At 47.8% G+C, this 115,343-nt stretch carries 88 protein-coding genes, 2 tRNA genes and 2 pseudogenes (2 of these 92 running past the window's edge); 55 read left to right on the top strand and 37 right to left on the bottom strand.

Features of this window, described 5'->3' with window-relative positions; all coding sequences use genetic code 11:
- From cls to FHS60_RS01270, 3 genes are all read right to left on the bottom strand, one after another.
- On the bottom strand, window positions 1-892 hold the 5' portion of the coding sequence (cls, locus tag FHS60_RS01280; protein ID WP_183693937.1) for a cardiolipin synthase. The gene continues 530 nt to the left of window position 1, outside the view; only the first 892 of its 1,422 coding nucleotides appear in the window; the start codon lies at window positions 890-892; its stop codon lies beyond the left edge, outside the window.
- A gap of 121 nt (window positions 893-1,013) precedes the next feature.
- The gene (locus tag FHS60_RS01275; protein ID WP_183693934.1) at window positions 1,014-1,916 is read right to left on the bottom strand and encodes a hypothetical protein; all 903 of its coding nucleotides are present in this window, start codon (window positions 1,914-1,916) and stop codon (window positions 1,014-1,016) included.
- Between the two features lie 70 nt (window positions 1,917-1,986).
- Complete coding sequence (locus FHS60_RS01270) at window positions 1,987-3,447, bottom strand: ATP-dependent DNA helicase (protein ID WP_183693930.1); 1,461 nt, start codon at window positions 3,445-3,447, stop codon at window positions 1,987-1,989.
- 137 nt (window positions 3,448-3,584) lie between these two features.
- On the opposite strand from FHS60_RS01270, the gene FHS60_RS01265 reads away from it, so the two are divergent.
- The 15 genes from FHS60_RS01265 to FHS60_RS01195 all read left to right on the top strand — a co-directional run bounded on the left by FHS60_RS01265 (window position 3,585) and on the right by FHS60_RS01195 (window position 16,329).
- Complete coding sequence (locus FHS60_RS01265; RefSeq protein ID WP_183693927.1) at window positions 3,585-3,761, top strand: DUF4250 domain-containing protein; 177 nt, start codon at window positions 3,585-3,587, stop codon at window positions 3,759-3,761.
- Window positions 3,762-3,766: 5 nt separating this feature from the next.
- Complete coding sequence (locus FHS60_RS01260; RefSeq protein WP_183693924.1) at window positions 3,767-4,180, top strand: VanZ family protein; 414 nt, start codon at window positions 3,767-3,769, stop codon at window positions 4,178-4,180.
- Between the two features lie 83 nt (window positions 4,181-4,263).
- On the top strand, window positions 4,264-5,064 hold the full coding sequence (locus FHS60_RS01255; RefSeq protein WP_183693921.1) for a DUF3822 family protein: 801 nt from the start codon (window positions 4,264-4,266) through the stop codon (window positions 5,062-5,064).
- Window positions 5,065-5,067: 3 nt separating this feature from the next.
- Entirely contained in the window at window positions 5,068-5,616 is a 549-nt protein-coding gene (locus FHS60_RS01250; protein WP_183693918.1) for an RsmD family RNA methyltransferase, read from the top strand.
- Between the two features lie 595 nt (window positions 5,617-6,211).
- Window positions 6,212-6,805 carry a hypothetical protein gene (locus tag FHS60_RS01245; protein ID WP_009347391.1) on the top strand — a complete coding sequence of 198 codons (594 nt, stop codon included), beginning with the start codon at window positions 6,212-6,214 and terminating at the stop codon, window positions 6,803-6,805.
- A gap of 20 nt (window positions 6,806-6,825) precedes the next feature.
- The gene (locus FHS60_RS01240; protein ID WP_009347389.1) at window positions 6,826-7,860 is read left to right on the top strand and encodes a rod shape-determining protein; all 1,035 of its coding nucleotides are present in this window, start codon (window positions 6,826-6,828) and stop codon (window positions 7,858-7,860) included.
- 152 nt (window positions 7,861-8,012) lie between these two features.
- Window positions 8,013-8,897, top strand: coding sequence for a rod shape-determining protein MreC (mreC, locus tag FHS60_RS01235; protein WP_183693915.1), 885 nt, complete (start codon window positions 8,013-8,015; stop codon window positions 8,895-8,897).
- Window positions 8,898-9,006: 109 nt separating this feature from the next.
- Complete coding sequence (gene mreD / locus FHS60_RS01230; protein ID WP_183693912.1) at window positions 9,007-9,516, top strand: rod shape-determining protein MreD; 510 nt, start codon at window positions 9,007-9,009, stop codon at window positions 9,514-9,516.
- 28 nt (window positions 9,517-9,544) lie between these two features.
- Complete coding sequence (locus tag FHS60_RS01225) at window positions 9,545-11,392, top strand: penicillin-binding transpeptidase domain-containing protein (protein ID WP_183693910.1); 1,848 nt, start codon at window positions 9,545-9,547, stop codon at window positions 11,390-11,392.
- The gene (rodA, locus tag FHS60_RS01220; RefSeq protein WP_183693907.1) at window positions 11,373-12,845 is read left to right on the top strand and encodes a rod shape-determining protein RodA; all 1,473 of its coding nucleotides are present in this window, start codon (window positions 11,373-11,375) and stop codon (window positions 12,843-12,845) included. Before FHS60_RS01225 ends, rodA begins: the two co-directional genes overlap by 20 nt.
- Window positions 12,846-12,876: 31 nt before the next feature.
- Complete coding sequence (locus FHS60_RS01215) at window positions 12,877-13,347, top strand: hypothetical protein (protein WP_183693904.1); 471 nt, start codon at window positions 12,877-12,879, stop codon at window positions 13,345-13,347.
- A gap of 542 nt (window positions 13,348-13,889) precedes the next feature.
- Entirely contained in the window at window positions 13,890-14,096 is a 207-nt protein-coding gene (locus FHS60_RS01210) for a hypothetical protein (protein WP_183693900.1), read from the top strand.
- A gap of 108 nt (window positions 14,097-14,204) precedes the next feature.
- The gene (locus FHS60_RS01205) at window positions 14,205-14,804 is read left to right on the top strand and encodes a TetR/AcrR family transcriptional regulator (RefSeq protein WP_009347378.1); all 600 of its coding nucleotides are present in this window, start codon (window positions 14,205-14,207) and stop codon (window positions 14,802-14,804) included.
- A gap of 34 nt (window positions 14,805-14,838) precedes the next feature.
- Window positions 14,839-15,585, top strand: a complete 747-nt coding sequence (gene fabG / locus FHS60_RS01200) for a 3-oxoacyl-[acyl-carrier-protein] reductase (RefSeq protein ID WP_183693895.1) — start codon at window positions 14,839-14,841, stop codon at window positions 15,583-15,585.
- Between the two features lie 81 nt (window positions 15,586-15,666).
- Window positions 15,667-16,329 (top strand): RluA family pseudouridine synthase, encoded by a 663-nt coding sequence (locus FHS60_RS01195; RefSeq protein WP_183693892.1) that lies wholly within the window; start codon window positions 15,667-15,669, stop codon window positions 16,327-16,329.
- Window positions 16,330-16,448: 119 nt separating this feature from the next.
- On the opposite strand, the gene prmA is transcribed toward FHS60_RS01195, so the two are convergent.
- Window positions 16,449-17,300 carry a 50S ribosomal protein L11 methyltransferase gene (gene prmA, locus FHS60_RS01190; protein WP_183693889.1) on the bottom strand — a complete coding sequence of 284 codons (852 nt, stop codon included), beginning with the start codon at window positions 17,298-17,300 and terminating at the stop codon, window positions 16,449-16,451.
- Window positions 17,301-17,418: 118 nt separating this feature from the next.
- Window positions 17,419-18,789: a methyltransferase RsmF C-terminal domain-like protein gene (locus tag FHS60_RS01185; RefSeq protein ID WP_183693886.1), complete on the bottom strand. Its 1,371-nt coding sequence runs from the start codon at window positions 18,787-18,789 to the stop codon at window positions 17,419-17,421.
- Window positions 18,790-18,876: 87 nt separating this feature from the next.
- Between FHS60_RS01185 and FHS60_RS01180 the strand changes: the two genes are divergently transcribed.
- From FHS60_RS01180 to recQ, 13 genes are all read left to right on the top strand, one after another.
- Window positions 18,877-19,671, top strand: coding sequence for a thymidylate synthase (locus FHS60_RS01180; RefSeq protein ID WP_183693883.1), 795 nt, complete (start codon window positions 18,877-18,879; stop codon window positions 19,669-19,671).
- 60 nt (window positions 19,672-19,731) lie between these two features.
- Window positions 19,732-20,226, top strand: coding sequence for a dihydrofolate reductase (locus tag FHS60_RS01175; protein ID WP_183693880.1), 495 nt, complete (start codon window positions 19,732-19,734; stop codon window positions 20,224-20,226).
- Between the two features lie 62 nt (window positions 20,227-20,288).
- Window positions 20,289-22,013 (top strand): bifunctional metallophosphatase/5'-nucleotidase, encoded by a 1,725-nt coding sequence (locus FHS60_RS01170; protein WP_183693877.1) that lies wholly within the window; start codon window positions 20,289-20,291, stop codon window positions 22,011-22,013.
- A 110-nt stretch (window positions 22,014-22,123) separates the two neighbouring features.
- Window positions 22,124-22,211, top strand: a tRNA-Ser gene (locus tag FHS60_RS01165).
- Between the two features lie 286 nt (window positions 22,212-22,497).
- Window positions 22,498-22,860 (top strand): hypothetical protein, encoded by a 363-nt coding sequence (locus FHS60_RS01160; RefSeq protein WP_183693874.1) that lies wholly within the window; start codon window positions 22,498-22,500, stop codon window positions 22,858-22,860.
- Between the two features lie 1,646 nt (window positions 22,861-24,506).
- Complete coding sequence (locus FHS60_RS01155) at window positions 24,507-26,405, top strand: BspA family leucine-rich repeat surface protein (protein ID WP_183693873.1); 1,899 nt, start codon at window positions 24,507-24,509, stop codon at window positions 26,403-26,405.
- A gap of 189 nt (window positions 26,406-26,594) precedes the next feature.
- The gene (locus tag FHS60_RS01150) at window positions 26,595-31,406 is read left to right on the top strand and encodes a translocation/assembly module TamB domain-containing protein (RefSeq protein WP_221189614.1); all 4,812 of its coding nucleotides are present in this window, start codon (window positions 26,595-26,597) and stop codon (window positions 31,404-31,406) included.
- A 71-nt stretch (window positions 31,407-31,477) separates the two neighbouring features.
- Complete coding sequence (gene tamL / locus FHS60_RS01145; protein WP_244957386.1) at window positions 31,478-34,042, top strand: translocation and assembly module lipoprotein TamL; 2,565 nt, start codon at window positions 31,478-31,480, stop codon at window positions 34,040-34,042.
- A 64-nt stretch (window positions 34,043-34,106) separates the two neighbouring features.
- On the top strand, window positions 34,107-36,218 hold the full coding sequence (locus FHS60_RS01140; RefSeq protein WP_183693870.1) for a S46 family peptidase: 2,112 nt from the start codon (window positions 34,107-34,109) through the stop codon (window positions 36,216-36,218).
- Window positions 36,219-36,908: 690 nt separating this feature from the next.
- Entirely contained in the window at window positions 36,909-38,525 is a 1,617-nt protein-coding gene (locus tag FHS60_RS01135; protein ID WP_183693867.1) for an N-acetylmuramoyl-L-alanine amidase, read from the top strand.
- Between the two features lie 42 nt (window positions 38,526-38,567).
- A complete protein-coding gene (locus tag FHS60_RS01130) occupies window positions 38,568-39,494 on the top strand; it encodes an MlaD family protein (protein ID WP_183693864.1) in 927 nt (308 codons plus the stop codon).
- 229 nt (window positions 39,495-39,723) lie between these two features.
- Window positions 39,724-41,061 (top strand): chromosomal replication initiator protein DnaA, encoded by a 1,338-nt coding sequence (dnaA, locus tag FHS60_RS01125; protein WP_183693861.1) that lies wholly within the window; start codon window positions 39,724-39,726, stop codon window positions 41,059-41,061.
- Between the two features lie 34 nt (window positions 41,062-41,095).
- On the top strand, window positions 41,096-42,922 hold the full coding sequence (gene recQ / locus FHS60_RS01120; RefSeq protein WP_183693857.1) for a DNA helicase RecQ: 1,827 nt from the start codon (window positions 41,096-41,098) through the stop codon (window positions 42,920-42,922).
- A 175-nt stretch (window positions 42,923-43,097) separates the two neighbouring features.
- On the opposite strand, the gene FHS60_RS01115 is transcribed toward recQ, so the two are convergent.
- Together FHS60_RS01115 and FHS60_RS01110 are read right to left on the bottom strand one after the other, a co-directional pair.
- Window positions 43,098-43,985: a BspA family leucine-rich repeat surface protein gene (locus FHS60_RS01115; RefSeq protein ID WP_183693854.1), complete on the bottom strand. Its 888-nt coding sequence runs from the start codon at window positions 43,983-43,985 to the stop codon at window positions 43,098-43,100.
- A gap of 1,054 nt (window positions 43,986-45,039) precedes the next feature.
- A complete protein-coding gene (locus FHS60_RS01110; RefSeq protein ID WP_183693851.1) occupies window positions 45,040-45,729 on the bottom strand; it encodes a hypothetical protein in 690 nt (229 codons plus the stop codon).
- 129 nt (window positions 45,730-45,858) lie between these two features.
- Here FHS60_RS01110 and FHS60_RS01105 point away from each other — a divergent pair, with 129 nt between their 5' ends.
- The 5 genes from FHS60_RS01105 (at window position 45,859) to FHS60_RS01085 (ending at window position 54,168) form a co-directional block, all read left to right on the top strand.
- Window positions 45,859-46,806 carry a glycoside hydrolase family 127 protein gene (locus FHS60_RS01105; RefSeq protein WP_183693848.1) on the top strand — a complete coding sequence of 316 codons (948 nt, stop codon included), beginning with the start codon at window positions 45,859-45,861 and terminating at the stop codon, window positions 46,804-46,806.
- A 78-nt stretch (window positions 46,807-46,884) separates the two neighbouring features.
- Window positions 46,885-48,807: an AAA domain-containing protein gene (locus FHS60_RS01100; protein WP_183693846.1), complete on the top strand. Its 1,923-nt coding sequence runs from the start codon at window positions 46,885-46,887 to the stop codon at window positions 48,805-48,807.
- A 215-nt stretch (window positions 48,808-49,022) separates the two neighbouring features.
- Window positions 49,023-50,543, top strand: a complete 1,521-nt coding sequence (locus FHS60_RS01095) for an alpha-L-fucosidase (protein ID WP_183693843.1) — start codon at window positions 49,023-49,025, stop codon at window positions 50,541-50,543.
- 12 nt (window positions 50,544-50,555) lie between these two features.
- A complete protein-coding gene (locus FHS60_RS01090; RefSeq protein WP_183693840.1) occupies window positions 50,556-53,774 on the top strand; it encodes a glycoside hydrolase family 16 protein in 3,219 nt (1,072 codons plus the stop codon).
- A 106-nt stretch (window positions 53,775-53,880) separates the two neighbouring features.
- Window positions 53,881-54,168 carry a hypothetical protein gene (locus tag FHS60_RS01085; protein ID WP_183693837.1) on the top strand — a complete coding sequence of 96 codons (288 nt, stop codon included), beginning with the start codon at window positions 53,881-53,883 and terminating at the stop codon, window positions 54,166-54,168.
- A 133-nt stretch (window positions 54,169-54,301) separates the two neighbouring features.
- Here the strand turns inward: FHS60_RS01085 and FHS60_RS01080 are convergent.
- Window positions 54,302-54,372, bottom strand: a tRNA-Gln gene (locus tag FHS60_RS01080).
- Between the two features lie 277 nt (window positions 54,373-54,649).
- On the opposite strand from FHS60_RS01080, the gene rsfS reads away from it, so the two are divergent.
- The 3 genes from rsfS (at window position 54,650) to FHS60_RS01065 (ending at window position 58,054) form a co-directional block, all read left to right on the top strand.
- Window positions 54,650-55,009: a ribosome silencing factor gene (gene rsfS / locus FHS60_RS01075; RefSeq protein ID WP_183693834.1), complete on the top strand. Its 360-nt coding sequence runs from the start codon at window positions 54,650-54,652 to the stop codon at window positions 55,007-55,009.
- 10 nt (window positions 55,010-55,019) lie between these two features.
- Window positions 55,020-57,125 carry an ATP-dependent zinc metalloprotease FtsH gene (gene ftsH, locus FHS60_RS01070; protein ID WP_183693832.1) on the top strand — a complete coding sequence of 702 codons (2,106 nt, stop codon included), beginning with the start codon at window positions 55,020-55,022 and terminating at the stop codon, window positions 57,123-57,125.
- A gap of 71 nt (window positions 57,126-57,196) precedes the next feature.
- On the top strand, window positions 57,197-58,054 hold the full coding sequence (locus FHS60_RS01065) for a phosphatidate cytidylyltransferase (RefSeq protein WP_183693829.1): 858 nt from the start codon (window positions 57,197-57,199) through the stop codon (window positions 58,052-58,054).
- A 135-nt stretch (window positions 58,055-58,189) separates the two neighbouring features.
- Here FHS60_RS01065 and FHS60_RS01060 read toward each other — a convergent pair whose 3' ends face one another.
- Window positions 58,190-58,999, bottom strand: a complete 810-nt coding sequence (locus FHS60_RS01060; RefSeq protein WP_183693826.1) for an RsiV family protein — start codon at window positions 58,997-58,999, stop codon at window positions 58,190-58,192.
- Window positions 59,000-59,109: 110 nt separating this feature from the next.
- Between FHS60_RS01060 and FHS60_RS01055 the strand changes: the two genes are divergently transcribed.
- Complete coding sequence (locus tag FHS60_RS01055) at window positions 59,110-60,564, top strand: carbon starvation CstA family protein (protein ID WP_183693824.1); 1,455 nt, start codon at window positions 59,110-59,112, stop codon at window positions 60,562-60,564.
- Window positions 60,565-61,267: 703 nt separating this feature from the next.
- Here the strand turns inward: FHS60_RS01055 and FHS60_RS01050 are convergent.
- On the bottom strand, window positions 61,268-62,941 hold the full coding sequence (locus tag FHS60_RS01050; RefSeq protein ID WP_183693821.1) for a PspC domain-containing protein: 1,674 nt from the start codon (window positions 62,939-62,941) through the stop codon (window positions 61,268-61,270).
- A 19-nt stretch (window positions 62,942-62,960) separates the two neighbouring features.
- Complete coding sequence (locus FHS60_RS01045; protein ID WP_009347329.1) at window positions 62,961-63,293, bottom strand: PadR family transcriptional regulator; 333 nt, start codon at window positions 63,291-63,293, stop codon at window positions 62,961-62,963.
- 904 nt (window positions 63,294-64,197) lie between these two features.
- Here FHS60_RS01045 and FHS60_RS01040 point away from each other — a divergent pair.
- Together FHS60_RS01040 and FHS60_RS01035 are read left to right on the top strand one after the other, a co-directional pair.
- Complete coding sequence (locus FHS60_RS01040; protein WP_183693818.1) at window positions 64,198-66,315, top strand: TonB-dependent receptor; 2,118 nt, start codon at window positions 64,198-64,200, stop codon at window positions 66,313-66,315.
- 15 nt (window positions 66,316-66,330) lie between these two features.
- Entirely contained in the window at window positions 66,331-67,971 is a 1,641-nt protein-coding gene (locus FHS60_RS01035; RefSeq protein ID WP_183693815.1) for a hypothetical protein, read from the top strand.
- Window positions 67,972-68,602: 631 nt separating this feature from the next.
- Here the strand turns inward: FHS60_RS01035 and FHS60_RS10500 are convergent.
- Window positions 68,603-68,800: pseudogene (locus FHS60_RS10500) on the bottom strand (IS982 family transposase); the annotation flags it as partial.
- A 124-nt stretch (window positions 68,801-68,924) separates the two neighbouring features.
- On the opposite strand from FHS60_RS10500, the gene FHS60_RS01030 reads away from it, so the two are divergent.
- The 4 genes and pseudogenes from FHS60_RS01030 to FHS60_RS01015 all read left to right on the top strand — a co-directional run.
- Window positions 68,925-71,846 (top strand): outer membrane beta-barrel protein, encoded by a 2,922-nt coding sequence (locus tag FHS60_RS01030; RefSeq protein WP_183693812.1) that lies wholly within the window; start codon window positions 68,925-68,927, stop codon window positions 71,844-71,846.
- A 120-nt stretch (window positions 71,847-71,966) separates the two neighbouring features.
- Window positions 71,967-72,128 (top strand): hypothetical protein, encoded by a 162-nt coding sequence (locus tag FHS60_RS10495; RefSeq protein ID WP_183693809.1) that lies wholly within the window; start codon window positions 71,967-71,969, stop codon window positions 72,126-72,128.
- Between the two features lie 104 nt (window positions 72,129-72,232).
- Window positions 72,233-72,604, top strand: coding sequence for a hypothetical protein (locus FHS60_RS01020; protein WP_221189613.1), 372 nt, complete (start codon window positions 72,233-72,235; stop codon window positions 72,602-72,604).
- Window positions 72,604-72,837: pseudogene (locus FHS60_RS01015) on the top strand (cysteine peptidase family C39 domain-containing protein); the annotation flags it as partial. The gene FHS60_RS01020 and the pseudogene FHS60_RS01015, both read left to right, overlap by 1 nt.
- An 82-nt stretch (window positions 72,838-72,919) precedes the next feature.
- Here FHS60_RS01015 and FHS60_RS01010 read toward each other — a convergent pair.
- The 12 genes from FHS60_RS01010 to FHS60_RS00955 form a co-directional block, all read right to left on the bottom strand.
- Entirely contained in the window at window positions 72,920-74,773 is a 1,854-nt protein-coding gene (locus FHS60_RS01010; protein ID WP_183693803.1) for a DUF349 domain-containing protein, read from the bottom strand.
- 315 nt (window positions 74,774-75,088) lie between these two features.
- Window positions 75,089-76,015, bottom strand: coding sequence for a magnesium transporter CorA family protein (locus FHS60_RS01005; protein WP_009347323.1), 927 nt, complete (start codon window positions 76,013-76,015; stop codon window positions 75,089-75,091).
- A gap of 868 nt (window positions 76,016-76,883) precedes the next feature.
- Window positions 76,884-78,197 (bottom strand): ABC transporter permease, encoded by a 1,314-nt coding sequence (locus FHS60_RS01000; RefSeq protein ID WP_183693800.1) that lies wholly within the window; start codon window positions 78,195-78,197, stop codon window positions 76,884-76,886.
- A gap of 12 nt (window positions 78,198-78,209) precedes the next feature.
- Window positions 78,210-79,151: an ABC transporter ATP-binding protein gene (locus tag FHS60_RS00995; RefSeq protein WP_183693797.1), complete on the bottom strand. Its 942-nt coding sequence runs from the start codon at window positions 79,149-79,151 to the stop codon at window positions 78,210-78,212.
- Window positions 79,152-79,175: 24 nt separating this feature from the next.
- Window positions 79,176-80,483, bottom strand: coding sequence for a TolC family protein (locus FHS60_RS00990; RefSeq protein WP_244957385.1), 1,308 nt, complete (start codon window positions 80,481-80,483; stop codon window positions 79,176-79,178).
- A 44-nt stretch (window positions 80,484-80,527) separates the two neighbouring features.
- Entirely contained in the window at window positions 80,528-81,664 is a 1,137-nt protein-coding gene (locus FHS60_RS00985; RefSeq protein WP_183693793.1) for an efflux RND transporter periplasmic adaptor subunit, read from the bottom strand.
- A 46-nt stretch (window positions 81,665-81,710) separates the two neighbouring features.
- Window positions 81,711-82,961 carry an ABC transporter permease gene (locus tag FHS60_RS00980; protein ID WP_183693791.1) on the bottom strand — a complete coding sequence of 417 codons (1,251 nt, stop codon included), beginning with the start codon at window positions 82,959-82,961 and terminating at the stop codon, window positions 81,711-81,713.
- 4 nt (window positions 82,962-82,965) lie between these two features.
- Window positions 82,966-84,222 (bottom strand): ABC transporter permease, encoded by a 1,257-nt coding sequence (locus FHS60_RS00975; protein WP_183693788.1) that lies wholly within the window; start codon window positions 84,220-84,222, stop codon window positions 82,966-82,968.
- A gap of 30 nt (window positions 84,223-84,252) precedes the next feature.
- Window positions 84,253-84,957: an ABC transporter ATP-binding protein gene (locus FHS60_RS00970; protein ID WP_183694333.1), complete on the bottom strand. Its 705-nt coding sequence runs from the start codon at window positions 84,955-84,957 to the stop codon at window positions 84,253-84,255.
- Complete coding sequence (locus FHS60_RS00965) at window positions 84,954-85,310, bottom strand: GntR family transcriptional regulator (RefSeq protein WP_183693785.1); 357 nt, start codon at window positions 85,308-85,310, stop codon at window positions 84,954-84,956. Before FHS60_RS00965 ends, FHS60_RS00970 begins: the two co-directional genes overlap by 4 nt.
- A gap of 72 nt (window positions 85,311-85,382) precedes the next feature.
- Window positions 85,383-86,201 carry a hypothetical protein gene (locus tag FHS60_RS00960; protein ID WP_183693782.1) on the bottom strand — a complete coding sequence of 273 codons (819 nt, stop codon included), beginning with the start codon at window positions 86,199-86,201 and terminating at the stop codon, window positions 85,383-85,385.
- Between the two features lie 61 nt (window positions 86,202-86,262).
- Window positions 86,263-87,099: an ABC transporter ATP-binding protein gene (locus tag FHS60_RS00955; RefSeq protein ID WP_183693779.1), complete on the bottom strand. Its 837-nt coding sequence runs from the start codon at window positions 87,097-87,099 to the stop codon at window positions 86,263-86,265.
- A gap of 719 nt (window positions 87,100-87,818) precedes the next feature.
- On the opposite strand from FHS60_RS00955, the gene FHS60_RS00950 reads away from it, so the two are divergent.
- From FHS60_RS00950 to FHS60_RS00940, 3 genes are all read left to right on the top strand, one after another.
- On the top strand, window positions 87,819-88,244 hold the full coding sequence (locus tag FHS60_RS00950) for a Fur family transcriptional regulator (protein WP_009347311.1): 426 nt from the start codon (window positions 87,819-87,821) through the stop codon (window positions 88,242-88,244).
- Window positions 88,245-88,271: 27 nt separating this feature from the next.
- Entirely contained in the window at window positions 88,272-88,820 is a 549-nt protein-coding gene (locus FHS60_RS00945; RefSeq protein ID WP_183693776.1) for an NADH peroxidase, read from the top strand.
- A gap of 176 nt (window positions 88,821-88,996) precedes the next feature.
- On the top strand, window positions 88,997-90,268 hold the full coding sequence (locus tag FHS60_RS00940; protein WP_183693772.1) for an adenylosuccinate synthase: 1,272 nt from the start codon (window positions 88,997-88,999) through the stop codon (window positions 90,266-90,268).
- A gap of 255 nt (window positions 90,269-90,523) precedes the next feature.
- On the opposite strand, the gene rfbB is transcribed toward FHS60_RS00940, so the two are convergent.
- Window positions 90,524-91,636: a dTDP-glucose 4,6-dehydratase gene (rfbB, locus tag FHS60_RS00935; protein ID WP_183693769.1), complete on the bottom strand. Its 1,113-nt coding sequence runs from the start codon at window positions 91,634-91,636 to the stop codon at window positions 90,524-90,526.
- Between the two features lie 442 nt (window positions 91,637-92,078).
- Here rfbB and FHS60_RS00930 point away from each other — a divergent pair, with 442 nt between their 5' ends.
- Window positions 92,079-92,273: a hypothetical protein gene (locus FHS60_RS00930; RefSeq protein WP_183693766.1), complete on the top strand. Its 195-nt coding sequence runs from the start codon at window positions 92,079-92,081 to the stop codon at window positions 92,271-92,273.
- Between the two features lie 193 nt (window positions 92,274-92,466).
- A complete protein-coding gene (locus FHS60_RS00925) occupies window positions 92,467-93,576 on the top strand; it encodes a sulfotransferase family protein (RefSeq protein ID WP_183693763.1) in 1,110 nt (369 codons plus the stop codon).
- A gap of 566 nt (window positions 93,577-94,142) precedes the next feature.
- Here FHS60_RS00925 and rsmA read toward each other — a convergent pair.
- On the bottom strand, window positions 94,143-94,943 hold the full coding sequence (rsmA, locus tag FHS60_RS00920) for a 16S rRNA (adenine(1518)-N(6)/adenine(1519)-N(6))-dimethyltransferase RsmA (RefSeq protein WP_183694331.1): 801 nt from the start codon (window positions 94,941-94,943) through the stop codon (window positions 94,143-94,145).
- Window positions 94,944-95,093: 150 nt separating this feature from the next.
- On the opposite strand from rsmA, the gene FHS60_RS00915 reads away from it, so the two are divergent.
- The 7 genes from FHS60_RS00915 (at window position 95,094) to FHS60_RS00885 (ending at window position 101,176) form a co-directional block, all read left to right on the top strand.
- Complete coding sequence (locus tag FHS60_RS00915; protein WP_183693760.1) at window positions 95,094-96,074, top strand: lysylphosphatidylglycerol synthase transmembrane domain-containing protein; 981 nt, start codon at window positions 95,094-95,096, stop codon at window positions 96,072-96,074.
- A 24-nt stretch (window positions 96,075-96,098) separates the two neighbouring features.
- Window positions 96,099-97,559: an aminoacyl-histidine dipeptidase gene (locus tag FHS60_RS00910; protein ID WP_183693757.1), complete on the top strand. Its 1,461-nt coding sequence runs from the start codon at window positions 96,099-96,101 to the stop codon at window positions 97,557-97,559.
- 122 nt (window positions 97,560-97,681) lie between these two features.
- Window positions 97,682-98,383: an SIMPL domain-containing protein gene (locus FHS60_RS00905; RefSeq protein WP_183693754.1), complete on the top strand. Its 702-nt coding sequence runs from the start codon at window positions 97,682-97,684 to the stop codon at window positions 98,381-98,383.
- Window positions 98,384-98,399: 16 nt separating this feature from the next.
- Entirely contained in the window at window positions 98,400-98,777 is a 378-nt protein-coding gene (locus FHS60_RS00900; RefSeq protein ID WP_183693751.1) for a DUF2752 domain-containing protein, read from the top strand.
- Between the two features lie 84 nt (window positions 98,778-98,861).
- Window positions 98,862-99,380, top strand: a complete 519-nt coding sequence (locus tag FHS60_RS00895; protein WP_183693748.1) for a CD225/dispanin family protein — start codon at window positions 98,862-98,864, stop codon at window positions 99,378-99,380.
- Between the two features lie 16 nt (window positions 99,381-99,396).
- Window positions 99,397-99,702: a CD225/dispanin family protein gene (locus FHS60_RS00890; RefSeq protein ID WP_183693745.1), complete on the top strand. Its 306-nt coding sequence runs from the start codon at window positions 99,397-99,399 to the stop codon at window positions 99,700-99,702.
- A gap of 10 nt (window positions 99,703-99,712) precedes the next feature.
- Window positions 99,713-101,176: a sodium:solute symporter gene (locus FHS60_RS00885; RefSeq protein WP_183693742.1), complete on the top strand. Its 1,464-nt coding sequence runs from the start codon at window positions 99,713-99,715 to the stop codon at window positions 101,174-101,176.
- Window positions 101,177-101,719: 543 nt separating this feature from the next.
- Here FHS60_RS00885 and cysN read toward each other — a convergent pair.
- From cysN to FHS60_RS00830, 11 genes are all read right to left on the bottom strand, one after another.
- Entirely contained in the window at window positions 101,720-103,225 is a 1,506-nt protein-coding gene (gene cysN, locus FHS60_RS00880) for a sulfate adenylyltransferase subunit CysN (protein WP_244957384.1), read from the bottom strand.
- A 79-nt stretch (window positions 103,226-103,304) separates the two neighbouring features.
- Window positions 103,305-104,255, bottom strand: coding sequence for an SGNH/GDSL hydrolase family protein (locus tag FHS60_RS00875; RefSeq protein WP_183693739.1), 951 nt, complete (start codon window positions 104,253-104,255; stop codon window positions 103,305-103,307).
- Window positions 104,252-104,518: a hypothetical protein gene (locus FHS60_RS00870; protein WP_183693736.1), complete on the bottom strand. Its 267-nt coding sequence runs from the start codon at window positions 104,516-104,518 to the stop codon at window positions 104,252-104,254. The genes FHS60_RS00875 and FHS60_RS00870 overlap by 4 nt, the downstream gene beginning before the upstream one ends.
- A gap of 6 nt (window positions 104,519-104,524) precedes the next feature.
- Window positions 104,525-105,943, bottom strand: coding sequence for an MBOAT family O-acyltransferase (locus FHS60_RS00865; RefSeq protein ID WP_183693733.1), 1,419 nt, complete (start codon window positions 105,941-105,943; stop codon window positions 104,525-104,527).
- Between the two features lie 59 nt (window positions 105,944-106,002).
- Window positions 106,003-106,911: a sulfate adenylyltransferase subunit CysD gene (gene cysD, locus FHS60_RS00860; RefSeq protein WP_183693731.1), complete on the bottom strand. Its 909-nt coding sequence runs from the start codon at window positions 106,909-106,911 to the stop codon at window positions 106,003-106,005.
- Window positions 106,912-106,979: 68 nt separating this feature from the next.
- The gene (cysC, locus tag FHS60_RS00855) at window positions 106,980-107,564 is read right to left on the bottom strand and encodes an adenylyl-sulfate kinase (protein WP_183693728.1); all 585 of its coding nucleotides are present in this window, start codon (window positions 107,562-107,564) and stop codon (window positions 106,980-106,982) included.
- A 4-nt stretch (window positions 107,565-107,568) separates the two neighbouring features.
- Window positions 107,569-109,113, bottom strand: coding sequence for an SLC13 family permease (locus FHS60_RS00850; RefSeq protein ID WP_221189612.1), 1,545 nt, complete (start codon window positions 109,111-109,113; stop codon window positions 107,569-107,571).
- A gap of 69 nt (window positions 109,114-109,182) precedes the next feature.
- Window positions 109,183-109,992, bottom strand: a complete 810-nt coding sequence (gene cysQ / locus FHS60_RS00845; protein WP_183693724.1) for a 3'(2'),5'-bisphosphate nucleotidase CysQ — start codon at window positions 109,990-109,992, stop codon at window positions 109,183-109,185.
- Window positions 109,993-110,139: 147 nt separating this feature from the next.
- Window positions 110,140-111,579, bottom strand: coding sequence for an MATE family efflux transporter (locus tag FHS60_RS00840; protein ID WP_183693721.1), 1,440 nt, complete (start codon window positions 111,577-111,579; stop codon window positions 110,140-110,142).
- 686 nt (window positions 111,580-112,265) lie between these two features.
- Window positions 112,266-114,917 (bottom strand): C10 family peptidase, encoded by a 2,652-nt coding sequence (locus FHS60_RS00835; protein WP_183693718.1) that lies wholly within the window; start codon window positions 114,915-114,917, stop codon window positions 112,266-112,268.
- Window positions 114,918-114,984: 67 nt separating this feature from the next.
- Window positions 114,985-115,343: the final stretch of a DUF4435 domain-containing protein gene (locus FHS60_RS00830; protein WP_183693715.1), read on the bottom strand. The gene runs 658 nt beyond the window's last position; 359 of the gene's 1,017 nt are visible here — the last part of the coding sequence; the start codon falls outside the window, past its right edge; it ends in the stop codon at window positions 114,985-114,987.

Genomic DNA, 115,343 nt, shown 5'->3' with positions numbered 1-115,343 from the left:
CTATTTGAGTGAGCTGTCGACCAAAAATTTCTGTGGATGGAGGGAAATAGCACCGCTCCGTTTTCAATTCTTCCGTTACAAAATACCAATCGGAAAGAAACACGCGTTGTAGGACTCCGACACTCTCACCTTTGAGCTGCAGCTGCATATCTAACCAGTCGGCACGGCGAAGTGGGGCGTAGCGAAGCGCGAGATTCATGCCGCCAATAAAACCCGTATGACCATCGATAACACAAACCTTGCGATGATTGCGATAATTGACTTTTCGCGTCAAAGAAGGGAAACGTACGGGTTCAAAAGCCGCACAGCGAACACCAGCCTTTTCTAGCCGATGGAAAAAAGTCTCAGGGACACGCCAACATCCCACATCATCGTAGAGAAGTCGGACCTCCACACCTTCCCGTGCCTTGTCCGCCAGAGCATCTGCAACAAGCTGGCCGATTGCATCGTCTTCAATGATATACGTCTCTATATGTATGTGATTTTTTGCGGCATAAATGGCGCGCAACAAAGCGTGGAGAAACTCGCGTCCCGAAGGCAACAGAACAGCAGAATTATTGCCTGTGATTATACTATAATGATTCCGTTCAATACCTTCAGCGAGCGGAAGAAAATGTGCCGGAATTTCACGAGTAGAAGGCTCGGCGCAAACTTCCAACATACGTTGCGTGATGCAGTCATAAGCACGTCGGCGGAAATGATGCTCACGCCGAACGTTTTGTCCGAAGAAATAGAAGAATATAAGGCCTATGATGGGCAACAGCCATATCACAATGAGCCACGCAATAGTTTTGGCCGGCTGGCGGTTCTCCAAAACGATGACTATAGCCGTACTCATGATGAATAGGGCGTATGCAATCAGTAATATGTATAGAAGTACTTCCGTCCACATTTTTTCTATTTCTTACTCTGATAAGTATCTTCGCTACCTTCTTTCGCAAAAATACGGGAAAATTTAAGATATCACGCCTCACCTCCCACTTTTTCTACCGCACCTACTGAAACTTCGTTATTTAATTCCAAAAATATACTTTTCTATCCTTGTTATTCCAAAAGACATGATTAAAACGTTTAAAAAACTTTAAGCCTAAGAGCCTTTTATTACTTGAAATAATTACAACATCTTTATATTCTCGTAAATTCAATCTTAATCTATTAAAAGATATTGTTTTAATTTCTTTCACATTAAATAATGTATTGTTAGTGGTTATATTCGTTGTATAATCACTCAACAAATTAAAATAGTTATCAATGTCGGATTCTTTTAAAGCCAAATCTCTATCAAATCCGGTATCTATTAATATATTATCAAATACAACATTCCCTATCTTCATTGAACAAGTCGGTGTAATCGAATCTTCAAAATTCAAACAAATTGCAGATATAGGAAAATTCATGATCGAGTCTTTCGGCATAAACTCTATATAATTATCTACAAAAGAAATATAAAAATTTGTCTTGTAAATCATATTCATTCCTATAATTCCTTTTATATTCATAAAAGAATGATTAGAAAAAACTTCAGGAGAAGATATAAAAATAAAATTATGAAATGACACTTTATCATTAATACTTAATTTCTTTCCAAAAAAAGCAGGAACTATTTTTTGGGATCCATAAGTATCCGAAATAAAGATAGGAAATAAAAATACAGACATTTCTATATCTTTAGTGTTCGAAAAACAAGAGCCATTTGCTCCTGTATCAAAGATAAACCCATTCTTAATTATAATGCCATTATTACTATTGGAAAAATAAACCCTACCATAAGTAGAGGTCACCAAAGCACTGTCAAGTATTATGTAACCCAACAGCAGACAAAAAATTATAATAAATAATACTATAAATATAATTTTATACGTCTTTTTAATGTGACATCTAATACTTTGAATCATGTTATTAATAGATTTCTTCAAAATTATTTGGAAGAAGAAAGAGTAGGAAAAGCCTTACCCTATTGTAGTGGTGAAAAAAACTGATGTATGCTCAGAAATCCTCCTCAAGTTCGTCGCGTTGATTCTCCGGCCAGTTCACAAGATAGAGTCTGCCGGTGGTTCTCGTAAAGGCAGTGTAAAGCCACCGCAGATACGCTGTCGAATCCATATCGGGCGGCAGATAGCCTTGGTCCACAAAAACGCGGCTCCACTGCCCGCCCTGCGCCTTATGACAAGTTACGGCGTAAGCATATTTGAGCTGCAATGCATTATAATAAGGGTCTTGGCGGAGCTGCTTCATGCGTTCTTTCTTCGTTGGGAGAAAAGCATAGTCGGCCAGTACGTTTTGAAAGAGACGTTCCTGCTCTTCGTTCGTCAGAGAAGGCGACTCGCTGGTCAGCGTATCAAGCAGGACGCGACAGTCCATCTCGTAGTCGTTATAATCCGGAAAGCGAAGCGTGGCATCAGCAAAATGAAAGCTATATTGCTCGTGCACGTTGCGAATACTAACAACTTCGGCCGTATCTCCATTTGCAATGAAATCGAAAGGTAAGTGCTCGTCCTTTCCGAGCGTCTTTAGTAATTGCTCGGTCCAGAAATAATTGTTTTTCACAGCCATCACCAAATCGCCACGAGCCAGCTGGTCTTCACGATCAAAGATGCGCGCGCGGATTCCTCCATTGTAGACATTGGCCCGCTTATTGGAGCGTGTCACTACTATGGTGTCGCCCGTTCCATAATCACTGTACGCGTCGACAAGTGTCTCTATAAGTTCATCTCCGGGCAGGAAGCGCACCTCTCCGCGCCTACTTCCTTGAATCACGGGCATATCCAGTAATCCCGCGGATAAATGTTCGCGCAAACGAGTGGCACCGCTCAGCACATCAGAACCTTTCGACTGGCGCATAACTTCTGTCAAATCGGCCTCATCAACATCCAAACCATAGGTGCGAAGCACATCGGCACGAAGCGCAGGGCTTTCGTCCTCCCCCACTGGCGGCAACTGCGCCGTATCGCCCACAAAGAGCAGTTTACAACCCTCAGTACCATAGACATATTGGAGAAGGTCATCGAGCAGTAGGCCCGTTCCGAAGATACTCCCCATGCCGCCCTGATTGCTCAGCATGGAAGCCTCGTCAACTATAAAAAGCGTGTAGGGAAACTTATTGAAGCCGAGCGAAAAGCGCGTCCCCTCACCGTTAAAGCTTTGCTGCCGATAGATGGTCTTATGAATCGTATAGGCAGCAGTACCTGCGTGGGCACTAAACACCTTGGCCGCTCGTCCCGTAGGCGCAAGCAGCTGGACAGGCCGCTCCAATTTCTGCATCACTCTGACCAGCGCGCCCACAAGTGAGGTCTTGCCCGTTCCCGCATAGCCCCGAAGGATAAATGCAGCCTGCGGGCGCGGCAGCACGAGGAAACGTGCCAGTTTCTCTGCGGCTTCGCGCTGTTTGGAAGTAAAAGGAAAATGAAATTCCTGCGCTATCTGTTCAACCAGTTCTTCGTATATCATTGTGATACAAAAGTAGAAAATTATTTGTAATTTTGCTGCCCAGCAACGTAGCAGGTACATACCTATCAACAACCTTAGTTTGTCGATGGCTTTCTTCAGCTTACGTTCTGACTTCTTTAATTTGCATCTCAACACATATGGAACTACCCAAAGATCCCATGATGCTATACAGCGTCATCAATATGAAACTCCGCGACAACTATAAGTCGCTCGACGAACTCTGCAAGAAAGAGGATGTTGAGCGCACAAGTATCGAAAAACAACTGGCTACAGCCGGTTTCGAATACTCCTCGGAACATAATAAATTTTGGTGATACCGATGCGCATACTTAGGCAATATCCGTTCTCGCTTATCTGCGTGGTGCTCATCTGGGTGCTATGCTTCGACACAGCCGATGGAATGCCGAGTGTCAGTATTCCCAACATCGACAAGCTGGTTCATTTCGCGATGTACTTTGGCACTTGCTCCACCATCTGGTGGGAACGTCTCAAAGCCACAGGGCGAGAAGATTTTCGCTGGCTCGCCTGCTTCGCGGTTATAGCACCTATCCTAATGAGTGGGGCAATAGAAATTTTGCAATCGCAGACAACTTACAGGAGCGGGGATTGGGCCGATCTCTTGGCCAATAGCCTTGGTGCGTTTGCGGCAATTCCGCTCGGCCACTTCCTACTAAAGCCTGTCTTTGAAAGTCGCTCCGACGAGCATATAGGCGATGGGCAACAATCGACATAAGCCACCTTGACCCCCGCGCCACTTCCTCACGAACAATCCTATACCTCCTGCATTTTTGCGCAACATATTCATTCTGACATCCTATGGAAACGAGTCACTTTCCCACAAAGCTCACCATTCGAGTATCTGACACTCGCCTCTGCTTTGCGCGCTACGAACTGCGCCGCGAACCGCTCTTTGCTTTCTCCTCCTGGCAACTGCGCCAAGAGTTCTCGTTGCTGCAAAACCTGCGTGAAGCCATGGATCGCGAGGAACTATTGCAGGCTCCAACCAGTCACATTGAGATTCTCTGCTGCCGACCCGTCACTCCCGTACCGCTGGCCGACTTTCAAGAGGAGGACTGCACGAACATATATAAATATGTATTCCAGCAGGAGCGTCCCCACCGCGTGTTCTACGATACTTTGCCGTGTGCCAATGCTGTTCTGCTCTACGGTATGAAGGAGGAAATTTGCCGCGCCATAGAGGAAGTGTTCGGAGAAGTCCACTACACCTCCGCGCTCACCTCGCTGCTGGCCCATCTCTCCCAGAAAGGGTTGAGCAATGGTACTGGCCGCCGCTTTTTCTGCTATCTACACAACAACACGATGGACTTTGCGGCTTTTAGTCATACCCGACTTGAACTCATCAATACTTACGAGATTCACAACACTACAGATGCGGCTTATTATACTTTTAATGCGGCCCAAAAGCTGGGGGCAGACCTGCGCCATGACACTTTCTTTATCACGGGTAATAAGGCTGAACGCGAAAAGACGGTAGAATATTTCCGACAGTTTGCAGCAAACGTCTATGGCGTTAATCCTACGGCTGAATACAACCGTTCCATTGTGGCAACTACTCCTGGTGTGCCCTATGATATGATAACTTTCTTGATGGAATAAGCCATGCGAGTAATTACTGGAAAATATAAAGGCCGCCGCTTCGACGTGCCGCGCACTTTCAAAGCCCGTCCAACGACCGACTTTGCCAAGGAAAATGTGTTCAACGTACTGCGGTCGTACCTCGACTTTGAGAAAACCACTGCGCTCGACCTCTTCGGAGGCACGGGGAGTATCACGCTTGAGTTGCTCTCCCGCGGATGCCCGCAGGTGACCACTGTGGAGAAGGATCGCCAGCACTACTTGTTTATCCGTTCCGTACTGCGCGAACTCAACGACGAAGCAGCCAATCCCTTGCAGGGCGATGCGCTCAAATTCATCGAACGCTGTCGGCAACCCTTCGAACTTGTTTTTGCCGATCCGCCTTACGCGCTGCCAGAGTTGCCTGAGCTGCCAGAACGTATCTTGAAGAGCGATTGTCTCAAGCCAGGCGGACTCTTCATTCTCGAACATGGCAAAAACCACGACTTCAACCACCTGCCGGAGTTCTTAGAGCATCGTTCCTACGGCAGCGTTAATTTCTCCTTCTTCCGCAAGCCCGAAACGGCGGAATAAGGGCTGCTCCCAGCAAGAGCATCGGAGAGCTTGACACAAAGGAGAAAATCACCATTCTCCTATAAGTATGCTCCCATAAGATAGGATAGAGATTCCTGCAAATAGTAAGAATTCCGCCCTATAACAAACCCGCCCATTTTTTGACATTGGCTTAGGGTGAAATAGATGTTAACAATATAAAAATCCGCAGTATCTGTCAGAAAATGCACGCCGTCGGCCCACGCAGACTGATGCAGATAGTGCGGATTTTGATAGGAAAATGCCCATTTTCCTATTTCTAAACAAAAACAGCCCGCTTTTTTCCGTCAATTTCCTTATCGCGTCAGCCGATAGCCTTATTGTGCCAGCCGACGCAATAAGGATGTCCACGGATAGCCTTATTGTATTCTCAAACATCCTTATTGGACGGGGCGGACGAGGCGGACTCATCTGAGAACAACTTTGCTCTGAGTTGGATTTCAAGCCATTCTCGAGGCCGTAGAATAAGAGATTATTTTACAATGCTTAAGATTTTAATAAATAATATAATAGGACTGTTGCTTTGGTATGATAAAATCTCGTAACTTTGCACTCCGAAACGTTTCAAACATCTTTTATGTCTAGCACTAAACCTATCAGAACCGCCCTGATTTCAGTTTTCCACAAGGACGGCCTTGAGGAAATCCTCAAAACACTTCATGAGAAAGGTGTCAAACTAGTCTCAACCGGCGGCACACAGCAGTTTATCGAAGATTTAGGGTTTCCCTGCCAGAAAGTAGAGGAACTAACCACATATCCCTCCATCCTAGGCGGCCGCGTCAAGACGCTACACCCCAAAGTGTTTGGTGGAATCCTGGGCCGTCGTGGTTTGGCAGAAGATCAAGCCGAGATGCTGAAGTATGCCATACCGCAAATCGACCTCGTCCTTGTTGACCTCTATCCTTTCGAGGAGACAGTGAAGAACGGAGGTAGTGCAGAGGAGATTATAGAAAAGATCGACATCGGCGGCATCAGCCTGATTCGCGCTGCAGCTAAGAACTTCAACGACGTTGTTATCATTCCTAGCAAACACGAGTATGCTGAATTCCTCAACATCCTCAAGAAGCAAGGTGCTAAAACAGATGTTGAACAGCGCAAGCATTTTGCCGAGCGGGCTTTTGCTACTTCCAGCCACTATGATACGGCTATCCACGAATGGTTTACGAAATAAATAACAGCAGAAAATAGACAATGAGTTTCTTCAGCAATTTTTTCTCCTTCACACAGGAGCTAGCGATGGACTTAGGTACTGCAAACACCATCATCATTGCAAATGAACAGATAGCAGTCAATGAGCCGTCCGTAGTAGCTCTGGACCAACATTCAGACAAACTACTGGCAGTGGGTCAGAAGGCTAAATTGATGTACGAGAAGACTAACAATAAGATCCACGTTATTCGCCCCCTGCGCGACGGCGTTATTGCCGACTTCAATGCCTGCGAGCAAATGATCCGTGGCCTTATCAAAATGGTCCATTCGGGCCGCCGCCTCTTCTCTCCCTCCCTCAGGATGGTCATTGGTGTTCCTTCCGGTTCTACCGAGGTGGAACTTCGTGCTGTGCGCGACTCAGCTGAGCACGCAGGCGGCCGAGATGTCTATCTGATCTACGAACCTATGGCTGCCGCCATCGGTGTGGGCATCGATGTAAACGCCCCCGAGGGAAACATGATTGTGGACATAGGTGGCGGTACAACGGAGATCGCCGTGATTTCCTTGGGTGGAATCGTTTCCAACAACTCTATAAAGATGGCTGGTGACGACTTCACGGCCGACATCCAAGAGTATATGAGCCGCCAGCACAACGTACGCGTCAGTGAACGTATGGCAGAGCGCATCAAAATCAATGTGGGTGCAGCCCTGACAGACCTAACGGAGAACGCCCCTGAGGACTACGTGGTTTACGGGCCGAACCGCATCACCGCAATGCCTATGGAAGTGCCCGTCTGCTATCAAGAGATCGCTCACTGCCTCGAAAAGAGCATCGCTCGTATCGAACAGGCCGTTATCAACGCCTTGGAGAACACTCCACCAGAGTTGTACGCCGACATCGTAAAGAACGGCATCTGGCTGACAGGTGGCGGTGCGCTGCTTCGCGGACTTGACAAGCGACTGACGGAGAAAATCAACATCCCGTTCCATGTTGCTGACGATCCTCTCCTTTGTGTTGCTAAAGGCACAGGTATTGCCCTCCAAAATGTTGATGATTACACGTTCTTGATGCGTTAATGCGCACAGACATCTCCATAAATAACAATGAGCAATTGTCGTGTTGTGCAATTGTTCATTGTTCTTTATTAGAAGTCTGTCCCTTTTTCCGACGGAGAGCATAAGACTTGTCCTCCCCCTACTTAATTTGAATCATAAATAGGCTTGATCCTTTGAAGACCTTTCTTGACTTCCTTCGCAAATACAACTTCTTCTTCCTGTTTCTCCTACTGGAAGCGGTGAGTTTCATACTCTTGTTTCGTTTCAACAGCTATCAAGGCAGCGTTTGGTATACTGCAGCCAACAATACAGCTGCAACGGTTAACAAACTGTATTATGAAGCCATGTCCTATCTCAATCTGGGCGATGTGAATGGCCGTTTGACTCACCAAAACACCTTGCTGACTCAAGAAAATGCTTATCTGCGCGCTCGATTGGGGGAACTCTCCCATCAGCCAACGCCCACGGAGCTAAACGTGCGTCAGACATTGGCGAACTACAAACTACTGGACGCTGTCGTTGTGTCCAACTCCACCAAGAAGACCAATAATTATATCGTCATCGACAAAGGAAGTAGTGATGGCGTTCGCCCAGAAATGGGCGTCGTGGGAGGAGGTGGCGTTGTCGGCATCGTTTATCTCACTGGCCCTCACTATTCGCTTGTCATCCCTGTTACTAATCGCAAGTCAAGCATCAGTTGTCGCGTTCGCGGCCTAGGCTTTTTTGGTTACTTACAATGGAGCGGCGAAAAATTGCTCCATGCTTATGTCAACGACATTCCTCGCTATGCCAAAATAAAGAAAGGTTCTATTGTTGAAACCAGCGGTTATAGCGCGGTATTTCCACCTGGAATTTTCATCGGCCGCGTGAATAGCGTTGGAAATTCACCAGATGGTCAGAGCTATCGTTTAGATATCACGCTGGGCACCGACTTTGCCACCTTGCGCAACGTTTGCGTAGTCATGACTCCGTATCAAGCCGAAATAGACACCCTAAAAGCTCACGCGGCCGAGCAAGATACTCACGACGCTCTCAATGGCTTGGAAAGAATACAATAAACATTTCTGAGAAAACGCTTCTTGGGCGCTCAGAAGGGCGGACTATAACGAACGATAGCTCCCTCCTGCAGAAAAATTGTTCTACAAACTGCTAAAAGCTTCTTTATCCGTGTTTCAGACAATATTATCCCGCATAGGTTGGTTCTTATTGCTCTTGTTGCTACAAGTGCTCGTATTCAACCACATCCATATCATGGGCTACGCCACACCAATGCCCTATGTGTATTTCCTACTCATCCTGCCCAGCAACACCCCACGCTGGCTCTATGTCCTACTCGGATTCCTGCTGGGAGTACTGATAGACATTTTTGGAAATACGCCAGGCATGGCCGCAGCCACTATGACGGCCATTGGCCTTATCACACCGCTACTTTTCAACCTTTTCGGACCGAGAGATCAAGACAAAGACGACAACATCTTACCTTCAATGAGAACTATGGAGCGCTGGCCCTTCGTCCGCTACCTCCTAACAGCTGTTTTCCTGCAGTGCGTCATCTTCTTCTCTATCGAATCTTTCAGCTTCTTCAACTGGACTTTTCTGCTTATCAATATCGCTGGTTCAACAGTACTGACTACGCTGTTCTGCATCGCCTTGGAGCTGATAAGAAAAAGGCCCTAATGAACACATACAATAATATAAGACACCATTGGAAGCCTACAATTTCAGCAACAGAAAGTTTGTGATTGGCGGGGTAGCTATTGGCATCATCATTATCTACCTCATACGCCTGTTCACCTTGCAATTGTTGAGCGACGACTATAAGAAAAACGCCGACTCCAATGCTTTCCGGAAGGATATCATCTATCCCTCGCGCGGTCTCATATTCGACCGCAATGGCCAACTTATGGTCTACAACGAGCCCTCCTACAACATCATGATTACAATGAATGAGCAGCAGGGCGTAGATACTCTAGATTTTTGCAAAACTGTTGGAATCACCAAAGAGTACTACATACAGCGTTGCGAAGAGATAAAAGATCCGCGAAAGAACCCAGGCTACAGTCGATACACGCCGCAGGTTTTCATGACACAAATACCTCCCGAAGAATACTCCCTATTCCAGGAAAAGCTTTTCCGCTTCAACGGATTCTCCATTGAGAAGAGATCCATTCGCCACTATGCTGCAGCGATCGGCGCACACATACTTGGCGACGTGGGCGAGGTGAATCAGGCCAACATTGATAGTGATGCCTACTACCAGCCAGGAGACTATATCGGAAAGCTCGGAGTTGAGCGTTCCTACGAAAAGGTGCTCCGCGGAGAGAAGGGCTTGCGCATCATGCTCCGCGACGTCCACGGACGAACGAAAGGGCACTATATGAATGGCGAATACGACAAACTGCCAGTGCCTGGGCAAAACATAACGCTAGGACTTGACCTCAAAACGCAAGAATTGGCGGAGCGACTGCTACAAGGGAAAATCGGAGCGATTGTAGCCATCGAGCCATCAACGGGACAGATTCTGTGTATGGCTTCCTCCCCTACTTACGATCCTGGCATTATGGTGGGGCGTGACCGCTCTAAGGCGCACGAATCTCTCTCGAAGAATCCGCGTAAACCTTTGCTCAACCGCGCCATCATGGGTACATACCCGCCCGGCTCCACCTTCAAGATATCGCAAGCCCTTTTAGGTTTGCAGGAAGGCAGCATTGACCCGAAAATCAGTTTTCCCTGCCACCATGGCTTTAGCTATAAGGGACTCCACGTTGGATGCCACGGACACGCCAGCCCCATCAATCTAGTGCCCGCCATCGGTACTAGCTGTAACAGCTACTTTTGTTGGAATCTCTTTCGCCTACTCTCCAACAAGCGCAAGTACGGCTCAGTGCAGAACGCTATGACTGTATGGAAGGACCATCTTGTGAAAATGGGCTTTGGCTATAAGTTAGGCATCGACCTCCCAGGCGAAAAGCGCGGCATGATACCCAACGCGCAATATTACGATAAGGCGTATAAAGGTTCGTGGAACGGACTGACGGTTATCTCTATTTCGATCGGCCAGGGCGAGGTCACATCAACGCCGCTGCAAATTGCAAATTTGGCCGCACAAGTTGCCAACCGCGGTTTCTTCTACACGCCCCACGTTGTGCGCTCTGTGCAGGGCGGCCAACTTGACACGCTCTACACTCGCAAGCGTTACACCGGTATCAACCGCCGCTGGTACGACTACGCAGTAGCCGGAATGCGCAAGGCCGTTATTGACGGCACGTGCCGCTCCGCAAATCTCCCTTGGTTTGAGGTTTGTGGCAAAACGGGTACGGCGCAAAACCGCGGCCACGACCATAGCGTTTTCATGGGCTTTGCTCCTATGAACAATCCGCAAATAGCTGTCTCCGTCTACATTGAGAATGGCGGCTTCGGCAACGTTTATGGTGTTCCCATCGGGGCACTTATCATCGAACAATATCTTCGCGGTCAGCTCTCGCCTGCATCTGTGCAGAAGGCCGCGGTAATGCAAAATCGGCACATCAAGTATGGAGACTTTGAACGGTAGAAAATACGGCAATCCGGCAGCACGCGCCGACTGGTTCGTCATTCTTATTTTCCTGTTGCTACTAGCTGCTGGTTGGCTCTCCATTTGTGGTGCGAGCCACAACCTGGGCGACACAGATTTCTTCTCGTGGGGCACGCGAAGCGGTAAGCAATTGGCGTGGATAGGATGCTCCATCGGCTTGGGAGGTTTTCTCCTGATGGTCGATGACAGATACTTCGACACGCTTGCCCCCTTTCTATACATCTGCATGATGCTTCTGCTGCTCATCACCCCCTTTATAGCGCACGACATCAAGGGTTCGAAATCGTGGATTTCCCTCGGCTCCGTGAGTTTGCAGCCTGCCGAGTTTGCCAAGTGCGCCACGGCGCTGGCCGTGGCTAAGGTGATCGGTCAGTATGGCTTCAACCTCTCTAATATGCGCAACTTCCTCAAGGCGGCAGGTATAGTTCTGCTCCCCATGGTTCTTATTGTGTTGCAGAAAGAGACGGGGTCTGCCCTTGTCTATCTGGCATTCTTCCTCATGTTCTATCGCGAAGGAATGCCAGGCTCCATATTGTTTACTGCCGTGGCTGCAGTTTCGTATTTCGTTGTAGGCATCCGTTTTGAAACAGATATTATGCCTGGCACGCTGACCACTATTGGACAGTTTGCCGTACTTATCATCATTTGGCTCAACGTTGTGGGGATGTGCGGCATCTACCTGAAGCGTAACAACAGCTGGTTCTGGTTTCTCTCCATAGGCCTACTGACACAACTCATCGCCTATCTCGTTTCAGCCTTCATTAAGCCGTTTGACGTGGCGTGGGTACAAATCGTTGGTATCGTAGCCATGGCGGGTTATCTCATTTGGCAAGGCTTGGGCGAGCGGCTCAAATCCTACTATCTCATTGCCATCTTTGCGCTCGGAAGTACTGCATTCCTGTATTCGGCCAACTTTGCGCTCAACGATGTGCTTGAGCCGCACCAGCAAACCCGCATCAAGGTACTACTAGGTACGGAGGACGACCCACACGGAGCTGGTTATAATGTCAACCAAAGTAAGATTGCCATTGGCTCGGGCGGACTTGAGGGCAAAGGCTTCATGAACGGCACACAAACAAAACTGAAATACGTTCCGGAACAAGACACCGACTTCATTTTCTGTACCGTGGGCGAAGAGCAAGGTTTCCTCGGCAGTGCGAGCGTGTTGCTCCTCTTCCTACTCTTGATACTCCGACTGATTTATCTCTCTGAGCGACAAACCACAGTCGCGGGACGAGTTTATGGCTACTGCGTCCTATCCATCCTCCTCTTCCACGTGTTTATCAACGTGGGTATGGTGATGGGCCTCACACCTGTCATCGGCATTCCGCTACCCTTCTTTTCCTATGGTGGTTCAAGCCTTTGGGGCTTCACGCTACTCCTCTTCATATTCCTGCGTATCGACGCGAGGGACAAAGTAAGAATGAGATAAAACGTTACGGAACAATAGATACACACAAACTATGGCTAAAAAAGAACATCCCTCACATATCTGGACAGGAGTGATTGTAGGCGCGTGTCTACTAACGGTGGTCAGCATCTTCTTCTTGAAACGCGCCAGCGACCTCCGCTCGCCAGTTTATACCCAATTACACCCAGAGGACACAGCAGCAGTGAAAGAGCGTATGCCCGTTGCCCGCCCCGACACCACTATTGATGCCACCTATCTGCCCATTCTGCGCGACACCGTGAATGTTGCGCTCTCCGACAGCATTACGCGCGACACGCGCGGAGCTTACGAAGCCGGCAGCGAAGACGGCTATTTGGCGGGTATGGACGATGGAGCCACGCAGCACCCTCGCGCGAGCTACGATCCCTCAAACGCTTTCACCAAACCAAAGGACAAAGCTGCCTACGTGCGCGGCTATAGCGAAGGCTATCAGAAGGGCCTTGAAGATGGGGCCAAAGGTAAGCAGTTCAACATAGGCAACTAACCATCCTTATATCCAATAAAGTCTACTGGCTTTTCCCAGATGCTGCGGAAAAGCCAGTATTTTTTTACGCAAAAGTCGAAGCTGAAGAACAGAGCAAAAAAGGAAACAGAACAGCGCTTTATTCGCCCCATTTCTCGACTTCAGAGCGCGAAGAAGACCTTTCAGCTTTCGGAACAAGCAACTGAGATTGTAAAACAAATTCGTATTCTACAGAGCTGAGATTGGCTTAAAATCCACATTTTAGTAATGCGATGTTAGGATTAGTCCAACTCGTTCGACCTATCCGATAAGTCTATTCGTCACTACAATAAGGAAATTTTAAAATTTCCTTATTGCGTCAGCTGACACAATAAGGAAGCGAACGGACAGCCTTATAGTATTTCCAAACAGAATAAGGAAATTTTCATCTTGGCGGTATGCGCAGAAAGCTAAAATGATGAAAAAACAGCGCCTTTCCCTTCTTTTTCAGACAAGATTTAAGAAAAACGGACAAAAGAGCACACCTCGGTGTGAATGTGCAAAGGAAAAACACAGACTTTTCAATGTTATTCGCTGCTAGAATGATAAAGCCTATTGTCAAGAAAGAAGGCGGTAAACAGATATTTAAGAAGCAGGAAAAACGCACTAAAATGTCAGTTGCCATCCGCCGAAAAGAGGAGGACTTGCGGCAGCCGCTGACAGATAAAGCTGAGACGCAGCTCCACACGTTTGGTACAGCGAAGAGGAGAAAGACGAGAGAGAAAGATTAGCACATTCTTTCAATTTCTGTGCAGTTTGTTTGGTTCGTTCGGTATAATGCAGTATTTTTGCACATCCTTTGCACAGTCAAAGCAAAGTGTGTTAAACAAAGAATTAGTATGTCCATAGCCAAAACGCGCCAGACCCTCTTGGAAGTTGCACGAGAACTATTTGCCCGCAAAGGCCTTGAAGCAACCACTATGAACGATATTGCCCAAGCTTCGCAGCGTGGGCGGCGAACACTGTACACATACTTCCGCAACAAGGAAGAGATCTACTACGCCGTCATTGAGAACGAATTGGAACGCTTGTCTGAGAAAATGGACAAAGTGGCTGCGATGAACATCGAGCCAGAGGAGAAAGTATTGACGCTCATCTACACGCACTTGCAAGTGATAAAGGAAACAGTGGCTCGCAACGGCAACCTGCGCGCGGAGTTCTTCCGAAATATATGGAAAGTAGAGCAAGTGCGCAAAGCCTTCGACCGAGAGGAGCAGGACATTATCAGCCGCGTGCTGAGAGAGGGCGTAGAACGCCACAGATTCAACATCGACAACATCGGCCTTATGACCGACATCATCCACTATGTGATGAAAGGTCTCGAAGTGCCTTATATCTACGACCGCCTCGGTCGTGGCCTTACGGAAGAGGAATCTATCCCCATGGTGATGCGCGTTATCCGCGGCGCACTGGGATATTGTGCTGCCGAAACTAAATAAGACAATATTTACAACTAAAACATAAATCAAAATTATGGGACTTTTAACCGGCAAAACAGCCTTAGTCACGGGTGCAGCCCGCGGTATTGGCAAAGCCATTGCTCTGCGCTTCGCTGAAGAAGGCGCAAACATCGCATTCACAGACCTCGTCATCAACGAAGACGCTGAAGAAACCATCCGCGAGGTGGAAGCTAAGGGCGTGAAGTGTAAGGCGTACGCTAGCAACGCTGCTAACTTTGAAGAAACTCAGACCGTGGTGGAAACCATTAAGGCAGATTTCGGCAGCATTGATGTGCTGGTGAACAATGCAGGTATCACCAAGGACGGTTTGCTCATCCGTATGACCGAAGCTCAGTGGGACGCGGTATTGGCAGTGAACCTGAAGAGTGCTTTCAACTTCTGCCACGCTGTTGTGCCCATCATGCTGCGCCAGCGCCAGGGTTCAATCATCAATATGGCTTCTGTAGTGGGCGTTCATGGTAATGCAGGTCAGGCCAACTACGCTGCATCTAAGGCAGGCCTTATTGCTTTGGCAAAATCTATCGGCCAAGAGTACGGTCCTAAGGGCATCCGCGCCAACGCCATTGCTCCAGGCTTCGTTGAAACCGCTATGACGGCAGCTCTTCCCGAAGATGTTCGCAAGGATTGGATGACAAAAATTCCACTTCGCCGCGGCGGTCAAACTGAAGATATTGCCAATGTGGCAACATTCTTGGCAAGCGAAATGTCAAGCTATGTCAGCGGCCAGGTTATTCAGGTCGATGGCGGCATGAATATGTAATTTTACACCAATAAGATAAGACGAATCCAGCGGAGAAGCCTCAAAAGGCCCGATGGATTCGTCTTTTTAGTTTCTGAAAGCATGAATATCCTTTACGAGGACAACCATATCATTATAGCCAATAAAGCTGCGGGCGAAATTGTGCAGGCTGACAAAACGGGCGACCGCACCCTCTGCGATGAGGTCAAAGCTTATATCAAAGAGAAATATGCCAAACCCGGCGCGGTATTCTTGGGAATTCCTCACCGTTTGGACCGCCCCGTGAGCGGTATTTGTGTGTTTGCCCGCACAAGTAAGGCACTGACACGCCTCAACGAGATGTTTAGAAAAAGTGAAGTCAAAAAGACTTACCATGCCATAGTGGGCAATTGCCCCAAGCAACCCGAAGCAGAACTCGTACACTACCTCACACGCAACGAAAAGCAGAACAAAGCCTACGCCTTTGAGCAGGAGACGACTGGAAGCAAACGTGCAGTTTTAGATTATAAGGTGATTGGACAAAGCGACCGCTATACGCTCGTGGAAGTGAATCTCCATACAGGGCGCCACCATCAGATTCGCTGCCAACTGGCGGCTATCGGTTGCCCCATTAAAGGCGATCTCAAATACGGAGCACCGCGCTCCAATCCCGACGGCTCTATCTGTCTGCACGCGGTACACATCGAGTTTGAACACCCTGTGAGTCATAAGCTCATTAGTGTTAGTGCGCCCTATCCCAAGCTACCCATTTGGCACGTTATGTAAGCGTGTTGACAACCTTTAGGCATGAAAATATCAGCGGCTTTCAACGCTGAACATAAACAAGAAGAAAGAAAAGAAAATATAAAAGCCAGTGCAGCTCCCTGCACTGGCTTAAATCTATATTATGGTTTTCGGAAAGCAGCACAACACCAGTTGCGCTCTTGTCCTGCATGGTCGAAGGTAAGACCTAAGCGTTCGGCCTCTGCCTTTATGCGCGGCAGATCATCATAATAGAAACCACTCACAAAGAGCAAACCGCCAGCATTCAGACGAGAAACATACTTCTCCATATCAGCCAAAATGATATTCAGATGAATGTTGGCCAAAATCACATCAAAGGGCCCGACCTGCGGTAAAAGGGAGGCATCGCCCAGAAGTACTTCGATGTTGGACAGGTGGTTGAGTTCGAAATTCTCCTTTGAGTTGAGCACGCACCACTCATCGTTATCGATGGCCGTGAGAGCTGTGGCGCCACGCATACTTGCCAAGATGGCGAGCAAGCTCGTACCGCATCCCATGTCGAGCACAGTGCGTCCTTCCATAGGATTGTTGAGAATCTCGCGTATCATTTGCGAAGTGGTCTCGTGATGGCCCGAACCGAACGACATTCGAGGATTGATTTTAACGTTGTACTCAACCGTTGGCACGTCCTTATGGAAAGGAGCAGAAATCACACAACGATTGTCAATATTGAGTGGCTCGAAGAAATTGGCTTCCCATTCAGCGTTCCAATCCTTATCCTCGGCCTCTTGCCCTTCATAAGAGATTTCAGCTGGCAGCGGGAAGTCGGCCAAAACTTCTTTGAGGCGTTCCTCGCTAAACTCGTCTTTCTTGATGTAAGCCTTCAGCGGTTCTTTGCCTTCTTCGTCTTTTACAAAAGAGTCGAAGCCTGCATCGGCCAATACAGCCCCCAAAATGTCCTGCATATCGCCAGAATTGGGAGAGATGTTAAAGGTATATTCCAAATACTTCATAATGGAGATTCTTTTCCTTCTTTTTCTGATGTGAAAAAAGAAGGTGTTTTTATGCGTAATAAAGAGGTGAAACGAAAGGTCTTGTGCGTTGATTCATAAGACAAAGAAAAGATTGCGACTAAGGCAACTGTTTACGGATGCGCCACTCGGGCGGATATAGATTATTGGCACGTGCACCGAGATTGTTCACAAAACCGAGAGGATGTCCTTGATAGGTCACAATGACATACCCGCGCGGAGCGTCTACTGTGATAGCATCTCGGCGCAAGTAAGCAAGCGCTTCATCGAGCGAGAGCTCCACGCGCGGAAAGGCTTCGGGAGCGAGGGCTTGCGAGAGAGCCAATTCCTGCTGCGGTACCCATTTTTGCCCCTTTGCTTCAGCCAGCAAAACGCCTGCCCAAACTGTTTTTAGATGAATGCGAAGGCGTTGCACATCCTCATAGAGCGACTTACGAACAGCTGCCACGTGTGAATCATCGGACGCATAGAATTTATAGTCAGCTTCGTTCTGCAACCAACCGCTCAGCTTGCTCGCATTTCTCAACGGCAGTTCGCGCACACCTTTCTTATGCTTTCGGTTGCCACCGCCCGCCGTCGTGCTCGTCTTGCGGAGCAAAGCCAAAAAGAAGCCCTCGCCGCGACTCTGCCCTGGGAGAAAATGATAAACAGGAAGCCCCCGTCCGGTGGTATCGCCCATCACATTCCATTCTTCAGGCACATCCAGACGAACCAGTTCTGCGCCCAATTCATCACATATATAAGACACGTTGTCTTCATCCTCGGAGCGATTGAAAGTGCAGGTGCTATAAACGAGAAAACCGCCTTGTCGGAGCGCAGGCCAAACATCGGCAATGATACTGCGTTGTAATTCGGCACATTTCCTGACATTCTCCAGCGACCATTCGGTGCGCGCTCCCATATCCTTACGGAACATACCTTCGCCAGAGCAGGGCACGTCCGCAGCAATAACATCGAAGAACCCCGTCAGCGGAGCGAAATCGGCAGGATAGGCATTGCTAACCACAACATCAGGCTGTCCCCATTTTGCCAAGTTCTCCGCCAGCACCATCGCCCGCTGCCGCAGCGGTTCGTTGGCAACGAGCAATGCGCCATCGGGCAGAAGCGAACGCCAGAGCGTACTCTTCCCTCCGGGCGAAGCACAGAGGTCGAGCAAACGTTGCGGACATTCGCCCATTGCCTTGAAAGCCTGCTCCACAAACATGGATGCAGCTTCTTGCACATAGTAGCAACCAGCGTGGAGCAAGGGATCGAACGTGAATTGCGGGCGCTCGCTGAGATATCGGCCTGTTCGGCACCACGCCACGGGCTCTCCGTCGGTGTCGTAGCCCTTTGCTTCATTGCAGCGAACACTCGTAGGGCAAGGCGTTTCAAGCCCCTCAAAAAGTTGGCGGGCTCCGTCTGCTCCCAGCAGGTTTGTCATTTCTGAGACAAATTCCGCAGGCAATGCTATCTTTTCTGTGGTTGTCATATCAAGGGTTTTGCTGCTACTTAATTCTTTCTTTGTCGGCAAAGTTAGTCTTTTTTTGGTACTTTTGCAGCCGAAAAAAATCAAACAATGAGACAATATCTCAACTTGCTCCAGGAGATTCTCAACAACGGTGTTGAGAAGACTGACCGCACTGGTACGGGGACGAAGAGCGTCTTCGGTCATCAGATGCGCTTCAATTTAGAGGAGGGTTTCCCACTCCTCACCACGAAGAAACTACATCTGAAATCCATCATCCACGAACTGCTTTGGTTCTTGCAGGGCAGTACGAACGTGAAGTATTTGCAGGACAACGGCGTGCGCATTTGGAACGAATGGGCCGACGAGAACGGTGAACTGGGCCCCGTCTATGGCCACCAGTGGCGTTCGTGGCCCGACTACCGCGGCGGCACTATCGACCAAATCCAGCAAGCGGTTGACCTGATTCGCAACAACCCAGATTCGCGCCGCATCGTTGTTTCGGCGTGGAATGTGGCCGAAGTGGCGGACATGGCCTTACCTCCCTGCCACATGCTCTTTCAGTTCTACGTGGCTAATGGCCGCCTGTCGCTCCAACTCTATCAGCGTTCGGCCGACACGTTCTTGGGAGTGCCGTTCAACATTGCTTCGTATGCACTTCTCTTGCAGATGATGGCGCAAGTGTGCGGACTCCGCGCTGGCGACTTCGTTCACACTACGGGCGACACGCATCTCTATCTCAACCATCTGGAACAAGCGCGCTTGCAACTCACGCGAACTCCGCGCCCTCTCCCAACTATGAAACTGAATCCCGAAGTAAAGGACATTTTCAACTTCCACTTTGAAGATTTCGAACTGGAAAACTACGATCCTTGGCCACATATAAAGGCGGATGTATCAGTCTGAAATCAATTTTTCTCCTCCTTTCTCCCTCGCTTTTTAGCTCCTTACTGATTCCTTATATATATGCTCACCATCATCTGTGCTGTTGCCCAAAATCGGGGTATCGGCTATCATAACAACCTGTTGTTCCATCTCAGTGCCGACTTGAAACGCTTCAAGGTTCTTACCACGGGGCACACCATCATTATGGGGCGGCGCACTTTCGACTCACTGCCGAAAGGAGCTTTACCCAATCGTCGCAACATTGTTTTGAGTCGCAATGCTTCGCTCCAACTCCCTGGAGCGGAAGTGTTCCCCTCACTCCAAGCAGCTCTGAGCGCTTGCCAAACTGACGAGGACGTTTACATCATTGGCGGTGCATCCGTTTATGCCGAAGCCTTTCCCCTTGCTCAGCGTCTTTGCCTGACAGAAGTGCAGGCTGTTCCTGCCGAAGCGGATGTATTCTTTCCCGAATTCGATGCTACGCAATGGCAAGAAACCAGTAGAGAACATCACGATGCCGATGAGCGCAACGCCGTACCGTTCGACTTTGTCGACTATGTCAGAAAAGGTAAATAAACAGTCAAAAAATAGTTATCTTCTGCCTTTTCACTAAGAAAATTAATAATAAGACTAACAATATGAAACATTTTCTTCTTCTCCTTTTCGCGCTGACTGCTACCACACTTTCGGCCAAACCGCGCGAAATTCGTTTCAAAATTCTTGAAACCACCGATGTTCATGGTAATTATTTCCCCTACGATTATCTCAACCAGCAGCCGGGCGAAGGCTCGCTCATACGTGCCTACTCGTTCGTAAAAGCACAGCGACAACTCATGAAGCCACAGCACGTGTTGCTCCTCGATGCGGGCGATATTCTGCAAGGACAACCTTCCGCTTACTATTACAACTTCATGGACACTGTGAGCCAACACGCTTGCGCTTCAGTGCTCAACTATATGCAGTATGATGCAGCCACTGTAGGCAATCACGACATTGAGGCAGGTCACGCTGTTTATGACCGCTGGACGAAAGAATGCCGCATGCCGATGCTGGGAGCAAACATCATCCGCACCAGCACTGGCCAACCCTACTGGCGTCCCTACACCATCATCAAGAAAGACGGTGTGCGCTTTGCCGTTTTAGGTTTGCTCACCACGGGTATCCCCAACTGGCTCCCCGAAAACCTTTGGTCGGGGATGCGCTTTGACGACATGGTGGAAGTAGCCCGTAAATATATGCCCGAAATGCGCCGCCAAGCCGACATAGTTATCGGACTCTTCCACAGCGGTGTGGGACGTGAAAACGCCACGGGAACAAAAAATGAGAACGCCTCTCTGCAAGTGGCACAACAAGTTCCGGGCTTCGATCTCATCCTTTGTGGTCACGACCACCGCAAGGCCAATCGCAAAATTGCCAATGTCAATGGCGATAGTGTCCTTGTTCTTAACACGGGTGCTAATGCCCATTTCGTAGCAGTGGCAAACCTCGTTGTGGAAAAGAATGGGAAGAAAGTAAGCGTCAAGAGCGCCACTGGCCATTTGGAAGACATCGACCAATGGGAAGTGAATCCCGAAATGCTCGCCCATTTCCAACCGCAGATAGATGCCGTAAAGAAATTCACGCAAGAGGTCATTGGCCACAACGCCACCGAACTCACCACTCGCCCCGCCTTCTTTGGCCCTTCAGCATTTGTGGATTTCATCCATCAGCTACAGCTGAAAATAACGGGAGCTCAGATCTCTTTTGTTGCACCGCTTAGTTTCGATGCCCGCATTCCTGTTGGTACAATCCGCGTCAGCGACATGTTCAATCTCTACAAGTTTGAGAATATGCTCTACGTTATGCAGCTCACGGGGCAAGAGATTAAAGACTTCCTTGAATATAGTTATGCTGGTTGGACGCAGCAGATGAGCTCTCCCTCAGACCATTTGCTGCTCTTCAACGACCGCACCATCAATTCTCCAGAAAGCTGGCAGCGCCTGCGCACTCCGAGCTACAACTTCGACAGTGCTGCGGGAATCCTCTACGAAGTGGATGTTACCAAACCTCGCGGACAGAAAATCACCATCAAGAGCTTAGCAACGGGCGAACCGTTCGATCTGAAGCAGACCTATCGTGTAGCCGTTAACAGCTATCGCGGCAACGGTGGTGGCGGCCTTATGACTGAGGGGGCAGGCATCCCACGCGAGCAGCTCGTTAAACGCGTTGTTTGGAGTACGGACAAAGATTTGCGCTACTATCTCATGCAAGAAATTCGTCAACAAAAGGACATCGCACCCAAGGCTCTCAACCAGTGGAAATTCGTTCCGGAAAACTGGACAACTCCTGCTGCGCAACGCGATAGCATCACGCTCTTCAAATAGTCCTGGAGAGGCCCTTTCCTTAAAAAACTTCAGCAAAAATTTGGTACTTCAATCGTATTCGCGTACTTTTGCACTCGGATTTCAGCAGAAGTCTTTGCTCAACCGCACAAGGAAAGGTGCTCGAGTGGTTGAAGAGGCACGCCTGGAAAGCGTGTAAACCCCTAAAGGGTTTCGTAGGTTCGAATCCTATCCTTTCCGCACATTATCAACACTTCAAGCGACTTAATGTTTTTACGCATTGAGTCGCTTTTTTGTATTATTTTGATGTAAAAACAGACAAAAAGTGCAAATCATAGGCAAACAAAAAGAAAATAAAATCATTCATACACTTCCTATTATTTATTCACCCATCATATTTTCCAACACTTTCTTCTTTCATTATTATCAAATCACTTATTTTTGTAACATTAAATCCAAATACACCTAATTCATCAACTAACGAACTCTACAACTAACACATATCATTAACAAAATAACTTTTATTATGCGAAAACTTTTATTACTACTTATTATTATTCTTGCAAGTCTCAACGTAACAGCACAAACCACTCACGCAGCATATTGCGAAGTTGTTGTTCATAATGCCGCACTATTCTCGCAGAAAGTATCAGCTTTTGTAGATGCAGGCACAGAAAAGCGCGGCTACATCATCAACGAGGACGGAAGTAAAAAAATCTTCAACTCACCAGTTGACATACTTAATTTCTTCGGAAAACTTGGATGGTCTGTAAGTCAGAATTATTTTACACCCGATTCTAAGGAGAAAGACAACATTTTGCATTTTCTCTTGACAAAGCAAGTAGAGCACGATGAGGAAGTATTTGTCGGCCTCAAGATAAAAAAATAACACAAGAAAGATTATTCGCACATTAAGTCGCTTCTTTATTGTTGTTACGCAGCTTACATATTTCACCTTCTCCACTCCACCCCATCAAGAGTTTTTCAAAAAAGATTCTGACGCTTCAGATTTTGAAGTTTATCACTAATACTTGATTGATCATAAGCAACTGAAGTTTCAGGAACGTATCAGAAGTTTCAGTTTGCATTTCTGCTAACCCCGAAATAACCCCCAAAAGTTTTCTGTCTCACTTTTAGGGGTTATTTCAAAATCTGCGCTATCATAAATATCCTTATTGCGTTTTCAGATACAATAAGGATGTCAGCTCACAGCCTTATTGTATCCGCTCACGCGCTTATTGTGTTTGAGGATAGACTAAGGTTCTCCGCCGCCGTGCTTATTATACCCACTCCCCTTAGCAATGTAGCGTACTCATCCACTGTCCCCGGAGGGGACACACCATGCGTAACCGCGGGTGATGCCCGAAGGGCGAACCCGTGGGGAAGTGATGCACAAACCTCCGACGCAGGAAGCGTCGCACAGCACCCACCTCTCCTTCTCCCAGGATTTCATTTTTTCGTTGTCACGTCGTCACGTTGTCACACTTTGAGCATAACAACTTGATAACGTATATATTACGTGTGTGACAACGCGTGATAACGGTGTGACAACAAAGAGAAATTGTTGTCACGCATATAAGTCTCTATCTATCAGCATCTTCCCCTCCTCCGTGACAACGTGACGACAAAAATCGAGTATTTTCTTAGGAGGAGAGAGGGAGAATACTCCCTCGACGCTGTCAGTGCGACACCGCCGGTGTCGGAAGGTAGTGCTGTTGTCTGTCCACTTCTCCACGGGTTCGCCCTCACTATCGTTCGGGTATCACCCGCGGTTAAGCATGGTGCGCCTCCGCCAGAGGCGTCAGTTACTCTGTACTGCTATGACTATGGCTGTGGAGGCTGAGCAGTGGTGGAGTATTAACAGAGCTGTAGGTGGAGTTGGTCACAGACTGTACATAGACTTTTTTCGATGTGTCTGAGGCGATGGTATGATTATAGACTGTCACGATATGCAGGGGCAGAGGACTTCCTCGCGCATCCTCACTATCCCCGCCGGAGGTGTGAGTTACTCTATTTTGCTGCAGGCTTAGTGTTGACGAAGCTATGTGTGGAGTTGCCTACCGATAGTGCATAGACTTTTTACGATGTGTGTGAGGAAGCGTAAGATAGACTTCCCTCGTGCTCACCCACTGTCCCCGGCGGGGACACACCATGCTTAACCGCGGGTGATGCCCGAAGGGTGAACCCGTGGATGGGCAACGACACAAACCTCCGACGCAGGAAGCGTTGCACAGCACCCACTGCGGCTCGTGTGGAGTTTCTCCCTCAACGCTTTCAGTGCGACGCTCGCTTGTACACTGCCTTAATGAAGGAAAATATGTATTTTTTTGTATTATTTAAAAGTTTCTTTATATTTGCAGATGTATAACTTTTAATACAAAAATGCTTGCCGCTTTGCTTTCTAAAGAGCCAGAAGGCGGACACAGTGTAATCTAAACAATATAAACATTATTCATTTCAACCTACCCAACTTCCCGATACGGCACTCCTAAAAAGCAGAACGACAAGGAGACAAAAAGGGGAAGCGAAAAATTTATGAACAAAAAATTACTCAAGAATTTCTGTGCTGTGTTCCTTGCATGGTTCATGGCCTTGTTGCTCCTTCCGCAGTCCGCTCAAGCACAGGAGAAGGAAGCCTATGTTGTGAAAAGCAGCGACAAGAAAACGCTAACGTTTTACTACGACGATCAGAAATCATCCCGCACGGGTACTGTGTGGGGAATTGGCGAGACGAAGCGTGGATATGGAAATACATACCCTGCTTGGTCTGGAACGTGGGGTACGTCAGAGTCCAAAGTTACTACCGCTGTCTTCGATGCTTCGTTCAAAAACTATCTTCCCCAAAGCACTAAGAATTGGTTTCTTAATTTAAAAAAACTGAAGAAAATAGAAGGATTGACAAATCTCAATACATCTAAAGTCACTACGATGAGTGGAATGTTTACTCATTGCAAGAATTTAACTTCCCTCGATCTCTCCAACTTCAAGACGGAGAACGTGCAAGACATGAGTGAAATGTTTTATGGCTGCCAGAATTTAACTTCCCTCAATCTCTCCAACTTCAATACGGAGAACGTGAAAGACATGAGTGAGATGTTTAGGGGCTGCCAGAATTTAACTCCCCTCGATCTCTCCAACTTCAATACGGAGAACGTGCAAAACATGAGTGAGATGTTTAGGGGCTGCCAGAATTTAACTTCCCTCGATCTCTCCAACTTCAATACGGAGAACGTGCAAAACATGAGTGAGATGTTTTTTGACTGCTCAAGTTTAACTTCCCTCGATCTCTCCAACTTCAATGCGGAGAACGTGCAAGACATGAGTGCAATGTTTTCTGGCTGCCAGAATTTAACTTCCCTCAATCTCTCCAACTTCAATGCGGAGAACGTGCAAAACATGAGTAAAATGTTTTGGGACTGCTCAAGTTTAACTTCCCTCAATCTCTCCAACTTCAATACGGAGAACGTGAAAGACATGAGCTATATGTTTTATGGCTGCAAGAGTTTAACTTCCCTCGATCTCTCCAACTTCAAGACGGAGAAGGTGCAAAACATGTATGAAATGTTTTCTGGCTGCCAGAATTTAACTTCCCTCAATCTCTCCAACTTCAATACAGAGAACGTGCAAAACATGAATTTAATGTTTTATGGCTGCCAGAATTTAACTTCCCTCGATCTCTCCAACTTCAATGCGGAGAACGTGCAATACATGGGTTCAATGTTTGAGGCCTGCCAGAATTTAACTTCCCTCAATCTCTCCAACTTCAATGCGGAGAACGTGCAATACATGGGTTCAATGTTTAAGGGCTGCTCAAGGTTAACTTCCCTCAATCTCTCCAACTTCAAGACAGAGGACGTGCAAGACATGAGCTATATGTTTTATGGCTGCTCAAGTTTAACTTCCCTCGATCTCTCCAGCTTCAAGACAGAGGATGTGCAAAACATGAATTCAATGTTTTCTGGCTGCCATAATTTAACTTCCCTCGATCTCTCCAACTTCAAGACGGAGAACGTGAAAAATATGAGCTATATGTTTTGGGGCTGCCAGAATTTAACTTCCCTCGATCTCTCCAACTTCAAGACGAAGAACGTGCAAGACATGCGTAAAATGTTTTATGTATGCAATTCTCTACAAACCATCTATTGCAATAATACTTGGACGAGCGCAGAATCTATGCAGATGTTCCTTTTTTGTGAAAAACTCAAAGGAGCAGTTCCCTACGATGTAAGTAAAACAGATGTCTCCATGGCGAATCCTGAAACAGGATATTTCACAAAGAAAGAAAGTACGGGAGTTGCTACGGCTACTACTGAAGCCAATGCAAACATCCAGGCGATTTACTCTACTGACGGACGCAGACTTAACGAGCTACAGCGCGGACTGAACATCGTTAACATGAGTAACGGAACTACGCAGAAGATTCTCCGCAAGTAGTGTTCTCCCTCAAATAGAAAATTCCCCACTAACTGCTCGCTGCGAGTAAGTTTGTGGGGATTTTCTTTGGTATAAAAACAATCATCTGCAAAACACGGAAAGGAGGAAGAGAGAAAAAAGCGAGAAAAAGGAAGAGTTTGTAAGGGAAAGATATGTGGCTACGACAAGAAATCCGTATTTTTGCCAAATATGCCGAAATCAAACAAGTTAAGAAAAATAGGAAAGGTGGCACTATGGGTGGTTTGCACACCAATAGTCCTCTTCCTCATACTAGCCCTACTGGTTTATCTTCCACCAGTTCAGAACTTTATAGTCCAGCGCGTTTGTACGCATTTCAGCGAAACAACAGGCGTTCAGTTTTCCGTCGATAATGTTCGACTAGCTTTTCCGTTGGATCTCAACGTGAATGGTGTGAAAGCTGTGCAGAAAGGCGACACGCTGCTCAACGCACGCACCGTCCGACTCAATTTGGAAATGCTCCCTCTCTTTCATGGGCAAGCCAATGTGAGTGGAATCGAATTAGACGCGTCGCGAATAGATACAAAAAATTATATCTCAAATACACGCATCAAGGGAGTTGTGGGGCATCTCACAGCAGAAACAAAAGGCGTGAATTGGCAAAAACAGGACGTTCATGTTCAGTTGGCACAACTGCGCAATTCAGACATAACAGTGGCTCTCGCCGATAGTGCGCTCGACGATACTACGACCACCAAGAGCCATTGGCGCATACGTGTGGACGAAGTCAGTCTCGAAAATGTCAAAGCGCGTGTAGCATTGGCTGGAGCTTTGCCCATCACGTCTCCCCAAAAGGCGCATCACACTATTTGGGTGGCGGCTCAATTGAAAAAGGCGGTGCTCACCGATGGCGACTTCGACACGGATAAGGCGTATTATGCCTTCCGCAGCTTGAATATCAAGAAGGGGAATGTGGCTTATACGCCCAATGGGGCTGACGGCACTTGGACACCAAAGAATCCCATCCCTGCAATTCCTGCCGACCGTCAACGAAACCACAAAGACAGTGTGCGCATTGCCTACACTTATACTGATAACGTGGCAGCACTGGAACGCTGGAGTCCATTCCCCGTAGAGACAATAGGGCGCGGGAAACAATGGAAGTTCCGCACTGCCTCCAGCAATTCAACTACACTACAAAAGCCCACAAAGCCATTCGATCCAACTAACGTTGTAGTGACAGGGCTAAACGCACAAATCGACACGCTCAGTTACAACCGCGCAGGCGTTTTGCGCTTGGGTGTGCGCCACGTTGCCTTACAGGAGCAATGCGGTTTTGCAGTGAAAGAGCTCAGCGGAGCGGTGTATCTTGACAGCACACACATAGTGCTTCCTGCCCTCAACCTAAAAACGCCCTATTCTTCGCTGCGTGCCACGGTAAATCTACCCTTCTCAGCTTTTAACAAAGGCAGTCGTGCTTCAGTTAGTTTGAACCTCGTTGCAACGTTAGGGGCACCTGATGTGAAAAACTTGGCGCGCGGTTATCTTCCTGCTCGTTATCTCCGCCTCTATCCCAACCGAACGCTTTCGCTCAATGGGCGTTTCTCGGGGAATTTGGCTCATATCGTTTTTCAAAATGCCTCTATCAAGCTGCCAGGCATTCTGACTTTCAACGGTAATGGACGATTGGATGGCATCACGGGAAAAACACCTTCGGCAAAAATGATTTTTTCGCTCCGCACGGGAGCAGCCCTTCCCTCACTCTTCAGAAACATTTTGCCCGATGTGGCCAAAACGGTGAGCATTCCTGCTACGCTGGGGATGAAAGGTAACCTATCCTTCCGCGGCACTGACTACCAACTCAACACGAACCTTGCAACAGGGCGCGGAAATGCGCAAGTGAAGGCGTGCGTTAATCTGCAAACAGAGGCCTTTGATGTTCGCGTTAATGCTCGCCAACTCGCATTGCAGCAGTTCCTACCTAATATGGGGCTGTCGGCATTTAGTGGGACACTCTCTGCGCGTAGCAGAAGTTTCGACGTACTCTCCCCCCGCGCCGGCCTCACGATGGATGCTCGTGTTCGTAGTTTTAACTACGCCAATTATGATCTAAGCGGACTATCTATTACGGTTCGCCAACAAGGTAGTACATCGAACGCTCAGTTCAGTATTAACAACGCGCTACTTACTGGAAAAGGAACGCTCCAAGCTACATTAGGTAGAGACATCTCTGGCCGATTGTCGAGCAATTTTGAGAAAATTGATTTCCGCCGATTGGGCCTGACAGCGGACACTGTGCAAGGTGGCGGCCAGATTGATATGCACTTCCGCACCAATCGCGCATTCACAGCTTACTCAGCATCTGGCCGATTCACCGACCTCTTGGCAATGACGCCCAACAGAGGTTTCACGCCTGGCGATATAGATTTCTCGTTTGGGACGGGAAATGATTCAACCCACGTCTTTGCCACTAGTGGCGACATGGTACTTCGACTCGGAACGCGGGGGAATGTTGATCGTCTTGTGCCGCGTCTTACGCGTTTCTTCCATCAGTTTGAAAAGCAACTGGCTCACCGCCAGCTCAATCAAGAGGCTCTCAAGAGTGAGCTGCCAGTGATGAATTTCCATTTCGAAGCTGCGCGTACTAATTTCGTGAGCGACTATTTGCGCATCAAAGGGTATCAGTTCCGCACGGCTTATATTGATCTCCATGCTCATCCTCTCTCGGGACTGTCGGGCCTCATCCGTGCCGACTCCATCACAACAGGAAAACTACTTTTAGATAGTGTCAACTTGGTCATATCGCAAGATACTTCAGGCGTGGTTATTGACGGAGGTGTCCGAAACTACACGCGACGCAACCCCAATAAATTCAACGCGCAGCTACATGGTTACATCCTTTCGCAAGGAGCTGGAATACAAGCAAAGTTCTTTGATGCCGACGGGGATAAAGGTTTCGATGTGGGCTTGCGTGCTGATGTATTGCAAGATGGTATCAACATCGTTCTTTATCCCGAACAGCCTGTTCTGGCTTATCGCAGTTTCAGTATCAATAAAGATAACTACATCTTCCTTGGAAACAATAAACAGATTCGAGCGGATGTAAACTTAACAGCGGATGACGGTACGGGTCTTAAGATTTACTCTACCGCCACCGATAGTGTAAACGATATCACGCTTTCTGTGAACAATGTCAACTTAGGTGAGCTATCCAATGTACTTCCTTTCTTACCAAAAATGCAAGGTTTGCTCTCGGGCGATATTCACTTCTTCGACGATCATAAGAATATCAGTGCGATGGGTTCACTTCAAGCTAACAGTTTTGCTTTTGATGGTACACGTCTGGGACAGATTGGAGCCGATGTTACTTACTTGCCCAAATCGAACGGAGAACACTACGCCTCGGCCTTTATTAGCTCGGGCGGTATCGAAGTTCTCGAAGCAGAGGGTACTTATGCTGACAGGAGCGGAGAATTTAATGTAAAAGGCAATCTACACGATTTCCCAATGCCTATGCTCAATGCCTTCCTCGAAGGAACTGACATAGCACTACGCGGTAAAGCGGGCGGCGATTTCACGCTTCAAGGAACAGCGAAGAACCCGATACTCAATGGATCATTAGATGTAGATTCTGGTCACGTTTACTCCGACGTCTACGGTTTTGACTTCCGCATGGAAGAAAAGCCTGTTGCTATCAACAACTCTAAGGTGCATTTTGAGAATTACAACCTCTACTCCACGGGGAAGAATCCGCTCGTTCTCAATGGCGATATAGATATAAGCAACACCAGCAAAGTTTCTTTGGATTTCAACGTAAAAGCGAACGACTTCGAACTTATCAATACGCAACGTAAGCGCAACTCTTTGGTATTTGGAAAAGTCTATGCCGACTGTCAAGGTACGCTGAAAGGTACAGCAGATAATTTGTCGATTCGCGGACGACTCGACATCCTCGATAATACCAATATGACATATATTCTGAAGGATTCGCCCGTCTCAGTAGATAATCGTCTCGAAGATCTTGTGAAGTTCACAAATTTCACCGATCCTGAAGAAGAAATAGAACTTGAAGAACAAGCCTCATCAAGCTATGACCTCGCGCTGGGTATCAATGTCAACGAAGGGGCTCATTTCAACTGTCTTCTCTCCGAAGATGGACAGAACTACGCCAATATTGAAGGTGGCGGCAATCTTACATTCCGCATCACGCACCAAGGAGATATGCGCCTCACTGGCCGACTAACAGCCAGTTCGGGTGAGATGAAATACGAACTGCCTGTTATTCCACTCCGCACATTTAAGTTGGTGGAGGGCAGCACTATCGATTTCACTGGTGACCCTACCAATCCACGGCTCAACGTGACGGCACTGGAGCGCATGAAAGTCCTCGTCACAGAAAATGAGCAGCAACGCAGTGTGGCTTTTGATGTAGGCGTTTCCATCACCAATACGCTCGACAAGATGGGGCTAGAATTCACCATTGCTGCTCCCGAAGATTTGAGCGTTCAAAACCAATTAGCTGCTATGTCAAAGGAGCAACGCAACAAAGCGGCTGTAGCGATGATGGCAACAGGTATGTACCTCACCGACTCTAGTTCAATGAAGAGCGGCTTTAAAGCAAACAATGCGCTAAATGCTTTCCTCCAAAATGAGATTCAGAACATTGCGGGTAACGCACTGAAGAGTGTCGATTTAAGCGTGGGCGTAGAAACTGGAACTTCACTCGTCGGTACACAAACCACTGACTATTCTTTCCAGTTTGCTAAACGCTTCTGGGACGATCGTATCCGAGTGATCATCGGCGGGCGCGTAAGTGCTGGTAAGAATGCAGATAATCGTGCAGAGAGTATTATCAATAACGTGAGTGTTGAATATCGTATGAACCAAGGGGCAACTCGCTATCTGCGCGTCTTCTACGATCGCGACCAGCAAGACCCCCTTGAAGGGCAGCTCACAAAGACTGGTTTGGGCTACTCTGTGCGCAAAAAGACGGATAAGTTTGGCGATCTCTTCATCTTCTGGCGTAAGAAAGAGAAAAAATAAGTTGGATTATTGCTCTTTATCGTTGAGGCGAAAAGGGTAAAAGAGCAACCTTTCTATAATAGAAAACAATAATGAAACAAGACAATATATTTTCCCAAGATATAGCACGCGCAATGAGTTTTCGTTCGCTGTTGAGAGTTTCGAAGAGTGTAATGGGGCTTGTGCTACTCCTTTTGCTATTCCTTACATCATGCTCTACTACTTCAAAACTGCCCAGTGATGAGCAGTTGTACATCGGTATCGACAAGATTGCATACACTAACACTCCTACAAAGAAAACGAAGATTCGCCGCGATTCGGTGGGCGTTATCACTACGATTGCCGATGTAGCAAATACGGTGAGCGATGTTTTGGCAGGACGAACAGATGGCAACACGCTTGACAAACTCAAAGATGCGGCGCTGAACGGACAGAAAACTAAAGCCGAACAGAAAGCTGAAGAACAAGCTGAAGCGGCAGAACGTGCTGCCAACAAAGAAGCCTTTGAAACAGCGAAGGAGGAAGTGGAAGCCGTACTGGCCTATCCGCCTAACAATGCTCTGTTCGGTTCTTCCTCTTTACGCTCTCCTTTTCAGTTGGGACTATGGTTCTACAATGGTTTCGTTGATGCCAAGTCGGGTTTGGGAAAATGGATTTATAAATGTTTTGCTCAGCAACCCGTCTACGTCACAACAGTAAATCCTGATATGCGCATCAAGGTGGCACAAAACACCTTGCAGAATTATGGCTACTTCCGTAGCAAAGTGGGATATAAGATTATAGAGCAGAAAAATCCCAAGCAAGCTAAAATTAGCTATACGGTCAATGTGGGGCCGTTGTCGCGTTTCGACTCTATCCAGTACTATTCTTTTGGTGCGCAGCAAGATAGTCTGCTTCATTCCACTAAGTCGAAACACCTCTTGACAAAGGGTGCACCGTTTAGCGTGGTAAAACTGGCGAATGAGCAAACGCGCATAGGTTCGCTCCTCAGAGAGAACGGCTACTATTATTGGCTGGACGACTACACCACTTATCAAGCCGATACCTTGATCCGTAAAAATTTTGTACAACTTCGTGTGATGCCAAAGCCCAGTATTCCTGCTGTTGCTAATCACCCATGGTACATTGGACAGACATATATAAATGTACGACGCAATGAAGAGGAACAATTGAATGCTTCACGTACAGATCAGAATTTCACCTATACTTATGGCGGCAATAAGATGCCGCTACGCTCCAGTATGTGGCGCCACGCCGTCATGCACAATAAAGACGAACTGTATCATTATACCGATCAGCGCAACACTCTGGAGAAGTTGAACAAAATAGGTGTTTTCAATATGCTTGATGTTAGCTATGTACCGCGAGACACTGCTGCTAATTGCGACTCGCTTGATATCTATATTTCGGCACAAATGGGTAAACGCTACGATTCTGATTTTGAAATGAACACTACGCTCAAGAGCAATCAGCAAGTAGGACCTGGTTTGTCTTATGAGATGAACAAGCGCAATGCTTTTCGTGGTGGAGAAACCGTTTCTTTCAAAATTTTCGGATCGTATGAATGGCAGTTTGGTTCGGGCATTCGTAGCAGCAACTCATTGCTGAACAGCTACGAATTGGGCTCGCAACTCTCTTTCACTTTCCCGCGTTTCTTTGCTCCTATCATTTCGCGCCATCGCCTCAACTTCCCCGCCGAAACAACATTTGCTATCAACGGCGACTGGAAACGACGCGCAGGTTTCTTCACCTTGGTGAGTGCCGGACTTAGTGCAACGTATAACTGGTACAAGAAGTCGAATATGCTCCATGAGCTAACGCCGCTAAGCATCGACTTCAACAACACTATCAACACTTCCCACACCTACGACTCTATCATGGCTGCCAATCCCACACTGGCAGTGTCCATGCGCGACCAGTTCATCCCAGCCATGTCCTACACCTTCACATACACTTCTACTGCCCGACACCGCAATAAGCTGATGGTTCAACTCCACGCAAAAGAAGCCGGTAATCTCTTTTCGGGCTTTTATGCCGCAACGGGAAAGAAGTTCAACGAACAGAATAAACGCATCTTCGGAAGCCCTTTCGCCCAGTTTGTAAAGACAACAGCGGAGATGCACTACACTCTCCCCATCAACAACCGTCTCACACTGGCCACACGCTTCTTTGGCGGGGTCATCTTCTCCTATGGCAATAGCACCACAGCCCCTTATTCAGAACAGTTCTATGCGGGAGGTGCCAATTCGGTTCGCGGTTTTACCATCCGAACCATCGGTCCGGGTAGTTATCGCAGCAATGATTCTAAATACTCCTATATAGACCAGACGGGCGACATCAAACTGGAAGTCAATACTGAACTGCGCGCTCATCTGTTCGGCTCGCTCTATGGCGCAACATTTATAGATGCCGGCAATGTTTGGCTGATGCGTGAAGACGCTAATCGGCCCGGCGGACGCCTCTCTGCCTCCACGCTAAAAAATATTGCAGTAGGCACGGGCGTCGGTCTGCGCTACGATTTGGAATTCCTCGTTCTGCGCTTCGATTTAGGTATCGGACTTCACGCGCCTTACAAAACCAACCGTAGCGGTTTCTACAATTTGGAGAAATTCAAAGACGGACTTGTTTTCCATTTCGCCATAGGCTATCCGTTCTAAGCCATGCTGAGTTCTGTCCAAACTCACAACCTCCCCATCGTATAATCCTTAACCCCACAGTGATATGAAGAAAGTTTTATTGTTAGCAGTGGCTGTTCTGTGCAGCCTTGTTGCCCGTGCCGATGAAGGTATGTGGCTACTAAAACTTATGGAACAACAACACCTTGCCGACTCGCTCCGAAAAGCAGGTCTACAACTACCGCCCTCCCAGCTCTATAGTGAGACAGGCTCGAGCCTGAAAGATGTTGTCGGTATCTTCGGCAATGGATGTACGGGTGAAGTTGTATCGCCCGACGGCCTTATCTTCACCAACAACCATTGCGGTTTCTCCTACATCCACGCCATGAGCACCGTTGAGAAAAACTATCTCAAGGACGGTTTCTTTGCAAAAAGTCGCGCGGAGGAACTTCCCACACCCAACCTCACCTTTACGTTTGTCTTGGCAATTGAAGACGTGACGGCGCAGGTCGAAGCTGAAGCACGCCGATTGGGCATCGATAAATACACACGCCAGAGCTACAGCTTCACCTCGAAGATGAATAACGAATTGCGCAAGAAATCGAAATATGCAAAGCTGAAAGGCATCGAATCAACCCTGCTTCCATTCTTCGGTGGCAACCAGTTCTACATCATCTATATGCAGGAATACACTGACGTGCGCCTCGTGGCCGATCCTCCCCTTAATGTAGCTCAGTTTGGTGGCAATTCCGACAACTGGGTATGGCCTCGCCAAAATGTCGACTGGTGTGCGTTTCGCATCTATGCCGATAAGAACGGACAACCCGCACCCTACAGTCCCAAGAATATTCCCTTGAAGCGCAAAAACTATCTGCGCATTTCTTCAAAAGGTGTTCAGGAGGGCGACTATACCATGGTGATGGGCTTCCCCGGCTCAACATCGCGCTTCCTCACCTCCGAACAGGTTGCACTGCGTGTCAATAACACCAATCAGCCCATAGTGATGGCTGGCTGGCCCGTTCTCGATCTCTATAAGAAATATATGGAAAAGAACGACAGCATCCGCCTCGTCCTTGAAAGTACCAATATGCGATTGGGCAATGTGGTGAAGAACTACGATGGCATGATTAAGGCTGTGCGCAACTTAAAACTCATCGATGAGAAACGCCGTGAGGAAAAGCGCTTCCAAGATTTTGCGCGCCAAAGCGGCAAACCTGAATACCAAACGGTGGTGGCTGACATCAACAATCTCTGTAAGACTTATCAGGATTCTATCTTCGACGATAATCTGCTGTATGCAACACTGGGCAACATCAAATATCCCGCATCCTACAGAATCATGCAAAAACTGCTCGCTGCCTTAAAGGCAAACAACCGTCAGGATGTCCAAAACAGCAGCAAAGCTCTGCTCGAAAGCTATGACAAACAGCTGGAAGATTTCACCAAGGATTATGTCATTGAACGCACCCTCTTGCTGCTCCCCATCTGGGAGAAAAACTGCCGTTTGCCCATATCGCGCAGTTTGCAGGTAGGCAATCCCTACGAACTCATCTCGCAGTCCATCTTTGCCAGCCGCAAAAAGCTGGAGACTTTCGCTGCCAATCCCTTGATAGAAACGCTCACTTCCGATCCCATCTATAGGATGATTAAAGACATTGACGAACTTTCAGAAAAATTGGAGGGAACAAAACATTTCAAAACGGCCGTCCAACCCCTGGAGAAGACCTACGTTCGTGGACTCGAAGAGATGTACAACAACTCCAAAGCTCCCGATGCCAACTTCACACTGCGCATGACTTACGGCCACGTAAAGGCGATGAAGCCTCGCGATGGTGTGCTCTATGATTGGCGCACCACGCTGAAGGGCATGTTTGAGAAGGAGGACAGCACCAATATCGACTACATCGTACATCCGCGTATGCGTCAGCTCTATGAGGCGCGCGACTTCGGACGCTATGCTCGAGAGGACGGCCAGTTGCCCACATGCTTCATCTCCAACAATGACATCACAGGCGGCAATTCAGGTTCGCCCATCATGAATGCGAAAGGCGAACTCGTTGGTTTAGCTTTCGACGGCAATATCGAAGCACTGAGTAGCGACCTCAAGTTCGATCCCGAACTCCAGCGATGTATCAACGTCGACATTCGCTACGTTCTCTGGATTCTCGACAAATTCGGCGAAAGCAAATATCTCTTCAACGAAATGGAGATACACTAACTCACTCCTCACAGAACGGCAGCCTCCCCTGCCGTTCTGTTTCTTTTTAGAAAGTTACCACTATCTGCTGCAAGCTATATCTATCTATGGAAGACTTCCCCACGGGGGGGGTATCCTTTGGGCATTCCCCGCTATTAAGCATAGTATGTCTCCGCCGGAGACTGTGGATGCACGGCAGCGAGGGAGTATTATCCACCTTCCCCTCCCAAGAAAAAACTCCGTTTTTGTTGTCACGTTGTCACAGAGGATAGAACACTCTGATAAATAGACGGTTAGATGCGTGACAACAACTTTTTTTGTTGTCACACTGTTGTCACACACGTAATGTACATGTTTTCAGATCATTATGCTCAAAGTGTGACAACGTGACGACGTGACAACAAAAAAGAAGATCTCAGAAGGAGGGAGATTATTCATTATTTCTGACTTACCCTTTCTCGTCTCAGCCACAATAAGCGCGCCAGCTGACGCAATAAGGATATCAGCTGACATCCTTATTCTATCCTAAAACGCAATAAGGATATTTGCGCTTTGCGTTCTTCGCACCCCGCCCTCTCTATTCGTATCTCTAAGTTTATCGGGCAGCAAGATATAAAGAAATGAAAATGTGACTATTTCCGAAGGAGGAAAAGAAAGTGAATGGTGTGTATGGAAATTTATTTTTACCTTTGCCACATATTTTGTCTCGATATGTTCGGAAGATTACGATACACACTGCTCACAATCGCTTTTCTGCTCATCGGTAACACCGCTACTTGGGCCGACAAAACTTTTGTTTTGGTAATCGATCCAGGTCATGGTGGACACGATGCAGGTGCTGTGGGTAGTTTTTCTAAAGAAAAGGAAATAAACCTTCAAGTAGCACTCGCCTTCGGTAGTCTGGTGGAACAAAATTGCCCAGACGTGAAGGTGATTTATACGCGCAAAACGGACATTTTCATTCCGCTCGACACGCGCGCCGATATTGCCAACAACGCCAAGGCAGATCTCTTCATCTCTGTTCATACCAATTCCTTACCAGCTGGGCGCATAGCTTACGGTTCGGAAACTTACACGCTTGGTATGGCCCGTGCTGGAGCTAACCTCGAAGTGGCAAAACGCGAGAATAGCGTTATTACCTATGAGAAAGACTATCAGTCGCGCTACCAAGGCTTTGACCCCAACAAAGCGGAGAGTTATGTCATCTTCGAGTTCATGCAGGACAAATTTATGCGACAGAGCGTTGACCTGGCACGCTGTATTCAGAAACACTATGTACGCGCCAACCGCAAAGACAAAGGTGTGCATCAAGCGGGATTCCTCGTGCTTCGCAAAACAAGTATGCCTGCTGTATTAACAGAATTGGGCTTCATCTCTACGCCTGAAGAAGAATCTTTTCTCAACTCCAAAGAGGGAATCAAAACGCTTAGCACAGCTATTTACAATGGTTTTATAGACTATCGAAAGCAGCACGGATACGCCGGTAAGACGCTACCGCCGCCCATTTTCAGCAATTATTCTGCAACGGAAACTACGCCGAAGGAAGACACTTCTGTGGTACAGGTGGTGCCAGTGGAAACAAACAATGCTCCCATTGTTGCGCCCCGTCAGAAAGAGAATGCGGAGACTACGGCCATTAGTGAGAAAGAGAACGCCAAAGCAGCGGACAACACTCCTGCAAAGCCAACCAATAAAGAAACGGTGACAGCACGCAAAGAACCCACGCAACCGAAACCTCGCAAAGAGGAAAAACAAGTTACGACTGCTAAACCGAACCCCACAGCAAAGACCCCAACAGGCCCGAGCTATACGATTCAGTTTGCTGCTACTTCAACGGAGGTTTCACTCAAAGATCCCATTTTCCGCGGAATGGAAGACCTGAAATGCACGAAACGTGGCAACCTCTATATCTACACAACAGGACACTACAATAGCAAGGCTGAAGCCGAAAAGGATACTAAGAAGCTACCAGCTCGATATAAGAGTTATCTCATCGTAAAAGAAAACGATCTCGCAGCTTCCGCTCAGTCGGCTACTAAAGCAGAGAAACAGCCTTCAACAAAAAAGGCTGAGAAGGCTGAACCTGCTAAAGAGCAAAACAAGCTCACCTTCCGCGTGCAGTTTGCCACCACACCAACGAAACTTTCCACTACTGATGCACGCTTTAAGGGGCTTCCCGACGTGCGTTGCTATCACGAGGGAAAACTCTATAAATACACCTCGGGCAACTATGCCTCTCAAGCAGAAGCACGCAGCGCACTCAAGGAGTTGCAAAAGAAATACCCCGATGCTTTCATCGTGAAGTTTCAAGGTAACGAGAAAAAATAAATACATATACATTCACCCGACAATCAGCACATAAAGAACAATATGCGTTTTTTTACAAAAGAAGTAAAGATTGCTTTGACTGCTATCGTAGCCATCGCTTTGCTCTACAGCTTAATCAATTTCATGAAAGGTGTTAACATCTTTAAGTCGTCTAATACCTACTATGTAGAGTTTGAGAATATTCAAGGACTAACGGTTAGTAATTCCGTCTATGCTAATGGGTATCCAGTGGGTATCGTGCGCAGTATCGAATACGATTACGATCGCACCAACAAGGTGGTAGTTGCCGTAGAACTCGACAAGGAAATGCGCGTCCCCAAAGGGACAAAGGCAGAACTCGAAACTTCGCTCATGGGCGGTGTGACGATGAATCTCATCCTCGGCCCTAACCCAACGCAATACATCGAACGTGGCGACACGCTCAAAGGTGGCCCACACGAAGGAGCTATGGCTCAGGTGGAACAGAGCGTTCCTCAAATGGTGGCTCTCATCCCGAAAATCGACTCTATCCTGACCAATTTCACACGGCTCACCAGCGACCCTGCTCTCCAACAGATGTTACACAATGCAGCAGCTATATCAGAGAACCTCCGCACTACAAGTGCACAGCTCGATAAGATGATGGGGCGCGATGTGCCGCAGATGATGGCGAAACTCAATCAAGCAAGTACAAATCTGAACAAACTTAGCGAAAATTTGGCAGGCGTGGATGTACAGAGCACCATGCAGCAGGTCAATTCCGCACTGAAAGAAGTAGAGGGTTTCTCCCGCAATATCAACAACCTGTCGGGACAACTCACCACTAGACTCAACTCAAAAGACAATAGTTTAGGTCTGCTCATGAACGATCGCGGGCTTTACGACAACCTCAACCGCACCTTTCAAAACGCCGACTCTCTTGTCACCGACCTCAAGGCACACCCGAAACGCTACGTCCACTTCAGCGTGTTCGGCAAGAAAAGTAAATGAGAATAACCCAATTAGGCTACTCTAAAAAAAGACAAGAAAGTATCAACTAATAGTGCCGGCCACCACATACCATGGTAGCCGGCATTTATCTGCCTCTTCCTCAGCTCACTGAAAAAAGCAGAGAATAACAGAAGAAAAAGATATGAATACACGGGCTTAATATTTTGCCCTTTATTATTTTTTTACGAATTTTGCAAGCACTTCCCTAAACGGAAGGAAGAAATACAGAATGAGCAACACCCAACAGCAAGACCAGTGGGAGGCTTTCCTCTCCATCCTCAAAAGAAGCATTTCCGAACAGGAATTTAGGACGTGGTTCTCTGCCGTACAGTTCGTAAGCTATGAAAGCCACGTACTGAGAATTGGTGTTCCCAATCTTTTCCTCACAGAATACATCGAGGGGCATTTCCTCAAAGAGATTACAAAAGCTGTTGAACACGCGTTTGGTGTAGGTACTTCGCTGCAATACTCTATTATATCATCGGCCGATGATGAAAACCAACCGCAACGCCCTGCTGCAAACCCGAAACCGAAACTACCACCACTGGATTCGAACATCAATCAGAGTTTCACGTTCGATAATTTTGTGGAGGGACAAAGCAATAAGCTAGCGCGCACTATTGCTCTTTCCATCGCAGCGCATCCAGGAAAGACGTTCAATCCTTTCTTTCTCTACGGGCCTAGCGGAGTAGGCAAAACCCACCTTATTTCTGCCATTGGACACAAGCTCTTGAAACTACATCCGGAAATGCGTGTTCTCTATGTTCCTGCACATCTTTTCAAAACGCAGTTTATTGATTCTGTGCGCAACAACACGCAGAATGATTTTATACACTTCTATCAAACGATAGATGTGCTCATCATCGACGACATTCAAGAGTTTACTACCACTAAGACCCAACAAGCTTTCTTTCACATTTTCAACCACCTGCAGCTGAACGGCCGACAGATTATCATCTCCAGCGACCGCGAACCGGCAAAGTTTGAGGGCATCGAAGAACGTATGTTAACGCGTTTCCGCGCGGGAATGATGGCACCGATAGAACGACCTGATTTAGCTTTGCGCCGTGCGATTCTTCAAACGAAGATTCGCCGCGACGGACTCAAGTTCCCTAAAGAAGTGGTCGACTTTATTGTGACTCATGTGGATAGTAGCATTCGCGATTTGGAAGGAATCATTAGTTCCATCATGGCTTATTCCATTGTTGATTTCTGCGGAGAGATCACGCTACCTTTAGCCGAGCGCATTGTTTCTCAAGCTATCAATTTGGCAAAGAAGGAACTTTCGCTCAACACCATTACGCGCCATGTCTGCACCTATTTCGGTGTGAAAGAGAAAGAAGTCATGTCGAAAACTCGCAAGCAGGGAATCGTACAGGCACGCCAAATCTCTATGTACCTCAGCCATAAATACACGGATTTGTCTTACGCCGAAATAGGACGACAAATGGGAAAGAAAGACCACTCCACTGTGCTCCACTCTTGCAGTATGGTAAAGCGTCGCTTGTCAACTGAAAAGAACTTCCGCCACCAGGTGGAAGAAATCGAAGCAGGTTTTAAGAACTAAAATCCGCACTTATTCAAGGAAAGGGCTTCTACTCATGTCTCCCCTACAAGCTCTCAAAAAATACTTTGGTTATAATAGTTTTCGCCCCAAGCAAGCCGAAATCATTGACACAGTACTTGGCGGGCGCGACTGCTTTGTGCTGATGCCTACAGGAGGAGGAAAATCTGTATGTTACCAAATACCAGCAGCACTTCTGCCGGGGCTAACCATCGTTGTTTCCCCGCTCATCTCGCTCATGAAGGACCAAGTGGAAAGTCTCTTAGAAGCAGGCATTCCCGCTTGCGCCATCAACAGTTCACTCCCGCTTGAGCAGAGCGTGCAACTCCAAGAGGCGTGTGTAAACGGGGAATACAAACTCGTCTATCTCTCCCCCGAAGCATTATTGGCATCCTTACACGGCTGGATTTCTCGCGCCAAAATTTCGCTTGTTGCTATCGACGAAGCCCACTGCATTAGCCAGTGGGGACATGACTTTCGTCCCGAATATACGCAATTGGGGGAAATCCGCCGCGATCTGCCTAACGTTCCGATGATGGCTTTAACTGCCACGGCCGACAAGGTGACGCGCGAGGATATTCTCCAACAACTCGGGTTGCACAACCCTTATATTTCCGTTTCCTCCTTCGATCGCCCTAATCTTTCTCTGACGATCATTCGCGGCTTCAACGGAAGCGAAAAACTCAAAGCCATCCTCCGGTTCTTGCACGAACGCTCCGGACAAGCAGGTATTATATATTGTATGTCGCGCAAGACAACAGAGAGCGTCGCTGAAAAACTCACGACAAAAGGTGTTCGCGCACTCTCCTACCACGCTGGACTATCGGCCGATGTGCGCGACAAAACGCAAACGGCCTTTATCAACGACGATGTTCAAATCGTCGTAGCCACCATAGCTTTTGGTATGGGTATCGACAAGAGCAACGTGCGCTGGGTTGTTCACTACAACCTGCCCAAAAGCATTGAGAGCTACTACCAAGAGATAGGGCGTGCCGGACGCGATGGCGACCCTGCCGACACGCTCCTTTTTTACAATTACGCCGACATCATTCAGCTCGAACGTTTCGCTCAGGATAGTGGTCAGCAGAACATCAATATGGAACGCCTCAACCGTATGCGGGAATACGCCGAAGCCAGTGTGTGTCGTCGCCGCATATTGCTCAACTATTTTGGTGAAGAAACAAGCACCGACTGCCACAACTGTGATGTTTGCAAAAATCCTCCGACACGTTTTGATGGCACTACGCTCGCGCAGAAAGCCCTTTCTGCCATCGCCCGCACCGAAGAAAGCATCGGTTTCAGCACAGTTATCGACATCTTGCGCGCCACCTATTCGCCCACTGTCCGCTCCTCCCACTACGAACAACTAAAAACATTCGGTGCAGGACGGGATGTAACGGCTCACGACTGGCGCGACTACCTGCTACAGATGCTCCAACTCGGGCTTGTGGAGGTGGCATACAACGAGGGCGACCACCTAAAGATTACCACCTTAGGGCGCGATGTCCTCTTTGGCCGTCGCCCCATCGAATTCGCCCAAATTCAACACGAAGATTTCCAGAAAAAGGAGAAAGAAAAAAAGGCAGCGCGCCAAAAGGAAAAAGATACCCTCTCTCTCTTCGATGCGGGAGAAATACAGCGCGGAGTCACAAACGGAGAGATGTTCGAACGCCTCAAAGAGCTCCGCTTGCGCTTGGCTCGAGAACAAGGATTCCCGCCCTACGTTGTATTCAACGACCGCACACTCCACGCCATGGCAACGCTTCGTCCACACACGCTGGACGATTTCGACCGCGTCCCTGGCGTTGGCGACTTCAAAAAAGCAAAGTACGGAGAGGTTTTCTTAGAAGAAATCAACAGATGAGCCGCTCTCACGCAGCAAACAATAAAAACTCAGGAAAAATCCTCACACACAACGGGTATGCTGAAGCCCATCTTTTATCTTACTTTTCAGTTTCACAGAAAAGCCATAATAAAAATTCCCCATGAACTTACTCGCAGCGAGCAGTTCGTGGGGAATTTCTATTTTATTGAGAACACTACTTGCGCAGAATCTTCTGCGTAGTACCGTTGCTCATACGGACGATGTTCAGTCCGCTCTGCAACTCGTTGAGTCTTTTTCCGTCAGTAGAGTAAATCGCCTGGATGTTTGCATCACCATTGAGGGTAGCGGTGGCAACTCCTGTACTTTCTTTCTTCGTAAAATATCCTGTTTCGGGATTCGCCATTGAAACATCTACCTTACTTGCGTCGTATTTCACCGCTCCTTGGAGATTCGTACAATTTTCGAACATATCTTGAGAATTCGAACATGTCCAAGTATTATTGCAATAGATAGTTGTCAAAGAATTACAGTTAGAAAACATATAGTCTATGTATTTAACATTATCTGTTTTAAAGTTGGAAAGATCGAGGGAAGTTAAACTTGAACAGTCAGCAAACATATGTTGCATATTTTGCACTTTCTCCGTATTGAAACCCGAAAGGTCGAGTTGAGTGAGTTTTTCACACTTACGGAACATTGCATACATACTGCTTACTTCAGATGTATTAAGGTTTTCCAAACCCTTTATTTCCTCTAGATTCGTGAAATGGATAAACCAAAAATCAGTATTTTGGGGGCGAAAATCCTTGAATGAAGCATCAAAGATAGCAGTAGTTACAATTGGTTCAGGGGCCATCCACGTTCCAGACCAGACAGGATATGTTAGAGAAAATTCCTTCTTCGTCTCCTCAATTCCCCACACATTGCTCCCAGTGCGGGAAGATTTCTGATCGTCATAGTAGAAAGTCAGCGTTTTCTTATCGCTGCTTTTCACTACATACGCTTCCTTCTCCTGTGCTTGAGCTAACTGCGGAAGGAGCAACAATGCCATAAACCATGCAATGAGCACAGTACATAGATTCTTGAGTAACTGTTTTTTCATAATTTTTGCTTCCCCTTTGTCTCCTCGTCTTCTATCTGCTTTCTGGGAGTGCCGTATCGGGAAGTTGGGCAGTTGAGGTTAATAGTAATTTCGAATCATTAGATTAACACCTTGTCCGCCTTTCGACTCTTTAGAAAGCAAAGCGACAGGTTTCTTTTATAAAAGTTGTATTTTCGCAAAGGTATGGAAACTTATTTAATAATGCAAAAAAATATTTTTCCGTTGAGGGGAGTGGACGGATGAGCGTGGGTGCTGTGCGACACCTCCAGTGTCGGAGGGATGGGAGGACTTCGCCTCCACTTATCCACTTATCCGCGGGTGATGCCCGAACGAAGTGAGGGTGAACCCGTGGACAGACAACAGCACTAACTTCCGACACCGGCGGTGTCGCACTGAAAGCGTCGAGGGAGTATTCTCCCTCTCTCCTCCTAAGAAAATACTCGATTTTTGTCGTCACGTTGTCACGGAGGAAGAGAAGATGCTGATAGAGAGGTACTTATACGCGTGACAACAAACTCTCTTTGTTGTCACACGTTGTCACGCATTGTCACGCGCGCAATATATACATTATCAAGCTGTTATACTCAAAGTGTGACAACGTGACGACGTGACAACGAAAAAACGAAATCCAGGGAGGAGGAAGTAAACAGGAGTGGGTGCTGTGCGACACCGTCGGTGTCGGAGGGGGTTATGTCACTTTTCCACTTCTCCACGGGTTCGCCCTTCGGGCATCACCCGCGGTTAAGCATAGTGTGTCCCCGCCGGGGACAGTGGGTGAGCGTGCGACATTACTAAAGGGAGTGGATACAATAAGGGCGTAAGCGGATAAGCTTATTGCATCTGAAAACGCAATAAGGATGTGAACTGGCAGAATAAGGGCGTAAGCTGATAGACTTATTGTGTCTGAAAACGCAATAAGGATATTCACGATTCGATTTATTGCACTTATACTCTCCCAAGATATTCTGTACCTAAAAATAGAATTGTGGTACACTACCTATATTGATGCCGAAAAACTCTTGGAGAGAATTGTGAGTAGAAATAGCCAAAAACGCTACCAATCAAGACCGCGATAGGGTTTCATGAGGTTGTAGTTTTCAACATGATAAGGATTGAACCCCTCACGCTTAGAGGCTTCAACACTCAAACCGAGCGAGAAGCTGTCGTTTACCTTCCAGTTAGCCCCCATCCCTACGCGATATTTCGCGGGGGCATCCCAATAGTAGGGGCTCCATAATAGTGCGTTTTTGGGCACTAAACTTGCCGTGGCATAGGCATATACATCGAGTTTTTCTGTAGCCCGATAGGCTGCAAGAACGCCCACTCCCAGTTCAGTACCGCCATATCCGTCCCACTTCATATGGTTGGCGAAGACACCAGCTGCAAAAAGCAGTCGCGCGCTGATGGGTTTTACATACGCCAACGCTAAGTTTTGCCCAAAACCAACGCCTTTGGGCGCATGCTTTCCGAAAGCTACGGAAGCACTCATTCCGAACTGTACGTTCAGGCCAGGATGTAGCGACCAACTGCCACCCCAGAAACTACCATAGAACGGAGAGAACGCACTATATGCGGGATTGCGCACCTCGAGAATCGGCTGCAAAGCTTCGTTTTGGGCCAACGGTTTGTGGGCTGCGACGGCAACGGTTGTTGTATCAACGGAGAGAGATTCAACAACATCCTGTGCACTGAGAGTTTGGCACAAGAAAAACAATATCAGGAATAAACTTATCAGATGCTTCATCGGATTTGCTTTTGCATTTGTGGCAAAGATAGAGACTTTACCTTTTTTGTGCTACTAACAAAAGCTAAAAAAGTATGTAAAACTTTATCAGTTTGGATTTTCCGCGTAACTTTGAACGAAAATAATGTAATGAAAATCTCAACAATACGGCTCTTGCCCCTGCTTTTCTTTTGCCTATACACAGCTACTATTGGGCAAGCACAAACGTTGCGCCAACGCCCTTTGCGCAGCATTAGTGCCGACAGCGTAGTGTTCTTGAGCAAGGATCAGACAAACCTCCGCATGGCGGGCATGATAGGGACGATTCCTGCCATGCCACGACCGCTCACGGAATGGCGGAAGAAAGATGTGAAAGCCTTGCTGAAAACCGCTCCCACACCGCAGCGGCCTACACTCAAAGCTCCGCAATCCGTTTATGAAGCTATCAGCATCATCCAGCATTGCTTACCGCTCCTCCAATGGACGGGTGAGGCGCGCTACTGCGACTCACTCAACGATGCGCTCTTCAATCAGCTCATGCCCGCTTTGCTGATAAAATCTTTCGAGCAGCATCTGGCGCAACAAGCCGTGGTGGATGCGGCACAATGGATGTATCTCACAGACGAGCAGGGCGTTTCTATCAATCTCTATCTCAATGCTTTTGCGCGGATTGTCACTCCAAAATTTGCGCTCACGCTGGATCAGACCAGCAGGATGCCGTTTGGCAGTCGAGTGCAAGTGCGCGTTGGTGGGTTGAAGAGTCAGACACCACTGGAGCTCCGATTTTTCATTCCGTCGTGGCAGAAAACGATGCCACTCATTTATGTGAATGGGCGCGAGGAGTTTTGCACAATGGAAAAAGGCTATGCCGTCATTCGCCGCAAATGGAATGCAGGCGATGAGGTATTTTTTGATTTCGACCTCACGCCACGCATTGAGGGGTCGCTCCTCCGCGTTGGTACACTCTATTATGTGCCAACAGCAGCACCTTCATTACCCGCCTATCCCAGCAACGAGCTGAACTGCTACGAGCACCCTATCCTGCAAGGCAAAGGCTTTACGGCCGAACCGATTACAGACAAACCGATGCTTCCATAAGAGAAGAAACCATTGCTTTATCCGATGTAAGCATCTCTCCCTCTTCTCCTTTTCCCCCTCCCCCATTCCCAACAATATATGCTTTCCCTACAACAACAAAAACAACTACTTCAGAAAGAATATGAGTTCGAACGCAACGAGTTTCGTCGCGAAACTGAGGCGTTCGGCATAGGGCGAAAGGTGAAACGTGGAGACTGCTGGTTTCCCGTTACCGTGGGGCGCAGCTATTATAACTCGCTCGATCGCTTAGTGGTGGAAATCCATCGCTCAACAGACTCTGACATCGAGCACAACTTTGAATATGGTCGCTCGGTCTGTTTTTTCTCACAGCAGAACAGCGACAGCCTGAAATACCTCAATTTTAGCGGCACAATCAGTTATGCCGAAGCCGACAGGATGGTGGTGGTTCTGCCCAACGAGCAGGCACTGTCCCAACTACAAGCATTGGAGAATGGCGGTGTTCAACTGAATTTTGACGAGACTTCGTACAAGCTTATGAACGAAGCCCTCGATGCGGTCATCAGTGCCCGCGGAAACCGCTTGGCGGAACTGCGCGACATCATTCGCAGTAGGAAACCCGTGAGCAGAACAGAGAATCTGCTCCACCTGAACCTACCATGGCTTAACGCCTCGCAGGAGCAAGCCGTCAACGATGTGCTGGCAGCACGCGATCTGATGATCGTACACGGCCCACCGGGAACAGGAAAAACCACAACGCTCGTGGAGGCTATCATGGAGGTGATGCGGCGCGAACCACAAGTGATGGTATGCGCCCAGAGCAATATGGCTGTGGATTGGATTTCGGAACAACTCGCCGATCGCGGAGTGAGCGTGCTTCGCATAGGTAATCCGTCGCGCGTGACAGACAAAATGCTGAGTTTCACCTACGAGCGACGCTTTGAGAGCCACCCCGACTACTCCACCCTGTGGAGCATACGCCGCACCATCCGCCAACTCTACGCCACACCGCGCAAAGGGCGCAGCGAGAGTTTCCACCAAAAGATTGCGCGCCTTCGTGAACGAGCTGACGAACTGGAACTTCGCATCCGCAACGCACTTTTCGACCAATCGCGAGTAGTGGCTTGCACCTTGGTGGGTAGTGCCAACCAACTCCTGCAAAGCATCCATTTTCACACCCTTTTCATCGACGAAGCCGCACAGGTTCTCGAACCGGCGTGTTGGATTGCGCTACGAAAATGCGACCGCTTTGTGCTGGCTGGCGACCACTGCCAGTTGCCCCCAACCATCAAAAGCAACGCGGCGCGCTATGGCGGTTTGGACAAAACGCTCATGGAGACACTCGCGGAGACACATCCCGAAGCTGTACGCCTGCTGACGGTGCAATATCGCATGAACGAAGCACTGATGCACTTCAGTTCGGAATGGTTCTATGAGGGAAAACTACAAGCCGCACCGGAAGTGAGCCACCGCGGCATTATGGCCGATATGGATGAACCGCTTGTGTGGGTTGATACGGCGGGAGAAGACAACGATGGACAAGAGGATTTTCACGAACAATTTATTGGAGCGAGCTACGGCCGCATCAACAAAGCAGAGGCACGGCTCACGCTCGCCACGCTCATCGACTACGCCGAGCGTATAGGTCGCCAACGCCTCCTTGAAGAGCGCATCGACATCGGTATCATTTCTCCCTACAAAGCTCAAGTGCAGTATCTCCGCGCTTTACTAAAGAAAAACGCCTATTTGCGCCCGCTGCGCAAGTCGATCACGGTCAACACCGTTGACGCCTTTCAGGGACAGGAGCGCGATGTTATCCTCGTGTCGCTCGTGAGAGCCAACGAGACGGGTGAGATTGGTTTTCTGAACGATTTGCGCCGCATGAACGTTGCCATCACACGAGCCCGAATGAAACTGATCATCTTAGGGGCGAGCACAACTCTCTGTCGACATAAATTCTATAAGAAACTATACGACAGTTGCAGCAAACTTTCCATTCAGTCCCTCCGCCAAAACGAAGACTCAACAGAAACGCGCGCCTAAAAAAGATTGAGAGAGAGTTGTTTAATTGTGTCGATGGGATTTTCCCTCTTTTTGCGAAACAGCAAAAGGAGGTGTGCCACTGCTCCAAATAAATCGCAAAACACATTAGAAAAATAGAAAAGGAGAACCTTTATAATACGTTTTTTGAAACTATAGTTTGCATTCTTCATTGTTTTGACTATTTTTGTCCAAAATTTCCCACCTAATCATTTAAAATGAAAAAATTTACTTACTTATTATCTGCGCTGGCCTTGTCGGCAGCACCGGTGATCAGTAGTGCACAGAGTCAATTCTCTCTGCAATCACAGACGCTGACAAATTCCGACAACGAACCCGGACCAGTATTTCCGCTTCCCACTGAACGGCAGCTAAAATGGAACGAAACAGAGTTCTACGCTTTCTTTCACTACGGAATGAACACCTATACCAACCTGGAATGGGGTAAAGGCGACGAAGCCGAATCTATTTTTGCTCCAACAGCAGCTCCCAACCCAGAACAGTGGCTCAAGGCTGTACAAGCTGCGGGAATGAAGGGCGGTATTGCTGTGGTGAAGCACCACGATGGTTTCTGCTTGTGGCCTACATCTTCAACGACCCATTCTGTTGTCAAAGCTGGTAATGCCTTTGGCCGAGAGACCAATATTCCGCGCGATTTTGCAGCAGCAGCTCAGAAATTGGGTATGAAATATGGTTTCTATGTTTCTCCTTGGGATCGTAACTCTGCTCTTTATGGTACAGACAAATATGTGAGTGATGTTTTCCTCCGTCAGTGTGCCGAATTAGCTACTTATGGTACGGATCAGTTCGAAATGTGGTTCGACGGTGCTAATGGTGGCGATGGCTACTATGGCGGACGCAACACAACAGTTAGCGTTGACCGCGAGACATACTACGATATTCCAAACTTGCGCGACTCTATCCACAAAGTTTGTCCTAACATCATCCTCTGGGGTGTTGGCGGAGAAGCGCGCTGGATTGGTAACGAAGCTGGCTGGGCTGGTGAAACTAACTGGTCAACAGAGAACCTCGGTTACGCGCCTGAGCGAAACGGTATGTACGGTACGGAAGACGGTTGGATCTGGTTCCCAGGCGAAAGTGACGCTAAGATGACCGACCAGGGATGGTTCTGGCACAGCAACGAGGCGCCACTGAGCGCAGAACGCCTCTTTCAGATGTATCTGGAGACAGTGGGACGCAACGCGACACTCATCCTGAACTGCCCACCCAACAAGGCCGGCGTTTTGCCTGAAGCTGATGTAAGAGTACTCAAACAGCTCGGAACGATGCTCAAGAATAGACTTGGCAATGACTTAGCCAAAACAGCACACATCGAGGTGAGCAATACGCGTGCGGCAGGTGCTAATCGCAACTACGAAACAGCCAACCTAACAGACGGTGATGCTAAGACATATTGGGCAACAAATGATGGCGTAAACAACGCCACTATCACGCTGACATGGGACACTCCTCAAACCGTACGCTACGTTATGTTGCAGGAGTACATCCGCCTCGGACAGCGTATCAAGAGCTTCAAAATTGAAACCTCCACAGATGGCACAACCTGGAAAGCTACGGCTCCTGGTGTGACCACTACTACGGTAGGTTACAAGCGTATCATTCCGCTCAACGGCTCTACTTCTAACAGTTACGGCAACGGCACTTCTGTCAAAGCAGTGCGTATCACGCTGACAGACGCGAAGTCTTGCCCCACACTCTCCACCCTTTCCGTTTTCTAAGACTCCATAACAATGAAACACCCCATTATATCTGGTGCTTTACTCTGTATGGCAGCACTTCCTGCCACAACGGTAGCACAAACTATCAATTTTGAGACTCAGGACTACAAGTCCATCGGTGTTTACGACACATGGGAGAACTCTCCTTTCCGTAAAGGCCAACTGCAGGGAAATGTAGCAGTGGTTGACAATCACCTTACGGCGATGGACTCCACCCTTCTTATTTTTCCCAATAGCTCTGAAAAGATTCTTGGTTTCCAGCGTTCGCGCTATGGTAGCAACACGTTTGGTGCGCGCATCGACCTGAAAGAAACCTTCGAACTTAAGCCAGAAATCAAGTACGTACACGTACTCATCAATAAGCCTGTAAGCGGTCGCGTGATGCTCATTGGTTTAGGAAAGCGCAAAGAACGCGCCGACCAAAGTGCGGAAACTGAGCAATTCTGGGTTATCTCCAACAATACGGTAACACCGAATCAGTGGTGCGATGCAGTATTTTCAATCAAGGGTGCTGGCGGTATAGACATCCACAGCCTTGTGGTAGTGCCCGATGCAGAGTCTTCTCACACGCTTTCCTCCGACTTTGCTTGTTACATCGACAAGATCGTAGTGAACGACAAAGTAACATCCGACATCGAACGTGAGGACTACCCCATCAACTTTAAGAAAGATCAAACTTACACCCGCGGAGACCGTGGTCTGAAGGCTGTAAAACTGCAAGCTTCTACTATTAACGTGACTGCCTCTATCACGCAGGGCAAAACGCGAGTATTCTCAGACCTTACCTCTAAGCAATTCCAGGTGAAACCAGGTCAAACGGTGACGCCAGCTTTCGATTACTCTGGTACATGGATGAGCGGCTACGTTTACGTTGACTACGGACGCGACGGAAAGTTCTCCTACGACATCTTACCTGATGGTAAACCCGACAATTCTGACCTCGTCACCTATTCGTTCTACAAGAACAAGAATAGCAAGGGGGCATCTGTCAACAATGGTAACACCCTCGTTCAACCGTCATTTACAATTCCTGCAAACTTGCCGGTAGGTTTCTATCGCATGCGCTACAAGGTGGACTGGGACAATATCGATCCCCGTGGTAATTCTTCAAACGACAACAACATCTTGACCAACGGTGGTGCAATTGTGGATGTACGCCTCAATGTACACGGCGACAGCGTCTACGTGAACGATGCCAACCGCAACGGCGAAGTGTTGGCTGCCGACGGCTCTAAGCTCAACAGCTACCGCATTCCTTTCGGTAAGAGTTTCACCATCAAGATGAATCCGGAACGCGGTTTCACTTATAGCGGTATCCGTCTGCGTCATGGTTACAACTTAGCGGGCGACTCGCTTGTCCACAGCACACCACAGTACGAAGATATCATTTTCAAAAAATCTCAATTCAAGAAGGACGACACCTTCACCATCCCTGCCATCTACGTTGATGGTAATCTCGAAATTGAGGGGCTCTTCATCAGCAATACTAGTACCGTTGTAAACGACTACCCCGTAAATTTTGACAAGGCCACAAAGCGCACTCGCACCGACCGCGTTCTGAACGGAATCGGCTTGGGAGAAATCGCTTACAACGTGGCCAACACTGAACTCATGTACCACAACTTGACGAGCAAGACTTTCGTTACTCGTCAAGGCAGTACGGTAAAGCCTTTTGTTAATTACAGTGCAGGCTGGATGAACGCCTTTGTCTATCTCGATAAGGATCAAGATGGAGATTTCAATGTGGAAGAAGTAGGTGCTAAAGGAGCACTCACAGAAAGCACAGACCTCGTTTCCTTTTCAGCCTTGACACTGAGCGATCAAACACGCTACAACAGTGCAGGTACTCAACTTGACAACCTGAACACCCTCAACACTCCTGCGTTTAAGATTCCTGAGAACCTCGCTGATGGTTTTTATCTGATGCGCTATAAAGTGGACTGGGACAGCACAGACCCTGCTGGTCGTGTGGACGAACAAAACCATATCGTAAACAATGGCGGTGCCATTGCAGATATTCGCGTGCTCGTCACCAAGAGAGAGAAAGTGACCGCTAAAGTTTTTAGCAATCACGGTCTCCTCACTTCTTTCGACGGTAAAGACCTCAACAACGCTGAACTGGCTTTGGGAAAGGGACTTACGGTATTGGCTAAATCTGAAAAAGGCTACAAACTAACAGGCTTACGTCTGCGCCACGGCATCCTTGGTGGCGACAGCATTGCGAACAAAGTGGCGCAATATGTCGACACATACTTCACAGCTGACGACATCAAAGGCGGAATGCTGCAACTCAATGGTGGCTACGTGGATGGCGACCTTGAATTCTACCCTACCTTTGAACCAGCAACAGCTGAAGAAGAGGCAGCGGGCGAATATATCCTCGTTTTCGATGATGAATTCAACCAGCCCAACGGTACTCAGCCCGACCCTGCACGCTGGACGCGCTCCGTGCGCTACGGCGCAGCTTGGAACCGCTGGATTAGTAACTCCAACGATGTCATCTTCTGCCAAGACGGCTGTCTCGTTGCGCGAGCCATCCCCAACCCCGACAAAAGTATCGACAATGTTGATATGCTTACAGGTGCCGTTGAAACGCGCGGTCTTTATAGCTTCACGTACGGAAAAGTAGAAGTTCGTCTTCGCACTAATCCTCATCGCGGCAATTTCCCCGCTGCTTGGATGATGCCACAGCCCCCTGCTGAGGGTTGGCCCAAGGCTGGTGAGATCGACATCTTTGAAGCTATCGACACACAGAATCGTGCTTACCACACCATACATACTAACTGGACATACACTCTCGGTAAGAAAAACGAACCGCAATCAAGCTTCAGCGAAAATGTCAACGTGGCCGATTGGCACGTATATGGTGTAGAATGGGATGCAGAGCGCATCACTTGGACTGTAGACGGACAGCAGGTGGGTAGCTACGCAAAGAGCACCGACCAGAACGCTCTCGACAAAGGTCAGTGGCCGTTCACTAAACCGTTCTACCTCATTCTCAACCAGAGTGTGGGCAACGGCAGTTGGGCAGCTAATGCTGATGTCAACCACGTTTATGAAACTCGCTTCGATTACATTCGCGTTTACCAGAAAGTACCGACAACGGGTATCATAGAAGTGACATCCAATACAAATAATTCAAATGTAGTTTACGATCTGAGCGGCCGCCGCGTGAATACTCCTAGCAAAGGTCTCTACATCGTGAATGGAAAGAAAGTTTACATCAAGTAATCCCCATTTTTCATAATACCCCCAAAGGCTGCCTCAACAAAAGGCAGCCTTTTTTGTACATGCAAAAAAGAATTGTTCTCAGAAGAGAACAAACGATTCGGACGAAATGAAGAATAGCCCCTCAGCCCTGTTGGACGAATCAGAGACATCGGAGGAGGAAGTTCTCCCAACTATTATCACCCTTATTATGTTCGCAAATACAATAAGCGCGCTGGCTGACATCCTTATTCTGTCAGCTAACAGCCTTATTGTATTTTCAAACGCAATAAGGCTATCGACAAACACAATAAAGAAGGGCAAAAACAAGCTTATTCCACCAGAAATTCACATAGTTTTCCACAGGTTTTTCCACAGCTTTCAAATGGACATCCTTATTGTATCCCAAGACTTTTGAGGCTATTTTAGAAAACTGTTTTGAAGAAAGCAACAACAAAATAAGCCAATCCGAATAGAACTGGCAGATGTAGATTGACAAACATAAAAAGAAAACCGCTACAAATCTTTTGACTTGTAGCGGCTAAATTGTGTTGGGGTACTCGGACTCGAACCAAGAATGACAGGACCAGAATCTGTAGTGTTACCATTACACCATACCCCAATTCCTTTGGGCTTTCGGGCTTTCCTTCCCGATTGCGAGTGCAAAAGTAGTACTTGTTTTCATAAAAACCAAATGTTCCCACAACTTTTTCTAAAAAAATTGCTGACAGCCTTATTGTATCTGCCTAAAACTTAGATTTTCTTCTTTCGGCACATTCTTTGTTAACCCGCCACATAAGCAAAAATCGCAACGTCCTTATTTTATTCCATCATCGGCACAAGGTCGTTCGGAAAATAAGCACTAAATTTGTTCCTCAAATAATTGTACTCAAAAAAAGATGACAGAAACGACCCAACTGGTGGATTCCATCGTTCGCGGAATCCAAGAGAAGAAAGGCTTTGATATTATAACAGCCAATTTAACTTCAATTGGCACAGCACCTGCCCAATATTTCGTGATTTGCACAGGCAACAATCCGCAGCAGGTGGAAGCCATCGCTGAATCGGTGGCTGATACATCCCGAAAGGAAATGGGCGAAAAACCGGCCTCCGTACAAGGAGAGCAGCAGGCTGAATGGATTGCACTCGACTATGGTACTGTCATGGTGCATGTTTTTGTCCCTTCTGCGCGCCAGTATTACGACTTAGAGAATCTCTGGGAAGACAGCGAGTTGACGGAGATTCCCAATTTAGACTAACACGTAAAACATGAAACAGAACGCTTCAAAGAATAAGATGCCCAAGTTCAATCTCACTTGGCTTTATCTCCTTATCGTCTTGGGGCTTAGCTACGTGCTCTTCATGGGCACAGGCTTTGGCGGCTCAGCAGATAAGGACATCGACTATACCACCTTCAAAGCCTACGTTCAAAAAGGCTATGCAAAGAGTATCACGGTCAATAAGAGCGAGCAGAATGCAAAAATCCTTATTGATAGTGGTCACATCCGCGATGTGTTTGGCAAAGACAGCGGTAAGGCTGGACAAAACCCAACAGCTACTGCTGGAATCCCCTCTACTGATGATGTGCAACGATTCTTAGAACTTGCCCAATATAAAGGCCCTATTCGATACGAGATATCCAACAGTCTCTTTTCAAACCTATTAACGAGCTTCCTCCCCCTACTGCTCATCATCCTTTTCTGGTTCTGGGTGTTCCGCCGCAGCAGTGGCGACGGCGGTGGAGGTGGCGGCATCTTCAACGTAGGTAAGAGCAAAGCAAAACTCTTTGAGAAAGGCGATGGTGTGCATGTAACGTTCAAAGATGTTGCAGGACAAGAGAGTGCAAAACAAGAGGTGCAGGAAATTGTAGAATTCCTCAAAAATCCAGGACACTATACTGAATTGGGCGGTAAGATACCCAAGGGCGCACTTCTCGTAGGACCTCCGGGCACTGGTAAGACTTTGTTAGCCAAGGCAGTAGCCGGAGAGGCCAACGTGCCGTTCTTCTCCATGTCTGGATCCGACTTTGTTGAAATGTTTGTAGGTGTTGGTGCTAGCCGTGTGCGCGACCTTTTCCGACAAGCTAAGGAGAAAGCACCAAGTATCATTTTCATTGACGAGATTGACGCCGTGGGACGCGCCCGCGGACGCAATGCAGCGTTCGGCGGAAATGATGAGCGCGAAAACACCCTCAACCAGTTACTCACCGAGATGGACGGCTTCGGTACAAACTCAGGTGTTATCATTTTGGCAGCTACCAACCGTGCCGACATCCTTGATAAAGCCTTGCTTCGCGCTGGTCGATTCGACCGCCAGATACATGTAGATCTCCCCGACCTGCCCGAACGCGTGGCTATCTTTAAGGTACATCTCAGTCCGCTGAAGTACGACACCGCTCTCGATATTGAACTCTTGGCTCGTCAAACTCCAGGATTCTCCGGAGCAGATATTGCCAATGTCTGCAACGAAGCTGCGCTCATCGCTGCCCGCTATAAGCACGAGTTAGTGAGCAAGCAGGATTTCCTTGATGCCATCGACCGCATCATCGGAGGTCTGGAGAAAAAAACAAAAGTGATGACGGAGGACGAAAAAAAGGTCATCGCGCTCCACGAAGCTGGCCACGCCAGTGTTTCCTGGCTACTACAATACGCTAACCCGCTCGTAAAGGTCACCATTGTCCCACGCGGTCAAGCACTCGGGGCAGCTTGGTATTTGCCCGAAGAACGTACCATCACAACGAAGGAACAAATGCTCGACGAATTATGCTCCTTGTTGGGCGGACGTGCTGCTGAAGAACTTTTCACGGGCCACATCTCGAGCGGTGCACTCAACGATTTGGAACGCGCCACCAAGAGTAGCTATGGAATGGTGGCTTACCTCGGTATGAGCGACGAACTTTCCAACCTCTGCTATTATAATAATGATGAATACAATTTCTCCAAACCGTATTCAGAAAAGACGGCCGAGAGAATTGATGCTGAAGTGCATCGCATCATCAAAGAGCAATATGAGCGCGCCAAGAAGTTGCTCACCGAGAACAAAGAGAAGCACGCTCGTCTGGCCCAGTTACTCGTGGAGCGCGAGGTCATCTATCGCGAGGATGTAGAAGAAATTTTCGGTCCGCGCCCATGGAAGAGTCGCGGCGACCAGTTGCTGGAAGAGCAAGAGGCTGCCAATCGTAAAAAGGCTGAAGAAATGGCTCAACAACACGCCATGGAGAAACAGAAAGCTGCTGAAGCGGCCAACGCCCCACAGCAGGAAACGCCGCCTATTCCTCCAACCACTGCTGGCAGTGAACTTCCACCCATTCCAGTAGTACCTCCTGTTTCCGAAGAAAATCCTTCTACTGACAATCAGCACGAAGAAAAACAATAACAAATGAGTTCCGCAGAAACGCCGTAAGGTGCTTCTGCGGGACTTCTCTATTTTATACCCATCTGCCCATAATGAACAATTTAGTTACTCGCGCCATCACTGGCACACTCTTTCTCTTAGTCGTCATCGGGTGTATCATCGGCTCGGCTCTGTCCTTCACGCTGCTCTTCGCCCTTATCACGGGAGTCACCGTATGGGAGTTCGGCACCAACGTCAATAACCACACGGGAGCTAACGTAAACCGCCTCATCAGTACGACGGCTGGCGTTTATCTTTTCTTTAGTTTCGCCTTCGTCATGTCTGGGATCGTCGACATCAAAGCTTTTATCCCCTATCTGCTCACTATCCTCTATCTCCCCATTAGCGAACTTTATCTCAAAGACGAGAACCCGCTGCGAAATTGGGCTTATGCCTTTGCCTCTCAGCTCTATATTGCCCTGCCGTTCTCTATGCTCATCGTCTTGTCTCAATTTAGCCAAGCTATTTTTAGCGGGGACAGCACGAAGTATTGGGTACTCCCGCTGAGCGTTTTCATCTTCATCTGGACGAGCGACACTGGAGCATATTGCTGCGGAAGCTTGCTCCACAAGCGTTTTCCTGCAAAACTCTTCGAGCGCATCTCTCCCAATAAGAGTTGGGTGGGAAGCATCGGTGGCGGAGTATTCTGTCTCATTGCAGCCGTACTATTGAAAACAGCCTTTGGTGGTAACATGACGGTGCTCCAATGGATGGGGCTTGCACTCACAGTATGCGTATTCGGCACTTGGGGCGATCTCGTGGAGAGCCTCTTTAAGCGACAACTTAGCATCAAGGACAGCGGCAATATTCTACCAGGACATGGCGGTATGCTCGACCGCTTCGACAGTGCTTTGTTAGCCATCCCCGCTGCCACCATCTATCTCTATTCGCTCGAAGCCTTCTGCTATTGACCACGCTGAGCCTCCTCGCTCATTGAGAGCAAAAGATCTCGGCTCACCTCATAAACAACGCCACGCCCCTGATTCTCGGAATCGGGAGCGTGGCGTTTTTATTGTTTGAAAAATGGGTCGAAACGATGAGCCGAACTATTGCAACAGTCGTTTTGCGGTTTCCATCATGAAAGGCATGAGGACCTTGTACAGAATCACAAAGTTGGGCTGCCCATCAGCATAACAACATATTTCGTAGGACTGATACTGGAACAGAACGCCCTCTTTCGTGAAAAGCGGCCCACAAAGTGGCAGTGGAACAGGTCCTTCTGAATTTGGAATCATCAAAACCTCGGCAAGTTCTTTATCGGTTTTCACATTGAAGTAAACTTTCAGCGAGTCACTCATCAGTTTCTGAAATGCATCAGAACTAGTTTTGAAAACGTCCCACCCTATGCGGCGGCCGTCCGACTTACGGAATGTTGCGCCGCGCAGTATAGATATTCCGTGCGCTCCACCAGCAAACTCATCGAAAAAGCAAGACATGGTCAAATACGACTTTCCTTCAGCCAGCTTTTCCACAGCAACTTTCGAATAGAGTTGCACTCCGTCGAGCCTAAACTCTGCGCTTTCTTCCAGAAGTGGCTTCAGTCCCTCCTTCATATAGTGGGTAGCCATTCCTTTCACATCGGCATAGTCGCCACTATAAGAACCGCCCAGTTCTTCACTGATCCATTCACGCACACTATGGGTCAATGCTTCACCAGCCCCCTTAGGCGTAGTGAGAAGAACAGAAGAATAACAGATACCTGAATCCATTCGAGCAGAATCCACCATCATCGCCGTGGTATCGGCCGCAGCAGGCTCTGCACTGCCCTTGTTTTCACCTTTCGGAGCACATCCAAACACCATTCCGCAAGCTCCCAGCCACAGCAGAACGGGCAAACTTTTGCTAATCTTTATCATCGTATTTTAAATCTTTAGTTTGCAAAACTAAAGCATATTTTCTTTTTACCACAACACACTTATATCTTCTTTTACTATTTTTGCGAATGGATAACAAATAAATAAAAGATATGATAAGTTTCATCATCAGTTTGATAGCTCTTATCCTCGGATACCTGCTTTATGGGCGCTTCGTTGAGCGCGTATTTGCCCCCGACAATCGCCCCACGCCCGCTGTGGCTCAGGCCGACGGAGTGGACTATATCGTACTGCCCTCGTGGAAGGTCTTTATGATTCAGTTCCTCAACATTGCCGGAACGGGCCCCATCTTTGGCGCCATCATGGGTGCAAAGTTTGGCCCTGCCGCCTACCTATGGATTGTTTTCGGCTGCATCTTTGCTGGTGCTGTCCACGACTATTTCTGCGGTATGCTCTCCATGCGCCATGGCGGCTCATCACTGCCCGAACTCGTCGGCATCTACCTCGGCATTTCCGCCAAAAAGATTCTGTTGGTATTCAGCATCATCGTGCTGCTGATGGTGGGTACTGTCTTTGTCTATTCCCCAGCTCTCATCTTGGGCGGAATGACTGCACCTGCCGCTGATGCCAAGACATTCCACATCATGTTATGGGTGGGCGTCATTTTCATCTATTACATGCTGGCCACGATGCTCCCCATCGACAAAATCATTGGCAAGATTTATCCCATCTTTGCTTTCTCGCTTCTCTTCATGGCTGTGGCCTTGGGCGGTTACCTACTTGTGAAATGGCCCTCATTGCCTGAAGTGTGGGACATGGCTTCAACGCCCAATCTCGACGGTTCTGCTCTCTTCCCCTGCCTTTGCATCACGATAGCCTGCGGAGCTGTCAGCGGTTTTCATGCCACGCAAAGTCCGCTCATGGCTCGTTGCGTGAAATCAGAGAAGAGCGGGCGCGCCATTTTCTATGGTGCCATGATAACAGAGGGAATTGTGGCCCTGGTGTGGGCTTCTGTTTCAAGCTATTTCTTCTACGATGGCGGAGCAGCTGCCGTGGGCAGTACAACGCTGGCACAAGCGCCCGAGGTGGTAACGGCTGTGAGCAAAGGTTGGTTGGGCATCGTGGGTGGCATCTTAGCTATCCTCGGCGTTGTTGCAGCTCCCATCACGAGCGGCGATACGGCATTCCGCAGCGCGCGCCTCATCATTGCCGACTTCCTCAAGTTCAGTCAACGCCCCATTATCAACCGCCTTCTTGTGGCTGCTCCTCTCTTTGCGGCTGCGGGCTTCTTGCTCTGGTTCAATATAGCCGATAAAGACGGCTTCAATATCATTTGGCGCTACTTCGGGTGGTCGAACCAAACACTTGCAGTCTTCACGCTTTGGACCGCTACTGTGTATCTGGCGCGCGAGCACAAGCCCTACATCATCACGCTCATCCCCGCACTTTTCATGACGGTGGTGTGCACTTCCTTTGCTTGCTATTCCGACACAATGCTCAACTTCGGACTGACAACTTCCTACTGCGTTGGCGCATTTGTTCTCATCGTCACCACGCTATGGTTCTTCCGTTGGCTCAAGAAAGACAAGGGCCAACCGGAGCAATAAACCATTGCATACTTGTATCACTGCCACCTGCACAAAGAGCGTGGGTGGCTTTTTTGTAGACAAAAGACAAGCCCATTCAGAAAAAAATACAGACACAAAGAATACATTTTACAACGTATCAAGAGAGCGCGACAGAGAAAACATACTTTGTAAAACATATTCTTACTTTACACCATATAGAATCGCATACTTCCCAACAACAAAGAAAGGAGATGAAAAATTCCGCCTTCTTGAGAACATAGAAAAAGGCTTCCGCGCACAGATACAATAAGGCTGTCGACTGACAGCCTTATTGCGCCAGCTGGCTTCCTTATTGCGTCGACGGATACAATAAGGAAATCTACGGCGTAGCATAGGTCATTTTTTTGAAAAAACTGAAGAAAAAGGGGGCTAATCAGCATATTTCATGAACAAAGCAAGATTTTGGTGCATAAAATATGCCCTTGGATTTATACAATGTGCGAAAAAATTGCGCAAATAAAGCAAAAGCTGCATCTTTCCCGTTCTATTTCAGCAACTACAAATGTAAAGAAATAGCGCACTAAAAACAACTAAAAATATCACTTCCGCTTTGAACAAAACAAATGGAAGTCCACCATTGCCCCTAAGAGAAACGAAGCGGACTTCCAACTTACTATATTGTCTAAATAATGGTTTTCTTCATTGCAGACTTTCCAGCCGTCACGCCCTGCTTTGCTGCATACTATTTAGCCGTTCCGGATATGCGCATAATATTGACATAGGCCGTAGAAAACTCTCGAGCCGTCAGCGGATTGCGGCGGAAACTGGACGCAGTGGAGAAACCATAGGAGAGCAAGCCGCCTTTCTTCACTTCAACAATCATCGAGAACGGCATCCATTGTGTCTGCATCAGATTCCTCTCTATAGCTTTAATGTTAGCGTTCGGAACTAAGTCTTCGAGAATTCTACTATTCTCTTCGCTACTCATAAAAACTCCTGGCTCAAACTCCTGTGTCTTCACTAAACTGCTATCCAAGACGGCATAAAGCGTGATGCCTTGCCCGTCCACTCGACGCATACCTTGAATCTTGTAAACACCTGGCGAAACTGTAAGCGATTTCTGAATCTCGAAGTCTAAATTTTTACCTTCATCAGCTTCCAAGTGAAGACCTTCAACCTCCGGACAATCTTCGCTATTGTCAGAATCGTAAAGTGGATCGTCGAAAGAATCAGAAGCCTCATCCGTACCGCTCAATCTAACTACTTTCCATCCTTCACTATCGAGATAGCGCCAGCTACTATCATCGAGGAAAACGCCATTGCGCGTATTCTCCTGATGATAAACAACGCGTTGCTTCTCGTTGTATTTGTCGGTAAACGTTTTTGCGCGCATCACACCTGTAATAGTTGAGAATAGAGCCAGACCAAAAGCAATGACCCAAATAATAGTGAAGGTGGCTTTTGTAGCTACCGACATCGGTTCGCTATTGGGTTTGCGAAACATTGCGCGCACGATACCAACGAGAGGAATAGCAACGAGTATCAAACCTGAAAAGAGACCAATCCATATCCACCACTTCACATCGGGCATCTGGCTCTGAAATTCGCACAATTCTGCAAATGGCCCACCCCAACTGGCGGATTCCACACCAGCCACTGCGGCTGCACCAAAGGTTATCATTGAAATAAGGATCGTGAGGAGTATGCTGCCAAGAATCAGCACTACAAAACCCATCACCAGGAATAGAATGACTTTCACCATAATACCCAAACACCCTGTGGCTTGGGACTGCACACGCGGATTTGCCACAAAATCCTGAGTGGCCTTTACGCCGCGCATCACTTCGTCCCGAATGGTGGAGGGATTCACGGGCTCGCCGCGCATCTGCAAACGCTCCTCGGCTGTGCGCGCTTCAGGAATCAATGCCCACAACACTAAATAGACAAGCCCCAAAGCTGTCCAGGTAAAGATAACAGCCAGCACGAAAAGAATGCGCCAAGGCAGGGGATCAGTTCCTCCAAAATATTTTGTAGCCCCCGAGATTACACCACCGAGCATACGGTCTTCAGGGTCGCGGAAGAAGCGACGCGTGGTGCCTTCTCCATAGACAGGCGGCGGCATAGCGCCAGGAGCTGTCTCTTCGCCTTCTTCTGCTTCTTCCATCTCCTGCGGATCGCCAATGCGGTTGATGATGCTCTCCACCTGCTCAATGGTGATAGCCTCCACACCTTGTTCTTTGAGTTCGGCAAAAAGCTCAGCCACGCGGTGCTCTACATCGTCGGCCACTTCCTCACCTCCTTCGCGGCGAGAAAAATAGCTGCGGATATTTTTCTGGTACTTTTCCAACAATTCGTAAGCATCCTCATCAATGTTGTAGAGTTGTCCGAAAAGATTGATCGTGATATTCTTTTTCATAAGTAAAGATGTTTGATTGTTAAACTTGATTTTGTTTGAGCAGGTCTACTGTGCGTGTCAGTTGCGCCCACGCACTGTTGAGTTCCTGCAAGGCTGTGCGACCGTCCTCGGTAAGTTCATAGTACTTTCTGGGAGGCCCCTGCGTCGACTCCTGCCACTGATAAGAGAGGAGTCCGTCCTTTTTCAAGCGAGAAAGCAATGGGTAGAGCGTTCCCTCTACGACGATCAGCTCCGCCTCCTTCAACTGCGCGATGATGTCCGTCGCGTAAGAAGCTTGTCGGCTCAGGAGCAAGAGAACGCAGTATTCCAGCATCCCTTTCCGCATCTGCGATTTCGCGTTGTCTGTATTCATAAGCTCATAAGTTTATATTACCAACTTGTTTGTACTGCAAAGATATATACTTTTATAAATACCTTGCAATACAAAGTACTTGAAAATATCTATATTTTAAGTTTATTTTAGATTTAAAGCAGATTATACAACAACAAACAATTGATTTTGATAGCTACAAACAGAATACAGAAAAGAAGAAATCTTCGCAATTTCGCCTCTTCGTGCAATTCAATTTATCTTGTTTCAGCTTTCAGCGTCACAAACTATGCAGAAATGTTAATACATTTCAAAATCACATAAATAAACGAATGAAAGAGTATGACATACCATTTTTTTGTATTTTTACACCAAATTTCATTCAAGGCATGAACGATTCATTGCTGTCATGCCCCTATTTTACCCTAATGAAGCCAAGAGCAACCATAAAACTCATTTATGCATGGACATTAGTTATAATGTTCATGTCAGCTGTTGTTCTTAAAGGTTTCCACTATCACGACACATCTTATAATGGCAAGGCAAAGGTTTCAGCTAATCATGAAGTCTCTGTAAAGCAGATTTGCTACGTGTGTGACTACTTCATGCACGTGTCCACAATTGTCAAACCCTCTGTGTTTATAGCCATTATAGCGGTAAGTTGGGTCGTAAAATTTGTATTCACAGAACAGACTGTTTATCGAGCTGTTGCGTCAGTCAATAGTCATTCTCCTCCAACAGTTGGCTAATCAACTCCTCACAACGTAAGGGAGAAGTGTGCATTTACGCGTACATACAAAGCCTTATTTCAACTGACATAATAAGAAAAATAGAAAGTTTAAATTGTGCACTCACTCGTGCGCACAAGGCTTTGTTGTAGGGATTTTACCGGTTTTTCGCGCGAGTGAATCGCCGAAAAACCAACTATTGAATTTATTCTCAGACAATGATGCTCAATTTTAAATCAGGAAGGCATCAGTGGACAGGCGTTTTATTCATATGCCTGTGCTGGTGTGCTCCCTCAGAAGCGCAGAGAGGCGCTTCCGATAAACTTGTTCACGACTCCATATGCCTACATGAAGCCGTGGTTTCAGGCCACCGTCAAGTGACGGGGGTAAATCAAGTAGGCAGTCAAATCAACCAGATTACAATCTCAGAAGCCATGGGACGATCATTGGGAGCATTGCTCGAAGGAGTCAGTGGCATGAGTTCTATCCAGACAGGAACAATCGTTTCGAAGCCAGTCATACATGGAATGTATGGCAACCGTATTCTCATGGTGAGCAATGGCGCCCGACTAACCGGTCAACAATGGGGTGCAGATCATGCTCCCGAAGTAGATAAGAACAACTATAGTAACATTGGAGTGGTGAAAGGAGCAGATGCCGTTAAATACGGTTCCGAGGCACTTGGTGGTATCATTCTCATGCAACCATCGCCCCTACCCTATGAAAAAAGAGGTCTTCGTGGCATGATTTCAACATTTTACGGTACAAATGGCAGGCGTTTTGGGGCGTCTGGTTATGTGGAGAACAGTTTCAAATGGCGCGGAAACTGGGCGTGGCGTCTACACCTGCACAGCGAAAATGGAGGAGATAGAAGCACTGCCCATTACCTATTGAACAACACGGGTATGCGTGAAAACAACCTCTCGATGACTCTTGGCTACAGCCACAAGCCATGGCGATTAGAAGCAGGCTACAGCCTATTTGCACAGAAACTTGGCGTTATGCAGAGTGCACAGATGGGCAATGAGCAGTTGCTCCAAGAGCGAATAAGACTGGGGCGACCCGTCGATTTCACTCCCTTCAGTCGGCATATTGGCTATCCCTTTCAGCAAATCACCCATCACACGGCTTTTTTCAAGGCTTTTTTTAATCATCAAGCCATCGGCAATTTCTCCTTTCAGTCTACCTTTCAGCAAGATAACCGACGTGAGAATCGCATCCGACGTATGAACCATTCCAACATTCCTACTATCAGCCTACATTTAAAATCGCTGCAGAATTCTCTTGTCTGGAACAAAGGTTATGGACAATGGAAGAGCGAAGCTGGTACCCAAGTGCTTGTAACAGAAAACCATAATGAGCGTGGAACTGGTGTCGTTCCTATCATTCCCAATTATACTGAGGTGGCTTTCGGGCTCTATGCATTGCAGAAATTCACAACTAATCGCTGGGGATTGGAGGCTGGAGCACGTTTCGACGGACAGCAGACCAAAGCCGACGGCTACGACTGGACAGGCCAACGATATGGTGGAAAGCGTGATTTTACAAACTTTATCTATAGCCTTGGTGCTCATTATCACATCAACAGGCAATTGAAAGTGACATCACATTTCGGTGTAGCTTGGCGTGCTCCGCACGTCTATGAACTTTATAGTAACGGAAATGAACTAAGCTCTGGCATCTTTGTAAAAGGTGATTCTACACTTCGTTCCGAACAGAGTTACAAGTGGATTACATCTCTGAAGTATGCCAACAAGTATTTCAACATTCAGCTTGACGGCTATCTTCAATGGATCAACAACTACATCTACGACCAGCCGACAGGCCGAAACATCACTGTTATATCAGGTGCTTATCCTGTGTTTCAGTATAGACAGACACGTGCTTTCTTTAAAGGTGTCGACTTAGATGCACACATCAGACCCATTAGTTCACTCGATTATCACCTTGTTTCGGCCATGATTTGGGCATGCGAAAAACCTTCTAATGCCTATCTTCCCTACATTCCGAGTTTCCGACTAACACATTCGCTGACGTGGGCGTTACCTTTCTATAAAGCTTGTTCGCCCAAAATTGGTATTAGCCACCGCTTTGTGGCCAAGCAAACGCGCTTCAACCCCGCAACCGACCTCATTGCTTTCACGCCCGATGCCTATCATCTCATAGGCTTTGAAGCGAGCTTTTCCGTGCCAATACAAAAAGGAATGTCACTACGAATAAGCCTGATGGGCGATAATATTCTTAATCGTGAATATAAGGAGTACACCAATCGCAGCCGCTATTACGCCCACGACATGGGGCGTGATGTGCGCTGTATGATTACATGGAATTTCTAATAAAAACATAAAACGATGAAAACAAAGAAATTTATAAACGCTTTTGTGCTTTTCATAAGCACTGTTGCAACCAGCTTTTTTATGGCCTGCAACCCTGAAAATCCTGAAAACGAAAAAGAGAACAAGCTGCACGAAGATCCAGTCCGTGCAGTGTTCATCTTGCAAGAAGGCACTCTCGATGATGCTGCAACCTTCGACAAAACACCCAAAATGGCTAATTTCATTCCCTCTCCTACCTCTCCACAGGTGATTGAATGGCAGACGACGAAGGGTAAAGGCTGGCACGTAACGAGTAGTACCAAGGCTTTCCAAGTGAAGAATAGCATTGAGTCCCCCTCTGTAGTCTATCTCCTGAAGATGGAATACTACAACGACAAGGGCGAAATGATGAACAATCAGTTCTTCTCTCTCGGTCAGGACAAGATACATCAGCACTTCTTCTCGATGTTCAAATCAGTGAACTACAACGGTGAACTGAGTTCTGTCCGCGTCACGAACAAGGCAGAATTGCCGTATGACTACCGCTATATTGATGAGCTAAACGGCACGTTCATCGGCGAAACCAACCCGATGGGTTTCCAGGGACTCATCAAATTTGTGAAATCCGGACAACGTTTTGAACTCTCGGTCGACCTGCTTCACGCTGCAGAAAGCAAATTCGGAGACGATGGAAAGCCTTCTCCTTTCTATAGTCCTGCCAGAAAACTGCTCAGCACTGGACTGTGGGACATCAACGTAAAACTGCCTATCGTGATCGATGGCCAGTCAAATGAAAGTACGGAACTCGATCCTTCGCTCTTTAAGCCAGCTAAAGCTGTGATCGAAATCTACAACGGACACCTGCACGGACCGCATGCCTTCCATCAGAACCCTACACCGAAAGAACTCAAATATATCGGGAAAAATTACAAACTCATCTATACCTTAAATGATGGAAAGTGGATAGCTGATACAGAAAATCCCTCAAGTGTGAACCTCATGGGAAGCAGCAAAGACTATTATGTGTCTGCTTTCGTCATTCATTATTATGACAAATCAGGAAACGATATCACTTCGCAAATCGAGGAAAACGATGAGAACAAACACTATCAACACTTTTTCCTAGCCAAGAACATCCGCCCTTCTTACGGTGGCGAAAAAAATGTAGACGATGAAAACTCCACCAAGTTTTTCAAGTATGTCTATTGCGATACGACACCATGGGACAAGACCAACAAGCACGACGGAGCAAAATTCACCGGCGAGCAAAATCCTATCGGCCAGAAAGGTTACTTCTGCTTTCTGCAAACCCACAAGCAGTTTAATCTCGAAATACGCTTGATGCGTGCCCGCAAGTCCAAATTTAATGCTGGTAAGGCAAGCGAATTCTGTACTCCTTCTGCCAGCCAGTTGCAGGATGAAGCATGGATGCCAACCCTCTCTATTCCGATGAACATCTACATGGATAGCGATGAACGAGAACTCGACAACAGCGTTTTCGCTAAGGATTTTGACAATTTGAGCAACGATGCAAAGGACTATTCACAGAAAGATTTGACATCTATTCGCTCGCTCATGGAAGCTTTCGGAGTGACTGACATCAAAACAGCAGTCCTCGATTTCTGGTGGAATTTCCACGGTGACAGTAAGCATAGCGATGCCGGTTTCTGGTTTTAGGCAAATGCCCCGTATTCTCTCATCGCTTAAAGAGGAGAGTTAATCGCACAAGAAATAAAGGTTCATCCCCGAATTGCATTGGTACTTTTCTGTACTCATAAACACCAGTACAATTTTGGGATGAACCCTTTATTTTTCTCATTACAAGCATTGAGGGAGTAAAGATATGCGTGAGCAGAAGTGGATGCTGTGCGATACAGCTGAGGGTGGTGGATAGAAATTGTTGCTTCTATTATCACTCCTACCAGTAAAAACTTGAATTTTGTTGTCACGTTGTCACCGCAGAGTAAATACGCTGATAAACAGTAGGTTGCGAGCGTAACAACGAATTATTTGTTGTCACGCGTTGTCACGTTGTTGTCACGCACCCAATCCATAGATTTTCAGTTAGTTATACTCAAATTGTGACGACGTGACGGCGTGACAACAAAAAAACAAACTCGGGAGAGGAGTGTGTTTTCTCTTAGTTGCAGCCTTATTTGTCGCGCTCACAAAAACAATAAGGGTGCGAGCTGGCGCAATAAGGATGTCAGCTGACAGCCTTATTGTATTTTCAAACACACTAAGGATATTTGTGGGAGGGCTGAGTTTAGTGGGACTCATGGATAATACCAATGCAATTCGGGGATGAATGTTTAAAGCAGCGATAACCGAAAGTGTGGAAAAGAATCATTATCAGCATGACTTTTGCCTTTGACATTGTAGAACTTCGATGATATTTTCTTTTCCCAGTAGGCTTTAGCGTATATTTTGCTATCATAGCATCAAAAACTTGCAGAAATCATCTGCCATTACAAAAGATTTCTATAATTTTGTCTTCGGTAATCATAGCGATTTTTGTTTGTATTTATTTGAATTTCAACACCTTAAAACTACAATAGTTTTCACTAATTACCAAATTTATAGACACTTATAATTCGTCGAGCTCACATTAATATTAACAACTTATGCATTTGCGAACGCTATTATTGACCTTGCTTATCGGAGTTTCTAATTCTATTTATGCTCAAAAGATTCGCGTCAGCGGCGATGTTTGCAATATACTGACGCAGGAAGGCGTAAATCGTGCCATCGTCAAACTTATGACAACCGACAACTCTACCGTTTTGGCAACAGATACCACACGCTACCGGTTGATTACCGAGAAGGGCGATAACTGGGAGAACACGTTTGCTGATAAACAAAGCGGAGCCGTTTTTTCCTTTATCGTTCCAGCCATGAAGGAATATTTGCTCGTGGTGGAAGCGAAGGGCTTTGAGGAATATCGGCAGCAGGTGGTGCCCGAAGCGGGAAAAAGAGCGGTCAGTGTACCACACGTCTATCTCCGGCCCAGAGCCAAAGATATTCAACTTAAAGAGGCTGTGGTAAAAGCTACACGCATCAAGATGTTTTACAAGGGTGATACCCTCATTTACAATGCCGACGCCTTTAACGTGGCGCAGACCGAATCACTACGCAAACTTGTCCAGCAATTGCCCGGTGCGGAGATGACGGATGGCCAAATACGTATCAATGGCAAACGGGTGGACAACCTCCTTGTTAGCGGCAAGGATTTCTTCCAAGGCAATATCCAAGCTGCGCTCGACAACCTGCCCGCCTATATCGTGAGTCGTATCAAGGTCTACGACAAAGCCGGCGAGCAGTCGGAACTCACCGGTCGGGACATGCACGATGAGAGCTATGTGATGGACGTACGCCTCAAGCGGAAGTACATCGGCATGTGGATGGCCAAACTCTCTGCCGACGGTGGCACAGATAACCTTTGGGGTGGCCAAGGATTCCTGATGCGCTTCGACGACCGGCAAATGTTTACCGTCAACGCCGACATCAACAACTTCAATCAGAACCGGCAGATGATGGATATGGCCAACACGCAAGAGAATTATCCATCAGGAAGGGTCAGCACCAAGACCATCCGCTTCTCTTATTATATGGAGCCCAACAAAACTTGGCGCTTCACCTCCGGTGGCTCCGTCAGCCGCAGAGACACAGAACAGCAGAGTTGGCAAAACAATGAAACGTATCTCACGCCTCGCAACCTCATGAGCCGCCATGCGGAACACATGAATGGCGAGGATTTGACCGCCTCGGTCTCCGCCAGCCTTCGCGCCCGCAAGTCGCAGCGATGGCAACATTCATTAAGTTACAACTTTGACTACACCCGCAAGCGTAGCACCCGCGACAGTCGCAGCCTCTCTTATTACTTGCCCGCCAAAGCTGCCTGGGAGGGAATCTCACTCGACAGCATCATACGCCTTGAAGAAAAAGAAGCGGGTAAAAACGCCCTGCTGTACAGTTTGGTCGACCCAAGCCTATCCCGTTCACGCAGCCTAAGCCACCGCCCTGAATGGCACTCCTCATTTGTTTTCGGGACCGATATGTTCAACTTCAGCGCCGCACTCAAACACGAGGAACAAACTCGGCACGACTTTTCCAACTATCGTCTGATGACCTATGCCGACGGAACTACCGACGCACGCCGACGTTACTTGTACCAAAGTGATGACCTTCTGGACTTCAGTTCCGAACTGAACTGGATGCACCGATACGAACGGCTGCAACAATACAACGGCGTGGTAAAGCCCTTCTTCCGGTATTCCCATCGTCACGGCACAGCTAACCACCCCGAATATCGCCTGGAACGCATGGCGGAGTGGTCCAGCCAGCAAAGCTGGGAACTCGAAAGTCTGGGACGTCTGCCCCAGACCGAATGGCAAACGCTCTGTCTGGATGAAGCCAACAGCTATTATTCCACCGAAAAAGAACACAAAGCCGAAGCCGGCGTAAATCTGTCGCACAAGATACTCTTTGAGGGCGGAACATCCCTGCAGATTGAAACCAACGCAGCCTTCTACTACCAGCGCCGCATGCTCGACTACGACCGCGAGGGCTGCAAATACAGCCCGCAGCGCGAGGGCTTTTTTTTCCGTCCCAACCTGACGCTGAAATGGAAATACGAAAACCGTGAAGGGCGCACCTGGATGCCGGAATGGGATGCTAGTTATCAAGGCAAGCCTGCCATGCCCGCATTGACACAACTCCTGCCCATCCGCGACTCCTCCGACCCCTTGAACCGCTTTGTAGGCAATGCTGATCTTGGCAATCCGTTCACCCATGAATTGAACACGACCTACCGCCTGCAACATGTTAAGAGCGGTCGCTCATTCAATATCAATGCCATCTATCGCCGCCTTCACAACGATATTGCCACACAATCTGTTTTCGACCCGGCCACAGGCATCCGCACCTATCAACCGGTCAACACATCGTGCACCCATGCCCTGCGAGGGCGCGTCGAACTCTCATCTCCACTTGACGGCAAACGACGCTTTTACCTTACCGCTTCGCTTTCTGCCGATTATTATCAAGCAGAGAAATTGTCTTTCCTGACAGAAGAAAGTGCGGCAACAGCAGGACTGCTTCGCAACATAGGATTTACGCCTTGGCTCGCCCTTCGTGTCACAATTGGCAACAAATTCCGCTTTTACAGCCGTTGGAACACGACTTTCCGTCATGCCTTCCAGCCCGGTATGAGCGACAGTTATCGTGAGACGGTACTCTACGGCGACATCAACTACACGCTGCCTTGGGGCATCCAGCTCGCCACCCTCATAAAGAGCACTCTCTACGCCGGCAACAGCCAGGCAACGCTCAACCGCACTGTAACCAACTGGGACGCCACGCTCTCAAAGTATTTCCTAAACGACCGTCTCGGCATCCATATCAAGGCGCACGACATCCTGGCGCAAACCAATAACTTCAGTAACGAGGTAACCGCTACAGGACGCATAGAAAGCTATACCGACGCGCTGCCCCGCCACCTGATGCTCACCGTGAGCTATGATTTCAATTGGGTGAGAAAAAAGAAACAGTAAAAAAATAATGAAAAAGATTCATATACCAGTGGTTAGCGTTCTGCTGCCCGTCTATAATGCTGGGACGTATCTCCAAGAATCTGTGACAAGTACCTAAACCAAACTTTCACATCTTTTGAGTTGCTAATACTTGATGACGGTTCGACCGACGGATGTACCGACTTCTTGGATCATATTGCAGACAAACGTATCCATTTGATAAAGCAGAAGCATAACTATATAACCTCAATTCGGGATAAGCAGTACTTCTTTTTCCTCAAAAAAGTTTTAATAAAAGCCTAAAAAGAGAATTGTTTTTTGTGTATTTAACGTGAGTTCGACGAATTCACGTTAATATAAGCAGTAAATTTAGAGCATCAATAATATGGTCTACGGCTTTGCAGTCCGTGCAACAGCCGCAAGCAACAAACAATTATCAGACAACAAGACTGCGTTCCGATTTCACTTGGCAACTGCCTTGGGATGTCGAGCTTCAATCGGATATAAATACATTGATATATAAAGGTTATTCCGAACGTTCTATCAATCAAACAGCCATTCGATGGAATGCCTCCTTGCACAAATACTTCCAACTTTCGCATGGTACATTATCGGTCGGATTTAAGGTATACGACATCTTACACCAAGCAAATTCTCTGCAAACATCCATCGATCAGTTCTCTCGCATAGAAAACTACACGAATGTGATGCCTCGCTACGCCTTGTTATCTTTGGTATATATGACAAATTGGAGTAGCAAAAAAAGAAGTAAAGAATAATGAGATTACCACACTATATACAGAATGATGCAATGGACTGTGGGCCATCTTGTTTGCGTATGATTGCGAAGTAATACGGACATTATTAGACGCTACAAACACTGCGCAACAAATGTTTTATAACTCGAGAAGGAGTATCACTCTTGGGAATTTGTGATGCAGCAGAAAGCATTGGTTTTCGTACGAATGGCGTTAAACTTACTTTAAGCCAATTAGTAGAGGAAGCAAAGCTGCTGTCTATATCTCCCTCCTCTAACAGAAAAAGGACACCCCGTTTTGGAGTGTCCTTTTATGATATTGTAGCGTCAGAAAGTTTTAGTCTTCCTTAGCTTCTTCGTCTTTTTTAGCTTCAGCTTTTGCTTGTTGACGGATTGCCTTGATCTTTTCGGTAATCTCAGAAAGATCCTCTTTTAGGCGAGCCACCTTCTTCTCAATGTCTGCAACAAGAGAATTGCCGGAAGAAGATTTTGCACTGAAGAAAGAAAGGTTCGTTTCGTAGTTCTGAATCTCGGCCTTCTTAGCTTCGAAAGCTGCTTGGAGACGTGCGCGTTCACGATCAAGTTCGTTACCAACCTTCTCGCTTACCTTACGACGAAAATTGTCTACATGGCGGCGACGTGCTGAGACATGAAGCTGATCATAGAGCTTGTCGCAGATAGCACGATACTGCTGGTAGATTTCCTCTTTCTTGCGGAAGGGAACATGGCCTGTCTCATTCCAACGTGCTTGCAAGTCGCGCACTTTTTGCAACAGATCATCGCCAGTTTCAGTGAGCAAGTTGGTAAGTTCAGCTATGATAGAGTTCTTCTTCTCGAGATTAGCTTCTTCCTCGCGTCGCTGGTCGCCAGTGGCTTCGTTCTTTTTGTCGAAGAAATAATTGCAAGCTTCGTTGAAGCGTTTCCAAATGGCCTCGCTCACCTTGTGGGGCACAGGACCAGATTCCTTCCATTGCTTTTGCAGTGCAATGAGTTTGTTGGTCGTAGCAGCCCAATCTGTGCTCTCTTTGAGGGCTTCAGCAGCCTCTGCCAATTTGTTTTTCACTTCGATGTTGGCACTAAACTTCTCGCGTTGTGTTTTGAAGTGTTCGGCCTTACGCTGGAAGAAACGATCGCAGGCGGCGCGGAAACGTTCGAAGATTTGCGTATTGTCTTTTTTCGGAGTAAAACCAATAGTGCGCCATTCAGCTTGCACCTCCAGTACGCTCTTGGTGAGTTTGTCCCAGTCGGTGTTACCCTTCACATTATCAACGTCGATAGCTTCCACTTTTTCGCAGAGCGCGGTCTTGAGTTTAAGGTTTTCTTCTTCCTTCTCTTTGAGTGCTGTGAAATGGTCTTGATGACGCTTGTTCACCACTGTTGAAGCCTCCTTGAATCTATTCCAAACTTCCTCGCGGTGCTCTTTATCAACAGGACCTATCTCGCGAAACTCTTGGTGGTATTGCTGGAGCTGATGGAAGGCAGAAATCACATCAGATTCTTCTGCTAATTTTTCCGCAGCCTCACAGAGGCGCAATTTTGCTTCGAGATTCTTTTTAAAGTCGTATTGGCGTGCTTCATAGTTGAGATGGAGCTGATCATAGAACTGCTCACAGTAGAGCTGATAAGTTTTCCACAGCTCAGTAGCATTCTCAGCCGGAACCTGCTTAATCTCTTTCCATTCAGCTTGAAGCTGTTTTACTTTTTCATAGTTCTTGTCGGCCTCTTCAGGAGAAGCGGCAGCCGTTTTGATTTCCTCAATGATGGCTTGTTTGCGCTTGAGGTTTTCCTGTTTTTCAGCCTCCTCTTCAGCCGCTGATTTGGCGCGAAGTTCGCGAATCAGATTGTATTCTGCCTTAAAGGTTTCTTCATCGGCATCGGGAGCCGGCTTGAAATCTTCAGCAGCACCGCCGTTTTTAACAAATTCCTCGCGAGCAGCCACAACTTCTGCGCTGTGATAGCGATAGTAAGCCTGCTTGAGGGCTTCGAGGTCGGGGCGACGAATGTTACCACCTTCTCGGGCTATTTCTTTCAGACGCTCCAAGACTTCTGCCTTAGTGGCGGGGGCGGGGCGTTCGGATTCAGCAACCTGGGCTTGCGCCTCAACAGCTTCTGCCGCTACGGGGGCAGTTTCCTTAGATTGAGCCTCTACAGACTCGTTCTTTACTTCTTCAGTAGTCTTGTTTTCGTCCATTGTAACAACGTATAAACAATTTAATGTGAGAGAGATGTAAATTTTCTTCCGATGTATATACTTTAACAAGGGGACATAGCATCGGACACTTCTTTTTTATCATTGCAAAAAAAGTTATTTTTTATGTATTGGCAAAGTTTTTTCAAATCTTTTTGCCTTTTATGAGCCGATACAAGGAAAAAACGGATACTTTTCATAGAAAAAGGTGCAAAGACAGTTGCACTTCTTGTTTGTTTTCTCAACAAGAGTAGAAAAACTGTCTTTGCACCTTCTTTTTATATATAAGGTATAGGGCTGTGTCTCAGCCTTATGGTTTCAAATCCATGTGCGCCTGCGGAACAACCAATAGAAAATTCCGGTGACAATGAGCGAGGCGGCCACCACAATGGGGAAGCCCCACAACCATTCCTCCATGCCATTGAGAAGGTTCATACCGAAAATACTCGCGATAAGCGTGGGGAACATCAAGATAATGCTAACGCTGGTCATCTGCTTCATGACGCCCGACATATTATTGTTGATGATGTTGGCGTAGGTATCCATCGTCGAATCAAGAATGTTTGAATAGATATTGGTGGTTTCTCGCGCCTGGTTCATCTCAATGTTGACGTCCTCGATGAGGTCGGCGTCCAACTCATCCACGGGGAGTTTGAACTTCAGCTTACTCAGCAGCGTTTCGTTACCACGAATAGAAGTGATGAAATAGGTCAAACTATCTTGCAGGCGGCTCAGACCGATGAGGTCCTCGTTGTCGATGCTGTGGTCGAGGTTGCGCTTGGCGTCTTCAATCAGCACGTTGATTTGTTTCAGGCGTTTCAGATACCACACCGCACTGGAAAGGAACAATCGGAATACGAGATCGACGGAGTCAGTAAAACCACTATTGCGTTTCTGCTGATAGCTGACGAAATCAATCATCATGTTGGTTTCGTAGTTGCACACCGTCACGCAAATACCCTTGTTGATGATGATACCAAGTGGGATTGTTGTGTGCGGGGTACGGCTTCGCACTTCCTTCACATAAGGAATACGAAGGATAATCAGCGTCCAACCCTCGTCATATTCGTAACGAGAGCGCTCATCCTTATCTCGGATGTCGTCAAGAAAGTAAGTAGGAATTTCGAGTTCGTTGAAGAGAAAATCTTCATCGTCGGGAGAGGGACACGTCACCTGTGTCCAGCAGTTTGGTTCCCATTTCTCAATCGTGCGCAGGCCTTGATTGATATTCCAGAATGTTCGCATTAGGCTTTCCTCCAAGTTTGTTACGACGGGGAAACACCTTAGAGCGAATCCCTGTCTTGTCAATCGTTATTTTCCGCGTGATAATCGTCCATTTGTGGTCGGTAGAGAAGCGATGCAAGCTCCAAGATTGATATTTCTTTCAACTTTTTAGAGGTCGTTGGAGAAACATCGGAGCTGGGCACAAGCGCCACAGAGCATTGTCTTCGTCTGTAATTTGGTTTTAGTGCTACAAAAGTAATGCTTACGGCTCGAAATAGCAAACGAAAGACTGAAAAACCAATTTTTCTCTAAGCAACACGTGCCTTTATCTTGTCCCTGCTTACTGCCCTTTATCTTTACAATCGACTTTTTTAATGTAGAATCAGGAATCTTAAAAAGTATTTCAAAAAGAGTTGAGTAGTTGCAAAAAAGAGTTGTTGTCACAAACTTTTTCTCAAATTTTGAGAAGAAAAAGTGGGAGACGCACCTTTTTTCTACAGATTTAATGTTCAACACGTGCCGAAACGGCACTTTTTTCCTTATTCTATCAGCTGACACAATAAGGTTGTCAGCTGATAGCCTTATTGTATTTTCAAATTTCCTTATTGTATCTACAGGCAGCCTTATCGGGCAGGTCAGAGCCGTCGGACTCTTCTGACGAGCATCTTACTTTAAGTTGGATTTCGAGCCATTCTCGAAGCCATAAAATACGAATATTTTTGACGAGAACTTTTGAAGGCACGAACATATTATCGCTACTTCCGAAACAGCCAAAGACATTGCTAATGGAGAATGCTCCTATTGGGCAAAAAAACTGTCCGCAACACATATTGCTATGAGTTGCGGACAGAGAGGGAGGAGATGTTTATATATTTTTAGCAAGTAGAGATTATTTGTATCTCAACCATTTTATCATCTCTTTGAGAGAGGGTTTCTTACCATACATCAAGATGCCAACACGATATATCTTGGCGCCTACCCATACCATGCCGATGGCAGAAGCATAGAGAAGCACGATGCTGAGAGCTTCCTGCCAAAGAGGAACACCGAAGGGGATGCGCACCATCATAACGATGGGAGATGTCAGCGGAAAGATACTTGCCCAGAAAGCTAAGGGACCGTCCGTATTGTTAACGCTATACATGGCGGCATAAAGTCCGAAAACCATGATAAGCGTGACGGGCAGCACGAACTGGCTACTATCTTCTTGCTCATTAACGCTTGCACCTACAGCAGCAAAGAAACTTGCATAGAGCAGGTAGCCTCCGATGAAGTAGAGCACGAACATCAACATCAGTTCCAGATAAGGCAGATTCTTCAAGGCGGAGAGAATCTCAACAGTATCGCCCGACACTTCGCTCATAGGCATCTGCGATGCTGCTCCCATCATAGGCTGAGTCGCAGCTGCCGACTGCGTGACTTCAGGACCAAAGATGGCTGTGGCTACAGTGAGGATAATCGTGAACAAAATACCCCAAATGATGAGTTGAACAAAGCCAACGAGGGCTATACCTATGATTTTTCCCATCATGAGCTGGAATGGTTTGACGCTGCTCACCATGAGTTCGACAATGCGATTGGTTTTTTCTTCTATCACGCTTTGCATCACCATACCGCCATAAGCCATGACAAACATATAGATGAGGAAAGTGAAGATGAAACCTGCTCCGATAGCTATTTCAGTATTGGAGGAAGTAGCTTGTCCCTCTTTGTCCCACTTCACTGTGGAAATACTAATATCTCGATCTATGTCGTCGATGATTTTGTCCAATTCTGGCACACCAGAGGCGGCAAGTTTGTCCTTGCGCACTTGCTCATTGATTTGCGACTCTACATAGGAGAGCAGACCTCCCGAAACTTCTTTCCGACTGAAAATGGTGATAGCGTTCGGGTTCTTACTCAGATCGGCCGTTATGTTCACAACGGCTTCAAAAGAAGAGCTGTCGGACTTCATATCGGGAAGGACTTTGGGCATCAGCACAAAATGGAACGTTTGCGTGTCCTTCAGCACGGGGAAATAGTGGCCCGTATTGTCGACAACGGCAATGTTGGACTGCTCATCGTTCTCGATAGTGGAAAGCCACAACGGCACCATCACGAGTGCGGCCAGAATAAACGGCATCAAAATCGTGAGTACGATGAAACTCTTCTTCTTTACGCGCTTCAGAAATTCGCGCTGGATGATAATCAGAATTTTATTCATGATGATGCTTGCTTATTTGTTTTCAATTTGTTGATCAGCCCAAGTGGCGTCTTGGCCTACTACGTTGAGGAACACATCGTTCATCGTGGGCATTTGCTCGGCAAAACTGCGGATTTCAACTTGGCGAGCTAAAGTTTCCACCAGTTGGTTGTTGTCCACAGTCTCTGCTTTGCGCAGCGAATAGCGATGAACGCCGGAAATACTTCTGTTGCCGATGATGCTAAACACGCCGTCGAGAGGTTGGAGAGATGCGCTGGTGGTCACGAGGTCGTAAAGCCCAGTGCGGAACTGACTCTTCACTTCTTGCATATTGCCTTTGAGCACCACCTGGGAGTGGTTGATGAGCGCGATGGTATCGCAGATTTCTTCCACACTACTCATATTGTGAGTGGAGAAGATAATGGTGTGGCCCTTCTCCTTGAGTTCGAGGATTTCCTGCTTAAGCTGCTCGGCATTGACGGGGTCGAAACCAGAAAAAGGCTCGTCGAAAATGAGCAAATCGGGTTCGTGGAGCACCGTGATAATGAACTGCACTTTCTGAGCCATACCCTTGGAGAGTTCCTCTAATTTCTTGTTCCACCAAGGCATGATGTCGAACTTCTCAAACCAGTTGCGGAGACGCATCTCGGCTTCGCTGCGCGAGAGGCCTTTTAGCTGTGCCAAATAGATAGCTTGTTCGCCCACTTTCATTTTCTTGTAGAGTCCACGCTCCTCTGGCAGATAACCTATGCGCTGCACGTCGGTGGGCTCTTGCAGTCGGCCATCAAAAAAGACTTCTCCCTGATCGGGAGCTGTTATGCGGTTGAGGATGCGGATAAGGGTGGTCTTTCCCGCACCATTCGGACCCAAGAGTCCGAAGATTTGGCCGCGAGGTACTTCCACACTCACATCGTTGAGTGCCGTATGTTTGGCAAAACGCTTCACAATGTGGCGAGCTTCTAAAAAGTTGTCCATAAATAAATGAATGCTTATATATTGTTATTGTATAGGCGTACCCTTGTAGAAATCAAGGATGATGTTGCGAAACAAGTATTCGTACTGAGCATTGATGCGGTTGGTCTGTGCGGTGGCATACTTTGTCTTTTGCTCGTTATATTCTGTGGCATTGGCCTTCCCGTATTCAAACTTTTTTGTCATCATCACAAAACTCTCACGCGCCACTTCTTCTGCGCTGCGCGAAGCTTCGTATTTCTTCTGTGCTGCAACGGCGTTGTACCAAGCTGTTTGTATCTCTTTGTACAATTCCTTCTGCGCCTGATCGAACTGCACACGCTGTCCCTCGTAGTTGATCTTAGCCATACGGATATTATTGCGAGTTTGGAAGTGGTCGAAGATAGGAATGTTTAAAGATATACCTATACTCTTATTGAAGTTGTCTTTGAACTGACGTCCAAAAGCGGGATTTGTGCCTCCATTGACATGGTAATAAGAAGTACCTATACCGCCGTTGAGAGAAAGAGTTGGCCAATAGCCTGCACGGGCTATATCGATGCTTTTCTGCGCGCTTTCGATACGCAACTTCTGTGCAAGGATGGCGGGTTTACTCATGACGGCTTCTTCAAATATCGCCTCCGGATTTCCTCCTACTGGCTGTGGTTGCATCATTGCGGGCGCGATGACATCGAGGGAGTCGGGCGTGCTCATCTCTATGAGTTGACTCAAATCGAGCAGTGCCAATTTGTAGTTATTCTCATTCTGAACAAGTGCAAGTTCGTCCTGCGCCACAGTGTTCTTGGCTTCGTTCACCGCCAGTCCGCTTGCTTTCTGCGCTTCATACACTCTCTGAATGCGGCTGTACTGAAAGCGGCTGAGCGAGAGTTGCTCTTTTGCCACACTGATCATTTCTTTCTGATAGAGCGCTTGCAGATAGGCTTGAGCAATCTGCACACTCAAGTCCTCACGCACTTTCTCTAAGTCGGCCGTAGCAGCTTGGAGATTGAGTTCTGCCTGCTTCTTCTGGTTGGGAAGACGAAAACCTGTAAAGAGTGGCAGAGAAGCACTGACATTTACACCTGTGCTGGCCGTGTTGCGGCTCACATAGGTGTTTTGTGCCGTCAGACCGCGCCCGAAACTAAAGCCCTGATTTGCGCCGCCACTTACTTCGGGCAATCGAGCATTCTTGGCCGTTGAGAGGTTCACTTCTTCCTGCTGACGCTGCAGAACGCTTCGTTTCACTTGCACGTTGCGATTGAGCGCATAATCGATGCACTCACGCAGCGTCATAGGTTTCTGAGCCACTGCCGTTAGGGACAGCAAACTCATTATGGATAGGATGATTCGTTTCATTTGTTTTGGATTTTAAGCATAAGCTTCAAACTGTGAACTACTCCTTATTTTCCGTCAGCTCCTTTACTGGCTTGAATGGATTCTTGAGCTTTCTGATTGCCACGTACTTTTTCTCCTTTCTTCAAACCGGAAAGAATTTGGATATACATACCATCGCTAACGCCAACCTTTATCTCGCGCTTAGCAAACGTCTGCGGTGTGGCAGCCGTAAGCACCTGCACATAGGCGCGACCGTTCTCGTAAGTCACTGCACCTTCTGGAACAGAGAGCACATTGGTCAGACGCTCCAGCACAATCTCGGCATTGGCGCTGTAGCCTGAACGAATGTAGACTCCGTGGGGCATCTTCACTGCTGCCTTGATTTCAAACTTATTGGCGCTGGATGTAGTGGCTGCTTCCACCTTCGGAGAGATGTATTCCAAAGTGGCCGTAAATGATTGGTCTTGCAGAGCGCCCACCGTAATCTTCATAGGCATTCCCGTATGAACGCGGCCCACCTCGGTCTCGTCTATCTGACCTTTGAAAATAAGGTCGCCCATGTTGGCAACAGTGGCAATCGTCGTACCATCATTGAAAGAGTTCGACATAATCACGCTGGTTCCGACTTTCACGGGGATGTCAAGAATCAGGCCGTCCACAGTGGAGCGGATGAGCGTGGTGCTCATCTGTGCCTGAGAGCGCGACACGCCGTTCTTTGCAATCTCGTAGTTGTCGTTGGCTACAACCAGTTCTTCCTTGGCTTGTCGGTATGCCTGGCGTACTTTGTCATATTCGTCGGCCGACACCAACTGCTCATCATAAAGTTTCTTTTCACGCTGATAGTCCACCTGCGCTTGTTCCAGATTGATAGTAGCCAAACGCACACGGCTTTCAGCAGAGGAGAGCGACTGCATGTCGGGAATCACCTTTACTTTAGCGATAATTTCGCCTGCTTTCACTTCTTCGCCAGCCTGTTTGCAAAGTTCATAGATAACGCCCGAAATTTGCGGTTTGACAAGGACTTCGTCGCGCGGCTCAATGTCGCCAGTGAGCACACTGGTTTTCTCAAGTGTGCGCTCCTGCACATCGTAAGTTTCATACTCTATGACTTCTGGCTTCGACTTCTGATAGAGGAATACAAACATTCCGATGAACAATACCACTGCTACAACTAAGAGCAGGATTTTAAAGAACTTCTTCATAATATCTTTTGTTTGTTATTTACTGTATTAAAATGATGGATTTGTATCATTCGTCCGTCAAAGCCTCAATGGGCTTGATGGCTAAAGCACGCAAACTGGGGGCTACACCGGCCAGAGTGCCGAGCATCATTAAGACGCCAAAGGCAGACAGGGCCATACCAAACGATAACTGAAACTTAGCTTCGACGCCCGTACTGGCAGCAATGCCCATCTCCACTCCTTGCAAAATCAGAACGGAGATAACGATACCCAAAAGGCCTGCAAACAGGGTGAGCACCATGCTCTCGGCCATTATCTGCCAGAGAATGTTGGAGGGGCGGGCACCAATGGCGCGGCGAATACCAATCTCCGTGGTGCGCTCCTTCACAGTGACCATCATAATATTGGAAACTCCAATTGTACCTGAGATGAGCGTGCCGATACCAATGAGCCAAACGAGGAAACGAATGCCAGCGAAGAGATTGTCAATGACTTGGAACAACTTCTCTAAGTTGATAGAGAAAAGCGCTTGATCGTCATCGGGTGCAATAAGGTGTTCTTCTTTTATCACTGTATTCACCGCTTCTTCAATCTCTGTAACGGTGTGTCCAGGGGCCGCAGTGTACACCAGCATATCGGCACGGTCGCCTTTCTGGTAGATTTTCTGAGCCGTAGTAAAGGGAAGCATTATGGTTTGCTGCGAATTACCACCGCCCGTACCGACGTTCGACTTCATATTACTCACGCCCACCACTTCATAATAGATAGAATCCAGCTCAATAAACTTCCCGCAAGGGTTGGGCGTATCGGGGAACAGTTCCTCGCGTACGCGCATACCAATGACACAAACCTTTCGCTCTTGATCACAATCCGTCTGATTGATAAAGCGCCCATATATTATATGAGGATTCTCCATAGCAGCATATTCAGGGTTCACGCCCTTCACTGTTCCATATGTAGTTTTATCCTTGTAACGAGGTGTTGGATTCTCTCCCAATATCACTGGTTCGCAAAGGTCTATGCCCTTCACTCTATGTTTGAGCAATTGAGCATCAGCAGCACGCAAATTCCACTGACGTCCGCTCTGCAAACCTTTATAAGTCTTCGTTGTCTGCCCAGGAATGAGAAAGCAAGAATTTTGTGCAATTCCTTCAAAGTTTTTCGCCATCAAACTTTCCAGTCCCTGGCCTCCACCCATCAGCAGCGAAAACATAAACAGTCCCCAGAATATACCAAAAGCCGTTAGGAAACTTCGCGACTTATTGCGCATCAACGTTTCGAACGTCTCCGACCATTTGTCTAAATCGAATATTCTCATAATTTTAATGTGCATTAAGTGCTTCAATTGGTTTCACTCTCACAGCTTTCCACGCGGGAAAGAAACCTGCCACCAATCCAGCAACTATCAATACGAACAAAGCCTCTATTGCCACAGTCATATTGACCGTTGGATTGAGAAATGTGTACATCGTTTGGTCGGCAATAGTCATCGTTTCCTGTCCTGCTGTAGCGTTGAGATATTCCGTCATCAGAATTCCGCACACAAGGCCTATATAGCCAGAGATAGCTGTGATGATGACGCTTTCGAGCAAGACGCTGCGCAGAATGCTCCACGAACGTGCACCCAGCGCTTTGCGGATGCCGAACTCATGGGTGCGCTCTTTCACTGTAATAAGCATAATATTAGAAATGCCCACTACTCCGCTGAGCAAAGTCAAGAGACCGATGACCCATAGGGCGGTATTGAGATACCCCATAGCTTTGTCGGTTTCTTCTTCTCCAACAGCCGTATTAAACATCCATATTGCTCCTTCGTCTGTGGGAGAAAATGAGTGGAGTCCAGCTTCTGCCTTTTTGAAATCGCGTTGGAAAATACTGTCGCTGGCTGCATCGGAGATATTTCGCGTTTGGAGCGTCAACTGATCCACCTTTTGCCCAGTCTTATAAATGAGTTGCAACGTTGTGAAAGGAATGTGTCCTTCCATTCCTCCGAAGCGGCCTTCATCGCTAAAGATTCCTACTACAACATATACATTACCGTCCACGCGCAACGACTTTCCGATGGCGTCGGAAACAATCGAAAAAAACTGCTTCGCCGTTTTCTCGCTCAGCACAATAACCTTGCGGCGCTCTTCCATATCTTTGTTGTTGATATAGCGCCCATAAATAATTTTGAGTTTATTGATATGCTCATTGGCAGGATAATAGCCTCCGAGCGAAGCTGAGAAAGAGCGGTCGCCATAGCTCATCGTTCCGCCGCTGAGCGAAATTTGCCCAGCAGCTTCCGTAACGCGGTCGCTGAATTGTCCGCTGGCCATACGGATATCGCGGTTGTCGAGTTGAATTTCTCTACCCTTTTCCCAACCACCATACGCTTCGTCTGTTATTCCAGGATACACCTTCACAACATCCATAGCCATTCCGCCTCGATTGGCTTTGAAGGCATTGATAAGTCCGTTGCCCGAACCAAGCAGCGTGATGAGCAGGAAGATACCTACGCTGACGGAGAGTCCCGTCAGGGCTGTACGCAGCTTATTAAGCTTCAGATGCGTCCATATTTCTCCTAAATCGTCAAACACAATCGTTTTGTTTTTTGGATGAATACTTCCTTATTTCAGATAGGGCTGACCTTCCATCGTCTTGTTCTCTTCAATCTTTCCGATGATACCGTCCTTGATATGAATCACTTTATGCGTACGATAGGCCACTCCGCTTTCGTGGGTCACCACCACAATGGTCATGCCCTTTTTCTCATTGAGGTCGCGCAGCAGCTGCATCACTTCCTCGCTCGTCTTTGAGTCGAGTGCGCCGGTAGGCTCATCGGCCAAAATTATCTGGGGATGAGCGATGATGGCGCGGGCAATGGCCACACGCTGCTTCTGACCGCCGGAGAGTTCGCTGGGCAAATGGTGCGCCCACTCCTTCAAGCCCAAACGCTCGAGGTATTCCAGTGCCAGCGCATTGCGTTTGCGACGACTCACACCTTGATAGTAGAGCGGAAGAGCCACATTCTCCATAGCGTTCTTAAAGGGAATGAGATTGAACGATTGGAAGATAAAACCAATCATGCGGTTGCGATAATCGGCAGCCTTCGTCTCGCTGAGGTTTTTTATCAACACGCCGTTGAGCAGGTATTCTCCTTCGTCGTAGTTGTCGAGGATTCCCAGGATATTGAGCAAGGTAGATTTGCCGCTACCACTGGCTCCCATGATGGACACGAACTCTCCTTTCTTTATGTCAAGAGAGATACCTTTCAACACGTGTAGGGGCTGTGCGCCTTGATAGGTCTTATGGATTCCGTCAAGGTGTATCATCGTTGTTTGTTCCATTCTGTTTGGATTTGGTTAAAGTCAATTCCGAGCAACTTCATTTGTCGGAACACTTCGGGTAAGGTTTCCTCCATGAATTGCTTGCGGTTGGATTCGCGGATATGCTCTATCGCGTCGGGCGACACGAAATAGCCCATACCGCGCTTATTATAGATTACGCCTTGGTTAGACAAATAATCGTAAGCCTTAACGGCGGTGTTGATATTCACCTCCAAGAGCGCGCTATATTCGCGAACGCTGGGAATACGCTCGTTGGAAGAAAACTTCCCAGCAAGGATCTCTTCGGATATTCGCTCAGCTATTTGCAAATATATGGGATTTGCGTCTTTGAAATTCATAACACAATCATTTTTTCCTACATTTTTTAGCTCAGGGCGTGGCTCTCAAGGAGCAGCACTACTGGCAAAAATTTAGAAGTAGCGATACTGAATGACCTGCTTGCGGCAGAAAAGCCAGTAGCTAAGGGAGAAAAATACTGCTGCACTGAGGGCTTGCAAACCGAGAACAACAGGAGCAACATATTGCAACGAGATGTGTCTCGGTATATACAGCCAAAAATCATAACTCATCAAAGAGAAGGCTACAACCACTACTCCTACAATAAATTGAATGATGAAGCCCAACAGAATAATCTTCATAAAGGGATGCTTATTGAAGAGCGCACTGGCAAACATATTTGAGGCTATCGCGTTGAGAATAGAGAGAAATATATATAAAAATTGAATCGTGCTTAGCGAAGTATAGGGACCTTCATCGAAATTCATTTGAATAAAAGTCAGTGTTACAGAGGTCCAGTTCAAGAGCAAGCTGGGATAATCTTTTCCTAACAGCCAACCCAAGAGTAGCCAAAGAGCATCGGTTATGAGATACAGGATAATAGCAAAAAAGATATACCCAAATGTTAGGATAATAAAGCGAGAGACAAAACGCTCGGTATTGGTTGCTGGCAGCATACCTGCGGCGATACGCCCGCCCCGTGTTGTCTGGTCGGCACACAATCCAGCACACACATAGGAGAGTCCGGAAAGAGTGATATAATAAATAAAGATATTCAAGGAGGCTGCCAGTGCCGCAGGGTTATTAGAGGAGGATACTACACCACGACCAAACCACACTACAAACATATAGAGAGAGAAGAGCACACCAAGGGTGATCATATATCCTTTTTTGTTCTGACCAAGGTCGCGCTTGATAAGCAGGCCGAGGCGCTGAAAACTGAATGATTGCATATTCGTATTGTTTAAGTTAAAAAGATTGTTCTTGACTATGTAGGAGCTGCTGCCGATTCTTTCAAGCGCGCAAATGCTTCAACAAGTCTTTTTTTAGCATAAAAGCATTGAAGAGTAGTTCCAGATTGATGGGCGTATCCTTTGTTCCATCGTTCGGAACTACCACAGCCACGCCTTGCAACGAGGGCTGAGCATAGAGAGCATCATCTACGGATGCGCCCATCGGGCGGAACTCGAAAGCCAACTGCTGTGCAATCTCAGCCACGGAGGCATTGAGGAAAACTTGCGAATTGTCCATGATGATGATATGGTCGAGTAGCGAATCGATGTCGCGCACTTGGTGAGTGGAAATCACAATCGTTTGCTCCTCACTCATGTTGGAGGAAACCACCTTGCGGAAAATGCTTTTCGAGGGAATGTCCAGACCATTAGTGGGCTCATCCATCAGAATGAGACGCACCTGCGTGGCGAGCGCAAAACTCATAAAGGCTTTTTTGCGCTGCCCCATGGAGAGTTGGTCGAGGCGCAAATCATCGGTGAGTTCAAAATCGGACAAACATTGCTGCAACACCTCTTGAGAGAAGCGCGGATAGAAGGGAGCGTTCAGTTTGACATAGTCGCGAAGGCATACAGCGGGCAACTCCACTTCTTCAGGCACGAGAAATATCTCGCCAATAATCTGGGGCTGATGCGCACGAGGGTTGCCGCCCATCACCTCTACCGTGCCGCCTTGCGGCTGCAACAAACCACACATTATATATAATAATGTACTCTTTCCCGTACCGTTCTTTCCGAGCAGGCCATAAATGCAGCCTGGCTTTAGTGAGATGGAGAAATCTGTAAACACTGGGCGATACTTCCTCCCATAACTGAACTGAAGATTCTCTATATTTACCATAGTAGTTTGAGTATAATAGTGTACTACTTTAATATTACACTGCAAAACTAAATACTTGTTTTGAACTCTGCAACTATTTAGAGATATTTTTTTCAAAAAACTTTTTGCGGCACAACTGAAATCTTCTCCAACCGCGCAAAGAAAAGGGCCGCTTTCCTTGATTTTGTCTAAAAACTTCTGAATCTACGCGGCCGAGAATCGCTTGAAATCCAACTTGGAATAGAGATGCCTGCAAAGAAAGACTGCAGAACTGTCCGCCCAATAAGGTTGCTGACAAATACAATAAGGCTGTCGGCAAACACCCTTATTGCGTCAGCCGACTCCCTTATTGTGCTGGCTGACAGGATAAGGAAACCGACGGAGAAGATTCCTCTTTTTCTCCAACAAGAATCATTTTTTAGCTGGACACAATAAGGAAATCTGAAAATTCCAACTAAAAATCGAAAATTGAAAAGCTGAAATTTTTGGCCACATATCCTCCTAATAATAAACAGCCTCTGTTTTAACATTTAGATGAATAAGGCCGTATGTAAACAGAATAGGCAGTAAACGTAGTCATCTTTATATATACGCGCGTAGCAAATAAGACCGTCCAACCATCGAAGAAAGAAAAAAATTAGGTCGCATACGATTTTTTTTGGCAGAATACTTGCACGGTTCAAAATAAGTATGTAATTTTGCATCAGTTTTAAGATTGTAACGATTACAAATAATAAATCATGTCAAATAAGCAAGACACATACGACTACCTCCTCAAGCACGGCATCAAGCCCAGCATCCAACGCTTGGCAGTGATGGGCTACTTGCTGGAACATCGTACGCATCCTGCTGTTGATGAGATTTACAACGCACTGAAAGCAGAAGTCCCCACCCTTTCTAAGACTACAGTTTACAACACACTGCGTCTTCTCGTGGACAACGGGGCTGCCATGATGCTCCATATTGATGAAACAAAATCTTACTTTGATAGTAACATGGAGCCTCATGCACATTTCTACTGCACACAGTGTGGGCGCATTTACGACATCCCAGCCACCACGCGACGGATGCGCAACAGCGCCGATCTTCCACAAGGTTTTTCGGTAGCAGAAACGGAGCTAACCTTCCGAGGTGTATGTCCCCACTGCGAAGAAACAAAAGCATAACATAACAATTTAAAGATTTACTACATTATGAAGAAAAAATTCGTTTGTACCGTTTGTGGCTATGTTCACGAAGGTAATGAAGCACCGGCAGAATGCCCAGTATGTCACGTTAAAGCTGACAAGTTCAAGGAAGTGAAGGAAGACGAACTGAACTTTGTTGTTGAGCACAAGATTGGTGTTGCAGCTGACTGCGACGAGGAGATGAAGAAAGACTTAAATGCTCATTGGATGGGTGAGTGCAGCGAGGTAGGTATGTACCTTGCTATGAGCCGCCAGGCCGACCGTGAAGGCTATCCCGAAATTGCTGAAGCTTTCAAGCGCTACGCTTTTGAGGAGGCTGACCACGCTTCAAGATTCTGCGAGCTGCTCGGCGACAATGTTTGGGATACTAAGACCAACCTTTACAAGCGTATGATTGCAGAGTCTGGCGCATGTGAAGATAAGAACCGCATTGCTAAGCGCGCTAAAGAACTGGGCTTGGATGCTATCCACGACACAGTTCACGAAATGGCACGCGACGAAGCTCGCCACGGACGCGGCTTCGCTGGTCTCTACAAGCGTTATTTCGACAAATAAATTCCTCTTGGATTCTCAACAACTGCCACCTGTTATCTCACAGGTGGCAGTTTTCTTTTTCAGCTCTCTCAATAACGCCCAGTGCTTTCTGCTACATAGCAGCCATATTTATTAGAAAGAAACACTATCCTTTATGAGGAGAAATCAATATCTTTGCGAAAAATTATTGCACAACTATGGCACAAGGAAAAGTTGACGCCCTGCTGGGCATTGTCTTTGGTGACGAAGGCAAAGGAAAAGTTGTAGACTACTTCACACCGAAGTACGACGTCGTTGCACGCTTTGCAGGCGGCCCTAACGCTGGCCACACCATCATCTTCGAAGGAAAAAAATTTGTTCTCCGCTCTATACCCTCGGGGATCTTTGATGAAAACAAGGTGAACATTATCGGCAACGGCTGCGTCATTGCTCCCGACCTCTTTATGGCCGAGGCAAACGAACTCGAAACAGCTGGATACTCGCTTACAAACCGCCTGCACATCAGCAAGCGCGCACATCTCATCCTGCCAACCCATCGCGTGCTCGACCGCGCTTATGAAGCGGCAAAAGGCGAAGCAAAAGTGGGAACAACGGGTAAAGGTATCGGCCCGACTTATTCAGATAAAGCTGCCCGTGTGGGACTTCGCGTTGGCGACATCCTCGACAATTTCCAAGAGAAATACGAAAAGCTGAAAGCACGCCATATCCAAATCCTCAACGACTTACACTTCACCGACTACAACATTACGGAAGAGGAGAAGCGCTGGATGGAAGGCGTGGAATACTTAAAGAAATTCCAACTCTCAGATACTGAAATCGAAATCAACCGCCTCTTGGAAGAGGGCAAAAACGTCTTGGCGGAAGGTGCACAAGGTTCGCTCCTCGATATAGACCACGGAACTTACCCCTTCGTTAGTTCGTCGTCAACCACAGCAGGTGGTGTTTGCTCGGGTCTGGGCGTTGCTCCTCGCCACATCCATCGCGTTTTCGGCATTTTCAAGGCCTATTCTACGCGCGTTGGCTCAGGTCCGTTCCCCGTTGAGCTCTTCGACAAAACTGGAGATACTATCCGCCACATTGGCAATGAGTACGGTGCAGTCACAGGCCGCAACCGCCGCTGCGGATGGGTTGACCTCGTGGCTCTGAAGTATGCCATCATGATTAACGGTGTTACGGATCTCGTTATGATGAAGGGCGACGTGCTCGACAGCTTTGAAACCATCCGCGTGTGTACAGCTTACAAGAAGGGCAACGAACAAACTACCACGATGCCTTACGATACAGAAGGCTGGGAGGCAGTTTATGAAGATCTTCCCGGTTGGAAAACACCGCTTACCGAAATTCGCGACGAACGCGACTTCCCTGCAGCTTTCCAGTCCTATATCGACTATTTGGAGCGCGAACTTAACACGCGCATTTCTATTGTCAGCGTAGGCCCGGATCGAGAGGCAACAATCATCAGAAAGTAAAAAGCGACTCACTCCCCCATTGCGTTTCAACGCAAACGGGAAGTAAGCACCACTACAATAAGGACAGCCACAAGTTCACAAGAACTCTGTGGCTGTCCTGCTTTTCTGCCGTTCAATCGCCTTCGCCCACTTTTTTGTTGTCACACTGTTGTCACGGATATAATACTTACTCTTTCAAACAGTTAAGTCCTAATCGTGACGATGTGACGACGTGACAACAAAAAAAATAAGTCATAGGGAAGAGAGTGTGTGCTCCTACTTATACATTCTCTCGTAGTATTCTTGATAATCTTCCCCGCTCACGTCTTCAATCCAATCGTGGTGTTCGAGATTCCAGCGAATAGTTTTCTCTATGCCTACTTCAAAGGTCGTTTCGGGGAACCAACCTAAGTCGGCCTTTATTTTTGTGGGGTCTATGCCATAGCGCTGGTCGTGGCCCAGTCGATCTTTCACGAAACTGATAAGGTCGTCGTTGATCCACTCAAGGCCATCTTGGCGCTTCAGCAGAACACGGAACTGCGGATTCTCTTCCATCAAGCGGCGAATAGTGCGGATGATGATTTTCACAATCTGGATATTCTGCCGCTCATTGTGGCCGCCCACGTTGTATATACTTCCGTCTTTGCCCTTCGTAACCACGAGGTCGATAGCCTTACAGTGGTCTTCCACATAGAGCCAGTCGCGAACATTTGTTCCCTGCCCGTAAACAGGAAGTTGCTTACCCTCAAGGATATTATTGATAATCAGCGGAATCAGTTTCTCGGGGAATTGATAAGGTCCATAATTGTTGGAGCAGCGCGTAATGCTAACGGGCATTTTGTAAGTGTCATGATAAGCACACACCACGAGGTCGGCACTTGTCTTTGAGGCACTGTAAGGGCTGTGCGGTTGTAGCGGAGTTTCTTCTGTGAAAAATCCCTCATCGCCCAGCGAGCCGTAGACCTCATCAGTAGAAACCTGATGGAAGCGAACACCGGACTGCCAAGTGGGATAGCCTTGCTCATCTTTTCCCGTCACCCACGCGCGGCGAGCACAATCGAGCAGATTCTGCGTACCGAGAATATTGGTTTGAAGAAAGAGTTGTGGATTCTCAATAGAGCGATCTACATGACTCTCTGCGGCAAAGTTTACCACCACATCAAAGCGATATTTCGTAAAGAGCTCATCCACCAACTGACGGTCGCCGATGTCGCCACGCACAAATTCGCACCTGTCGTGGTCGATGTCCTCAGCAATTGTGCCGAGATAGCCCGCATAGGTCAGCAGGTCAAGAACAACCACGCGAACATCCTCATATTTCTTGAGAATATACTTCAAATAGTTTGCGCCGATAAAGCCGGCAGCTCCTGTCACTAAATAAGTCTTCATAAAATCTGTTTTATTTATGACAAAAGTAACAATGTAAAGTGACAACTACAACTATATTCGTTGAAAACAAGCTTTTCGCACCTATTTATCTCTTCTAAACTGCCGTTTTATAGGAGAAAATGATGCTCTTCTCTTTCAAAAGCATCCGGTCACCCCTTTTGGAGAATGCTACAAAAATTCTTTATTCCTTTTCCTTTCACGGCAAAAAGCCTACCTTTGCGCCAGTTTCAGGATTTATAGTGGTCTACGCTCGCCCATCCCGTTTCCTAATCAAGAAAATTATGGCAGTGGACAATACCTCAACTCTGCTTATAGCTGTTGCCTATCTGGCGTGTGCTGCATATATAAACAGAATTCCACACAAAACGAGAAGAGCCGAAAACAACAGAGAAAACTCATCACTTCATAAACAAACCATTTCGCAACAAGAACTAACGCATAAATGAAAGCCTACAAAAAGCCCCAGAACAGAGTGATAAACATAAGCACAAGAAACACGTTCGCTGATTTCATTGTGTCTAGCAAAGAAAGTTTTGAGCAATGGTCTCGCCAGCAAGAAACGCATGGCGACATCCTTGATGGATCCACTGAAAGCTCCGACTTCCAGCCTTACACCTCTTGGAAAGACTTGGACTAACAGTAAAAAAACATTATTAAACATACTTCTACCAACAGCGGGAAGCACCTTCGGGAGCTTTCCGCTGTTCGCGTTTTCTGACGAAACTATCCTATTCCACAACACAAGAGGAGCTTTCCTTTATTGCTTATTTTGAATCGCATAAGGAAATATCGCACACAATAATGTAACTTTGCAAAAAATCAAGACTATTATGGGACTTCTTCAATTCGACAAGTTGCCGGTCAACAACCTTGTAGGGGCTGACTGGAACACTTATAAGGAAATTCTTCAAGGCCGCGAAATCGACAAGGGCTATCGTGGAAAATATCGCCTCACTACTGCCGTTTGCCGATTGCTATCCACGCTCGCACCCATACAAGAAAGGCGTTACCAAAAACGTTTGGCCAACCAACCGCTGAAGCACGATCCCGTGTTCATTCTGGGCCACTGGCGTTCTGGAACGACCTTTGTCCACAATGTTTTGTCCTGCGATAAGCACTTTGGCTATAATACGACCTATCAAACGGTATTCCCCCACCTCATGATGTTTGGGCAACCATTCTTCAAGAAAAATATGTCGTGGCTCATGCCGAGCCATCGCCCAACGGACAACATGGACTTGGCTGTCGATCTACCGCAGGAGGAGGAATTTGCTATGACAAATTCCATGCCCTACACCTATTATAATATGTGGTACTTGCCGAAGTACTGGCAGGAATATGCCGACAAGTATTTGCTCTTCAAGGACATCACGCCGGAGGAACTCAAACGCTTCGAAGAGGAGTTTATCAAAGTCATCAAAATTGCCCTTTGGAACACCAGCGGCACGCAGTTTCTCTCCAAGAACCCGCCCCACACGGGCCGCGTAAAGGAGCTGATGAAGATGTTCCCAAATGCCAAGTTTATCTACTTGATGCGAAATCCATACACCGTATTTGAATCCACGCGTTCCTTCTTCACCAACACCATTCAGCCCCTCAAACTGCAAGACATCTCGGAGGAAGAAATCGTGCAGAATATCCTGACGACTTACACGAAGCTCTACGACAAATACCAGGCCGACAAAGTTTGCATCCCGGAGGGAAATCTCATCGAAGTGAAGTTTGAAGACTTCGAGCAAGATGCACTTGCCATGACGGAGAATATTTACTCCTCGTTGCAACTCCCTGGTTGGGACGAGGCGCATACGGCTATCGAGCAATACGTCAATGCGAAGAAGGGCTACAAGAAGAACAAATATGCCTACAAACCTGAAACTGTCCGACTGGTCAATGAAAACTGGGGATGCGCCATAGAGGATTGGGGCTATGAGCGATTGTAAGTTGCAGCTTCTCCCACACAAGCTACCACGCAATTAGAAACAAACATCATCACGAGAGTTCCGCCCTACAATGTCTCCGTAGGACGGAACTCTTGCTTTTACTAAACCAGCACCAGAAAACTTGTAGGAGATAACGCAACAAAGCAAAGAAAACTGCCCTTTAATTTGACAACACACTTTTTCGTTCTAGAAAAACATATCTTAAGATTCTTACAGAAAATCTTTGAGTTGTTCGAAAAAAGAAAGGAACAAACCATTTTTCTCTTTGTTTTTTGCTAAAAAAGGTGGGGAAAGTGCTTTTTTTCAGATAATTTCGGCCATCAACATGTGCCGATAATCCGTGTTTTTCCTTATTGTGTCAGCCAGCACAATAAGGAAATTTTCAAACGCAATAAGGCTGTCAGCTGACAGCCTTATTGCGTTCTCCGACAACCTTATAGAATAGGTCGGTCAGATTGGAGGAGTCTGAAAATAAGTCTACTTCAATTTGATTTTGAAGCCACTCTCGGGAGTACAGACTGCGAACTATTTTTACAGAATATAAGGGCGTTAAATCCTCGAAAGATTTAACTGATTTCTTTCTCAATCCGATTGGTCAGTTCCACAAACTCGTCCACGCTGAGCTGCTCCGGACGCTTCGTCAGCTCGGGGTGAGCCAAGAACTCCGTATGGTCGCAGTTGGGCGAAGTTTGTGCAAAAAACGGTTTGAGCGACACGCGCAACATTTTGCGGCGTTGCTGGAACACGGCCTTTACTACTTTCTTAAGCAACACCTCGTTGCAACCACATTCGTGTATATCGTTGCGCGTCATGCGTACCACCGCGCTGCGCACCTTTGGAGGAGGATTGAACACACCAGGCTCAACGGTGAAGAGGTACTCAACATCGTACCAACGCTGTAGCAACACGCTCAAAATGCCATAGGACTTTGTGCCGGGACGTGCCGCAATGCGCTCGGCCATCTCTTTCTGAATCATTCCCGTGCAGCAGGGAATAAGCTCTTTGTAGTCGAGCATTTTGAAAAATATCTGGCTGGAGATATCGTAAGGATAATTGCCTGTAAGCACAAAAGGCTTGCCGTCAAATACAGTATTGAGGTTCATACGTAGAAAGTCCTCGCCCAGAATGTTATCCCGCAATTCGGGCCAACGTTCAAGTAGGTAAGCCACACTTTCGCGGTCGATCTCCACCACCTTCACCTCTCTGTCCTTGGGCAAGAGGTATTGTGTCAGCACGCCCATACCAGGGCCTACTTCGAGAACGGGCAACTGCGGGCAGGCATCTACGGTGTCGGCGATGCGCTCAGCCACATGGAGGTCGGTCAGAAAGTGCTGACCGAGATTTTTCTTAGGTTTTACTGATTTCAACATATCGGAATTGTTACCGGAAAGGAACCACGCAAACGTAGGTTACTCTGATTGTGCAAAAATTGAAGACAATTCTTTGGAACATTGGGCAGATTGTCCTAACTTCGCATTGGAGACGTCACAAAAGTACGCATTTCCCTACGAAACACATTGAAGATTCTTAAGAAGATACTGCAACTGGCGCTGCCCTTTGCTTTTGGGCTGGGCATTCTGTGGTGGATGTACCGCGGAACAGATTGGCGCGACTTTTTCCGTAGTGTGTTCGGCGAGATGAAATGGGGATGGATGCTTTTCTCCTTTGTTTTCGGCATTCTAGCCCAGCAAATCCGAGCTTGGCGCTGGAAAATGGCACTCGAGCCCTTGGGCGAACATCCACGGCGCAGCAGTTGTGAGAATGCTATCTTTATTAGCTATGCCGCTTCTTTAGTGATTCCTCGTGTAGGCGAAGTGACGCGCTGCGGCACACTAAAGAAATACGATGGCATCTCTTTCACAAAATCGCTCGGGACGGTTGTCACGGAGCGCATGGTCGATTCCCTCGTCATGCTTCTCCTCACCGCGACCGCCTTTCTCTGTCAAATCCCCGTTTTTCTCAAGTTCCTTCGTACCACAGGTATGGACTTCCGCGGATTTTTCGGGCAATTCACCAGCACTGGCTACCTCGTCACGGTGCTTTGCCTAATTATGGCCGTTGGAGCATGTGTATTTCTCCTCCGCCGCTATTATTCCCGCGGGCGCGACTTGCTGAAAGATCTTTGGGCAGGAGCACTCTCCCTCAAAGATGTCCGCAATCTGCCGCTCTACATCCTAATGAGTTTCGGCATCAACCTTTGCTATTTTCTCCACTTCTATATTGCTTTCTTCTGCTTCAACTTCACAAGCGGCATCAGCCCTATCGAAGCATTCCTTATATATTGTGTAGGAATGTTCGCCGTACTCGTGCCGACGCCTAACGGGGCTGGGCCGTGGCATTTCGCCGTTAAAACGATGCTCGTCCTTTATGGAGTGGCAGAAAAAGAGGCCATACTCTTCGCGCTCGTAGTCCACACGCTGCAAACGGGGCTTGTGGTGCTCCTTGGAGCTTTCGGATTTGCCCGCCTCTCTATGAAAAGCAAAAATGAAAAAGACTAGTAATAACTCTTAACCATAATAATTATGAGTGAAATCAAGAATTTGCAGCCACAGGCTGTTTGGAAGAATTTCTACTTACTAACACAGGTACCACGCCCTAGCGGCCATTTGGAAAAGGCTCAGCAATTCCTGTTGGATTGGGCCAAGGAACGCAATATCGAAGCCTTCAAAGACGAGGCTGGAAATATCATCATGCGCAAAGCAGCCTCTAAAGGCTACGAAGACCGTAAGATGGTGGTGATGCAGGGCCACATAGACATGGTTCCGCAAAAGACAAAAGAATCTACCCATAATTTCGAGACCGATCCCATTGAGACCTACGTGGACGGAGAATGGGTGAAAGCCAAAGGCACTACTCTCGGCTCGGACGACGGTATGGCAGTGGCCACTATGATGGGTATCCTCGAGGACGACACTATTGAACACGGCCCGCTGGAGTGCTTAATCACGGCTGATGAGGAGACAACGATGTACGGAGCTGAGAACCTGGCCAGCGACACCTTGCAAGGTGAGATTCTCCTCAACCTCGACAACGAGACAGAGGGCGAAATGGTCATCGGTTCAGCAGGTGGCGTCGACCAGAATGCAGTGTTGGAATATCAGGAAGAAGAAACCGATGGCGGCGATGCAGCTGTCAAAGTGGTTATCAAAGGTTTGCTCGGCGGCCATAGTGGTTTGGAAATCAACCAAGGTCGCGCTAACGCAAACAAGCTGATGGGCCGTCTCGTTCAAGATGCTATGGCCAATTTCGAAGCACGTCTGTGCAGCTGGGTGGGAGGAAATATGCGCAATGCTATTCCGAGTCACGCCGAAGTGGTACTTACGCTTCCGAAAGAGAATGTTGCTGCACTGAAAGAGGATTGTATCGCCGACTGGAAAAAGGTTTTCACTGACGAGTTTGCCTTTGTTGAGAAGCAGCTCGAACTCCTCTGCGAGGACGTGGAACGCCCCGCTAAGCAAGTGCCGGCTGAAATTGGCGACAACTTAGTTAACGCTATTTGCGCCTGCCACAACGGACCGATGCGTATGATTCCAGAAATCCCCGATGTAGTGGAAACCAGCTCCAACCTTGGTATCGTGGAGATTGGAAACGGAACAGCGATGTTCACAGTACTCGTGCGCTCCAGCCGCGATAGTATGCGCGAATGTTGCGCTGAGACAAACGAGAGCGCATTCTCAATGGCGGGCATGAAGGTTACTTATGCTCATCAGTATCCAGCTTGGCAGCCCAATCCGCAAAGTGAAATCGTGGCACTGATGCAGAAAGTCTACAAGCAGCTCTTTGGCACTGACAATCGCGTGGGCGTTGTTCACGCCGGCCTTGAATGTGGCGTCATCGGTGCCAAATATCCCAAGATGGACATGGTAAGTTTCGGTCCGACACTCCGTTCTCCGCATACGCCCAACGAACGTTGCAACATTCCGTCGGTAGAACGCTATTGGCAGTTCGTACTTGAGACATTAAAAGAAACGCCAAAGAAATAATTTTATAGTAACGAGTGACAGGTCTGAAGTAGTTGCTGAACAGCACACTTATTATAGCTACGCTTTGTAGCCTCCGACCAGTCGCTCGTTACTTCCTATTTATCACTCAAAACTTTCGACAAATGAAAAATCTAAGAGTAGAAGCCATCGTCTTGGCTGTAGGACTCGCCATCTTAGGTGTGTTCCTTTATTGTGGTTTGAGAAGTTTTTCTCGACAGGACCGCATCGTCAGCGTACGAGGTTTAGCAGAGAAAGAAGTAAAGGCCGACCACGTTATCTGGCCCATCGTGTTCAAGACATCCAGCAACGACATGCAGGACCTTTACCGCCAGCTCAATTCATCCAATCAAGTCATCAAAAACTGGCTACAAGCAAACGGCATTCCTGCAAATGAAATCAGCGTAGGTGCTCCTCAGATTTCAGACCTTAGAGCCAATCAATACTCCGACCTTTCTAATCGTGACCGCTTCTCATTGTCTTGCGTGACAACAGTAAGCTCTTCACAGGTTGATAAGGTGCGTTCACTGATTCCCCGCATCGGCGAACTGCTCGCTAAGGGTGTAGCCATTGCCGGAGACGAATATAGCAATCAGGTGCAGTATGATTTCACCAAACTCAACGCTATCAAACCGCAGATGATTGCTGAAGCAACGAAGAAAGCCCGCGAGGCAGCCGAGAAGTTCGCAAAGGACTCCGACAGCAAGATTGGCAAAATCAAGAGCGCAACCCAGGGACTTTTTGAAATAGACGACCGCGACCAATATACACCATATATAAAGAACGTTCGCGTAGTTACATCTCTCAACTTCTATATTGAAAACTAACGTCCTCTTAGAGGCAATGATTAGAAACAAGCGTTGGCTGATAGCTGCTGTTATAGTGGCTATCGGCCTTTTGCTGTTTATTTTCGACCCCGTGCAGACACAGTGGTCGCCAAAGTGCGTGGTTAAAGCTGTCACTGGCTACGACTGTCCCGGCTGTGGCTTCCAGCGAGCAGCTCATGCCGTGCTCCACGGACGATTTATGGATGCTGTCCACTACAACCTCTTTCTGCTCGTTGCCCTACCCTATCTTTTTCTGCTCGTTCTCAGTGATTGGCTGCTGCGCGGTAAGGCGCAAGCTCAACTGAAACGTTTCACTCATCATCGCTATTGGATTTGGACATATCTCGTCCTATTTTTCACGTGGTGGATACTGCGAAATTTGCTCGGACTATAAGGATGTCAGCCACTTTTCTAAAGAAAACCTTGGATAGGTCTATGAAATAACATATTTTTGCTTTTTAGATAAACTTACCCCCTTATGGAACAATATTTCTATCTTGATGTAAACAAAGTGCAGCAAGGTCCTGTTGACGGATCTCAGCTGGTTAAGTTTGGAGTAACTCCTACAACGCTCGTTTGGAAACAAGGCATGGCGCAGTGGACACCTGCTGGACAAGTGCCCGAGCTTGCAGCTATCTTCAACGTTCTTGAAGAAGTTCAGCAACCGCAGCAAGGCCCACAATTTGGCCCTCAAGTTGCTCAACCCAACTTCTATAACCAGCAGACATACAACCAGCCGCCGCAAATGCCACCCCCTCCTGATAATTATTTAGTATGGGCCATTCTCGCTACAATCTGCTGCTGTCTGCCATTTGGTGTAGTTTCTATTGTTTACGCTGCAAGAGTAAACGGACTTTATCAAATGGGACAATACCAGGAAGCCTTAGCAGCCTCTAACAGTGCAAAGACATGGGCCATTGCCGCTGCTATATGTGGGGTTGTCATTGGCATCATCTACTTCTTCATTGGACTGATGCAAGGCTTTATGCGCATGTAATCAATTGTAGCTATATATGAATCCAGACTATCTGCAGGCTGCTGACGAACAGCCTTCACGCCCTCCTATGCCAGATAATCATCTGGTTTGGGCCATCCTTTCCACCTGCATGTGCTGCCTTCCTTTTGGCGTAGTTTCTATTGTTTACGCTGCACAAGTGGAGAATCTCTACTGGAAGGGCCGATATGAAGAAGCTTTTGATAAAGCAAACAAAGCGCGCAAATGGGCCATTGCTTCAGCAGGTGCAGCAGTAGCAGTCTGGATGATTTATGCTTTGATCCTTTTAATTATTTTTATCTTAGGTCTTAAGCAACCACATTAACATACGAACTATGTCCACAGGACTACTTATGCTGTTGACATTGGCGTTCTACTTCCTACTGCTGCTTTTCATCTCTCGGAAAAGCAGCAGTAGCCATGATAACAACGCTTTCTTTAGAGCCAACCGCCGTTCACCTTGGTGGATGGTGGCTTTTGGTATGATAGGCGCCAGCATCTCGGGCGTATCGTTCATTTCTGTACCGGGCTGGGTAGGCGCAACTCAGATGACGTACCTTCAGATGTGCGCCGGCTTTTTCTTTGGCTATGTAGTCGTAGCTTTCCTGCTCCTGCCGCTCTACTATCGCCTCCAACTCACCTCCATCTACACTTATCTGGGCGAACGCTTTGGGGAAAACACCCACCGCACGGGGGCACTCTTTTTCCTCCTTAGCAAACTCACCGGTGCAGCCGCGCGGCTCTACCTCGTGGTACTCGTGCTCCAGCAGTTCATTGCCGAACCGCTCGGCATCCCCTATCCGCTCACCGCTCTCATCACACTGCTGCTCATCTGGCTCTACACGCGTCGCAGCGGCGTCAAGACCATTGTGCGCACCGATGCCCTGCAAACGCTCTGTATGCTCCTCGCCCTCGGCGGCATCTTGTGGGCAGTGATTAGCAGGCTCGGACTGGACTTCCATGGAGTAGTCACCACCGTCAGTCAAAGCCCATTGAGTCGCATTTTTGCTTGGGAAGGCACACAATCGTTCTGGCGACAATTTTTCAGCGGTATCGTCATCGTCATCGTTATGACGGGACTGGACCAGGACATGATGCAGAAAAATCTCACGTGCAAAAACCTGCGTGAAGCGCAAAAGAATATGTGCTCCTACGGCCTTTGTTTCCTGCCCGTCAACCTCATTTTCCTCGTCCTTGGCATACTCCTCTTCACGTTCTGCGCCCGGCAAGGCATCGCTATCCCAGAGCAAACCGATCGCCTCCTGCCCATGCTGGTGAGCAACGGTAGTTTGGGCAGCATCGTCATACTCCCCTTCACCATCGGCATAGTGGCCGCCGCTTTTTCCAGTGCCGACTCAGCCATTACAGCCTTGACCACGAGTTGCTGCATCGACCTTATCGGAGTGGAGCGCCACAATTGGGAACAAGCCCGACAAGAGCGCACGCGCAAAATTGTACACATCCTCATGTCGCTCACCTTCTTCGCCGCCATCCTACTTTTCCGCGCCATCAATTCCACCAATGTCATCAACGCCATCTATGTCATGGCGTCCTACACCTATGGCCCATTATTGGGACTCTACGCTTTCGGTCTGTTCACGCGGCGTGGCGTGCGCGACCGCCTTGTGCCCTGGGTGTGCATTGCCTGTCCCATCATTTGCGGTTTGCTTGACCATTACGCGCCCCTCCTATGGGACTACAAGTTTGGCTACGAACTCCTAATGCTCAATGGTTTATTGACATTCGCGGGTCTACTCCTTTGCCAAACCCACAAAGCTGCGCGACTCTCCACCACATAAAAAATTCCCAAGACAATCATAAAAACTTCGGACTTATCAGGCTTTTTCTTACAGCTCAATAAGTCCGAAGTTTCTTTACAATGACCTTTTGCAAAATAGATTGCAACAACTGATAAACACGACCGCTTTCAGCAGAAAATATGCTTTTTCTATTGTTCGGCAGCAAGCAAAAGTCGCTCAACAACTCTCAGAAACCTAAAAAATCAAGGTTTCCCCATTTTTTCTGCTCTTTTTGGGCCATCAGTAGCCCCTTCTTGCTCGTAGTTTTCCTTATTGCGTCAGCCAGCATCCTTATTGCGTCAGCCGACACAATAAGGATGTCAGCTGATAGCCTTATTGGACCGGCCTGAAGAGTCGGACTTGTCAGACTCCCTCTTTACTTTCACTTGGATTTCGAGCCATTCTCAGACCTGCAAAATAAGAATTCTGTTTACAAAACAAGAGATTCCCATGAGCGGCCAGCAAAACAGAGTTTGCAAGACTTTCATGGGAATCTCTCTATTTGAGATAAGCTCCGAGAGCTGGGCTCTGGAGCGGGAAACGTTACTTCACGATGCGGACAGCAATGCCCTGTCGGTCGAGTTCATCAACGGCTCGCTCGATAGCTTCATAGTGTTCGGGGGCAATGCCCAGTTTCGGGAGGTCGAGTGTAGGAATGGCCTCAGCGTTGTGCAACTCCTTCTCATCCACAGCCGAGATAATCATACCCACGGCAGAGGTATTGTTCGTTATCGGGTCGATAAGGATGAACGAGCCTGTTTGCTTGTTGAGTTTGTAGGAATCGAAGAAGAGTTCCTTTGAGGCCTGAATCACCACGCGGCCAATTTCGTTGAGGCGGAAAGCCTCACACTCGCTCTGCTCAAGGGTGTTCACATCTATGCGGTAGTGGATTTGGTCCACATGGCAGCGACTCGTGTTCGTGGTCTGTTTGATGTAGAACGCCTTAGAGCGGTCCATTGGTTCCTCGTCCATCCAAACGAGCATCGCCTCGAAGTTGCGCCCCACAAAAGGCAGGTTGTCGGCCTTCACCAGCATTTCGCCGCGCGAAATATCTATTTCGTCCTCCAACTGCAAGATAACAGATTCGGGCGGGAAGGCATAATCCACCGTCTGCATAGGAAGTTCGGCGGTATTCAGCGTAGAACCATCAGCCCCCAGTTGCTTCTGATTGGGTGCATAAGGTGGCACAATGGCTTTCACGCGGGAGTGCTTCATAGAAGGCAGCGCCACCACCTCATCGCCTTTGCGAATGATGCCACTGGCCACCTTGCCGCAGAAACCACGGAAATTCAAGTGCGGACGACTGACAAACTGAACGGGGAAGCGGAAGTCCTCCATATTATGATCGGCATGGAGAGGAATGGTCTCGAGGAAATCGAGCAGCGCAGGACCTTCGTACCACGGAGTACGCTCCGACTTGTCCACCACATTATCGCCGTCGAGCGCGCTCAGCGGGAAACAAGTGATGTCCTCAATGCCGAGCGGGCGGACAAAGTCCATATATTCCGACACAATCTTATCGAACACTGCCTTATCGAAGCCGCAAAGGTCCATCTTATTGACGGCCAGCACCACATGCTTGATGCCGAGCAGCGAAACAAGGAAAGTGTGGCGGCGCGTTTGTGTGATGATGCCGTTGCGGGCATCAACGAGGATGATAGCAAGGTTGGCCGTAGATCCGCCCGTGATCATGTTGCGCGTGTACTGCTCGTGTCCCGGCGTATCAGCAATGATGAATTTGCGCTTATTAGTGGAGAAATAGCGATAAGCCACATCGATGGTAATACCCTCTTCGCGCTCGGCCTTCAAGCCATCGAGCAAAAGGGCATAGTCGATGTTTTCGCCAGCATTTCCCACGCGCTTGGAATCGCGCTCCAGCGCGGTGAGCTGATCTTCGTACAATTTCTTAGAGTCGAAGAGCAAGCGACCAATCAGCGTTGACTTTCCATCGTCAACACTACCGGCTGTGAGCAGGCGCAGGAGGTCCTTCTTCTCGTCATTATCAAGAAATTCTGTAATACTGACTTTATTATCTTTCAGGTCTTTCATTGTCCTATGTAACTATGTATGTATTGCAAAGTTAATATATTTTTCGGGAACGGCGGGCGGCACTCTTATGCCGCAGGCCTTATTGTTGTTCTTTCTGTCGGGTAGGTAGCGGCGTGCCACCTGCTGCAACAGATTCTTGCGCCAATTGCGTTCGCAATTTATTGGAAAGTTTTTCCGCCCCCTCCAGCGTGAGGTGATCGGCATCATAGAAGTCGTTGGCCGTGAAATCCGTATCGGCGCGAAAATCGAAATAGCTCACACGCGGATTGGACTGCACTGCCCGACAAATACGAGCTTCCATGGCGCGCACCTGTGGGGCATACTGACAGGCACGATAGCGCGCCGTGAGCGGAGTTGAGATCAAAACGAGGCGCGCATGATAGCGCTGCGTGACAGTTTGGATGAGTTGGCGAAAGAAAGCTTCGTTGAGAGCCACATTCTTGGCATCGCGGAAAGTGTTGTTGTGAGCGCGCGCCTCGGCATTGTTCCAATCGGAGGGCTTTTGGGCAAGCGTATAGTCGGTGCCTTGTCCGAGCGCGCTCCATGTGAGCCGCGCAGGCTGCCACAACGTTTTGAGGCGTTCGCGGAAAGTAGGCATCGAGCAAAATTCGAAGCCATAGCGACTCAACCAACTATGATAGTCGCACCCCATATAAAGGCGATAGCGGGAGGCATAATACCACGTATCGTCGTGCTCAAAGTCTTCATGGAAAGAAAAGTCGGAAATGGGAAGAATCACCGTCCGCAAGGAGCGGAAAGCATAATGGTCGAGAATGAAATTATCATAGCGCAGCGTCTGCGAAACCTGTGCAGCGTTATAAGCCTTCGGTCCAAAAACTTCTGGAGTTAAACCGTAGTAGGAATGCGAACTCCCGAGAATCAGCACCTCCACAGAATCAGCATGAGCCGTCAACCAAGCATTCTTCGCCCGCGACGGATTGGGGAGTGAGCGGAGATACACCTCGGCAGCCGTCAGCAACAACAGCAGCGGTAAGATGAGCAAAAAGGTGCGCAAGATAAATTTCTTCATTTCTGTTGCGAGGAAAGATGAGTGCCGTAAACGCGGTGCATCAAGCGGAGCGCAACGGCAGAAAAACAGAGGTAGTAAATTATCGTACTAACATAGTCGGCATTGAGATTGACCCAGGCCGGAGCATCATTATCGTAGAAAGAAGCATAAGAGCGCAGCACCTTGAAAGGATCGCACACAACATAGAGCACAACGTAGAGAAAGAACGGTGTGAGCAAGAAGAGCGTGCGCAGAATAAACTTTCTAAGGAACGGCTGCTGCATAAGAAATCAGAACTGGAAATAAATAAAATCCGTGCCTGCGCCCATAGCAAAAAAGATGGCTACAATGATGGCATAGTAGAGCACAAAACGGAGAGGAGCATTAAGAAAACGCGGTGGAAACTGGAGCGCGTGTTGGCTATGACGTTGCCACCATTCAACAGCCAGCATCAAGGCCACATAGATAAGCACTTGTTTACCATGAGTAGGCATGGCGGGACGAAGCGTTATGAACATACGCACCAAATAGTGGACGGCATCGGTGAGCGTAGCACTCCTAAAGAGAATCCACCCCAACATGACGAGGAAGAAAGTAAGGAACATCTGCCCACCAGTACGCACTAATCCGAAGATACCGCCAAGGGATTTTTCTTCCGCTTTATGGCCGCGCAGAATGCTGGGCACAAAAAGGCAAGCATGATAAAGCCCCCAACAAACAAATGTCCAATTAGCGCCGTGCCAAAGGCCACTGATGAGAAACACGAAGAACGTGTTGCGCAACTGCTTTGCACGCGAGCAACGACTGCCACCGAGTGGGAAATAAATATAATCACGAAACCACGTCATCAGCGAGATGTGCCAACGTTGCCAAAAGTCGCGGATGTTGCGAGAAAAGTAGGGGTAACGGAAATTCTGCATCAATCGGATGCCAAAAAGGCGACCCGTACCGATTGCTATATCGCTATAACCGGAAAAGTCGCCGTAGATCTGAAAGGTAAAGAGAAGTCCGCCCATCAGCAGGTCTACCCCACTGGCCTGTGCATAATCGGAAAAGATGGCATTAACGCCAACGGCGCATTGGTCGGCTATAACAATCTTTTTGAAGAAGCCCCACAAGATTTGTCGCATACCATCGACTGCATCGGCATAGGAAAATGTGCGGTCCTGCTGGAACTGCGGCAGCAAGTTAGTAGCGCGCTCAATAGGGCCAGCCACCAACTGAGGGAAGAAACTGAGATAGGCAAAAAATTCTATGAGGTCGTGCGTGGCAGGAAGTTTCTTGCGGTAGACATCAATGGAATAGCTGAGTGCCTGAAAGGTGTAGAAACTAATGCCTACGGGAAGAATCACGTGGACAACGGGTGCGTGGAGCGCTCCGACCCCCAAAGCCGTGGAAAGGTCCTGCAAACTGTCGGCAAAGAAGTTGAAATACTTAAATGCGCCTAAGATGCCGAGGTTCAGCAGTATGTTGCTCCACAATATGTGTCGAGCCCATCGCGGACAGCGTTCCTCCCAAATGCCACTGGCATAACTGCAAAGCGAAGTCAGAGCCAGCAATCCCGTGAAACGCCAATCCCACCAGCCGTAGAAGAAGTAACTGCAAAGGACAATCCAAAGATTGCGCGACCTACGACCACGACAAACGTACCAATAGAAAAGGAAGACGCACGGCAGGAAAAGCAGAAATTCAAACGAATTGAAGAGCATAAAAAAAGAGCCTTACCCCTCCTTTGGCACGAGCCAGAGGGGTAAGGCTGAATATGGTTTTAGAAATATCCTTCACGCTTCTTTTGTTCCATAGAAGCATCTTGGTCGAAATCAATTACACGCGTGGTGCGCTCGCTCTTTGTGGTAGTCATCATTTCCTCCACGATTTTCTCAATCGTATCAGCTTCGCTCTCAATTGCACCAGTGAGCGGCCAGCATCCGAGGGTGCGGAAGCGGATTTTCCGCATCTCAATCATGTCTTTGTACTTTTCAGGCAAGCGTTCATCGTCTGGCATGATGAGTTGGCCGTCCATTTCCACGACTGGACGCTCTTTAGCGAAGTACAGCGGTACGATGGGAATGTTTTCAAGGCGGATATATTGCCAGATGTCCAGCTCTGTCCAATTGCTCAAAGGGAACACGCGTATGCTTTCGCCCTTGTGGATACGAGTGTTATAAATGTCCCAGAGTTCCGGACGTTGGTTTTTGGGATCCCACTGCTGAAACTGATCGCGGAAACTAAAGATGCGCTCCTTGGCACGGCTCTTTTCCTCGTCGCGACGGGCTCCACCGAAAGCTGCATCAAAGCCGTACTTTTTCAAACCATGAAGAAGCGCCTGCGTCTTCATGAGGTCGGTGTGTACCTTTGAGCCGTGCGTGAATGGGCCTACCCCAGCCTTAAACGCCTCCATGTTGCTTTCCACTATCAACTTCCAACCGTGCTCTCGCGCGTACCAATCGCGGAATTGGAGCATCTCTTTGAACTTCCACTTTGAGTCGATGTGCATCAGAGGGAAGGGCGGGCGGCCTGGAGCAAAGGCTTTCTCGGCCAGGCGAGCCATAACGCTCGAGTCCTTACCGATGCTGTAGAGCATCACAGGGTTTTCAAATTCGGCAGCTACTTCGCGGATTATGTAGATACTTTCCGCTTCGAGCTCCTTGAGGTGGCTCAGATTATACTGTTCCATATAGGTGTAGGTTTTTACTTTATGTTGTTATATAGATGAATGGTGTCGATCAATGGGAGGCACTTATTTTATTCGATACCTAAGAAAGTCAGGATTTGCTTTACGCTGTCCTCGAGGCTCATCTTGCTGGTGTCGATTGACAAGGCTGGATGCTCGGGTGCTTCAAAGGGCGCGCTGATTCCCGTAAAGTTCTTGATTTCTCCACGGCGCGCCTTGGCGTACAGCCCTTTCACGTCGCGCGCTTCGCACACTTCGAGCGGAGTGGAGATATACACTTCCTTGAAATCTTCTGCTCCGATGATGTCGCTGGCCATACGGCGCAGCTCATTGGAAGGGGATATAAATGCGGCAATAGTAATGATGCCCGTGTCCACAAAGAGTTTGGCAACTTCGGCAATACGGCGGATGTTCTCTCGGCGGTCTTCGGCCGTAAATCCGAGGCCTTTGTTGATACCACTGCGTATGTTGTCGCCATCGAGGATACGGCAAAGCAAACCTCGCTTTTGCAGTTCGCGCTCCAGAGCTATTGCCACGGTGCTTTTGCCTGAGCCGCTCAGCCCTGTGAACCAGAGCATGACGCCTTTCTGCCCCAGAAGCTCCTCTTTATCAGAGCGGCTGAGCATTTGATCAAAGATGGGATATATTTCGTTCATACCTTTAGAATGGCCAAAAGATGGGAATTAAGAATACACTTAAGAGAAAGGAGATGATGTTTAGAGGAAGTCCGACACGCACGAAGTCGGCAAACCGATAGCCGCCCACACCCTGAACAATAAGATTGGTTTGATAGCCAATGGGTGTGGAGAAACTTGACGAAGCAGCCATGCAAATGGTCACGAAGAAAGGCATGGGGCTAACTCCGAGCTGCTGAGCGATGGATAAACTAATGGGGAACGTCAGTGCAGCGGCTGCGTTATTGGTCATGAGCTCCGTGAAGCAGTCCGTCACTATGAAGATGAACGCCAGGAGTACGTAAGGGCCGAAATTGTCCGTCAGACGAATGGCTATCTCGGCGATAGCTTCCGCCACACCTGAGTTCATCATCGCCTTACTAATGGCAAAGGCCGACGCAATAGTGATGAGGATGTCCCAACTAATGAACTTCGTGTATTTCCGGGCTGGAAAAATCTGCAACCAAGCCATCACGATGGTCACAACAGAGGCAAAGAAGAACATATCAAGGTGAACTTTCGGAAAAGCCGAGCGAACGGCGGGCAACTCCCCTACCGTAGCCCCGAGAACCATCAGAGCCACCAGCACAACAGCCACCCAGCGCTTTGCGCGGGAGAGCGTATTTGCCATACCTCTGCTACTGCTCACCATGAGGAAGAAACTCGAATCTCCCCAGTTGCTAAGAAATTCTTCATCCGCCAAAAGCACGAGCGTATCCCCTTCGCGATAGCTCACCTTGCGCATATCGTGCATCAAGAAGCTCTCCCCGTTTCGGCGAAGCTCCAGAATCGTTGCTCCATACTTTCTTTTGAAGTCGAAATCAAAGAAATGTTTTCCTATTGCTGGAAAGCGCGCTCCCAACACTACATCAACGCGGAAATAACGGGAGTCTTTACCCGACAGCTCTGCTGTTTGCTCCACAGTGCGGCTATCAGGTAAGAGCCAATGGGAGAAGAGGAGCATATAAATAATACCAGCGATGGCGATAAAGATTCCCACCTTTCCCAGCTCAAACATAGTGAACCCTTGATAGCCTGCGTCCATCACCATTCCATCAACAACGAGATTGGTGGACGTACCTATCAAAGTACACATACCGCCAAGAATTGTGGCATAGCTCAACGGGATGAGAAACTTAGTAGAGGGCAAACGAACAGATTCGGTCCAGCGCTTGATAATTGGGGCAAAAATAACGACAACTGGTGTATTGTTGAGAAAAGCTGAAATGGCTGCAACAATAGGCAGTAGGCGCAGCTGAACACGATGGACAGAAAGTCGTCCCTTGGGCAGTAAGAGAAGGAGAAGTTGCTCCAACACACCCGTACGCCGAATGCCCTCACTGACAAGAAAGAGCAACGCCACCGTTATCATGCCTTTGTTGGAAAATCCCTCCAGCATTTCTTTCGGCGTCAGTATGCCAGCACACAAAAACACCACTGCGGCCGAGAACAGAACCATTCCCGGGCGCATTCGGTCCTTCATAAGCGCCAGCACAACTAGCAAGAGGACGACAACGACAAATACTAACATATCTTCAATTCATGCCCCCCCTATTTCTGTCCACACGTGGAGAACAAAAGCTTTGAGGGGCAACGACTTTTATTTACTTACTATGAAATGAGGATTGTGTAAATCCTCTTTGTTATAAACCAACGGTTCACCACTTGCGGCATCATAAACGCGCATTCCTGCTGCCCGCACAATGGCATCGCCTGCAGCGGTATCCCACTCCATGGTGGGCGCCAATCGGGGGTAGATGTCGGCACTCCCCTCCGCCACGCGACAGAGTTTGAGGGACGAACCTGCCGACAAGATTTTCACCTCGTCATGTTCCTTTCGCAAAGCATCGATGAAAGCCTGCGTTTCAGCCGAGAGATGGGAGCGCGAAGCCACCACCACAAAGTTGTGGCGCTGCGTTTCCATGGGAAGATGTACGGCAGAGCGGATAAGTTGCACTTCATCATTCTTAGCCACTGTGATATCCCCTACTTTGAACGCTCCAAAGCCTTTCATGCCGAAGTAGAGAGTGTGAGTGGTGGGTACATAAATCACGCCGCCCACTGGTTTTCCTTCCACGACGTAGGCAATATTGACAGTGAACTCCCCATTGCGTTTGATGAATTCTTTCGTACCGTCGAGCGGATCTACGACAAAGAGTTCTGTCCAATCCTTACGACTATCATAGGGTGCGTGTGCACCCTCTTCACTCAGAATGGGAAGTCCTGTTGGCCGCAAGTGTTCCACGATAACAGCATTAGCCTTGCGATCGGCCAGCGTCAAAGGTGAATTGTCGTTTTTTCTTTCCACTTCCCAATCCTCTGTAGGACGGGCGTAAATCTCCATAATAGCTTTTCCTGCTTCAACAGCTGCTGGAATTGCAGCACGCAGGAATTCTGTAGGATTGTACATACAACTTCTAATTTATTACGGCAAATATAACCATTCCATATAGAAACCACAAGCAACAGGGTTAAGCGCCCTACTCTCAACCACTGTGGTCGGAACGGAACAGCAAAACAAGTTGGGGGACACAAGGGAGAAAATCTCACTCTTCCCCTACTCTCTGAACGTTTTGCTCTTCCAAAGTCGGAGGAGGAAGATGATGCCGCGGAATGTCAGCTCGATGGCCATGGCTGTCCATACGCCAGTGAGTCCCATATCAAAGACCGATGTCAGTGTGAAAGCGAGCGTGAGGCGCACACCCCACATCGAAGCCAAGTTCATAAAGGCCGGAATGAGTGTATCGCCAGCTCCCACGCAGCAGCCATAGGCCACGATGGAAGCCGCAAACATGGGTTCGGCGAAAGCTTCAATGCGCAGAGCGGCAACACCGAGGTCGATGATTTCCTGAACCGGTGTGAAGACCGCCATCATCAGCGGGGCATACACATACATAAGGATACCCATCAGCGTCATGATGCTAATGCCAAAAGCCACGGCAATAAACGCAAAGCGGCGGGCTAAAGTTTTCCGCGCAGCTCCGATACTCTGTCCCACAAGGGTTGTGGCTGCATCAGAGATACCATAACCCGGCATGTAGCATAGGCTTTCGGCTGTCACGCCAAAGCTATTGGCCGAGATGGCAAAAACGCCCAAAGGAGCTACTATCACAGTGGTCAGAATTTGGGCGGAACACATGGCCACATGCTGCACAGCCATGGGCACCCCTATCTTCCAAGCGCGGGAGAGCACGCGGCTCGTGGGGATGAAGCGTCGCAACTCGCCAAAGCCTTTGTTCCAAATGCTCAACTGCCGCGAGCGCGCCAGCATATAGTAGACCATGATGATTGCCGTTAGAATTTCGGCCGCTGCCGTGCCTAACGCCGCCCCCGGAACGCCCAGCCCCATGCCTGGCATGGAGAAATCGAAGCCCAGAAGGGAGACGGTACGCGTGGGATAGATGAAAAAGAAATTGAAAATTATATCGAACACGCACATCACGGCGTTGAGGATACTTGGAAACTTCACATTACCGCTACACCGCAACATGGCCGAAGCTAAGATATCGAGCTGAAGTATCGGAATAACGAGACTGAAGATAGCAAAATAGGTGGCACTATCGCCGCGTATGGCATCTCCACCACCGAGCCACATAGGCAAATAAGGACTAACAAGAATGCCCAGCAAGCCCTCGATAACGCTAAAGACAAACGTAGCCACCAAGGCTTGGCGCAGCACATTGCGCGCGCCTTCTTCATCGTTGGCACCAATGAGATGGGCCACCTGAACGGAGAAGCCCATACTGACAGCGTTACAAAGTCCCGCAAAGAGCCAAACACTGGTGCTAACGAGTCCGATACTGGCACTGGCGTTGGCTCCCAGGTGGCCCACCATCGAGGCATCAATATAATTCATCACGATGGTGGCTATCTGCGCCAACATAGCAGGCAGACTGAGACGCACAAGCAACTCCAGTTGTTGCCAGCGCGTCATCTCCCGCCCTGCGCGGATTCCTTCCAGCAGTCGGTCGGTTTTTGTTGTAGCTATCCCAGTCATAAGCGGGTGCAAAATTACAATTTTTCCAGGAGAGACTGACGAAGTGAGAAGGCTCTCCAAGACTTTGTGAAAGAGAAAAAGGGCGTCCGCTCTTTTGACTATACCAAATTAACCGTCCGATTTATTGACAAACATTTTTCTCAACATAGAAATGGAACGGAAGAGATTTTCCTGAAACTACGATGAAGAAAATCGAAAAAAAGGAGAAACACGGAGGAAAATCCACCTGATTTGAGAGAGAAAGGAAGGGAAACAGCTCATTTTTTTACAATTTCAGCCGTGAACAAGTGCTTCAGAGCCACTTTTTTCCTTATTCTATCCACCAACACAATAAGGCTGTCAGCTGACTTCCTTATTGCGTTTGAAAATTTCTTTATTGCATCAACCGACAGCCTTATTCAAGGCATTGGACAAGTGAGGCTCTCCCTTGCGCCAGTTTATTTTAAATTGGATTTCAACCGATTCTCGAGGCCATAGAAAAAGAGATATTTTTACAAAACATTGGTTCTTAAATCAATAGCAGGCAGAATTAAATTGAGAAATATGACACATTCAGGCAGAGAACAAAAGCTCTTTCATATACAATAATTACAGACAGAGCCAAACGCAAAAAGAACTGCCTCATAACGGCGCAAAAGATGCGGCATTATGAGGCAGAGAGTGTGTCAGATAAAGGAAAAGAAATGTTATTGTAACACAACTTTTGAATAGCTACCGTGCAACGTTACAACTCTTACCACACAGGGAGTTTGAGGTAAGGCGAGCACGAGGCGAGGTTGGTTGGAGGAAGAAGCACGCAGGAGCAACGCACCATTGAGTGCATAGATCTCAACGCTTTGAAGCCCTTCTTGCTCCACTTCCAACAGTCCGTTTCCGGAGCGCATGGAGCTATGGGTCGACGCATCGGTCAGTCCCGTCAATATGTCATCCGGATAAGAATTGTAAGGGCCATTAACAATGGACACATAGTAAGGGTCGATGGACAGAGGCCAGAGATCTTTTTCCTCCCCATTGATTTCTCCCATCAGTGCCAAGCGATAATTGCGGTGGTTAATGATCTTCAAATCCTTCGCCTTGAGCCATCCGCTCAGAATAGTGGCGATGGAATCTTCCCCTGCGAGATGGACGGTTTGAGTGCTGGAAGCCAACGGGAAGTGTCGTTCCGTTTCAGTATCCACGAGGTGGAGCGTGAGTTTTCCTTCATACTCCTTATCCTTGTTGAGATAAGCGATGCAGCCCAATTTGAAGAGTCGCGTATAGCTCACATCAATTTCTTCGCTCGGCATACTTGAGCCGTAATCGTCCTGGGCGAATCCATTGGCCTTTGCAAAGATATCGGAAGAAACATCCTTACCGACAACCTCCACAAAGGAGGCTTGCTGGCGGTTGATGTTTTGCACGGGACAGGTCTCCAGCGTGTGCTCCTTGATGATTGTCAGACGCAGGCGGTAGCGACCTGGAGCAACATCGGCAGGTAGGCGCAGCGGAAATTTCACAAAGGTGGTGGCGAACATCTCAAAGTCGACAGTTTTTTCCGTTAATACTTCGGCAACAGGCATATCGCTATCGTTGAGCAGTTCGAGTTTCACCTGTCCGTCGAAAGGTAGCGCATTGAGTTTTCTGATGGCAAGGCGCACAGCGTTGGGTTCGCCTGGTCGCAAAGTGGTCTTAAATTCCGGCTCAGTCATGAGCTGGAAAGCGGCTTCTGTGGAGGCCTTTTCACGGAAAGAAATGTTATCATCCTGCACCTCTAAGACAAAACGCGGTGCTTTCTTGAATTTCATCCATGCGCCCCATTCATCTGTACCTTTGCGTGCTGCAGCGATGGGTAGGAGTGTATAAACGCCGTTGGGAAGCCCGGACAAATCAGTGGTAAAAGTAACTTCGTCAACGATAAGTCCCGAGGGCGGCATCTTTCCCTCATCTTGTTGGAAGCGAAATGCCGTGTAGCCACCCGTGGAATGATGAGAGGAGGGGCAAGCACGCACCAATGAGCCGTCCTCTCCATAGATGCCGATTCCTATATCGCCAATAAACGGAAGGGAACTTTGGTTGATAAAAGAACTATAAACTATCTTCACATCAGAAGTGGCTTTTTGGGGTGCAGCACCGAGGAAGTGCATCTCGCCACCTATATTGAAAGCCAGATTGGGTGCATCTTCTCGCAAACTTTCTTCAATCTTTGGAACGTCCGGCTTATTGGGGCGTGCCAAAATAACGAGGAGCTGCTTATTAAAACTCAACGGACGCCCGCCAAACTCTGTTCCAGAGGAAGAGAGATTGAGTGCTGCCAACGAATAATAGCCATCAGCCTGTCCGTCCCAGCCAAAATTCATGTGAATCAAGCCTTCACGATCGAAGCCATCAGCCACCCAGGCATGACCGCCTGCCCCGCTTCGCTGACTGCCCGAAATGTAGAGCGGATAACCTTTGCGAAGTTCGTCCTGGATGACTTCTAAGAAATGAGCGTTTCCCTCATTCTCCTTGGTAACAATGGCAGCATCGTAATCGAAATAAGAGCGAAGAGCCTGCGCAGCAGCAAAATTTTGCGCGCCGCTACTATTTGGCGTGTACTGCATATAGACGGAGATACCAACATCGCTCATCAATTTTGCCACGGCATCTTCCTGCTGCGTCGTGTAAGAACCATAGGTGTAAGTGGGACTCATCTGCTCCCAAGCATACTGCGACTGCGAAAAATCAGCTGAGCGCGTTTGACCGTCATAAGTAACGGTGTAACTATTACTTCCCTGACCGCGCAAAGGCCACTTATGGTGGTACATGATTTGAGCCATCGCCGTGGCCACACATCCCGTATAGTAGTGGGTGAGCTTATTGTAAGGTTCGCCCTGTCCCCAGCGAGATTTGATAAGCGGGGGAACGGCATCGGCAGGTTTCGGGGCGTGAGGAGCCTGAGTAGTGAGTTGGGTATTACTTTTCAGCTGGTTGTAAACCTCTCTATAACTCTGAAGCAAGAAACAAACTTCTGGATTCAGACGTGCGGTATCCATCACGCCCGAAGCACTATAAGCCAGCACCTCTCCCATCGCGTCGTTTCCGGCAACAATAACGAAACCGTTTCCGCCTGCATCATTATATATATAATAAGGAGTGGGCTGCAATGAAGCCTTTGCTCGCATCCGCAACTCACGCTGCGTTTGCTTATTGACGCGGACATATCGGCGGGCAACAGAAAGCGCTTCGTCTGGAGATACCTCCCGCGCCTGGACGTTTAAGCCCGACAAAAGAAAAGCTAAAAGAAAAAGGACAAAAGACGAACTCCCACAAAAGGCACAACAGGCCTGGCGGACAATTCGAGATAGTCGGTTAAAATTCATGTAAAAAAGTTTTTGTGAAAATATAAGATATAAAAATAAGAAACAAAGAGGGATGAAATTCCAGCACTTATTCAGATTTTTCAGTATGCTCGAACTGATTCAAAAGTCCCTTTATATCCTCCTGCACGCGCTGATACTCTGGACAATCTGTATAGGTTGTGTGTTTGCGGAGCATTTCTTCCACAAGACCAATGCTGTGCTGATAGGAAGCAAGTTCGTTCTGTGCTTGAACGTTATGCACTGCAAGGCGGCGTATCTCATTTTCTTTCTCGCGCCGCAACACTTCGCACACGCCATTAAGCATGGGAGCCACCAGCCCCTTGAAGAGATCGTGGCCGCGCATATAGAGATAGGTGGTTTGTGGGGTCATTCCCAACCGCAAAAGCTCGGCACAGAGCGGTTTGTAAGTCTGCCGCCCTTCGGGGA

It is taken from the genome of Alloprevotella rava (assembly GCF_014195585.1).
GTDB classification, from domain to species: Bacteria; Bacteroidota; Bacteroidia; order Bacteroidales; family Bacteroidaceae; genus Alloprevotella; species Alloprevotella rava.
Note: the sequence above shows the minus strand (reverse complement) of the source record. Positions and strands in the feature narration are given on the sequence as shown.

What these genes read in the sequence shown, in the direction of transcription:
- FHS60_RS01270 (WP_183693930.1), bottom strand. Translation starts at nt 3,447, where the DNA reads ATGATATACGAAGAACTGGTTGAACAGATAGCGCAGGAATTTCATTTT.
- FHS60_RS01265 (WP_183693927.1), top strand. Translation starts at nt 3,585, where the DNA reads ATGGAACTACCCAAAGATCCCATGATGCTATACAGCGTCATCAATATG.
- FHS60_RS01260 (WP_183693924.1), top strand. Translation starts at nt 3,767, where the DNA reads ATGCGCATACTTAGGCAATATCCGTTCTCGCTTATCTGCGTGGTGCTC.
- FHS60_RS01255 (WP_183693921.1), top strand. Translation starts at nt 4,264, where the DNA reads ATGGAAACGAGTCACTTTCCCACAAAGCTCACCATTCGAGTATCTGAC.
- FHS60_RS01250 (WP_183693918.1), top strand. Translation starts at nt 5,068, where the DNA reads ATGCGAGTAATTACTGGAAAATATAAAGGCCGCCGCTTCGACGTGCCG.
- FHS60_RS01245 (WP_009347391.1), top strand. Translation starts at nt 6,212, where the DNA reads ATGTCTAGCACTAAACCTATCAGAACCGCCCTGATTTCAGTTTTCCAC.
- FHS60_RS01240 (WP_009347389.1), top strand. Translation starts at nt 6,826, where the DNA reads ATGAGTTTCTTCAGCAATTTTTTCTCCTTCACACAGGAGCTAGCGATG.
- rodA (WP_183693907.1), top strand. Translation starts at nt 11,373, where the DNA reads ATGGAGACTTTGAACGGTAGAAAATACGGCAATCCGGCAGCACGCGCC.
- FHS60_RS01215 (WP_183693904.1), top strand. Translation starts at nt 12,877, where the DNA reads ATGGCTAAAAAAGAACATCCCTCACATATCTGGACAGGAGTGATTGTA.
- FHS60_RS01210 (WP_183693900.1), top strand. Translation starts at nt 13,890, where the DNA reads ATGTTATTCGCTGCTAGAATGATAAAGCCTATTGTCAAGAAAGAAGGC.
- FHS60_RS01205 (WP_009347378.1), top strand. Translation starts at nt 14,205, where the DNA reads ATGTCCATAGCCAAAACGCGCCAGACCCTCTTGGAAGTTGCACGAGAA.
- fabG (WP_183693895.1), top strand. Translation starts at nt 14,839, where the DNA reads ATGGGACTTTTAACCGGCAAAACAGCCTTAGTCACGGGTGCAGCCCGC.
- FHS60_RS01195 (WP_183693892.1), top strand. Translation starts at nt 15,667, where the DNA reads ATGAATATCCTTTACGAGGACAACCATATCATTATAGCCAATAAAGCT.
- prmA (WP_183693889.1), bottom strand. Translation starts at nt 17,300, where the DNA reads ATGAAGTATTTGGAATATACCTTTAACATCTCTCCCAATTCTGGCGAT.
- FHS60_RS01185 (WP_183693886.1), bottom strand. Translation starts at nt 18,789, where the DNA reads ATGACAACCACAGAAAAGATAGCATTGCCTGCGGAATTTGTCTCAGAA.
- FHS60_RS01180 (WP_183693883.1), top strand. Translation starts at nt 18,877, where the DNA reads ATGAGACAATATCTCAACTTGCTCCAGGAGATTCTCAACAACGGTGTT.
- FHS60_RS01175 (WP_183693880.1), top strand. Translation starts at nt 19,732, where the DNA reads ATGCTCACCATCATCTGTGCTGTTGCCCAAAATCGGGGTATCGGCTAT.
- FHS60_RS01170 (WP_183693877.1), top strand. Translation starts at nt 20,289, where the DNA reads ATGAAACATTTTCTTCTTCTCCTTTTCGCGCTGACTGCTACCACACTT.
- FHS60_RS01160 (WP_183693874.1), top strand. Translation starts at nt 22,498, where the DNA reads ATGCGAAAACTTTTATTACTACTTATTATTATTCTTGCAAGTCTCAAC.
- FHS60_RS01155 (WP_183693873.1), top strand. Translation starts at nt 24,507, where the DNA reads ATGAACAAAAAATTACTCAAGAATTTCTGTGCTGTGTTCCTTGCATGG.
- FHS60_RS01150 (WP_221189614.1), top strand. Translation starts at nt 26,595, where the DNA reads ATGCCGAAATCAAACAAGTTAAGAAAAATAGGAAAGGTGGCACTATGG.
- tamL (WP_244957386.1), top strand. Translation starts at nt 31,478, where the DNA reads ATGAAACAAGACAATATATTTTCCCAAGATATAGCACGCGCAATGAGT.
- FHS60_RS01140 (WP_183693870.1), top strand. Translation starts at nt 34,107, where the DNA reads ATGAAGAAAGTTTTATTGTTAGCAGTGGCTGTTCTGTGCAGCCTTGTT.
- FHS60_RS01135 (WP_183693867.1), top strand. Translation starts at nt 36,909, where the DNA reads ATGTTCGGAAGATTACGATACACACTGCTCACAATCGCTTTTCTGCTC.
- FHS60_RS01130 (WP_183693864.1), top strand. Translation starts at nt 38,568, where the DNA reads ATGCGTTTTTTTACAAAAGAAGTAAAGATTGCTTTGACTGCTATCGTA.
- dnaA (WP_183693861.1), top strand. Translation starts at nt 39,724, where the DNA reads ATGAGCAACACCCAACAGCAAGACCAGTGGGAGGCTTTCCTCTCCATC.
- recQ (WP_183693857.1), top strand. Translation starts at nt 41,096, where the DNA reads ATGTCTCCCCTACAAGCTCTCAAAAAATACTTTGGTTATAATAGTTTT.
- FHS60_RS01115 (WP_183693854.1), bottom strand. Translation starts at nt 43,985, where the DNA reads ATGAAAAAACAGTTACTCAAGAATCTATGTACTGTGCTCATTGCATGG.
- FHS60_RS01110 (WP_183693851.1), bottom strand. Translation starts at nt 45,729, where the DNA reads ATGAAGCATCTGATAAGTTTATTCCTGATATTGTTTTTCTTGTGCCAA.
- FHS60_RS01105 (WP_183693848.1), top strand. Translation starts at nt 45,859, where the DNA reads ATGAAAATCTCAACAATACGGCTCTTGCCCCTGCTTTTCTTTTGCCTA.
- FHS60_RS01100 (WP_183693846.1), top strand. Translation starts at nt 46,885, where the DNA reads ATGCTTTCCCTACAACAACAAAAACAACTACTTCAGAAAGAATATGAG.
- FHS60_RS01095 (WP_183693843.1), top strand. Translation starts at nt 49,023, where the DNA reads ATGAAAAAATTTACTTACTTATTATCTGCGCTGGCCTTGTCGGCAGCA.
- FHS60_RS01090 (WP_183693840.1), top strand. Translation starts at nt 50,556, where the DNA reads ATGAAACACCCCATTATATCTGGTGCTTTACTCTGTATGGCAGCACTT.
- FHS60_RS01085 (WP_183693837.1), top strand. Translation starts at nt 53,881, where the DNA reads ATGAAGAATAGCCCCTCAGCCCTGTTGGACGAATCAGAGACATCGGAG.
- rsfS (WP_183693834.1), top strand. Translation starts at nt 54,650, where the DNA reads ATGACAGAAACGACCCAACTGGTGGATTCCATCGTTCGCGGAATCCAA.
- ftsH (WP_183693832.1), top strand. Translation starts at nt 55,020, where the DNA reads ATGAAACAGAACGCTTCAAAGAATAAGATGCCCAAGTTCAATCTCACT.
- FHS60_RS01065 (WP_183693829.1), top strand. Translation starts at nt 57,197, where the DNA reads ATGAACAATTTAGTTACTCGCGCCATCACTGGCACACTCTTTCTCTTA.
- FHS60_RS01060 (WP_183693826.1), bottom strand. Translation starts at nt 58,999, where the DNA reads ATGATAAAGATTAGCAAAAGTTTGCCCGTTCTGCTGTGGCTGGGAGCT.
- FHS60_RS01055 (WP_183693824.1), top strand. Translation starts at nt 59,110, where the DNA reads ATGATAAGTTTCATCATCAGTTTGATAGCTCTTATCCTCGGATACCTG.
- FHS60_RS01050 (WP_183693821.1), bottom strand. Translation starts at nt 62,941, where the DNA reads ATGAAAAAGAATATCACGATCAATCTTTTCGGACAACTCTACAACATT.
- FHS60_RS01045 (WP_009347329.1), bottom strand. Translation starts at nt 63,293, where the DNA reads ATGAATACAGACAACGCGAAATCGCAGATGCGGAAAGGGATGCTGGAA.
- FHS60_RS01040 (WP_183693818.1), top strand. Translation starts at nt 64,198, where the DNA reads ATGATGCTCAATTTTAAATCAGGAAGGCATCAGTGGACAGGCGTTTTA.
- FHS60_RS01035 (WP_183693815.1), top strand. Translation starts at nt 66,331, where the DNA reads ATGAAAACAAAGAAATTTATAAACGCTTTTGTGCTTTTCATAAGCACT.
- FHS60_RS01010 (WP_183693803.1), bottom strand. Translation starts at nt 74,773, where the DNA reads ATGGACGAAAACAAGACTACTGAAGAAGTAAAGAACGAGTCTGTAGAG.
- FHS60_RS01005 (WP_009347323.1), bottom strand. Translation starts at nt 76,015, where the DNA reads ATGCGAACATTCTGGAATATCAATCAAGGCCTGCGCACGATTGAGAAA.
- FHS60_RS01000 (WP_183693800.1), bottom strand. Translation starts at nt 78,197, where the DNA reads ATGAATAAAATTCTGATTATCATCCAGCGCGAATTTCTGAAGCGCGTA.
- FHS60_RS00995 (WP_183693797.1), bottom strand. Translation starts at nt 79,151, where the DNA reads ATGGACAACTTTTTAGAAGCTCGCCACATTGTGAAGCGTTTTGCCAAA.
- FHS60_RS00990 (WP_244957385.1), bottom strand. Translation starts at nt 80,483, where the DNA reads ATGAAACGAATCATCCTATCCATAATGAGTTTGCTGTCCCTAACGGCA.
- FHS60_RS00985 (WP_183693793.1), bottom strand. Translation starts at nt 81,664, where the DNA reads ATGAAGAAGTTCTTTAAAATCCTGCTCTTAGTTGTAGCAGTGGTATTG.
- FHS60_RS00980 (WP_183693791.1), bottom strand. Translation starts at nt 82,961, where the DNA reads ATGAGAATATTCGATTTAGACAAATGGTCGGAGACGTTCGAAACGTTG.
- FHS60_RS00970 (WP_183694333.1), bottom strand. Translation starts at nt 84,957, where the DNA reads ATGATACACCTTGACGGAATCCATAAGACCTATCAAGGCGCACAGCCC.
- FHS60_RS00965 (WP_183693785.1), bottom strand. Translation starts at nt 85,310, where the DNA reads ATGAATTTCAAAGACGCAAATCCCATATATTTGCAAATAGCTGAGCGA.
- FHS60_RS00960 (WP_183693782.1), bottom strand. Translation starts at nt 86,201, where the DNA reads ATGCAATCATTCAGTTTTCAGCGCCTCGGCCTGCTTATCAAGCGCGAC.
- FHS60_RS00955 (WP_183693779.1), bottom strand. Translation starts at nt 87,099, where the DNA reads ATGGTAAATATAGAGAATCTTCAGTTCAGTTATGGGAGGAAGTATCGC.
- FHS60_RS00950 (WP_009347311.1), top strand. Translation starts at nt 87,819, where the DNA reads ATGTCAAATAAGCAAGACACATACGACTACCTCCTCAAGCACGGCATC.
- FHS60_RS00945 (WP_183693776.1), top strand. Translation starts at nt 88,272, where the DNA reads ATGAAGAAAAAATTCGTTTGTACCGTTTGTGGCTATGTTCACGAAGGT.
- FHS60_RS00940 (WP_183693772.1), top strand. Translation starts at nt 88,997, where the DNA reads ATGGCACAAGGAAAAGTTGACGCCCTGCTGGGCATTGTCTTTGGTGAC.
- rfbB (WP_183693769.1), bottom strand. Translation starts at nt 91,636, where the DNA reads ATGAAGACTTATTTAGTGACAGGAGCTGCCGGCTTTATCGGCGCAAAC.
- FHS60_RS00930 (WP_183693766.1), top strand. Translation starts at nt 92,079, where the DNA reads ATGAAAGCCTACAAAAAGCCCCAGAACAGAGTGATAAACATAAGCACA.
- FHS60_RS00925 (WP_183693763.1), top strand. Translation starts at nt 92,467, where the DNA reads ATGGGACTTCTTCAATTCGACAAGTTGCCGGTCAACAACCTTGTAGGG.
- FHS60_RS00910 (WP_183693757.1), top strand. Translation starts at nt 96,099, where the DNA reads ATGAGTGAAATCAAGAATTTGCAGCCACAGGCTGTTTGGAAGAATTTC.
- FHS60_RS00905 (WP_183693754.1), top strand. Translation starts at nt 97,682, where the DNA reads ATGAAAAATCTAAGAGTAGAAGCCATCGTCTTGGCTGTAGGACTCGCC.
- FHS60_RS00900 (WP_183693751.1), top strand. Translation starts at nt 98,400, where the DNA reads ATGATTAGAAACAAGCGTTGGCTGATAGCTGCTGTTATAGTGGCTATC.
- FHS60_RS00895 (WP_183693748.1), top strand. Translation starts at nt 98,862, where the DNA reads ATGGAACAATATTTCTATCTTGATGTAAACAAAGTGCAGCAAGGTCCT.
- FHS60_RS00890 (WP_183693745.1), top strand. Translation starts at nt 99,397, where the DNA reads ATGAATCCAGACTATCTGCAGGCTGCTGACGAACAGCCTTCACGCCCT.
- FHS60_RS00885 (WP_183693742.1), top strand. Translation starts at nt 99,713, where the DNA reads ATGTCCACAGGACTACTTATGCTGTTGACATTGGCGTTCTACTTCCTA.
- cysN (WP_244957384.1), bottom strand. Translation starts at nt 103,225, where the DNA reads ATGAAAGACCTGAAAGATAATAAAGTCAGTATTACAGAATTTCTTGAT.
- FHS60_RS00875 (WP_183693739.1), bottom strand. Translation starts at nt 104,255, where the DNA reads ATGAAGAAATTTATCTTGCGCACCTTTTTGCTCATCTTACCGCTGCTG.
- FHS60_RS00870 (WP_183693736.1), bottom strand. Translation starts at nt 104,518, where the DNA reads ATGCAGCAGCCGTTCCTTAGAAAGTTTATTCTGCGCACGCTCTTCTTG.
- FHS60_RS00865 (WP_183693733.1), bottom strand. Translation starts at nt 105,943, where the DNA reads ATGCTCTTCAATTCGTTTGAATTTCTGCTTTTCCTGCCGTGCGTCTTC.
- cysD (WP_183693731.1), bottom strand. Translation starts at nt 106,911, where the DNA reads ATGGAACAGTATAATCTGAGCCACCTCAAGGAGCTCGAAGCGGAAAGT.
- cysC (WP_183693728.1), bottom strand. Translation starts at nt 107,564, where the DNA reads ATGAACGAAATATATCCCATCTTTGATCAAATGCTCAGCCGCTCTGAT.
- FHS60_RS00850 (WP_221189612.1), bottom strand. Translation starts at nt 109,113, where the DNA reads ATGTTAGTATTTGTCGTTGTCGTCCTCTTGCTAGTTGTGCTGGCGCTT.
- cysQ (WP_183693724.1), bottom strand. Translation starts at nt 109,992, where the DNA reads ATGTACAATCCTACAGAATTCCTGCGTGCTGCAATTCCAGCAGCTGTT.
- FHS60_RS00840 (WP_183693721.1), bottom strand. Translation starts at nt 111,579, where the DNA reads ATGACTGGGATAGCTACAACAAAAACCGACCGACTGCTGGAAGGAATC.
- FHS60_RS00835 (WP_183693718.1), bottom strand. Translation starts at nt 114,917, where the DNA reads ATGAATTTTAACCGACTATCTCGAATTGTCCGCCAGGCCTGTTGTGCC.